Origin of the sequence: Cognatundibacterium luofuense (genome assembly GCF_018139685.1) — a bacterium.
Classification (GTDB): domain Bacteria; phylum Pseudomonadota; class Gammaproteobacteria; order Burkholderiales; family Burkholderiaceae_D; genus Undibacterium; species Undibacterium luofuense.
This window is the reverse complement of sequence record NZ_JAGSPN010000005.1, coordinates 57,672-173,014: the sequence shown is the minus strand read 5'-3', so window position 1 is coordinate 173,014 and position 115,343 is coordinate 57,672. Positions and strand designations below refer to the sequence as shown.

Annotated in this window: 110 protein-coding genes (2 of these 110 cut by a window edge); 47 read left to right on the top strand and 63 right to left on the bottom strand. The window is 53.7% G+C overall.

Translation table 11 applies throughout. The features are described from left to right. Window positions 1-1,460, top strand: partial view of a TonB-dependent receptor gene (locus KDM89_RS08935; protein WP_212687597.1) — the 3' portion only. It extends 913 nt beyond the left edge of the window; 1,460 of the gene's 2,373 nt are visible here — the last part of the coding sequence; its start codon lies off the left edge, out of view; its stop codon occupies window positions 1,458-1,460. A 90-nt stretch (window positions 1,461-1,550) separates the two neighbouring features. After that, window positions 1,551-3,230 (top strand): bifunctional metallophosphatase/5'-nucleotidase, encoded by a 1,680-nt coding sequence (locus KDM89_RS08930; RefSeq protein ID WP_212687596.1) that lies wholly within the window; start codon window positions 1,551-1,553, stop codon window positions 3,228-3,230. 201 nt (window positions 3,231-3,431) lie between these two features. Here the strand turns inward: KDM89_RS08930 and KDM89_RS08925 are convergent, their stop codons facing one another. The 6 genes from KDM89_RS08925 to gatC all read right to left on the bottom strand — a co-directional run bounded on the left by KDM89_RS08925 (window position 3,432) and on the right by gatC (window position 9,546). Further along, on the bottom strand, window positions 3,432-4,388 hold the full coding sequence (locus KDM89_RS08925) for a hypothetical protein (protein ID WP_212687595.1): 957 nt from the start codon (window positions 4,386-4,388) through the stop codon (window positions 3,432-3,434). 311 nt (window positions 4,389-4,699) lie between these two features. Further along, window positions 4,700-5,476: an exodeoxyribonuclease III gene (locus KDM89_RS08920; RefSeq protein WP_212687594.1), complete on the bottom strand. Its 777-nt coding sequence runs from the start codon at window positions 5,474-5,476 to the stop codon at window positions 4,700-4,702. An 89-nt stretch (window positions 5,477-5,565) separates the two neighbouring features. Then, complete coding sequence (gene pyrE / locus KDM89_RS08915; RefSeq protein ID WP_189356494.1) at window positions 5,566-6,231, bottom strand: orotate phosphoribosyltransferase; 666 nt, start codon at window positions 6,229-6,231, stop codon at window positions 5,566-5,568. Window positions 6,232-6,243: 12 nt separating this feature from the next. Further along, on the bottom strand, window positions 6,244-7,704 hold the full coding sequence (gene gatB, locus KDM89_RS08910) for an Asp-tRNA(Asn)/Glu-tRNA(Gln) amidotransferase subunit GatB (RefSeq protein ID WP_212687593.1): 1,461 nt from the start codon (window positions 7,702-7,704) through the stop codon (window positions 6,244-6,246). A 67-nt stretch (window positions 7,705-7,771) separates the two neighbouring features. Beyond that, a complete protein-coding gene (gatA, locus tag KDM89_RS08905; RefSeq protein ID WP_212687592.1) occupies window positions 7,772-9,226 on the bottom strand; it encodes an Asp-tRNA(Asn)/Glu-tRNA(Gln) amidotransferase subunit GatA in 1,455 nt (484 codons plus the stop codon). 17 nt (window positions 9,227-9,243) lie between these two features. Beyond that, window positions 9,244-9,546, bottom strand: a complete 303-nt coding sequence (gatC, locus tag KDM89_RS08900) for an Asp-tRNA(Asn)/Glu-tRNA(Gln) amidotransferase subunit GatC (protein WP_212687591.1) — start codon at window positions 9,544-9,546, stop codon at window positions 9,244-9,246. Between the two features lie 403 nt (window positions 9,547-9,949). On the opposite strand from gatC, the gene KDM89_RS08895 reads away from it, so the two are divergent. The 6 genes from KDM89_RS08895 (at window position 9,950) to KDM89_RS08870 (ending at window position 16,986) form a co-directional block, all read left to right on the top strand. Further along, on the top strand, window positions 9,950-10,993 hold the full coding sequence (locus KDM89_RS08895) for a rod shape-determining protein (RefSeq protein ID WP_189356490.1): 1,044 nt from the start codon (window positions 9,950-9,952) through the stop codon (window positions 10,991-10,993). Window positions 10,994-11,167: 174 nt separating this feature from the next. Continuing rightward, window positions 11,168-12,283 (top strand): rod shape-determining protein MreC, encoded by a 1,116-nt coding sequence (mreC, locus tag KDM89_RS08890; RefSeq protein ID WP_212687590.1) that lies wholly within the window; start codon window positions 11,168-11,170, stop codon window positions 12,281-12,283. Continuing rightward, on the top strand, window positions 12,280-12,798 hold the full coding sequence (gene mreD, locus KDM89_RS08885; protein ID WP_212687589.1) for a rod shape-determining protein MreD: 519 nt from the start codon (window positions 12,280-12,282) through the stop codon (window positions 12,796-12,798). The genes mreC and mreD overlap by 4 nt, the downstream gene beginning before the upstream one ends. A gap of 18 nt (window positions 12,799-12,816) precedes the next feature. Beyond that, window positions 12,817-14,805, top strand: a complete 1,989-nt coding sequence (gene mrdA, locus KDM89_RS08880) for a penicillin-binding protein 2 (protein ID WP_212687588.1) — start codon at window positions 12,817-12,819, stop codon at window positions 14,803-14,805. A 1-nt stretch (window position 14,806) separates the two neighbouring features. Then, window positions 14,807-15,919 carry a rod shape-determining protein RodA gene (gene rodA, locus KDM89_RS08875; protein ID WP_212687587.1) on the top strand — a complete coding sequence of 371 codons (1,113 nt, stop codon included), beginning with the start codon at window positions 14,807-14,809 and terminating at the stop codon, window positions 15,917-15,919. Next, window positions 15,916-16,986: a septal ring lytic transglycosylase RlpA family protein gene (locus KDM89_RS08870; protein WP_212687586.1), complete on the top strand. Its 1,071-nt coding sequence runs from the start codon at window positions 15,916-15,918 to the stop codon at window positions 16,984-16,986. Before rodA ends, KDM89_RS08870 begins: the two co-directional genes overlap by 4 nt. Window positions 16,987-17,012: 26 nt before the next feature. Here the strand turns inward: KDM89_RS08870 and rsmI are convergent, their stop codons facing one another. After that, complete coding sequence (gene rsmI, locus KDM89_RS08865; RefSeq protein WP_212687585.1) at window positions 17,013-17,936, bottom strand: 16S rRNA (cytidine(1402)-2'-O)-methyltransferase; 924 nt, start codon at window positions 17,934-17,936, stop codon at window positions 17,013-17,015. Between the two features lie 4 nt (window positions 17,937-17,940). On the opposite strand from rsmI, the gene KDM89_RS08860 reads away from it, so the two are divergent. From KDM89_RS08860 to KDM89_RS08830, 7 genes are all read left to right on the top strand, one after another. Next, window positions 17,941-18,363 carry a YraN family protein gene (locus KDM89_RS08860; RefSeq protein WP_212687687.1) on the top strand — a complete coding sequence of 141 codons (423 nt, stop codon included), beginning with the start codon at window positions 17,941-17,943 and terminating at the stop codon, window positions 18,361-18,363. Window positions 18,364-18,385: 22 nt separating this feature from the next. Beyond that, the gene (locus KDM89_RS08855; RefSeq protein WP_212687584.1) at window positions 18,386-18,979 is read left to right on the top strand and encodes a phosphoheptose isomerase; all 594 of its coding nucleotides are present in this window, start codon (window positions 18,386-18,388) and stop codon (window positions 18,977-18,979) included. Further along, a complete protein-coding gene (locus KDM89_RS08850; RefSeq protein ID WP_212687583.1) occupies window positions 18,972-19,628 on the top strand; it encodes a BON domain-containing protein in 657 nt (218 codons plus the stop codon). The genes KDM89_RS08855 and KDM89_RS08850 overlap by 8 nt, the downstream gene beginning before the upstream one ends. A gap of 168 nt (window positions 19,629-19,796) precedes the next feature. Next, window positions 19,797-20,387 (top strand): LemA family protein, encoded by a 591-nt coding sequence (locus KDM89_RS08845; protein WP_212687582.1) that lies wholly within the window; start codon window positions 19,797-19,799, stop codon window positions 20,385-20,387. A gap of 17 nt (window positions 20,388-20,404) precedes the next feature. Next, entirely contained in the window at window positions 20,405-22,390 is a 1,986-nt protein-coding gene (locus KDM89_RS08840) for a M48 family metallopeptidase (protein ID WP_212687581.1), read from the top strand. A gap of 297 nt (window positions 22,391-22,687) precedes the next feature. Beyond that, on the top strand, window positions 22,688-24,970 hold the full coding sequence (locus KDM89_RS08835) for a TonB-dependent receptor plug domain-containing protein (RefSeq protein ID WP_212687580.1): 2,283 nt from the start codon (window positions 22,688-22,690) through the stop codon (window positions 24,968-24,970). Between the two features lie 169 nt (window positions 24,971-25,139). Further along, window positions 25,140-25,457 (top strand): hypothetical protein, encoded by a 318-nt coding sequence (locus KDM89_RS08830; RefSeq protein WP_212687579.1) that lies wholly within the window; start codon window positions 25,140-25,142, stop codon window positions 25,455-25,457. Window positions 25,458-25,533: 76 nt separating this feature from the next. Here the strand turns inward: KDM89_RS08830 and KDM89_RS08825 are convergent, their stop codons facing one another. The 5 genes from KDM89_RS08825 to KDM89_RS08805 are packed head-to-tail and all read right to left on the bottom strand — an operon-like array spanning window position 25,534 to window position 27,722. Continuing rightward, on the bottom strand, window positions 25,534-25,959 hold the full coding sequence (locus tag KDM89_RS08825) for a BLUF domain-containing protein (RefSeq protein ID WP_189356477.1): 426 nt from the start codon (window positions 25,957-25,959) through the stop codon (window positions 25,534-25,536). A gap of 17 nt (window positions 25,960-25,976) precedes the next feature. Then, window positions 25,977-26,684, bottom strand: a complete 708-nt coding sequence (gene folE, locus KDM89_RS08820; protein WP_212687578.1) for a GTP cyclohydrolase I — start codon at window positions 26,682-26,684, stop codon at window positions 25,977-25,979. Window positions 26,685-26,743: 59 nt separating this feature from the next. After that, the gene (locus KDM89_RS22970; protein ID WP_212687577.1) at window positions 26,744-26,953 is read right to left on the bottom strand and encodes a cysteine-rich CWC family protein; all 210 of its coding nucleotides are present in this window, start codon (window positions 26,951-26,953) and stop codon (window positions 26,744-26,746) included. Then, complete coding sequence (locus tag KDM89_RS08810; RefSeq protein WP_212687576.1) at window positions 26,950-27,162, bottom strand: zf-HC2 domain-containing protein; 213 nt, start codon at window positions 27,160-27,162, stop codon at window positions 26,950-26,952. Before KDM89_RS08810 ends, KDM89_RS22970 begins: the two co-directional genes overlap by 4 nt. A 2-nt stretch (window positions 27,163-27,164) precedes the next feature. After that, window positions 27,165-27,722 (bottom strand): sigma-70 family RNA polymerase sigma factor, encoded by a 558-nt coding sequence (locus KDM89_RS08805; RefSeq protein ID WP_212687575.1) that lies wholly within the window; start codon window positions 27,720-27,722, stop codon window positions 27,165-27,167. Between the two features lie 130 nt (window positions 27,723-27,852). Between KDM89_RS08805 and argB the strand changes: the two genes are divergently transcribed. The 5 genes from argB (at window position 27,853) to KDM89_RS08780 (ending at window position 32,615) form a co-directional block, all read left to right on the top strand. Continuing rightward, window positions 27,853-28,743 (top strand): acetylglutamate kinase, encoded by an 891-nt coding sequence (gene argB / locus KDM89_RS08800; protein WP_212687686.1) that lies wholly within the window; start codon window positions 27,853-27,855, stop codon window positions 28,741-28,743. A 42-nt stretch (window positions 28,744-28,785) separates the two neighbouring features. Next, window positions 28,786-29,505 carry a pyrimidine 5'-nucleotidase gene (locus KDM89_RS08795; RefSeq protein WP_212687574.1) on the top strand — a complete coding sequence of 240 codons (720 nt, stop codon included), beginning with the start codon at window positions 28,786-28,788 and terminating at the stop codon, window positions 29,503-29,505. A 233-nt stretch (window positions 29,506-29,738) separates the two neighbouring features. After that, window positions 29,739-30,578 carry a PhnD/SsuA/transferrin family substrate-binding protein gene (locus tag KDM89_RS08790; RefSeq protein ID WP_212687573.1) on the top strand — a complete coding sequence of 280 codons (840 nt, stop codon included), beginning with the start codon at window positions 29,739-29,741 and terminating at the stop codon, window positions 30,576-30,578. A 204-nt stretch (window positions 30,579-30,782) separates the two neighbouring features. Then, the gene (slmA, locus tag KDM89_RS08785; protein ID WP_212687572.1) at window positions 30,783-31,358 is read left to right on the top strand and encodes a nucleoid occlusion factor SlmA; all 576 of its coding nucleotides are present in this window, start codon (window positions 30,783-30,785) and stop codon (window positions 31,356-31,358) included. Between the two features lie 801 nt (window positions 31,359-32,159). After that, window positions 32,160-32,615 carry an Mpo1 family 2-hydroxy fatty acid dioxygenase gene (locus KDM89_RS08780; protein ID WP_212687571.1) on the top strand — a complete coding sequence of 152 codons (456 nt, stop codon included), beginning with the start codon at window positions 32,160-32,162 and terminating at the stop codon, window positions 32,613-32,615. Here KDM89_RS08780 and KDM89_RS08775 read toward each other — a convergent pair. After that, window positions 32,612-33,922 carry a sensor domain-containing diguanylate cyclase gene (locus KDM89_RS08775; RefSeq protein WP_212687570.1) on the bottom strand — a complete coding sequence of 437 codons (1,311 nt, stop codon included), beginning with the start codon at window positions 33,920-33,922 and terminating at the stop codon, window positions 32,612-32,614. The genes KDM89_RS08780 and KDM89_RS08775 overlap by 4 nt on opposite strands. 284 nt (window positions 33,923-34,206) lie before the next feature. Between KDM89_RS08775 and pabB the strand changes: the two genes are divergently transcribed. After that, entirely contained in the window at window positions 34,207-36,066 is a 1,860-nt protein-coding gene (gene pabB, locus KDM89_RS08770; protein ID WP_212687569.1) for an aminodeoxychorismate synthase component I, read from the top strand. 29 nt (window positions 36,067-36,095) lie between these two features. Here pabB and KDM89_RS08765 read toward each other — a convergent pair whose 3' ends face one another. The 6 genes from KDM89_RS08765 to gpmA all read right to left on the bottom strand — a co-directional run bounded on the left by KDM89_RS08765 (window position 36,096) and on the right by gpmA (window position 42,285). Further along, the gene (locus tag KDM89_RS08765; protein WP_212687568.1) at window positions 36,096-36,887 is read right to left on the bottom strand and encodes a spermine/spermidine synthase domain-containing protein; all 792 of its coding nucleotides are present in this window, start codon (window positions 36,885-36,887) and stop codon (window positions 36,096-36,098) included. Beyond that, entirely contained in the window at window positions 36,884-37,555 is a 672-nt protein-coding gene (locus tag KDM89_RS08760; protein WP_212687567.1) for a glutathione S-transferase family protein, read from the bottom strand. The genes KDM89_RS08765 and KDM89_RS08760 overlap by 4 nt, the downstream gene beginning before the upstream one ends. A gap of 271 nt (window positions 37,556-37,826) precedes the next feature. Further along, window positions 37,827-38,579 carry a HesA/MoeB/ThiF family protein gene (locus KDM89_RS08755; RefSeq protein WP_212687566.1) on the bottom strand — a complete coding sequence of 251 codons (753 nt, stop codon included), beginning with the start codon at window positions 38,577-38,579 and terminating at the stop codon, window positions 37,827-37,829. 65 nt (window positions 38,580-38,644) lie between these two features. After that, the gene (locus KDM89_RS08750) at window positions 38,645-40,150 is read right to left on the bottom strand and encodes a S41 family peptidase (protein ID WP_212687565.1); all 1,506 of its coding nucleotides are present in this window, start codon (window positions 40,148-40,150) and stop codon (window positions 38,645-38,647) included. A gap of 14 nt (window positions 40,151-40,164) precedes the next feature. After that, window positions 40,165-41,511, bottom strand: coding sequence for a murein hydrolase activator EnvC family protein (locus tag KDM89_RS08745; RefSeq protein WP_212687564.1), 1,347 nt, complete (start codon window positions 41,509-41,511; stop codon window positions 40,165-40,167). A 27-nt stretch (window positions 41,512-41,538) separates the two neighbouring features. Continuing rightward, the gene (gene gpmA, locus KDM89_RS08740) at window positions 41,539-42,285 is read right to left on the bottom strand and encodes a 2,3-diphosphoglycerate-dependent phosphoglycerate mutase (RefSeq protein ID WP_189356462.1); all 747 of its coding nucleotides are present in this window, start codon (window positions 42,283-42,285) and stop codon (window positions 41,539-41,541) included. A gap of 177 nt (window positions 42,286-42,462) precedes the next feature. On the opposite strand from gpmA, the gene KDM89_RS08735 reads away from it, so the two are divergent. From KDM89_RS08735 to KDM89_RS08715, 5 genes are all read left to right on the top strand, one after another. Next, window positions 42,463-42,870: a rhodanese-like domain-containing protein gene (locus KDM89_RS08735; protein ID WP_212687563.1), complete on the top strand. Its 408-nt coding sequence runs from the start codon at window positions 42,463-42,465 to the stop codon at window positions 42,868-42,870. Between the two features lie 32 nt (window positions 42,871-42,902). Beyond that, entirely contained in the window at window positions 42,903-43,166 is a 264-nt protein-coding gene (gene grxC / locus KDM89_RS08730; RefSeq protein ID WP_230427770.1) for a glutaredoxin 3, read from the top strand. Window positions 43,167-43,354: 188 nt separating this feature from the next. Further along, the gene (gene secB / locus KDM89_RS08725; RefSeq protein ID WP_212687561.1) at window positions 43,355-43,828 is read left to right on the top strand and encodes a protein-export chaperone SecB; all 474 of its coding nucleotides are present in this window, start codon (window positions 43,355-43,357) and stop codon (window positions 43,826-43,828) included. 34 nt (window positions 43,829-43,862) lie between these two features. After that, entirely contained in the window at window positions 43,863-44,309 is a 447-nt protein-coding gene (locus KDM89_RS08720) for an SH3 domain-containing protein (protein ID WP_212687560.1), read from the top strand. A gap of 150 nt (window positions 44,310-44,459) precedes the next feature. Continuing rightward, window positions 44,460-45,464: an NAD(P)H-dependent glycerol-3-phosphate dehydrogenase gene (locus KDM89_RS08715; protein ID WP_212687559.1), complete on the top strand. Its 1,005-nt coding sequence runs from the start codon at window positions 44,460-44,462 to the stop codon at window positions 45,462-45,464. A gap of 10 nt (window positions 45,465-45,474) precedes the next feature. Here KDM89_RS08715 and KDM89_RS22720 read toward each other — a convergent pair whose 3' ends face one another. The 10 genes from KDM89_RS22720 to KDM89_RS08670 all read right to left on the bottom strand — a co-directional run bounded on the left by KDM89_RS22720 (window position 45,475) and on the right by KDM89_RS08670 (window position 55,322). Next, window positions 45,475-45,603, bottom strand: a complete 129-nt coding sequence (locus tag KDM89_RS22720; protein ID WP_268977856.1) for a hypothetical protein — start codon at window positions 45,601-45,603, stop codon at window positions 45,475-45,477. 211 nt (window positions 45,604-45,814) lie between these two features. Then, window positions 45,815-46,339, bottom strand: coding sequence for a GAF domain-containing protein (locus KDM89_RS08710; protein WP_212687558.1), 525 nt, complete (start codon window positions 46,337-46,339; stop codon window positions 45,815-45,817). Window positions 46,340-46,717: 378 nt separating this feature from the next. Further along, window positions 46,718-48,052, bottom strand: coding sequence for an ATP-dependent protease ATPase subunit HslU (gene hslU, locus KDM89_RS08705; protein ID WP_212687557.1), 1,335 nt, complete (start codon window positions 48,050-48,052; stop codon window positions 46,718-46,720). Window positions 48,053-48,091: 39 nt separating this feature from the next. After that, on the bottom strand, window positions 48,092-48,628 hold the full coding sequence (gene hslV / locus KDM89_RS08700) for an ATP-dependent protease subunit HslV (RefSeq protein ID WP_212687556.1): 537 nt from the start codon (window positions 48,626-48,628) through the stop codon (window positions 48,092-48,094). A 121-nt stretch (window positions 48,629-48,749) separates the two neighbouring features. Next, window positions 48,750-50,207 carry an STAS domain-containing protein gene (locus KDM89_RS22855; RefSeq protein ID WP_212687555.1) on the bottom strand — a complete coding sequence of 486 codons (1,458 nt, stop codon included), beginning with the start codon at window positions 50,205-50,207 and terminating at the stop codon, window positions 48,750-48,752. 272 nt (window positions 50,208-50,479) lie between these two features. Then, entirely contained in the window at window positions 50,480-52,480 is a 2,001-nt protein-coding gene (locus KDM89_RS08690; RefSeq protein ID WP_212687554.1) for a TonB-dependent receptor, read from the bottom strand. Window positions 52,481-52,565: 85 nt separating this feature from the next. Beyond that, the gene (locus tag KDM89_RS08685; protein WP_212687553.1) at window positions 52,566-52,952 is read right to left on the bottom strand and encodes a hypothetical protein; all 387 of its coding nucleotides are present in this window, start codon (window positions 52,950-52,952) and stop codon (window positions 52,566-52,568) included. A gap of 165 nt (window positions 52,953-53,117) precedes the next feature. Further along, on the bottom strand, window positions 53,118-53,522 hold the full coding sequence (dksA, locus tag KDM89_RS08680; RefSeq protein ID WP_189356815.1) for an RNA polymerase-binding protein DksA: 405 nt from the start codon (window positions 53,520-53,522) through the stop codon (window positions 53,118-53,120). Window positions 53,523-53,718: 196 nt separating this feature from the next. Then, complete coding sequence (locus KDM89_RS08675) at window positions 53,719-54,810, bottom strand: CobW family GTP-binding protein (RefSeq protein ID WP_212687552.1); 1,092 nt, start codon at window positions 54,808-54,810, stop codon at window positions 53,719-53,721. Between the two features lie 23 nt (window positions 54,811-54,833). Next, window positions 54,834-55,322, bottom strand: a complete 489-nt coding sequence (locus KDM89_RS08670; protein WP_212687551.1) for a Fur family transcriptional regulator — start codon at window positions 55,320-55,322, stop codon at window positions 54,834-54,836. A 257-nt stretch (window positions 55,323-55,579) separates the two neighbouring features. Between KDM89_RS08670 and KDM89_RS08665 the strand changes: the two genes are divergently transcribed. Next, window positions 55,580-57,562: a PhoX family protein gene (locus KDM89_RS08665; protein WP_212687550.1), complete on the top strand. Its 1,983-nt coding sequence runs from the start codon at window positions 55,580-55,582 to the stop codon at window positions 57,560-57,562. A gap of 262 nt (window positions 57,563-57,824) precedes the next feature. Then, on the top strand, window positions 57,825-59,303 hold the full coding sequence (locus KDM89_RS08660) for a S41 family peptidase (RefSeq protein ID WP_212687549.1): 1,479 nt from the start codon (window positions 57,825-57,827) through the stop codon (window positions 59,301-59,303). 146 nt (window positions 59,304-59,449) lie between these two features. Here the strand turns inward: KDM89_RS08660 and KDM89_RS08655 are convergent, their stop codons facing one another. The 4 genes from KDM89_RS08655 to dapF form a co-directional block, all read right to left on the bottom strand. Beyond that, complete coding sequence (locus KDM89_RS08655) at window positions 59,450-59,719, bottom strand: TfoX/Sxy family DNA transformation protein (RefSeq protein WP_212687548.1); 270 nt, start codon at window positions 59,717-59,719, stop codon at window positions 59,450-59,452. Between the two features lie 233 nt (window positions 59,720-59,952). Next, window positions 59,953-60,864, bottom strand: a complete 912-nt coding sequence (xerC, locus tag KDM89_RS08650) for a tyrosine recombinase XerC (RefSeq protein ID WP_212687685.1) — start codon at window positions 60,862-60,864, stop codon at window positions 59,953-59,955. Between the two features lie 17 nt (window positions 60,865-60,881). Beyond that, window positions 60,882-61,553 (bottom strand): DUF484 family protein, encoded by a 672-nt coding sequence (locus tag KDM89_RS08645; RefSeq protein ID WP_423839248.1) that lies wholly within the window; start codon window positions 61,551-61,553, stop codon window positions 60,882-60,884. A gap of 35 nt (window positions 61,554-61,588) precedes the next feature. After that, window positions 61,589-62,440 carry a diaminopimelate epimerase gene (gene dapF / locus KDM89_RS08640; RefSeq protein WP_212687684.1) on the bottom strand — a complete coding sequence of 284 codons (852 nt, stop codon included), beginning with the start codon at window positions 62,438-62,440 and terminating at the stop codon, window positions 61,589-61,591. Window positions 62,441-62,713: 273 nt separating this feature from the next. On the opposite strand from dapF, the gene KDM89_RS08635 reads away from it, so the two are divergent. The 3 genes from KDM89_RS08635 (at window position 62,714) to KDM89_RS08625 (ending at window position 64,584) form a co-directional block, all read left to right on the top strand. Then, window positions 62,714-63,163: an outer membrane beta-barrel protein gene (locus KDM89_RS08635; protein WP_212687546.1), complete on the top strand. Its 450-nt coding sequence runs from the start codon at window positions 62,714-62,716 to the stop codon at window positions 63,161-63,163. Window positions 63,164-63,379: 216 nt separating this feature from the next. Then, on the top strand, window positions 63,380-63,859 hold the full coding sequence (locus tag KDM89_RS08630; RefSeq protein ID WP_212687545.1) for a porin family protein: 480 nt from the start codon (window positions 63,380-63,382) through the stop codon (window positions 63,857-63,859). A gap of 239 nt (window positions 63,860-64,098) precedes the next feature. Beyond that, complete coding sequence (locus KDM89_RS08625; RefSeq protein ID WP_212687544.1) at window positions 64,099-64,584, top strand: porin family protein; 486 nt, start codon at window positions 64,099-64,101, stop codon at window positions 64,582-64,584. Between the two features lie 102 nt (window positions 64,585-64,686). Here the strand turns inward: KDM89_RS08625 and KDM89_RS08620 are convergent, their stop codons facing one another. Next, the gene (locus tag KDM89_RS08620; RefSeq protein WP_212687543.1) at window positions 64,687-67,005 is read right to left on the bottom strand and encodes a methyl-accepting chemotaxis protein; all 2,319 of its coding nucleotides are present in this window, start codon (window positions 67,003-67,005) and stop codon (window positions 64,687-64,689) included. A gap of 305 nt (window positions 67,006-67,310) precedes the next feature. On the opposite strand from KDM89_RS08620, the gene KDM89_RS08615 reads away from it, so the two are divergent. From KDM89_RS08615 to KDM89_RS08605, 3 genes are all read left to right on the top strand, one after another. Beyond that, window positions 67,311-70,892 carry an indolepyruvate ferredoxin oxidoreductase family protein gene (locus tag KDM89_RS08615; RefSeq protein ID WP_212687542.1) on the top strand — a complete coding sequence of 1,194 codons (3,582 nt, stop codon included), beginning with the start codon at window positions 67,311-67,313 and terminating at the stop codon, window positions 70,890-70,892. Window positions 70,893-71,141: 249 nt separating this feature from the next. Further along, the gene (locus KDM89_RS08610; protein ID WP_212687541.1) at window positions 71,142-72,617 is read left to right on the top strand and encodes a peptide MFS transporter; all 1,476 of its coding nucleotides are present in this window, start codon (window positions 71,142-71,144) and stop codon (window positions 72,615-72,617) included. 75 nt (window positions 72,618-72,692) lie between these two features. Further along, window positions 72,693-73,082: a DUF423 domain-containing protein gene (locus tag KDM89_RS08605; RefSeq protein ID WP_230427757.1), complete on the top strand. Its 390-nt coding sequence runs from the start codon at window positions 72,693-72,695 to the stop codon at window positions 73,080-73,082. Between the two features lie 3 nt (window positions 73,083-73,085). On the opposite strand, the gene KDM89_RS08600 is transcribed toward KDM89_RS08605, so the two are convergent. Further along, entirely contained in the window at window positions 73,086-73,697 is a 612-nt protein-coding gene (locus KDM89_RS08600) for a glutathione S-transferase family protein (protein WP_212687540.1), read from the bottom strand. A gap of 187 nt (window positions 73,698-73,884) precedes the next feature. Here KDM89_RS08600 and KDM89_RS08595 point away from each other — a divergent pair, with 187 nt between their 5' ends. Further along, window positions 73,885-75,180, top strand: a complete 1,296-nt coding sequence (locus tag KDM89_RS08595; RefSeq protein ID WP_212687539.1) for an acetyl-CoA hydrolase/transferase family protein — start codon at window positions 73,885-73,887, stop codon at window positions 75,178-75,180. A 45-nt stretch (window positions 75,181-75,225) separates the two neighbouring features. Then, window positions 75,226-75,456 carry a hypothetical protein gene (locus KDM89_RS08590; protein ID WP_212687538.1) on the top strand — a complete coding sequence of 77 codons (231 nt, stop codon included), beginning with the start codon at window positions 75,226-75,228 and terminating at the stop codon, window positions 75,454-75,456. A gap of 22 nt (window positions 75,457-75,478) precedes the next feature. On the opposite strand, the gene KDM89_RS08585 is transcribed toward KDM89_RS08590, so the two are convergent. After that, window positions 75,479-76,021 carry a hypothetical protein gene (locus KDM89_RS08585; RefSeq protein WP_212687537.1) on the bottom strand — a complete coding sequence of 181 codons (543 nt, stop codon included), beginning with the start codon at window positions 76,019-76,021 and terminating at the stop codon, window positions 75,479-75,481. A 237-nt stretch (window positions 76,022-76,258) separates the two neighbouring features. Here KDM89_RS08585 and KDM89_RS08580 point away from each other — a divergent pair, with 237 nt between their 5' ends. Genes KDM89_RS08580 through KDM89_RS08570 form a run of 3 tightly spaced genes read left to right on the top strand, consistent with a single transcriptional unit; the run spans window position 76,259 to window position 79,171 of the window. Continuing rightward, window positions 76,259-77,206 carry an alpha/beta fold hydrolase gene (locus tag KDM89_RS08580; RefSeq protein WP_230427756.1) on the top strand — a complete coding sequence of 316 codons (948 nt, stop codon included), beginning with the start codon at window positions 76,259-76,261 and terminating at the stop codon, window positions 77,204-77,206. A 25-nt stretch (window positions 77,207-77,231) separates the two neighbouring features. Beyond that, window positions 77,232-78,620 carry a CoA transferase gene (locus KDM89_RS08575; RefSeq protein WP_212687536.1) on the top strand — a complete coding sequence of 463 codons (1,389 nt, stop codon included), beginning with the start codon at window positions 77,232-77,234 and terminating at the stop codon, window positions 78,618-78,620. Between the two features lie 59 nt (window positions 78,621-78,679). Continuing rightward, window positions 78,680-79,171: a hypothetical protein gene (locus KDM89_RS08570; RefSeq protein WP_230427755.1), complete on the top strand. Its 492-nt coding sequence runs from the start codon at window positions 78,680-78,682 to the stop codon at window positions 79,169-79,171. Between the two features lie 39 nt (window positions 79,172-79,210). On the opposite strand, the gene KDM89_RS08565 is transcribed toward KDM89_RS08570, so the two are convergent. The 4 genes from KDM89_RS08565 to KDM89_RS08550 all read right to left on the bottom strand — a co-directional run bounded on the left by KDM89_RS08565 (window position 79,211) and on the right by KDM89_RS08550 (window position 82,346). Beyond that, window positions 79,211-79,765, bottom strand: coding sequence for a DUF2726 domain-containing protein (locus tag KDM89_RS08565; RefSeq protein WP_212687534.1), 555 nt, complete (start codon window positions 79,763-79,765; stop codon window positions 79,211-79,213). Window positions 79,766-79,983: 218 nt separating this feature from the next. Next, complete coding sequence (locus KDM89_RS08560; protein WP_212687533.1) at window positions 79,984-80,718, bottom strand: alpha/beta fold hydrolase; 735 nt, start codon at window positions 80,716-80,718, stop codon at window positions 79,984-79,986. Window positions 80,719-80,771: 53 nt separating this feature from the next. Continuing rightward, on the bottom strand, window positions 80,772-81,455 hold the full coding sequence (locus KDM89_RS08555; RefSeq protein WP_212687532.1) for a DUF1045 domain-containing protein: 684 nt from the start codon (window positions 81,453-81,455) through the stop codon (window positions 80,772-80,774). A 9-nt stretch (window positions 81,456-81,464) separates the two neighbouring features. Further along, window positions 81,465-82,346 (bottom strand): amino acid ABC transporter substrate-binding protein, encoded by an 882-nt coding sequence (locus KDM89_RS08550; protein WP_212687531.1) that lies wholly within the window; start codon window positions 82,344-82,346, stop codon window positions 81,465-81,467. 382 nt (window positions 82,347-82,728) lie between these two features. On the opposite strand from KDM89_RS08550, the gene KDM89_RS08545 reads away from it, so the two are divergent. Both KDM89_RS08545 and KDM89_RS08540 read left to right on the top strand, forming a co-directional pair. Further along, entirely contained in the window at window positions 82,729-83,880 is a 1,152-nt protein-coding gene (locus KDM89_RS08545) for an alpha-D-ribose 1-methylphosphonate 5-triphosphate diphosphatase (RefSeq protein ID WP_212687530.1), read from the top strand. A gap of 352 nt (window positions 83,881-84,232) precedes the next feature. Then, window positions 84,233-85,489 (top strand): ABC transporter substrate-binding protein, encoded by a 1,257-nt coding sequence (locus tag KDM89_RS08540; RefSeq protein WP_212687529.1) that lies wholly within the window; start codon window positions 84,233-84,235, stop codon window positions 85,487-85,489. A gap of 62 nt (window positions 85,490-85,551) precedes the next feature. Here the strand turns inward: KDM89_RS08540 and KDM89_RS08535 are convergent, their stop codons facing one another. From KDM89_RS08535 to queC, 3 genes are read right to left on the bottom strand one after another with little or no spacing between them, the layout of a single operon-like run. After that, complete coding sequence (locus KDM89_RS08535; protein WP_212687528.1) at window positions 85,552-86,985, bottom strand: bifunctional serine/threonine-protein kinase/universal stress protein; 1,434 nt, start codon at window positions 86,983-86,985, stop codon at window positions 85,552-85,554. A 1-nt stretch (window position 86,986) separates the two neighbouring features. Next, window positions 86,987-87,730: a metallophosphoesterase family protein gene (locus KDM89_RS08530; RefSeq protein WP_212687527.1), complete on the bottom strand. Its 744-nt coding sequence runs from the start codon at window positions 87,728-87,730 to the stop codon at window positions 86,987-86,989. A 58-nt stretch (window positions 87,731-87,788) separates the two neighbouring features. After that, window positions 87,789-88,505 carry a 7-cyano-7-deazaguanine synthase QueC gene (gene queC, locus KDM89_RS08525; RefSeq protein ID WP_212687526.1) on the bottom strand — a complete coding sequence of 239 codons (717 nt, stop codon included), beginning with the start codon at window positions 88,503-88,505 and terminating at the stop codon, window positions 87,789-87,791. Window positions 88,506-88,601: 96 nt separating this feature from the next. On the opposite strand from queC, the gene KDM89_RS08520 reads away from it, so the two are divergent. Beyond that, complete coding sequence (locus tag KDM89_RS08520) at window positions 88,602-89,912, top strand: lipopolysaccharide biosynthesis protein (protein ID WP_212687525.1); 1,311 nt, start codon at window positions 88,602-88,604, stop codon at window positions 89,910-89,912. Here the strand turns inward: KDM89_RS08520 and KDM89_RS08515 are convergent. From KDM89_RS08515 to KDM89_RS22850, 9 genes are all read right to left on the bottom strand, one after another. After that, complete coding sequence (locus tag KDM89_RS08515) at window positions 89,860-91,629, bottom strand: serine aminopeptidase domain-containing protein (protein ID WP_230427767.1); 1,770 nt, start codon at window positions 91,627-91,629, stop codon at window positions 89,860-89,862. The two genes, KDM89_RS08520 and KDM89_RS08515, sit on opposite strands and share 53 nt — an antisense overlap. 5 nt (window positions 91,630-91,634) lie before the next feature. Continuing rightward, window positions 91,635-94,139 carry a glycosyl hydrolase 2 galactose-binding domain-containing protein gene (locus KDM89_RS08510; RefSeq protein ID WP_212687523.1) on the bottom strand — a complete coding sequence of 835 codons (2,505 nt, stop codon included), beginning with the start codon at window positions 94,137-94,139 and terminating at the stop codon, window positions 91,635-91,637. Between the two features lie 2 nt (window positions 94,140-94,141). Continuing rightward, the gene (locus KDM89_RS08505) at window positions 94,142-95,140 is read right to left on the bottom strand and encodes a DUF1839 family protein (protein WP_212687522.1); all 999 of its coding nucleotides are present in this window, start codon (window positions 95,138-95,140) and stop codon (window positions 94,142-94,144) included. Further along, on the bottom strand, window positions 95,137-96,048 hold the full coding sequence (locus KDM89_RS08500; protein ID WP_189356417.1) for an amino acid--[acyl-carrier-protein] ligase: 912 nt from the start codon (window positions 96,046-96,048) through the stop codon (window positions 95,137-95,139). Before KDM89_RS08500 ends, KDM89_RS08505 begins: the two co-directional genes overlap by 4 nt. A 15-nt stretch (window positions 96,049-96,063) precedes the next feature. Then, window positions 96,064-97,230: an acyl-CoA dehydrogenase family protein gene (locus KDM89_RS08495; protein WP_212687521.1), complete on the bottom strand. Its 1,167-nt coding sequence runs from the start codon at window positions 97,228-97,230 to the stop codon at window positions 96,064-96,066. Between the two features lies 1 nt (window position 97,231). Then, complete coding sequence (locus KDM89_RS08490) at window positions 97,232-97,471, bottom strand: acyl carrier protein (RefSeq protein ID WP_189356415.1); 240 nt, start codon at window positions 97,469-97,471, stop codon at window positions 97,232-97,234. Window positions 97,472-97,510: 39 nt separating this feature from the next. Next, window positions 97,511-97,957: a holo-ACP synthase gene (locus KDM89_RS08485; RefSeq protein ID WP_212687520.1), complete on the bottom strand. Its 447-nt coding sequence runs from the start codon at window positions 97,955-97,957 to the stop codon at window positions 97,511-97,513. 191 nt (window positions 97,958-98,148) lie between these two features. Further along, window positions 98,149-98,892 (bottom strand): DUF3108 domain-containing protein, encoded by a 744-nt coding sequence (locus KDM89_RS08480; protein WP_212687519.1) that lies wholly within the window; start codon window positions 98,890-98,892, stop codon window positions 98,149-98,151. Next, window positions 98,892-100,061 carry a DUF3108 domain-containing protein gene (locus tag KDM89_RS22850; protein ID WP_212687518.1) on the bottom strand — a complete coding sequence of 390 codons (1,170 nt, stop codon included), beginning with the start codon at window positions 100,059-100,061 and terminating at the stop codon, window positions 98,892-98,894. Before KDM89_RS22850 ends, KDM89_RS08480 begins: the two co-directional genes overlap by 1 nt. Window positions 100,062-100,268: 207 nt before the next feature. Between KDM89_RS22850 and KDM89_RS08470 the strand changes: the two genes are divergently transcribed. Further along, complete coding sequence (locus KDM89_RS08470; protein WP_212687517.1) at window positions 100,269-101,141, top strand: PhaM family polyhydroxyalkanoate granule multifunctional regulatory protein; 873 nt, start codon at window positions 100,269-100,271, stop codon at window positions 101,139-101,141. Between the two features lie 265 nt (window positions 101,142-101,406). Here KDM89_RS08470 and KDM89_RS08465 read toward each other — a convergent pair whose 3' ends face one another. Together KDM89_RS08465 and KDM89_RS08460 are read right to left on the bottom strand one after the other, a co-directional pair. Beyond that, window positions 101,407-102,351, bottom strand: a complete 945-nt coding sequence (locus KDM89_RS08465) for a hypothetical protein (RefSeq protein WP_212687516.1) — start codon at window positions 102,349-102,351, stop codon at window positions 101,407-101,409. 158 nt (window positions 102,352-102,509) lie between these two features. After that, window positions 102,510-103,043, bottom strand: a complete 534-nt coding sequence (locus KDM89_RS08460; RefSeq protein ID WP_212687515.1) for a PadR family transcriptional regulator — start codon at window positions 103,041-103,043, stop codon at window positions 102,510-102,512. Between the two features lie 138 nt (window positions 103,044-103,181). Between KDM89_RS08460 and KDM89_RS08455 the strand changes: the two genes are divergently transcribed. Further along, a complete protein-coding gene (locus KDM89_RS08455; RefSeq protein WP_212687514.1) occupies window positions 103,182-105,197 on the top strand; it encodes an NADPH-dependent 2,4-dienoyl-CoA reductase in 2,016 nt (671 codons plus the stop codon). Window positions 105,198-105,314: 117 nt separating this feature from the next. On the opposite strand, the gene KDM89_RS08450 is transcribed toward KDM89_RS08455, so the two are convergent. Beyond that, window positions 105,315-105,755, bottom strand: a complete 441-nt coding sequence (locus tag KDM89_RS08450) for a DUF4755 domain-containing protein (protein WP_212687513.1) — start codon at window positions 105,753-105,755, stop codon at window positions 105,315-105,317. Window positions 105,756-106,423: 668 nt separating this feature from the next. On the opposite strand from KDM89_RS08450, the gene KDM89_RS08445 reads away from it, so the two are divergent. Further along, on the top strand, window positions 106,424-106,954 hold the full coding sequence (locus tag KDM89_RS08445) for a hypothetical protein (protein WP_212687512.1): 531 nt from the start codon (window positions 106,424-106,426) through the stop codon (window positions 106,952-106,954). A gap of 68 nt (window positions 106,955-107,022) precedes the next feature. Here KDM89_RS08445 and KDM89_RS08440 read toward each other — a convergent pair whose 3' ends face one another. Beyond that, window positions 107,023-108,303, bottom strand: a complete 1,281-nt coding sequence (locus KDM89_RS08440) for an MFS transporter (RefSeq protein ID WP_212687511.1) — start codon at window positions 108,301-108,303, stop codon at window positions 107,023-107,025. 399 nt (window positions 108,304-108,702) lie between these two features. On the opposite strand from KDM89_RS08440, the gene KDM89_RS08435 reads away from it, so the two are divergent. Next, window positions 108,703-109,125: a hypothetical protein gene (locus tag KDM89_RS08435; protein WP_212687510.1), complete on the top strand. Its 423-nt coding sequence runs from the start codon at window positions 108,703-108,705 to the stop codon at window positions 109,123-109,125. A gap of 275 nt (window positions 109,126-109,400) precedes the next feature. On the opposite strand, the gene KDM89_RS08430 is transcribed toward KDM89_RS08435, so the two are convergent. The 7 genes from KDM89_RS08430 to KDM89_RS08400 are packed head-to-tail and all read right to left on the bottom strand — an operon-like array spanning window position 109,401 to window position 115,073. Further along, window positions 109,401-109,859, bottom strand: a complete 459-nt coding sequence (locus KDM89_RS08430; protein WP_212687509.1) for a nuclear transport factor 2 family protein — start codon at window positions 109,857-109,859, stop codon at window positions 109,401-109,403. Beyond that, window positions 109,856-110,623: an SDR family NAD(P)-dependent oxidoreductase gene (locus tag KDM89_RS08425; protein WP_212687508.1), complete on the bottom strand. Its 768-nt coding sequence runs from the start codon at window positions 110,621-110,623 to the stop codon at window positions 109,856-109,858. The genes KDM89_RS08430 and KDM89_RS08425 overlap by 4 nt, the downstream gene beginning before the upstream one ends. A 3-nt stretch (window positions 110,624-110,626) precedes the next feature. Continuing rightward, complete coding sequence (locus KDM89_RS08420) at window positions 110,627-111,196, bottom strand: DUF3833 domain-containing protein (protein WP_212687507.1); 570 nt, start codon at window positions 111,194-111,196, stop codon at window positions 110,627-110,629. A 10-nt stretch (window positions 111,197-111,206) separates the two neighbouring features. Further along, entirely contained in the window at window positions 111,207-111,758 is a 552-nt protein-coding gene (locus tag KDM89_RS08415) for a chalcone isomerase family protein (protein ID WP_212687506.1), read from the bottom strand. After that, a complete protein-coding gene (locus KDM89_RS08410) occupies window positions 111,755-112,999 on the bottom strand; it encodes an SAM-dependent methyltransferase (RefSeq protein ID WP_212687505.1) in 1,245 nt (414 codons plus the stop codon). Before KDM89_RS08410 ends, KDM89_RS08415 begins: the two co-directional genes overlap by 4 nt. Next, window positions 112,996-113,772 (bottom strand): DUF1365 domain-containing protein, encoded by a 777-nt coding sequence (locus KDM89_RS08405; RefSeq protein WP_212687504.1) that lies wholly within the window; start codon window positions 113,770-113,772, stop codon window positions 112,996-112,998. Before KDM89_RS08405 ends, KDM89_RS08410 begins: the two co-directional genes overlap by 4 nt. An 8-nt stretch (window positions 113,773-113,780) precedes the next feature. Beyond that, complete coding sequence (locus KDM89_RS08400; protein WP_212687503.1) at window positions 113,781-115,073, bottom strand: NAD(P)/FAD-dependent oxidoreductase; 1,293 nt, start codon at window positions 115,071-115,073, stop codon at window positions 113,781-113,783. A 152-nt stretch (window positions 115,074-115,225) separates the two neighbouring features. Here KDM89_RS08400 and KDM89_RS08395 point away from each other — a divergent pair, with 152 nt between their 5' ends. Beyond that, on the top strand, window positions 115,226-115,343 hold the 5' end (the start) of the coding sequence (locus tag KDM89_RS08395; protein ID WP_212687502.1) for a TetR/AcrR family transcriptional regulator. 518 nt of this gene lie beyond the right edge of the window; the window shows 118 of its 636 coding nt (coding positions 1-118); it begins with the start codon at window positions 115,226-115,228; the stop codon falls past the right edge of the window.

Genomic DNA, 115,343 nt, shown 5'->3' with positions numbered 1-115,343 from the left:
CTGACTCCTTCTACAAACTGACACAAAATCCGTTTGAGAACGTGATTGCATCCACCATCATCAAAGCACGCTTTGGTGACAGCACCGATCTGAAAGTTGTTCCTTACTACTGGTATGGCTACGGTAACGGTGGCGTTCAGCAAAAACTGGTTTCTGAAGGTGCATTCCTGAACACAGCAACCGGTAAAAACACTGCCGGCGTGGATCTGAACGGTGACGGCGATACACTGGACAAAGTGATTGTTGCGAATGCAAGCGTCACACGTACAAACCGTCCTGGTGTAACAGCATCCCTGACACATCAGTTCGATAACCATCAGGTTCTGGTTGGTTTCTGGTACGAACGTGCAACCCACGAACAATTTGGTCCTATGGTCTCCGTTGATGCGAACGGCGAACCAAACGACATCTGGTTGAAAGCGGGCCGTATTCTGCGCCCTGATGGCACACCATACCAATCCCGTGACTGGAAAACCATTTCCACAGGCTACCAAGTGTTTGCACAAGACACCATCAGCCTGATGAATGACAAACTGTCGCTGAACTTTGGTGTACGTGCGCCGACGATGAAACGTGACTTCACCAACTTCGCAAACGAAGGCGGTACTGTTTCGTACAACATCAGCAAAAAGTACTCTGAAATCCTGCCACAACTGGGTGCGCGTTATCAGATCGATAACAACAACCAGGTATTCGCAAGTCTGGCGAAAAACATGAAGGCACCACCTAACTTCATCTACGCAACAACAGGTAACGTTGTGTTGGTGAACGGTGTGGCAACAATGCCAGTTGATGTTAAAGCAGAAACTTCTTACAACCTGGACATTGGTTACCGTCATCAGAGCGATCTGATCACAGGTCAGTTCACTGTGTATGCAGTAGACTTCCGTAACCGTCAGGCAACTGCATACGATCCGATTTCCAACACCAGCAGCCTGACCAGCGTTGGTAAAGTAAAAACCAACGGTTTTGAAATCGAACTGGGTAACACACCAGTCAACGGCTGGTCTTTCTACAGCTCTGTTGGTTACGCGAAGAGTGAAATTCAGGAAGATCTGCCAGTCAGCAAAACAGCTTCCTTGCCAACTGCTGGCAAAGAAATGACGCTGACACCGAAGTACAAAGCAGGTCTGAGCGCACAGTACGAAACCGGCGCATGGTATACCCGTGTTAAAGTCAAATACACAGGCAAACAATGGGCAACCATGACCAATGATGAACTGGTTCCGGCCTACACTCTGGTTGGTCTGGATGCAGGTTATCAGTTCCCTAACACTGGTTTCCTGAAAAAACCAACACTGCGTATGAGTATCAGCAATCTGACAGACCGTCAGTACCGCAATCCGTCCAGCTTCAACGTGACGAATGCATTGGCTTATCCAGGCGCAGGCGCGAAGAACGTGTTCTACTATCTGGGCGCACCACGCTTTGCATCCGTGACTTTCTCTGCTGATTTCTGATCAGTGTGAATATCACGTAAGTCAGTTGTACCTTATAAAGGTCTGCGATCCTCACCGGGTCGCAGGCCTTTTGTCTTTCAGGAAAACCGTATGAAACTTCGTCCTTTATTTCTGAGCCCGCTGCTGGCCGCTGCGCTGCAAATGGGCGTGACTGCCAGTGCGCTGGCTGAAACCTTACGCACCGTCACCATTTTCAGTATCAATGATTTTCACGGCAATCTGCAGGCCAGTCAGCCTGTGCCTTATCAGTTCCCGCGTGTGCAGGATGGTAAAACCGTCAACGGCGCTGCCGGTGGTTATGCCTATCTGGTGACCAAACTGAAAGAACGCCGCGCTGCCGTGGGTGACAGCATACTGGTCGGTGCCGGTGATTTAATGGGTGCATCGCCGATGGGTTCTGCATTGCTGAAGGACGAACCGGTGGTGGAAGCACTGAACCGGATACAACTGAACATTACCGCCGTCGGTAATCATGAATTTGATAACGGTACCGCTGACCTGATGCGCCGTATTCAGGGAACCTGCCCGGAAGCCGGTTGCGCATTTCAGGGATTCAAAGGTGCCAGCTACGCCTATCTGGGCGCAAATGTGATCGACAAATCGACCGGCAAACCGTGGCTGACACCGTATGTGGTGCGTCAGGTCGGTGATCTGAAAATCGGCTTTATCGGCGCAGTCACCTCGGACGTACCGAATCTGGTGGCAGGTGATGCCGTCAAAGCGCTGCGTTTTGATGATGAAGCCGAAACAATTAACCGCTATGTGCCGGAACTGAAAGCACAGGGAGTGGATGCGATTGTGGTGCTGATCCACGAAGGTGCGATGTTTAAAGGCCCGGAAAGCGATCCGACCTATCGCTGTGAAGGTTTGCAAGGCCCGATTATCAATATCGCCAATAAGATTGATCCGGCCGTCAGCCTGATTGTCTCCGGTCACTCACATCAGGGTTACACCTGCAAAATTGCAGACAAACTGGTGGTGCAGGGCCGCAGCTACGGCGCCTATCTGACCGAATCCACGCTGACGATTGATAAAGACAGCGGCAAAGTCATCAAAGCCGATGCGGTCAATCATCTGATCGATCAGCAAAACATCACACCGGATGCCGGGGCGCAAACACTGGTCGCAGAAGTGGCGCGTCTGACCGGCGACATGCGTTCCCGTCCCGTGATCAAACTCAGTAAACCCTTACTGCGCTTCAGTGAAGGCGATGCGTTTGACAGCACGCTCGGCAATCTGATTGCGGATTCCCAACTGCATTTTGCCGAACACATGGCCGATGCCGACATCGCATTCATGAATTCCGGCGGCATCCGCAATGACTTACCATCCGGCGCGCAGGGCAGCGATATTCAGGTGACCTTCGGTGATCTGTATGCAGTTCAGCCTTTCGGCAATGGTCTGGTGCGACTGAAAATGACTGGTCAGCAAATTCTGGATGTGTTGCAACAGCAATGGAAAAACCGTCCTGCCGGTGAAGTCAAAAAACTGTTTGTGTCGCAAGGCTTCAGCTACGTCTGGCAACGTAATCCGGCGGCCGGGCCGACACTGCGCGATGTGCAGCTGAACGGTAAAGCACTGGACCCTGAGCATACTTACACCGTGATCGTGAACAGCTTCCTTGCTGAAGGCGGTGATGGATTCACCGTATTCAAAAAAGCCGGTGACCGCGCCTTGCTGGGCCGTGATCTGGATGCGATGGAAAGCTATATCCGCGAACACAGCAAACAGATCGACAGCATCGCGACGGACCGCGTCCGCTATCAGTAAGCTGTCATTCGTCTTCTGAGATCGGAAAGCCTGTGCGCAGGCTGACGACGTAGTTCAGATGCCCGGAGAAATCCGGGCGTTTTTGTTTGTCCGGCACCACTCATTGTGCAGCTATCCGCATCCTTGATTTACGGACAGCCAGACTTTCTGCCGACGACCGCCGGATCGCTGTGCTGAAGTCCGCAAAATGGCGAATTTCAGTTACTTTGCTTTTTCCAGTTTTGAGTCGTTATTCGTCGGCCTGGAATTCAATTCACTCGACGGCAAAGGGTTTTTTTGATCCGTTATCTGTTTTCGTATAAGGGTGGAAATTCCTGTCGCATCAGCCTGACTCGTCGCTTTGGCGGCGGCTTCCAGGCCGGAAATAATGTTACACGCTGCATGGTAGTTCAATGCATCTGCGATAGCCGCGTTGACGGTATAGTCCAGCAATGACCTGCTTTGATAGCCAGATATTTGCGACAGGATACCTTCGCGCTGTTTGGAGATGCCACTGGAAATAACGGTGATAGTCAGATTATTGAAATAGGCTTCATTGTATGAATTCAGTATTCCCGTAGAAATGGTGCTGCCGGCAGCCAGAGTTTTTGCAGTGAGTGCATGAGGAACGACGGCTGCAGCGCCGGAAAACAGGGTTGCCAATCCTGTCCATCCCATCTGAGTTTGTGATTTGGAGGAGACTAACATCCTGAGATATGCACCGCATCGTTGGTTCGAAGCGTTGATGAGTCTTTCCTGTAGTTCGTTACGACGGTAACGATATAAATCATTTTTGAGTGTCTCAGCAGTCAGATCTTTTATTTGCGCTTGCTGGAGGTTGTACTCTGTCAGCAGACTATCCAGCTGAATTTCTTCAAACCCCTCAACGGAGACAGCATTGCCCGTTGTAGTTCTGGCTTGCATGATTGAACCGGCACCACTGAGTAAGTTGTCGTCATCGGGCATAGTTACTTTTCTGACCGAGGCACAGCCGCTCATGAGCAGTGCGGCTATTAAACTAATATAGCTGGCTAAAGAACACTTCATCGTAGGCTCCCCCGCAAGAATGACAAACAGAAGTTTTTTCAGCATAGATGCAAAGTATGCAAATGTGAAAAACGGATAGCAATAAAGTACAAAATGTCGCTTTTTTACGAAATAAAAAAGCAATGTAGCCATTGATCAATGATGGGGGCGGTCTGGCGAATATTTATCGAAGTTCGCTTCGGTTTACTCTTCGCTTGTGCAGCTATCCGCATCCGCGATTTACGGACAGCCAGACTTTCTGCCGACGACCGCCGGATCGCTGTGCTGAAGTCCGCAAAATGGGTGGTTTCGGGTGTTTTCCGGCCTTCGCAGGGCAAGTCTGAGCCTGAGCATGCAAGGGCTGGCTGAAAAGCAAAAGGCAGCAGGGGATGCCTGCTGCCTTTTGATGGCTTTTACGCCGCTGGAAGCACCGCAAACGCGGCGATTCTGGTGGCTGGGCCGGATTACGGCTGGTACTGAATAATCAGTGGCGAGTGGTCAGAGAAGCGTTCTTCTTTGTAGATGCTGGCCGCTTGCACCGTGGCGCCGATGCCCGGTGTAGCGACCTGATAATCGATACGCCACCCGACATTGTTGGCCCAGGCCTGACCACGGTTGCTCCACCAGGTATAGCATTCGGAGGTGGTGTCCGGATACAGGCGGCGGTAGGCATCGACCCAGCCCAGTTCGTCAAATACGCGTGTCATCCATGCGCGTTCTTCCGGCAGGAAACCGGAATTTTTCTGATTACTTTTCCAGTTTTTCAGATCGGCTTCTTTGTGCGCGATATTCCAGTCACCGCAAATCACCACTTCGCGGCCTTCCGCTTTCAGTGCGGCCAGATGCGGCAAAAACACATCCATGAAACGGAATTTGGCTTCCTGACGTTCCGGCGATGAAGAGCCGGACGGGCAGTACACCGAAATCACGGTCAGATTGCCAAAGTCGCAGCGCACATAACGGCCTTCGGCATCAAACTCGGGGCTGCCGAAACCGATCTGCACCGCATCCGGTTTTTGTTTGCTGTAGACGCCGGTGCCGGAATAGCCTTTTTTCTCCGCATAGTGAAACGCACCGTGGTAACCCTCGGGCTGCAGAAATTCCGGACTCATATCGGCTTCCTGCGCTTTCAGTTCCTGTACGCAGATGAAGTCAGCACCGGTGGATTGCATCCACGGAAAAAAACCTTTTTTAGCGGCAGAACGGATACCGTTCAGATTAGCGGAAATGATGATGGTCATGGGAATCCGGGAAGAAAACAGCGGAACCGTGTTTCCGGTTCCGCAGACAAATCAGCCGCCCTGCGGCGGCTGAGTGCATGAGGCAAGGTTCAGACTGCGCCGTATTTCTGGCGGTAAGCTGCCACCGCATCTTTATGTTGTGCCAGTTCTGCGCCACCGTTACCGGCGTTCAGGTACTCGAACAAGTCATTCAGATTGGCGATAGACACCACCGGCATCTGATAGGTATTGCTGACTTCCTGCACGGCAGAATGTGCGGACAGCGCATCATCTTTGCCTGAGCGTTCCATGCGGTCGAGTGCGATCAGCACGGCTGCCGGTGTGGCACCTGCAGCGCGGATCATATCGACCGATTCACGTACCGAAGTACCGGCAGAAATCACGTCATCAATAATCACAACGCGGCCTTCCAGCTTCGCGCCGACGATGGTGCCGCCTTCGCCGTGGTCTTTGGCTTCTTTGCGGTTGTATGCAAACGGTACGTTACGGCCGCGTGCCGCCAGTGCCACTGCGGTTGCGCTTGCCAGCGTGATGCCTTTGTAGGCCGGGCCGAACAGCATATCGAATTCCACGCCGGAAGCGATCAGGGTGTCAGCGTAAAACGCTGCCAGACGGCCCAGATTCGCGCCATCGTTGAACAGACCGGCGTTAAAGAAATACGGCGACAGACGGCCGGCTTTGGTCACAAATTCACCAAAGCGCAGAACACCGGCTTCCACCGAAAACTGAATAAATTCCTGACGTAAATTGCTCATAGAGACTCCTGATTAACCTGCGAGTTTTTTGCGCAGTAATTCATTCACCAGTGCCGGTGCCGCTTTACCTTTGGTGGCTTTCATTGCCTGACCGACCAGCGAGTTGAAGGCTTTTTCTTTACCGGAACGGAATTCATCCACGGATTGCTGGTTCGCTGCCATCACTTCATCAATGATCGCTTCCAGCGCGCCGGTATCGGTAATTTGCTTCAGGCCTTTGGATTCAATCACTTTGTCAGCCAGCGTTACGTCATCAGACGGTGCTTCCCACATCGCCGCAAATACTTCTTTCGCGATCTTGTTGGAAATCGTGCCATCGGTGATACGTTGCAGCAGCAATGCCAGCTGTGCGGCAGAGACCGGAATCGCGCTGATATCGGTACCTTCGCGGTTCAGTGTCGATGCCACGTCGCCCATCATGAAGTTCGCAGCCGGTTTAGCTTGCGCAGCACCTGCAGCCTGTACCACGGCTTCAAAGTAAGTCGCCATACCTTTGGATTGCGTCAGCACGGTTGCATCGTATTCCGGCAAGCCGAGTTGTTCGACAAAACGCGCACGCATTGCAGCTGGCAGTTCCGGCATGGTCTGACGGACTTTTTCAATCCAGTCGCTACCGATGCGCAGCGGCGGCAGATCCGGGTCAGGGAAGTAGCGGTAATCCTGCGAATCTTCTTTGCTGCGCATCGAGCGCGTGACTTTTTTGTCTGGATCGTACAGACGGGTTTCCTGTACCACAGTGCCGCCGTCTTCGATCAGTTCAATCTGACGACGCACTTCGTAGTTGATCGCTTCTTCAAGGAAACGGAAGGAGTTCAGGTTTTTGATTTCGGCACGGGTGCCGAATTCTTTCTGACCAACCGGACGCACGGACACGTTGGCGTCGCAGCGGAAGGAGCCTTCCTGCATATTGCCATCGCAGATATCCAGCCAGACCACCAGCGCATGCAGCGCTTTGGCGTAGGAAACCGCTTCAGCCGCGCTGCGCATCACCGGTTCGGTCACGATTTCCAGCAGCGGCGTACCGGCGCGATTCAGATCGATACCGGACATGCCCTGATAATCTTCATGCAGCGATTTACCGGCATCTTCTTCCAGATGTGCGCGGGTCAGCTGAATCTGACGGACTTCCGGTTTGCCGTCTTTTTCCACGATACAGGACACATAACCGCCCTGTACTACAGGAATTTCAAACTGGCTGATCTGATAGCCTTTCGGCAGATCCGGATAAAAATAGTTTTTACGCGCAAACACCGATTCCGGTGCGATATGCGCGCCAACGGCCAGACCGAACTGAATCGCTTTTTCGACTGCGCCTTTATTCATCACCGGCAATACGCCCGGCAATGCCAGATCCACTGGGCTGGCTTGTGTATTCGGTTCTGCACCGAAAGCAGTGGAAGAACCACTGAAAATTTTAGAACGGGTTTTGAGCTGTACGTGGGTCTCAAAACCGATAACGACTTCCCATTGCATAAGCTATCCTTGTTTCAGTGAGGGCGGGGCAGATTCACCCGCCGGGCCCGCCGCAGCGGGACACAGATTATTCCGGGCTGCGCAGATGCCAGTCAGTGACCTGCTGGTACTGATGCGCAATATTCAGCAGACGGGCTTCTTCAAAGTAATTGCCGATCAGTTGCAGACCCACAGGGCGGCGACTGTTTTTCTCACCCTGACCAAAGCCGCACGGTACCGACATGCCCGGCAAACCGGCCAGACTGGTGGACAGCGTGAAGATATCGGCCAGATAGTTAGCGACCGGATCATCCGATTTCGCACCCAGATCCCATGCCACGCTTGGTGCTACCGGGCCCATGATCACATCGCACTGCGTGAATGCAGCAGCGAAATCCTGTGCAATCAGACGGCGGATTTTCTGAGCCTGCAGGTAGTAAGCATCGTAATAACCGTGCGACAGTACATACGCGCCGGTCATGATGCGGCGCTTCACTTCATCGCCGAAACCTTCGGTGCGGCTCGCGGTGTACATATCGTTCAGATCGGTGTATTCCGCTGCACGGTGACCATAACGCACGCCGTCAAAACGGCTTAAGTTGGACGATGCTTCGGCCGGTGCAATCACGTAATACACAGGGATGGACAATTCGGTTTTCGGCAGGGAAATTTCCACGATGCTGGCGCCGAGTTTTTTGTATTCTTCCAGCGCGGCGTGAATAGCCTGTTTCACATCATCCGCCAGACCTTCGCCGAAGAACTCTTTCGGTACACCGATACGCAAGCCTTGCAGCGACTGGTTCAGCAGACGGTTGAAATCTTCCGGTTTGCGTTCCAGCGACGTGGAATCTTTTTCGTCGAAGCCAACCATTGCATTCAGCAACAGGCCGCAGTCTTCCGCAGTCTGTGCCATCGGGCCGCCCTGATCCAGCGACGATGCAAACGCGATCATGCCGTAACGGGACACGCTGCCGTAAGTCGGTTTAATACCGGTAATACCGCAGAATGCAGCTGGCTGGCGAATAGAACCGCCGGTATCAGTGCCGGTAGCAGCCGGTGTCAGGCGCGCAGCCACAGCGGCCGCAGAACCACCGGAAGAACCACCCGGTACTGCGCTCAGATCCCACGGGTTTTTGACCGCACCGAAGTAAGAGTTTTCATTGGCAGAACCCATTGCGAATTCGTCGCAGTTCAGCTTGCCCAGCGTCACCATACCGGCAGCGGCCAGTTTTTCCACAACAGTTGCGTCAAACGGGCTGGTGTAATTGCCGAGCATGCGCGAACCGGCTGTGGAACGCAGGCCACGGGTCACGAAAATGTCTTTGTGAGCGATAGGCACACCGGTCAGCACACCGGCATTACCGGCAGCCAGACGCGCATCGGCAGCAGCAGCCTGTGCCAGTGTCAGTTCAGGATCAACATGCAGAAACGCATTCAGATTGCTGGCGCTGATGCGGTCTAAGTACAGGCGCGCCAGTTCAGTGGCGGAAACTTGTTTGCTCTGCAGTAAGGCAGATAACTGCGCTAAGGTTTTTTGATGCATACGGTTCTCCATCCGGCTTATTCGATGACTTTCGGGACCAGATACAGGCCATCCTGCGTGGCAGGCGCGCATTGCTGGTAATCATCACGGCGATTGGTTTCAGTGACTTCATCTTCACGCAGACGCAGCGCCAGTTCCGGCAGCAGGGCGGCAATCGGGTGGCTTAGCGGTGCAACGCCGGTGGTATCAATCGCATTCAGTTGTTCTGCCAGCGCAAAAATACCATTCAGTTTGTCGAGGGTGGAGGCCGCCTCGCTGTCGGAAACTTTCAGCTTTGCCAGCTTGGCAATGCGGTTCACATCATTCAGTGTCAGAGACATATCAGTAGCGTGTAAACACGTTCAGGTTTATCAAGAAAAAGGAAGAGGACACCGCAGAATCAGGTCAGTCTGACAGACCCGATGACCGTCTGTCGGGGGCTCGCGCTGCAAGCCCGGGCAGTACCGTAAAAAAGAACGGCACAGACAGCATTTTTCGGTACAGGTGTCCGGTAAAATCAACAGGATTATAAGGTAGAATGACAGGTTAATGCCCTAAATAGCGCGCTAATTCCTGTCAGTTCAAGCATAAAGACAGTGTCAGCGCAGCACGGATAAAACAGGGCTCATTTCAGCAGTGCTTTGTCAGTCACACAGGACTGCTGAAATGGGCTCAGGGCGACCGAATTTTCCGGCGAAGCAGTCTGGTGCTGCTGTCAGCCATAACGTTTTCACAGGACTCTACATGTTTGGTTCTTTACGCAGTTATTTTTCGAACGATCTCGCAATTGACCTTGGTACCGCGAACACCCTGATTTACGCCCGCAGCCAGGGCATCGTACTGGACGAGCCTTCTGTTGTGGCAATTCGTCAGGAAGGTGGCCCGAACGGCAAAAAAACGATACAGGCCGTTGGTAAAGAAGCAAAACAAATGCTGGGTAAAGTACCCGGTAACATCGAAGCTATTCGTCCTATGAAAGACGGCGTGATTGCTGACTTCACTGTCACTGAGCAAATGCTCAAGCAATTCATCCGCATGGTACACGACACCAAATTCTTCAAACCTTCCCCGCGTATCATCATTTGCGTTCCTTGCGGTTCTACGCAGGTTGAGCGTCGTGCGATCCGTGAATCCGCACTCGGTGCAGGTGCTTCTCAGGTTTACCTGATCGAAGAGCCGATGGCAGCAGCAATCGGTGCCGGTTTGCCGGTATCGGAAGCGACCGGTTCCATGGTGGTGGACATCGGTGGCGGTACCACCGAAGTCGGCATCATTTCTCTGGGCGGTATGGTGTACAAGGGTTCTGTGCGTGTTGGCGGTGACAAATTTGATGAAGCCATTGTCAATTACATCCGTCGTAACTACGGCATGCTGATCGGTGAACAGACTGCGGAAGCGATCAAAAAAGCGATCGGTTCTGCGTTCCCGGGTTCCGAAGTGAAAGAAATGGAAGTCAAGGGCCGTAACCTGTCAGAAGGTATTCCGCGTTCATTCACGATTTCCAGCAATGAAATTCTGGAAGCGCTGACAGATCCGCTGAATAACATCGTGTCGGCAGTCAAAAATGCGCTGGAACAAACACCGCCTGAACTGGGTGCGGATATTGCAGAAAAAGGCATGATGCTGACCGGTGGCGGCGCATTGCTGCGCGATCTGGACCGTCTGCTGATGGAAGAAACCGGTTTGCCGGTGATCGTTGCAGAAGATCCGCTGACCTGCGTGGTGCGTGGTTCCGGTATGGCACTGGAGCGCATGGATAAACTCGGCTCCATCTTCTCTTACGAATAACAGCGGGTGACCGGGCTGATGCTGCATCTGCGGCAGTCAGCCTCCCGTGTCCTGTAGCCGGTATGTCCGGCGGCGGGCGAAGCCGGCAGTATTGCGTCGGCTTTTTGTTTTTTTAACCGCTCACTGTCTTTACCGGACAGTTTCAGCTGAACTGGCATTGTTGATGGATTTCGTATGAATTACAGTCCGCCGCCACTATTTAAACAGGGTGCTTCCGCGCGGGCGAAAGCACTCTTTTTTACAATCTTTGCCATCTGTTTGCTGGTAGTGGATTCCCGTTTGCAATCGCTGTCGCTGTTACGCCAGATTATCGGTACGGTACTGTATCCGGTGCAAATGGTCGCCAGTGTTCCGTCCCAGGCTGCGCGCGATATCTCGGTGTATTTCAATGGGATCAGCGAATTGCAGACAGAAAACACCCGGCTGAAACAGCAACGTACACGCCATGCCGATTTGCTGCAGCAAGGTGGGCAGTTGCAGTCTGAAAATGCGCATTTACGGAAACTGCTGGATGCGCGCGAGCGTATGCCTGCCAAATCCGTTATGGCTGAAATTATTTACGATGCCCGTGATCCTTCCACGCGTAAGCTGGTGGTGGACCGTGGGTTGAAAGATGGCGTAGAGCAGGGTCAGCCGGTGATTGATGACCTCGGTGTGGTGGGACAAGTCACGCGGGTTTTCCCGATGACATCGGAAGTCACCTTGCTGACCGACAAAACGCAGGCAATTCCGGTACAGATACTGCGTAACGGTTTGCGCAGCGTTGCTTACGGTCGCGGACAATCGCCTTATCTGGATATGAAAGTCACTTCCAATGCCGATGTGCAAAAAGGCGATGTGCTGGTGACTTCGGGTCTGGATGGTATCTATCCGCCGGGTCTGGCAGTAGCCAAAGTGGAAGTCGTCGAAAATAAAGGCACCAGCACGTTTGAAAACATCGTCTGTATGCCGGTTGCCGGTGTCGAAAAAAACCGTCAGTTACTGATACTGCAGGTATCCACCCGCGATTTGCCGAAACCGGACAGTGAAGAAGTCCGCGCCAAAAAAGAAAAAATTAACCGCCGCGTAACACGTGACAACGGACCGGTCAGTGATCTGCGTTTGCCATCCGAGCAAAGCAATGCTGCGCCCGGATCAGCGACACAGGTAACAGCACCGTCAGCATTACATGCAGCAGTGCCTGCATCCCGTGATCAGGCAGCGAAACCCGTACCCGCCCCGGCACCCGCTGTGCGGCCTGCCGCGCAGCCAGTCATCAAACCGGCGTCCCAGCCTCAGGAGGCGCAATGACACAGCCGAACTACATTCTGCTGCCGGTAAACCCGGTATTTATCACCTTCAGTTTTGTGGTGGCGTTTTTGCTGAACTTTCTGCCCTGGGGCGGTCTGCTCGGTGTGCCGGATTTTGTGGCGCTGGTGCTGGTGTTCTGGAGTATTCACCAGCCGCGTAAAGTCGGTATCGGACTCGCATTCACGATGGGGCTGATCATGGATGTGCATGATTCGGTGTATCTGGGTGAAAACGCACTGGCATTTACCGTACTGTCGTATTTCGCGATTACGATACACCGCCGCGTTTTGTGGTTCACGCCTTTTGCGCAGTCACTGCACGTATTACCGCTGTTTATTCTGGCGCAGGCACTGCAAGTGATTGTAAGGCTCATCGTTGCGCCGGATGCGCATTTCCCCGGCTGGCTGGTGTTCAGTCAGAGTCTGGTAACAACGATTCTGTGGCCGCTGGCTACGCTGATTTTGCTCGCTCCGCAAAAGCGGGCGGTGGACAAAGATCACACCCGCCCGATCTGACCCTGCAGCCACTGTCTTATGAATGAGTTTAAAAATACTGAGCGTGAAATTTACCTGTTCCGCGTGCGGCTGGTAGTCATCGCTTTGTTTGTACTGATATGTTTTTCACTGCTGGTAGCCCGTTTTGTCTGGTTGCAGGTGATTCGTCATGACGAATATGTTGCGGCAGCGGATGAAAACCGCATCGATATCGTACCGATTGTGCCTAACCGCGGCCTGATTATGGATCGCAATGGCGTGGTACTGGCACAGAATTATTCTGCCTACACGCTGGAAATCACGCCGTCTAAAATCAAGCAGGATATGGATTTGCTGATTGATGATCTGGCTGATCTGGTTGATATTCAGCCTAAGCACCGTAAGCGTTTCCGTAAGCTGCTGGAGGAATCCAAAAGTTTTGAGAGTATTCCTATCCGTACCCGCTTAACTGATGATGAAGTAGCACGCTTTATTGCACAGCGTTTCCGTTTTCCCGGTGTTGATATTCAGGCGCGTTTATTCCGTCATTATCCGCAAGGCGAATCTGCATCGCACGTGATTGGTTATATCGGTCGTATCAGTCAGAAAGATGCGGAAGCTCTGGAAGAGTCTGAAGACGGTGCTAATTACAACGGTACGGATTACATCGGTAAAGAGGGATTGGAAAAAAGTTATGAAGCCATGCTGCATGGCCGAACTGGCTTTGAGCAGGTCGAGGTATCCGCTGGTGGTCGTGCTGTGCGCACTTTATCCCGTACGCCACCGGTTTCCGGAAAAAATCTGATTCTGTCGGTGGATATCGAACTGCAGAAAATTGTGGAAGAAGCGTTTGGTGACCGTCGTGGTGCGCTGGTGGCGATTGAACCAAAAACAGGTGATGTGCTGGCCTTTGTTTCCAAACCAACCTACGATCCGAATCTGTTTGTCGAAGGTATTGATCAGCAGAGCTGGAATGAATTAAACACTTCAGAAGACCGCCCTTTGCTGAACCGTCCGCTGACTGGTGCCTATCCGCCAGGATCGACCTATAAACCATTTATGGGGCTGGCAGCGCTGGAGTTGGGTAAACGTACGCCGCACCAGATTTACGCAGATCCGGGTTACTTCACGTTCGGTAACCATACGTTTAAAGACGATAAACCGGGTGGTCATGGCGGCGTGGATTTATACCGTTCGATTGCGCAATCTTGTGATACCTATTACTACGCACTGGCGAATGATATGGGCGTGGACATGATCCACGACTTTATGAAGCCTTTCGGTTTTGGTCAGAAAACCGGTATTGATCTTGAGCATGAACGTACCGGGATTCTGCCATCGACCGAATGGAAGCGCCGCGCTTTCAAAAAACCGCAGCAGCAACGCTGGATTCCGGGTGACACGATTTCACTGGGAATTGGTCAGGGGCAAAATACGTTCACGCCATTGCAAATGGCACATGCGATGGCAACGCTGGCAAATAATGGCGTTGTGATGAAGCCGCATCTGGTGAAAATGACGGAAGATCCGGTATCGCATCAGCGTGAACTGACTGTACCGAAGGAAAGTTACCGTATTCCGCTGAAGCAGGAAAATATCGACATTATCAAGAATGCGATGGTCGGAGTTGTACGCGAAGGGACATCGGCGCGCGTCTTTGCCGGTGCAGAATATGTGTCCGGCGGTAAAACCGGTACTGCGCAGGTCATCAGTATCAAAAAAGGTGAAAAGTACGACGCGAAACGGATGGCAGCCCGTCATCTGGATCACTCGCTGTATATTGCATTTGCACCGGTTGATCAGCCAAAGATTGCAGTTGCCATCATTGTGGAAAACGGTGGTTTCGGTGCGGAAGCTGCTGCACCGATTGTGCGTAAGGCACTTGATTATTACCTGCTTGGCAAACGTCCGGTGAAAGAAAACCGCGAACCGCAGCCGAAAGTACAAAGTGATCCTGCCTTGTTCCGTTCTGATCAGGAACTGAAAAATCCGGCAGAGCCACCACCTTCGCCTAAGCCCGGCGAAGAGACCACGGGGAATAAGGATTGATATGAGCCAATTTCACATGAACTGGCGCGCCATACGCCGCTATTTCGCCGTGTTTGACGGCCCGCTGGCGATGCTGATTTTTCTGATTATGTCCTGCGGTATCGTAACGCTGTATTCAGCTGGCTACGATTTTCCGGGCCGTGTGGAAGATCAGCTGCGTAATATCGTGGTGTCATTTTTTGTAATGTGGATCGCGGCCAGTGTGCCACCCCAAACGCTGATGCGCTTTGCCATTCCTATTTATACGCTGGGGGTGACTTTGCTGATTGCTGTTGCGCTGTTCGGGATGGTGAAAAAAGGATCGCGCCGCTGGCTGAATATCGGCATGGTGATTCAGCCTTCAGAAATGCTGAAAATCGCAACCCCCTTAATGCTGGCCTGGTATTTCCAGAAGCGTGAAGGTGCGTTAAGGGTACAGGATTTTATTATTGCGACCATCATACTGGCGATTCCGTTTGCGCTGATCGGGAAGCAGCCGGATCTGGGCACGGCGATGCTGGTTGGTATGGCCGGATTTGCGGTTATTTTTCTGGCGGGTTTATCCTGGAAAGTGATTCTGGGTATTCTGGGTTTTGCCGCCGCAGTAATACCCACAATAGTGTGGCCTTATATGCTGCATGATTATCAGCGTGACCGGGTGCTGACATTGCTGGACCCCAGCCGCGACCCGCTGGGTAAAGGTTTTCATATTATTCAGTCGACGATTGCAGTCGGTTCCGGTGGCGTAACCGGTAAAGGCTGGCTGAAAGGAACGCAGGCACATCTGGAATTTATTCCTGAACGTACTACCGATTTTATTTTTGCCGTGTTTTCAGAGGAATTCGGGCTGGTTGGCAATCTGGTGTTGCTGCTGCTGTATTTGCTGCTGATCGCCCGTTGCCTGATGATTGCTGCGAATGCGCCGACGCTGTTTACGCGCTTGCTGGCGGGTTCGATGACAGCAATCTTTTTCACCTATGCATTTGTTAACATGGGCATGGTCAGTGGTATTCTGCCTGTGGTGGGTGTACCGCTGCCGTTTATGAGTTACGGCGGTACTGCGCTGGTGACGCTGGGTATGGCCGCCGGTATCCTGATGAGTGTGCAACGACATCGTAAGCTGATACAGACATGAAAAAACTGCCTGCAAAGAAGCTCCTGCCTTTTGTTTCTGTCACCACGCTGGCTGCATTACTTGCAGCTTGCGGGACTACGCCGAAAGCACCCGTCAGTGAAGCGCCGCGTGCAACGAATCAGCCACCGGTAACGGTTCCGGTATTGCCGAAAGCCAATTCCGGTAAAGGTGGTTATTACAAAGATGATGGTCCGGGCGATAATCCGCCACCGGGGCTGGAATTCACTGTTGATCCAATTCCGAAAATTGAGCCTTATGCCCGTGGCGCAAGCAAGCCTTATGTCGTGCTCGGAAAAACATTTACACCGATTACGGACGATACGACACCGTTTATTCAGCGTGGTCTGGCCAGCTGGTATGGCAAAAAATTTCACGGACAGCGTACATCATCGGGCGAACCTTACGATATGTACAAAATTACGGCAGCCCATCCGACACTACCGATTCCTTCGTATGCGCGTGTGACAAACCTGAGTAACGGACGTCAGATTATTGTGCGCGTGAATGATCGTGGCCCGTTTCAGGGTAACCGGATTATCGATTTATCGTACACAGCAGCGCTGAAACTGGAAGTGCTTGGTAAAGGCAGTACGCAAATTGAGGTCGAACGTTTGTTACCCGCTGATATTGAACGTATGGCTGAAAACCGTAAAAATCAGCCGCCACAGGCAGTTCGCAGTGCATCCGCAGATCCGGTCGTGAATACGCCGGTGGCAATGACTTCACCGATTCCGCAGCAAGCAATGCCCGTGGCTTCGGCACTCGAGGATGCAGGTGTTACGCAGAATCCGCGTCCAGTAGAAAAGCTCAGCACGCCGCCATCCGTACCTGCAGGAAGTGGGTTTTATCTGCAGTTTGGCGCATTTGCGATACGGTCGAATGCAGAAAATGTGATGTCGCAACTGAAAGGGAAAGCGGAGTCACGCTTACCGGCGTTTGAAATTGTGCAGCAGGGCAGTTTATACCGTCTGGTCAGTGGCCCGTTCACCAGTCGCGCCGAAGCACAGCAGGCGCTGGCAATGGCGGGTGATCTGGGAACCGGAAAACCGGTGGTGGTACAGCGCTGAATATTCAGCGCTGTTTTCATGGTGTTTTAACCGGCTGCTTCGTCGTCTTCTGACTGCAGACTGAGCGCGAGCTGATACAAATTATTTTTCTTCTGACCGGTAATCGCTGCCGCCAGACTGGCTGCCTGACTGACAGAGCAGGATTCCAGCAGGATACCCAGAATGCGTTGCGCTTCCTGCATACCGCTGTCCTGTTGTGCCGGCAAGCCTTCGATCAGCAAAACATATTCGCCTTTTTCTCGGTGCTTATCCGCTTTCAGCCACGCACCGGCTTCCGCCAGCGTACAACGCTGACTTTCTTCAAACAGTTTGGTCAGTTCACGCGCCAGCACGATACGGCGTTGCGGGCCGAATACTTCCAGCATGGCCGCGATGGTGTCGTGGATGCGATGCGGCGCTTCGTAGAAAATCTGGGTCGCGCTGGTGTTCACACAGCCTTGCAGCACTTCTTTGCGCTGACCGGCTTTGCTCGGTAAAAAACCCACGAACTGAAACTGGTCATCGGTAAAACCGCTGGCAGATAAGGCGGTAATCGCTGCCGATGCACCCGGCAATGCGATTACTGGTAAGCCCTGATTGCGTAATTCATCCACAATCCTTGCGCCGGGATCTGACACGCCCGGCGTACCGGCATCCGACACCAGCGCTATACGTTCACCGGCTTGCAGACGTTCCGCAATTTTTTGCGCAATCTCGCGCTCATTATGCTGGTGCGCTGCGATCAGCGGCTTCTGCAAGCCGTACAGATTCAGTAGCTGCGCAGTATTGCGCGTATCTTCACAAGCGATGGCATCCGCCAGATTCAGCAGATACAAGGCGCGCAGGGAAATATCACCAGTGTTTCCAATCGGTGTGGCAACTACATATAATGTGCCGGCCGGATATTGCTGTCTTGTTATGGTTTCCGGTAACGACGGGGAAATCCACGAAAATTGTTCGCTGAGGCTCATGCAAATGCCGTTCTGGAAGAAAAAAACAGATTGTACGCCAGCTGAGACTGGCGGGGCGTATTCCGCAGCAGCGCCGGACCGCCGTACGCGCAAACAGCAAACCGGCGATGCAGGAGAGGATGCGGCGCTGGCCTATCTGCAGGCGCATGGCATGGTACTGGTTGAACGTAACTTCCGCTGCCCCGGCGGCGAGATTGATCTGATCCTGCGTGACCGCGATACGCTGGTGTTTGTCGAAGTACGCAGTCGCGCTTCAGCCCGCTTCGGCGGTGCATTAGCCAGCATCACGCCTGCCAAACAAAGGAAACTCTGGCACGCTGCGCAGGTCTATCTGGTGCAGTTTTCTGCGCCTCCGGCCTGCCGGTTTGATGTGATTGCGATAGAAGCGGGTACAATCCACTGGTTACCCGATGCAATGATGGCCTGAGGGCCGGAAAGATAGTTTTTAGATGAGCACCCAACGAATTCTGACGCACTTCCGCGAAAGTGCTGAACTGAAGATCAAAGCAGCCGAAATACTGGCAGCCCCGATCACGGAAGCGGTGGAACTGATGTTCCTGGCGCTGTCCAACGGCAATAAGATTCTGGCCTGCGGCAACGGCGGTTCAGCGGCAGATTGCCAGCACTTCGCAGCAGAGCTGATCGGCCGTTTTGAACGTGAGCGTTTGCCACTGCCGGCAATTGCACTGACGACCGATACATCGATTATGACTGCGATTGCCAACGATTATCAGTTCAACGACGTTTATGCTAAACAGGTGCAGGCGCTCGGTCAGTCCGGCGACATTCTGCTGGCAATTTCCACTTCGGGAAATTCCGCGAATGTGATCAATGCGATTGAGGCCGCACTGGAACGTGATATGCGCGTGATTGCGCTGACCGGTAAAACCGGCGGCAAGATCGGCGAACTACTGACGGAATCAGATGTCCATATCTGTGTGCCGCATGACAGAACAGCAAGGATTCAGGAAGTTCACTTGCTGACGATTCATTGTTTATGTGACGGTATTGATACCGCACTGTTCGGAGGTGAGGATGAATAAAGCAGTTACCCGTCGTTTGGCCCGACCTTTGCTGGCGGTTTCTTTATGCTGCGCAGCGGCTGTCAGTTTGCAGGGCTGTGTGGAACTGGTGGTCGGCAGTGCCGTGATGGGCACGCTGGCAGCCACGGACCGTCGTACCTTCGGTGCGCAAACTGAAGATAAATCGATTGAAGTCAAAGGCGAAGTGCGTCTGTCCAAAGCACTTGGCGATGGCGCACACGTCAATGTGAATTCGTTTAACCGCCATGTATTGCTGACCGGTGAAGTATGGAATGAAAACATGCGTCAGCAGGCGGAGCAGGAATTGCGTGCAATCGACGGTGTGGTGACGGTTTCCAATGAAATTCAGGTGGCAGGAACATCCAGCCTGTCGTCCCGCTCTAACGATGCGCTGATTACCGGTAAGGTAAAAGCCACCTTCGTCGACGCAAAAGGCATTTATGCCGGTGCGTTTAAAGTGGTGACCGAAGCCGGTGTGGTGTTCCTGATGGGACGTGTCACCCAGCGTGAAGGTGATCAGGCAGCGCAGCTGGCTGCAGGTGTTGGCGGTGTGCGAAAAGTGGTGAAGGTGCTCGAATACATCAGTGAAGATGAGTTGCGCAGACTGGTCGCAACGCCGGAATCGCAGAAGCAGCCGGCGAATCCTTAAATCTCCTGAAACCGCATCCATTGTGATGCGGTTTTTTCTTTCAGTGTTTGTCTTCTGGCGTAGACAAAAGGTAAAAGTTTCTAATTAATACCGTTTTTTTGCCTTTGTAATTGTATAAAATTGCAATTGCTTTGCCGGTAGCTTGCCGGCTTTTTTTACGGAGATGTGATGATTACGATGCTCGTTATTCTGGCCCTGCTGGCTGTTGTCGTGTTCTGGGCGATTGGTGTGTACAACGGACTGGTTGCGCAGCGTAACCGTTATAAAAACTCGTTTGCACAGATTGATGTTCAGCTGAAACGCCGTTACGACCTGATTCCGAATCTGGTCGAAATCGCCAAAGGTTATATGAAACATGAGCGCGAAACACTGGAAGCGGTGATCGCAGCGCGTAACTCGGCATTCAATGCCAGTGCCAAAGCCAGCACCGATCCAAGTGATGCAGCTGCTGTGCAACAACTGTCGCAAGCAGAAGGCACGCTGAATGCATCTCTGGGTCGTTTGTTTGCTTTGTCTGAAGCCTATCCTGATCTGAAGGCGAATCAGAATATGCTGCAACTGACAGAAGAACTGACCAGCACAGAAAACAAAATCTCGTTTGCGCGTCAGGCTTATAACGATACGGTGATGCAGTACAACACTGCGGCCGAACAATTTCCGGGCTCTGTGATTGCCGGTATGTTCGGCTTCCGTCAGGCAGAACAATTGCAAGTGATTGAAGCGCCGCAGGAACGTCAGGCTGTCAAAGTATCGTTCTGATTCCGGTCTGATTTGCCATGAACAATTTTTTTGAGCAGCAGGATCACGCGCGCCGCGAAAGCCGCAAATTGCTGATGCTGTTTGCACTGGCGGTGACCGCTATTGTGGTGGTGGTCAACGTCACGCTGGCAGTAGCGTGGCAATACGCGATGCGCGGGCACGGGCCGGTGCGCTATCCGCAGGGCTTTTTTATTGCGATCACGATAGGTGTGCTGTTGTTCATCGGACTCGGGACGCTGTATCAGATCTTTCAGTTGCGTGACGGTGGTGATGCAGTCGCTGAAATGGCCGGTGGCCGTCTGGTACCGCCGGATTCCACGGATCTGCATGAACGTCGCTTGCTGAACGTGGTGGAAGAAATGGCGCTGGCATCCGGCATCGCCTGTCCGAATGTGTACATTCTGGATGAAGAAGACGGTATCAATGCGTTTGCTGCCGGTTTTCAGCAGAATCAGGCAGTGGTCGCGGTAACACGCGGTACGCTGGAACGCCTGAACCGCGATGAACTGCAGGGCGTGGTCGGTCATGAATTCAGCCATATCCTGAACGGCGATATGCGGATGAACATCCAGCTCATCGGTGTCTTATTTGGTATTCAGATGCTGGCGCTGTTCGGACGCGAATTGTTTGAATGGGGTGCGCGCATTGGCGGCGGCTCACGCAGCAAGGATGATAAGGGGCCGTCAATCGGGCTGATTATGCTGGTGGTCGGGATTGTGCTGTTTGTGGTTGGTTACGTCGGTATTTTTTTCGGACGACTGATTCAGTCGGCAATTTCACGTCAGCGTGAATTTCTGGCCGATGCGAGCGCAGTCCAGTTCACCCGTAATCCGCAGGGCATCGGTGGTGCTTTACAAAAAATCGGTGGCCTCAGTGTGGAAACCGGTTGTGGTTCTGCGATACAAAGCAGTAAAGCCGAGCAGTTATCGCATATGTTTCTGGGCGCGGCACGGCCATCGTTTTTATCCGGCATGTTTGCCACCCATCCGCCGCTGGAAGAGCGGCTGCGTCGTGTCTACGGCAAAGATGTGCAGTTTGTGCAGGCGGATGTACTGGATGATGACGAGTTCGGGAATGAGGGCAGCAGCCAGTCATCACTGAGCAGTCAGTTCAGCAGTTTCAGTGGTGGTTCTGCTTCTCAGCAAGCGTTCACCGCAGTGCAGAGTGGCTTGCATGGCGATGAAGGTTTTGGTCATCATGCAGGTCATCCGGCGCAGGCTGCTGATAACAGTCAATTGCTGAAATCTGGTCTGGCAATGCCGGATGATGCGCGGGCGCTGGCACGGGAACCGCAGTCTGCTGCCTTGCTGGTGTGTGCGATGGTATGTGATCAGTCGCAGGCCGCACAGGCGCAGCAACAGCAGCAACAGATTCTGCGTGCAGGTCTGGCGGATGCTACGGCGCTGCAGGCTGCTTTACGCGCTGCAGCAGGTATCAGTGCCGGGCAGCGTCTGCCTTTGCTGGATCTGGCGATGCCCGCGCTGAAACGCTTGCCGGAAAATACCCGCCAGCAATTGCTGAGCGTGGTGGCTGCGCTGATACAAGCCGATGGCCGCGTCAGTGAGACTGAGTTTGTGCTGCAGGCGATTCTGGAACAAAGGCTGAATCCGCAGGCTGCCCGTGCTGTGAAAGTGCGTTACGCTGATCTGGTTCCTTTGCGCAAAGAGGTCGCGCTGGTGTTATCGCTGGTGCCGCAAGGCGATGCAGCGACCCGTCAGCAAATGTTTATGCAGGGCGCGGCTTCACTGCGTAATCTGCAATTACAGGCGACAGACTGGATCAATCCCGACCAGCTCGATTATCAGGCGGTACGCGCTGCGCTGGCGCAGCTGAATCAGCTGGCACCATTGGCAAAACCGATGCTGATACGCGGTATGCTGCAAATGGCGCAGGCTCAGAACAGTCTGTCATCAGCACGTACACATGAATTGCTGCGCAGTGTGTGCGCCGCGATTGATATGCCGGTACCGGATTTACCAGCAATGCTGCAAGACATGTCTTAAGAAAATTCTTTACAATTTTATCTGTAATTCTGCACGCCATATCGCCATTCAGCGGTGATATGGCGTTTCTTTTTTTCTCCGTCATTTCTTCACAAAGCCGTTCCGGCGCATCGTCTGCTACGTATAGTATTGTGCTTTTATCTTTTAAAAAGATATAGATCAATGCATAAAAGTCACGTATGCTGCTTTTTCTTTGCGGCAAGTAATGATTTTTATATCAGCGCATTCCTGAATGCACTGATATGCCAGCAGTCTGAATATTTTTTATTGGCAATCGAACTGATCCGGAGTGGAAGCGTGGCAGTGAAAACAATGCAGTGGGCGCTGGCAGGTCTGGCGCTGAGTGGCGGCGCCTGGGCGCAAACAAATACAGCCTTACCGGCAGATACTGTAGCTGAAAAAAATACAGTGCCTGCCGTGATCAAAACCGGCACAGCAAGCAATGCCAATGCGGAACAGCCAGCCAAAACCGGTCAGCCAGCAGCGCAAAAAGTAACGGTCAGTGGTGCAGCGGAAGATGCAGCGCGTGATTTTGCGGCAGCAAAAGTGATTATCGGTCGTGCCCAGATTCGCGACAGTGGCTTACAGAATGTGAATGAATTACTGAAGCGTGAGCCAGCCATCACGGTCGGCAAAGACGGCAGGCCGGGTTTGCTCGGTTTGCCCGGTTATACCCAGATTCTGATTGATGGTTTGCCACCGGCCGGACGGGATATCAACAATATTGATCTGAGCGAAGTAGAGCGGATTGAAATCATCAAATCCTCCACCGCAGAAACCGGGCCCTTCAGTATTGCCGGTACCATCAATGTGGTGTTGCGCAAGCATATGCGCCAGCAAAGGCAAACGGTGTCAGCGCAAACGGGTCTGAACGGCAGCTCAGCGGAACTTAGTGGTGCATGGAATCTGAGTCAGTCCGATCCTGAAAGTCCGTTCAGTACCAATTTGCATTTGTCTTCCAGTCAGAGAGATAAACGCAGCAATTCCGCCGAGCAGCAAACCCTGAATGCGGGTGGTCTGGTGCTGCCGCAGTATCAGGCACAGCGCTACCGCTGGGAGCGTTATCAGACTGTCGCGATGGCGTTTGAACTGGTGCGCAGACTGGAGCACGGCAGTCTCAGTCTGAAGCCGGGTGCAGGCGGGTTGCAGAATCAGACGGAAACTCAGGCAAGCCGTCAGTGGCAGAGCGGCGGCAGTTTGCTGACACAAAGTCGTTCCCGCTGGCAGATGTCCAGCATACAGCTGCCGCTGAACTGGCAATATGAAGATGAGGACTGGGGCGAAAGTGAGCTGAATCTGCGCAGATCGCTGATGCGGAGCAGCGATAATTCTCAGCGCAATGACATCAGTGCCGGTACCTCAGGCAATGCCATTTCAGGCTTACGTGAAGACAGCTCCGAAGTGCTCAGCAACAGCTGGCTGATCGCATTCACGCAACGTAAAACCTTCAGCGGCGGGCACCGGGTTCGTGCCGGACTGCAGTTGGAACAAGATTTTAAGACACCTGAAAAATCATATCGTTATAACGGTCTGGCTGACAGCAGTCTGGCGGCACTGGGAACGCAGTATTCGCAATGGGAACAAAAGCGCCGCGTGTTTATTCAGGATGACTGGCGGGCGGATCCTTTGCTGGCAGTGAATGCCGGTGTATCGGTGGCGGAGCAGCGCAGCGAAGGGCAGGAAGTATCGGGCAATACCAGTGTCAGTTTCCGCGTGGTGTCGCCATCGCTGCACATCGCAAAAAAGCTGGCCGGCAATCCTAAACAACAGTTCCGTTTGTCGCTGGCACGCAGTTTTAAAGAAGTGGAGACCGACACCCTGCTGATGCACCCCTCGGTAAATTCACTGGCACCGTGTGTGCCCGGCGCAGGTTGCGGCGCCAACACGATAGATACGCCGGACAGCACCGGCAACCCGAATCTGCGTCCGGAAAAAGCACTGGCGCTGAACCTCAGTTACGAACATCCGCTGCAGGGTGACAGCAAACTGACGCTGGAAGCCTACACGCGCCAGATTCAGGGGAAGACCGGCACGGAGTTGGTGCAAATGCCGGTGGCATGGGCAACGGTGCCGCGCTGGGTGCAGCGTCCGGCCAATCTGGGCGATGCGGATGTGACCGGCGTGAATCTGGAATGGCGACTGAGTGCGAAAGACTGGCTGCAGGATGCACCGAAGCTGGATGTGCGCGGCAGTGCAGGCTGGGCCAGATCTGAACTGAAAGACTGGCCGGGGCCGGATAACCGTGTTGATGGCAGTCTGCCGTGGCGCGCTAAACTCGGTATGACCTATCAACTTGCCGCGGCACCGGTGAAACTGGATATGAATGCCAGCTGGCAGCCGGGCGACTGGCTGCGCAATAACCTGAACCGCCGTACCTACAGCTCGCATCAGACCACGCTGGATGCCAGCGCTGCATGGACGCTCAATCCGCGCGCTAAGCTGGTGCTGAACATGAGCGGTCTGCTGCGTCAGGACAGCAACCGTATCAGCCGCTATGAAACCAGCGCCGGTACGCTCGATACCCGTACCGTCACGGACGGGAATATGCGGATCAGTCTGCGCGGCGAGTTCAGTTTGTAATTTGTCGCAGAGGCTATGCAGAAGTCCGCATTCGCCGGAAAAAGCACCTGCCCGGAGCGCCAGTGTTTCTGCCGACGTCCGGGATTTTGCTGGTTTTTTTTGTGCTGAACACCGCATTTAAGGCATTTTTTGGGCTAAACAACTTTCAGAGAGAAAACAGGAGATATCCATGGCACTACCCGCAGTTTTGAAAACTTTACTGGGCGTTGTTGTGATCAGTGTTTCGGTTTCTGCTGCCGGACAAATCGATCTGGGTTCCCGTAAGTTACGTCCTCGTTCTGAATGTGAGGAAAAGTTTCAGGCATTCGGAATTGAAGAGTATTCAAAAAAATCTGCCTTGCTAAAGCAATTGAAATCTGAGATTGCCAGCGAAAAAGATGAAGAAAAACTCAGGGTGTTAAAAGAAAAAGAACAGAAAGAAATCGCACGTATCCGGCAAAAAGTGAAGGATGATGCGATCGAAGTTTGTTCCGAAAATCCGGAATAATCGCAGTGATTAATCAACTGGTTAAAACAAAAGGCTGCCCGCAGGCAGCCTTTTGACAATTCAGTGCTGGCAGAACTCAGATGCGGCCGACAATCGATGCGGTAGCCATCAGCTCATCCAGCAGTGCCATCAGCATTTTGCCGGACATGGTATGCGGGTCCAGCACCGGCAGCGGGGAATAGCGCAGCAGGATGGATGGATTCACGCGACTCATATTCACTTGCCCCATGGTCCAGCCCGCATAACGGCGTTCCTGAATTTCTTCGTAATCGAGCAGCACCACATCTTTGTGACGCGGATCGCGCAGGATATGTCCGTACAGTGCATTCACCGCTTCGCGGCCGCCTTCCAGCACCTGAATAAAGACTTGCTCGGTGTGGCACAGCACGCCGGTAATACCGTTTTGCGGATTGTGCGCATGCGATTGCTGCAGAATGGATTGCACGACGTCACACACATTTTGTTCAGCCGGGCGGCTGGCGTACAGCAGGCGGACTAACATGATGCTCTCCTGTCGTATTAACGTTTAATCAGAGATAAAAATTCGCGGCGCAGATTCGGGTCTTTCAGGAAAGAGCCGTGCATCACGCTGTTAATCATTTTGGACTCGCTGTCTTTCACGCCGCGCCAGTGCATACAGAAGTGGTCGGCTTCCATCACAACGGCCAGACCATCCGGTTGCATTTTTGCCTGCAGCGCATCGGCCAGTTGCACCACCGCTTCTTCCTGAATCTGCGGACGGCTCATGATCCAGTCGGCAATACGCGCATACTTGGACAAGCCGATCAGATTCGAATGCTCGTTCGGCATCACGCCGATCCAGACTTTACCGATGATAGGGCACAGATGGTGTGAACAGGCGCTGCGCACGGTGATCGGGCCGATAATCATCAGCTCGTTCAGATGCGAGGCATTCGGAAACTCAGTCACCGAGGGCATGCTGACATAGCGGCCACGGAACACTTCATTGATGAACATTTTCGCGACACGGCGCGCGGTATCCTGAGTGTTGTGATCGCTGTCGGTATCAATCACCAGACTTTGCAGCACTTCCTGCATTTTGGCAGCGACTTCGGCTTGCAGCTCAGGAAGTTCGCCGTCTTCAATAAACGCCGCAATATTGTCATTTGCATGGAAACGCGTATTGCTGGCGACGATGCGTTCGCGGATACGTTGCGACACCGGAATGTTAACCGCTTTGTAAGCGGTGGAAGTCTCGTTGGACATACAGAGTTCCTGACAAAATAGTAGCGGATTGAGCAGAGCGCGTATGGTAACTGAAATCCTTATTGTCTGTTGTCAGCTGCCGCTTTTTGCTGCTGTACCGTGGCCATTGTTCTGGCACAGTCATGCAGGCAGGCGGGACTAAGGCAAGCGGCATTGCCTTCCGGTAAAAATTCAGGCGCAATCACGGGCACTGCGCTGCACCAGCAAGGCTGGTTCACCTCATTGATGCCGCAGGTAAATACGCTGTCGCAAACGCGACAGCGGTTCAAGGCTGATCCTGACGTTGTCCGGATTGCAGGTGATCCGGCAATTGTTGCAGCGTATCGCGCAGCATGTGCATTTGTTGTTCAAAGCGGCTGCAGGCATCGCACATGGCCAGATGTAGACGCACTTGCGAGCGTTCGCCCAGCGACAACTGGCGATCCATACCTTCCGACACCAGCTGATGGGTTTCGCGGCATTTCAGTAGTAATCCCATGCTTAACTCCTGTTCCCGAACCAGTGTAAATCCAGACATTCACGCAGGCGCAGCCTTGCCCGGTACAGCAGCACCCACAGATTAGACGAACTCAGGCCCAGATCCTGACAGATTTCTTCACTGCTGATATCCAGCCATTCGCGCATCAGAAAAACACGCGCGGTTTTTTCCGGCAATTTTTCCAGACACATTTCCATGATGCGGAAAAAGTCCTGTTGTTCCAGTTCGGTATCCGGCGTTCGCCAGGCATTCGGCATTTGTACGGTGTGGCCGTTTTGCAGAAACAGGCTGTCGATCACATCGGCTTCATGCTCGTCATCCAGCGGTGTCAGCGGCTGTTCGCGCTGCAGGCTGCGTAAGTGGTCGATGACTTTGAATTTCAGGATGCCGGTGACATAGGTGCGCAGGCTGGAATTGCCCTGAAACGCATCCGGTTTTTCCAGTACTGCCAGCAAGGTTTCCTGTACTGCATCTTCGGCGGCGCTTTGCTGGCGCAATTGCAAAAAGGCAAAACGCAGCAGGGCGGGGCGCAGGTTTTCCAGTTCAGCAAAAAGATTCATGCGGACAGGCTTTCTTCAAGACGGGAAATCGTAAAGTTTCGGGGTAAAATCCGGCACAACACACATTTTTCCTTCTTTTTGATTACAGGAAGCCCTCATTATGAGCGAAAAACAAGCGCACGCGACAGAGATGGACAATCTGGACGGCGTCGAGCCATTTATCAAAGCGGAAATTCTGGCGCAGGCGCTGCCATACATCCGTAAGTTCCACGGCAAAACCATTGTCGTGAAATACGGTGGTAATGCGATGACGGAAGAGCGTCTGAAACACGGCTTCGCACGCGATGTGATTCTGCTCAAACTGGTCGGTATGAACCCGGTCGTTGTGCACGGCGGCGGTCCGCAAATCGACAATGCGCTCAAAAAAATGGGCAAACAGGGCAATTTCATTCAGGGTATGCGTATTACCGACGAAGAAACCATGGAAGTGGTGGAATGGGTACTCGGTGGTGAAGTGCAGCAGGATATCGTGATGCTGATTAACCACTACGGTGGTCAGGCAGTGGGTCTGACCGGTAAAGACGGTGGCCTGATCCGCGCCCGCAAAATGCTGATGCCGGACCGCGAAAACCCGGGTCAGATGCTGGATATCGGTTACGTCGGTGAAATCGAAGCGATTAATCCGGCTGTTGTAAAAGCGCTGCAGGACGATGCTTTCATCCCGATTATTTCGCCTATCGGCTTCGGTGAAGATGGTCAGGCTTACAACATTAACGCCGATCTGGTGGCCGGTAAGATTGCGGAAATCCTGAAAGCGGAAAAGCTGATCATGATGACCAATATTCCTGGCGTACTCGATAAACAAGGCAATCTGGTCACCGATCTGACTGCGCGTGAAATCGATGAAATGTTCGCGGACGGTACTATTTCCGGCGGTATGCTGCCGAAAATTTCTTCCGCACTGGATGCGGCGAAATCCGGCGTGAACACCGTGCATATTATCGATGGCCGTATCGAGCACTCGCTGTTGCTGGAAGTGCTGACCGAGCAAGCTTTCGGTACGATGATCCGCAGTCACTGATCTGTACTGCATGGCAGATCACCACCACGGGAGTGCTGTCTGATGGCAGCTTCCCGCTCCCGCCGCGTCTGGCTGTTCGATCTGGATAACACGCTGCACCATGCGTCGCATGCGATTTTTCCGGAAATTAACCGTCTGATGAATGCCTACATCGCCCGTGTACTGGGCGATGATCACGGTCCGGCCGATGCCGAGACCGTGAACCGTGTGCGGCTGGAATACTATCTGAAGTACGGCGTGACCATGCTGGGCATGGTGCGCCATCACGGCGTGGATGCAGAGCATTTTTTACAGGCTGCACATGATATCGACGGCCTGACGTCCATGATTCGTGCCGAGCGCGGCCTGCGCCGCCGTTTGCGCCAGTTGCCCGGCAAAAAAATCTTACTGACCAATGCACCGGCCGGTTACGCCGGCAAAATTCTGCGCCATTTGCGCCTGCATACGCATTTCGATGCGCATGTGCCGGTGGAGCAGATGCGGGTGCATCGCCAGTTGCAACCCAAACCCTCTGTGCGCTTCCTGCGCCATTTCCTTGCCCGTCAGCGCTTGCGCGCCAGCGATTGTGTGCTGGTGGAAGACAGCGTCGATAATCTGCGCGCCGCCCGCAAACTGGGTATCCGCACGGTATTGCTGCGCCATTACATTCCCGCCAGCGGGCGCAAGCCGGATGGTCGCGTGCGTTCCGCCGCCTGCGTGGATGTGGCGGTGCACGATATCAGACGGCTAAGTAATTACAGAAAAATCATTGGTAATTTGTAAAAGTCAAGCTTTTTAACGAATTATTTCGATTTTAGTTTGCATAAAAACGACAATTTGCGTAGAATTCCGCCTGATTCATTTCCTTATGGAAATAGCTTCTGAAAACCGAGTGGTTTGACGGCATGTTCCCTCGCCACCGGCTGTCCTGATCCAGCAGATCCCAGAGGATCGCCTCCCGCCCGTCCTGATGACCGGGCTGACCGTTTTTACAATTCAATCTGATTCTGAGACCTATGATGAAATTACGTCTGTTGCTTTCGTGTTGCCTGTTACTTGCCGCTGCTTTATTTTCTTCCACCGCCGCCGCTGCGCCTGCGCTGCGTCTGATCGTGCAGGAAGGGACTTCCAGTAGTGGTGAAGCTGACTACAGCACCAAGAAATACCAGTCGCTGGCAAACCAGCTGAGCGCATATCTGAAACGTGATGTGCAGGTGGTTGGCTTGTCGCCGCTGCGCCAGTTCGATCCTGAGCCTATGCGTCAGGGCGATATTTTTCTGGTACGTCCGAACTCTGTCGCCGGTATGGCAATTCAGAGCCTGGGCTTCGTGCCGGTCGTCGGTCTGGAATCCGGTACCAAAACACAGGTACTGATGATGGGTAGTGCTAATCTGAAGCGTGCACTGAAATCGCCGGAAGAACTGAAAAAACTGCGTTTTGCGATGCCGCCGGCAGACAGCGAAACAGCGCATGATGCGATGCGCATGCTGGAGCAAATGGGTGTGCGTCCTGACCAGATGACGGTTTACAACGTGAAACTGCAAGCCACGATTCCATTCGCACTGGAAAACAAACTGGCGGACGTTGGTGTGGTGAAATCGGATGCGACAGTCACCCCGAAAATGGGTACTGCCGGTTACATCGTGCTGGCTGAAAGTGAAAAGAAAGCACCGTGGGTCGTACTGGCCAGCAAAAAAGTGCCGGACGAAGTGCGTGATCAGTTGCGTGTTGCCATGCAGGCCATGATGAACAACCCGGAACAGAAATCCACACTGCAATCGCTGCGTATTCAGAGCGTACAGGATGTGAATGCGCAAATGTATCTGGATGCTTATAAGCGCTATCTCGGTAAATAATCCGCACCGGTATGAATAGAGACAGACCCGGGCCTGCGCTGGCAGTCCCGGGTCTGTTTTTGTGTTTCTCTCCACAAATCCTTGCAGATTGCTTCACAGGAATGGCGGGTTTCACATAGAATCACACCCCGCAGCGCTGGTTTCCGGCGCAGGAAAGCCGGCGGCCTTCCTCTTTTTCTGTATCACCTCTTACGAAGCAAAAACATGGCGAGTACCAAACCCGGCGAGCGTAAACTGCAGATTCTGCAAACGCTTGCAGCAATGCTGGAAAATCCTAAAGGCGAGAAGATCACCACCGCTGCCTTAGCGGCCCGTGTTGATGTCTCTGAAGCCGCCTTATACCGCCATTTCGCGAGCAAGGCCCAGATGTTTGAAGGCCTGATTGAATTTATCGAATCGACCGTGTTCGGGCTGATCAACCAGATTACTGAGCAGCAGGAAAACGGCGTGATGCAGGCACAGGCGATTGCCGCCATGTTGCTGAATTTCGCCGACAAAAACCGTGGCATGACCCGCGTGCTGACCGGCGATGTGCTGGTGAATGAAGATGAGCGTCTGCAAGCCAGAATGAATCAGTTCGCCGAACGCATAGAAATGGCATTCCGTCAGGCGCTGCGCATTGCCGCATCGCAGGGACAATTGCCGGAAAAAGAAGTGTCTGCCCGTTCTTCCGCACTGTGTAATCTGGTGCTGGGCCGCTGGCTGCGTTTCGCCAAAACCGGCTTCCAGTATCCTGTGGCAGAAGACGCGGCACTGCAGATCGCCTTACTGCTGCACTGATTCTGATCACTGAGCCGGAAGCGGTTGCACGCTGACTGCGTTTCAGACGACCTCCGCTCATTCAAAAAAGCACCGACACTGAAATCCAGTTGCGGTGCTTTTTTATTGCAGAGACCGGACCGTACCTGGCTGCGTCGCTGCCGCACTGTGTGGCGGACAGCCCTGAAGTCGCTGAAGCCACCGGAAAATGCCCGAAAATGCCTCAAATGCGGTGTTCAGCACAGCGATCCGGCGGTCGTCGGCAGAAAGTCCGGGCCTCCCAAAATGTCAGATGACGATATTTGCACAATGCTGACTGGTTTTACCGGGTTTGTGCAGATGAAAGAGCGCGGGATGGTACGCGCTCACGGCAGTGGTATGGCGCTGTCCGGTCATGCTGTAACCGCCCGCTTTTCCGTCGCTGACAAGCATGCAACAAAGCAGTTCTCAGACGATGGCTTTCCGCAGTATGATGTCCCGCTGTGCTGATTCCTTCAGCACACATCACTCTAGAACTCATTTCATAAATAGCCACGAGTGCGAACGCGAGGTGCCGGGAGGCAGTGCGCGGCGCCGTTGCGCAGCACAGGCTGGTGCCTGTGCGAGCGACGCAACAAAGCAATGCGCCCGGCACCTCCGTTCCCGGAGGGTTTGCCTCATAGCGCACGCTGGACAGCGTTGGACGCGTTGTGAATAGCACCGCTATTCACTGCCTTGTCCGCCTTGCCAGCCCGCGCTATGAGACAAACGCATCTCGCGGATATTTATGAAATGAGTTCTAGCTATCAGACCTCCTCAGGAGGCAATTGCGGAGACATCACCATGAACAATACGCAGAGTCCGGCGCGACGCCGGCCTGTTGACAGTTTGCTTTGGCGCTACACGGAAAGCCACCGGCATCCGGTCAATGAACTGATTCATTGTATTTGTGTACCAGCCATCGTGTTTACCCTGCTCGGCATGATCTGGTCGCTGCATCCGCTGGCCGCTTACGCCGTGGTACTGACGGCGCTGATTTACTATTTCTTTTTATCGTCGCGGCTGGCGCTGGGCATGTTGCTGATGGCAGCCTGTTTTCTGAGCGTGCTTGGTGCTTTACCGGTGGCACTGATTCGTCCGGTCTGTGCCGTGCTGTTCGTGCTGGCATGGATAGGTCAGTTTGTCGGGCACCATATCGAAGGCAAAAAGCCGTCTTTTTTTGAAGACCTGCGCTTCTTGCTGATTGGCCCGCTGTTTGTGCTGGGCGTGCTGTACCGCCGCCTGCGGATTCCGTATTAAGGTGTTGCAGACGGCGCTGTACCGGCCGGAGCGTGCAGATTCGGGTCGAACAGACTCCAGTGATTGCGTCCCGCCGCTTTGGCTGATTGCAGTGCCAGATCGGCATTGCGTAAGAACAGGCGCTGTTCCATGGCGTGTAAAGGGCAGCAGGCAATGCCGATGCTGCCGGTTACCATCAGCGAGCGTCCCTGCAGAATCAGGGGTTTGCGAATTGCCAGCAGCAAGCGCTCTGCCAGCTGACGCACCGTATCTAAATCCTGAATATTCGGCAGAATCGCCGCAAATTCATCCGCACTGACGCGGCACAGCGTATCGGTATTGCGCAATACTTCACGCAAGCGCTCTGCAATCGCACGCAAAACCAGATCGCCGGTTTCAAATCCGTGTTCATCGGTAATCTGGCGGAACTGATCGAGATCGATAAACATCAGCGCCAGTGTTTCGCCGGTATCAATCGCTTCTTCCACACTGTTGGTAATCAGTTTATGGAAGTAATGGCGGTTCGGCAGTTTGGTCAGGCTGTCGTGATTTTCCAGAATGGCCAGCCGGTTTTCTTCTGCACGCTGTTCACGCAGGGCGCTGTGGGTATCGGTTTCCCAGCTTTCCATGCGAGCCAGCATCAGGTTCAGACTGGTTTGCAGCGCACCGAACAGGCGCTCGCGGTCCGGTGTGACACGCAGGCTGTAATTCGACAGGCTGTTGACTTGCTCCAGCGTGCTGACCACATCATCCAGCGGTTGCAGCAGCTTCAGTTGCTGCGCCACCATCCAGCGCACCAGCAGCCAGCCGAGCAGCGCGGCAAACGGTAATCCGGCCAGAAACAGAATGCCGCCAAACTGCCAGACCGGCAGCATGCTGACTTCCACCCGTAACTGACCGCGCAGACCACCGGAATCGGTAATCGGCGTTTGCAACACTTGTACGCTGAAAGTCTGGCGCAGGCGCAAACCGGTCATCACCGATGTCAGGCGTACGGATTCCGGCGCAATCAGATTGCCGTTAGCCCACGCCACCACGGTTTTTCCTTCGCGTCCTACGACGGTCACGGATTCCCAGTGTGAGTAGTTACTCGCGTTTAAAGCCTGATTTTGTATAGCGCGTAAATCGCCGGTGATTAAATGGTCGCCCAGATTGCTGGCCAGAATCTGCACTTCCTGCCGTAATGCGGCGGAGCGCTGTTGCCAGAACAGCAGGGTGCTGATCAGCGTCAGTGCACACAAAACACTGAGGCAAAAGATGGCCGCCAGCCGGAACTGCTGGTGATACAAACGGGCGCCGATCGGCAAACTGAAAGAAGGAGTCTTCATGGAAGCAAACTTAAAAAACAGACTGCCGCTGTGAAGCGTCAGCTGTACCGGCTTTTTTGTCGGCGGTAACCGGGATACTGAGCACATGTCGCCGGTGTCATACCGTGTTCCGCAACAGGCCGGTTTTGCGGAAGTGGTGACACAATTTCCGCTATTTTGCAGGAAAGCGATGGCGATCTGTACATATTTCTTTGGCTGTTGTGTGTATGCACTGCACAGGCGCTTGTGCAAACCGGCAGCGGAGCAGGTAAACTGCCGGTCTTCCCTGGCTGTTTTCTGGTGTTATGTCTGATCTTCCTTCCGCAACGGTACTGACCGGCGAAACCTGTTTTGCTTTACTTGATGACGCACGCTCAGACGGTCAGGCTTCGCGCCTGTTTCTGGGACATGCAGGTACGGTGCTGTGCGCGCATCCTACGCAGTGGCAGGAATGCTGGCAGCAAGTGCAGCAGGCGCTGCAGCGCGGTTTGTATGCCGTCAGTGTTTTATCGTACGAAACCGGTGCGATGCTGCAGGGTGTCAGCCCGCGTGCAGATCAGCAGGCATCGCAGATCTTACTGTTTTCCGAATGCCACCATCTGAACCGTGAACAGGTTGAAGCCTGGCTGAGCCAGCGTGAACCGGCCTTATCCGGCATTGCTGAAATTCAGCCAAGTGTGCAGCGCGAAGCATTTTGCGAAGCGATTCAGCGGATACGGGATTACATCCGTGCCGGTGATACCTATCAGGTCAATTACACCTACCGCCTGCATTTCGATGCTTACGGTGAGCCGGTCGATTTATACCGCCGTTTGCGTGAACGTCAGCCGGTACCTTACGGCGCGCTTATCCGCTTGCCGGATCAGCAAACCATCTTATCGTTTTCGCCGGAATTATTTGTGCAGCATCAGCAGGGCATATTACGCGCACGTCCGATGAAGGGAACGGCTGCTGCCAGCGGGGATGCAGCGGAAGATCAGGCAAGAGCACAGGCTTTGTCGCAGGACATCAAAAACTGCGCTGAAAATCTGATGATTGTCGATTTGCTGCGCAACGATCTGGGGCGTGTCGCAGAAACTGGTAGTGTGCAGGTACCGCGTCTGTTTGAAGTCACCCGTTTTTCCAGCGTACTGCAAATGACTTCCACCATCGAAGCACATTGCCGTCAGGGACTGACGCTGGGCGCGCTGATGGATGCGCTGTATCCGTGCGGCTCGATTACCGGTGCGCCGAAGCGTCGCACCATGGAAATTATCCGCGAACTGGAAACCGAAGCGCGTCACGTCTACACAGGTGCGATTGGCTGGTTTGATCCGGTCAGCGCGGAAGGTGATCTGCCGGATTTTTGTCTCGCGGTGCCGATCCGCACGCTGCAATTACAGCCGGCTATTCAGGATGCGAAAGGCCGTTACCGCCGTGGCGTACTGGGCGTTGGCGCAGGGATAGTGTACGACAGCGACCCGCAACTCGAATTTGAAGAGTGTCAGTTAAAAGCCCGTTTCCTGACCGGCTTGCTGCCGCAGGTGGGGCTGATTGAAACCATGATGGCGGACGGTGGCGAAATCCGGCATACGGAATTGCACTGGCAAAGGCTGCGTACCTCCGCCGCTGTGCTGGGGATTCCGCTCGCGGATCAGCAGCTTGCCGCATTGCGTGAACAGACTGAAAACATGGTGAAGATGGCTGGTTCGCAAGCACAGCGGGTACGCATACAGTTGCAGCCGGATGGTCAGAGCATTGCGCAGACTTTTCCGCTGGCGCCGCTGAGTACGCCGGAAAACGTTCTGCCGCGCTTTATTCTCGCTGATCAGATACTGAACAGCGGTGACTATCTGTTGCGCCATAAAACCACGTTCCGGGCCGTGTATGACGATGCCTGGCGTGCAGCCGAACAGCAGGGCGCATTCGATGCCGTGTTTCAGAATGAACATGGACATCTGACGGAAGGCGGACGCAGCACGCTGCTGGTGAAACTGCAGGGACAATGGTTCACGCCACCGCTCAGTGATGGTGTGTTAGCCGGTACCATGCGCCGTTATGCGATGGAAAATGCACCGTGGCAAGCGCAGGAGCGCAGCCTGACGGTGCATGATCTGGAAGCTGCGGAAGCCATTTGTCTGTGCAATGCACTGCGCGGCATTTTTGCGGTGCAGTGGCAGCGCTGAGCTTTGCCGTGCAGTATCAGACAGTCAGCTTAAGCGATTTCCTGCATCCAGCGCTGTAAGCCTTTGACCCATTTTGCCGCTGGCAATTTGTAGCGTGTGCGGATCTCTGCGGCACGTTCGTATAAAGCATCAAAATCAATTACCGGTGCCGAACGGAATGCCAGCACAACCGTGTTGGCATCATGGACCAGCGGTAACCAGCACACCGCATCAAAAGATTCAGACAGCATGGCAATGTGATCATCGCAATTGCGGCGGAAATTTTCCGGTGTGCCGAAAATATTCACGGTCAGTATGCCTTGCTCATTCAGCAGTTGCGCACACGACTGATAAAACGGAATACTGCCCAGCGCGGGGGCTTCCGCCGCCGCATCATATAAATCAATTTGCAGAATATCGACGCTGCCTGCGCGGCGCGGGTCCGCTGCAAAGTCCAGCGCATTCAATTCCAGCACCTGCAATCTCGCATCATCTTCCGGCAGGAAAAAATGCGTGCGGCAAGCCTGAATCACCGCCGGATTCAGTTCCACAGCCGTCACCCGCGTATCCGGAAAACGGTGATAACAAAACTTCGTCAGCGCCGCCGCGCCCAGACCAAACTGCACAATGTGCTGCGGCTGATCCTGAAACAGCAGCCACAGCATCATTTGCTGTACGTATTCCAGTTCAATCTGATCCGGCACCGCAAGACGCATTGCACCCTGAATCGCGTCAGAGCCCAGATGCAGCGTGCGCACGCCGTGTTTATCGACGACGTTGACGGAGGGCAGCGTAATGCTGGCGGACTGATCGCGGTAAGCCTGTGTTGCCTTTGACTTCATGCAGGCGCTCCGGGATGCCAGGGTTCCGGCGATTCGCGCTCACACATCAGTTGCCAGCTGGGGCGTTGTGCCACCCGCGCTGCCAGTTGCTGCAAAGCCGGCCAGCCGGTAGCAGGACGCGGCATGTGACGCGACCAGCGCATCAGTACGGTCAGATAAAAATCGGCAAGCGATAACTGATCGCCGCACAGATACGGGCCATTTTTCTGCAAATGGGCTTCCAGAAAATCCCAGAAACCCGCCATGCGTGTCTGCAAATCTTCTTTCAGGCCGCTCGGATAATCGCTGAAACCCAGCGTTTCCGGATAAAACCATAAGCGGTAGGTCGCATGCAAATTGTGGCTCAGATAAAACAGCCATTCACGGCAGCGTGCATGAGCCACGCTGCCGGCTGCCGGCATCAGACCTGCATCAGGAAAATGTTCTGCCAGCAGCATCAGTATTGCTGGTGTTTCCTGATAAGCGACGCCTTCATGCACCAGCGTCGGCACAACGCCTTGCGGATTCAGCGCAAGGTAGGCTGGATCTTTTTGTGCGCGGATACTGAAATCCACCTTTTCCAGCTGATAAGCAGCCTGCGCCTCCAGCAGCGCCAGATGTACAACCATGCTGGCAGTATTCGGCGCGTAATACAGTGTGTACATAGATTCTTTCTGTATAGAACTCATTTCATCAATAGCCACGAGTGCGAACGCGAGGTGCCGGGAGGCAGTGCGCGGCGCCGTTGCTTGCACAGGCTGGTGCCTGTGCAAGCAACGCAACAAAGCGATGCGCCCGGCACCTCCGTTCCCGGAGGGTTTGTATCATAGCGCACGCTGGGCAGCGTTGGACGCGTTGTGAATAGCACCGCTATTCACTGCCTTGTCCGCCTTGCCAGCCCGCGCTTTGAGACAAACGCATCTCGCGGATATTGATGAAATGAGTTCTGGTATTTGCCGTTCAGTGCTGTTGTCCGCACACCAGACACGCTGGGTTACGTTTCGTGTTGATGCGCGTCCATTCCATACTGATGCTGTCCAGCATCAGCAAACGTCCGGCCAGACTTTTACCTAATCCCATCATCAGCTTCAGTGCTTCCGCTGCCTGCATCGTACCGATCATACCAACCAGTGGTGCGAACACGCCCATACGTGAGCACAGCACTTCTTCAAACTCAGCATCGGGCGGAAAAACACAAGCGTAGCAGGGCGCATCTTCACGCCGCGCATCATAGACGCTGATTTGTCCATCAAAACCAATGGCAGCACCGGAAACCAGCGGCACCTTATGCGCGACACAGGCACGATTAACGGCATGACGGGTGGCAAAGTTATCGCTGCAATCCAGCACGACAGTTGCACCCGAAATCAGTTGATACAAGCGTTCCTGATCCGCTTTTTCCTGAATCGTATGAATCTGAATATCCGGATTAATACGCTGCAGTGTTTGTTTGCCGGACAGAACTTTTGCTTTTCCGACGCTTTCGCTGCTATGCATAATCTGACGTTGCAGATTGGTCAGATCCACATGGTCATGATCTACCAGTGTGATGGTGCCTGTGCCTGCGCTGGCCAGATACATTGCTGCCGGTGAGCCCAGTCCGCCTGCACCGATAATCACGGCATGCGCATCATGAATTGACTGCTGGCCTTCAATGCCGATGGCTTCCAGCAAAATATGCCGGGAGTAACGAAGTAATTGCTGATCATCCATATGCTGTTGCTGTTTACCGCTGCGGAGTATGATGAAAAAGGGCCGCTGTTGCGGCCCTGTGATGTTTATTTTTTCTTAGGTTCGGAGTGATTGCCGTGAGATTTATCCGATTTATCGGTTTTTTCAGATTTCTCTGATTTCTCGGATTTGGCGTCAGTATCTTTCTCTTTGCGTTCTGCCAGTTTCACCGGCAAACCTTTCAGATGATTCAGCGCCTGTGTCAGCTGGAAGTCTTCCTTGCTGCCGTATTCCAGCGGTTTTACTTTTTTCGCCAGTTCCAGCAGTTTTTTCTCTTCTTCCTGCTCATCCACTTTCGGACGGGAAATTTCCTTGTCTTTATCGTTGCTCAGATGCTTTTGCAAATCTGCTTCGCGTGAACGGAAAGTGTTCAGACCATCGCCTTCTGCTGTTTCTTCGACCAGCAAATCCGGCTCAATACCACGTGCCTGAATCGAACGGTCTTTCGGTGTGTAGTAACGCGCTGTCGTCAGTTTGACTGCAAAATCCGGCTCTTTCGCATTGACAGGGAAGCGGATGATGGACTGAACCGAGCCTTTACCGAAACTCTGCGTACCCATGATCGTGGCGCGTTTGTAATCCTGCAGCGCACCTGCCACGATTTCGGATGCCGATGCAGAGCCGGTGTTGATCAGCACCACCATTGGCACGTTTTTCACGGCTTCCGGCAATTTGGACAAAGGATCGCTGAGTGTGCGGCCGCTGTAGTATTCGCGGCGCGCATAGTAAGTCACGTTCTGGTCATCCATCTGACCTTTGGTCGATACCACGGCCACATCTTTTGGCAGGAATGCAGCAGATACACCGATTGCACCCGGCAACACGCCGCCCGGATCATTGCGCAGATCCAGCACCAGACCTTTGATGTTCGGGTCTTGCGCATACAGTCCCTGCAGTTTTTTGACCATATCGTCGACGGTCGGCTCCTGGAACTGCGACACACGCAGCCATGCATAGCCCGGCTCAACGATCTTTGCTTTCACGCTTTGCTGTTTAATGATTTCGCGTGTGATGGTGACAACGATAGGCTTGTCTTCAGTCTTACGGGCAATCGTCAGTGTGATTTTAGTATTCGGTTCGCCGCGCATTTTTTTGACGGCTTCATCCAGCGTCAGACCTTTGACCGGCTGAGAGTCGAGGCGAGTAATCAGATCACCCGGCTTCAGACCTGCACGGTAAGCCGGAGAATCTTCAATCGGCGAAACGACTTTCACATAGCCGTCTTCCATACCGACTTCAATACCCAGACCAACGAAACGGCCCTGTGTACTTTCATTCAGATCTTTAAACGATTTTTTGTCGAGATATGCCGAGTGCGGATCCAGCGAAGTCACCATGCCGGAAATCGCGTCGGAAATCAGTTTGGAATCTTCCACCGGTTCGACGTACGACGATTTAATCAGTCCGAACACATTGGACAGGCTTTGCAATTCCTTTAACGGAATAGGTTGCGTGGCTTCTTTCTGAGCCAGCGCGGAAAACTGCATGGAGACAGCAACACCGGCCACCATGCCGAGTCCGATCAAGCCTAAGTTTTTAAATTTACTGCCCATGTTTCACCTGATTCTTATTTAACAGAGATCCAGTTTAAAGGATCGAATGCCCGTCCTTCACGACGGATCTCAAAGTATAAACCTGATTCTTCGTTTGCGCCGCTGCTGCCGGCGCTGGCGATGACATCACCTGCTTTAACGGTATCGCCGACATGTTTGAGTACAGACTGATTATTGCCGTAGATACTCATGTACTTATCGCCGTGTCCGACAATGACCATATTGCCATAACCTTTGTACCAGTCAGCAAAAATGACTTTACCCGGTGCAACGGCGCGTACTTCGCTACCTTCGGGCGCCTTAATGAACAAACCTTTCCAGGTCGGGCCATCACCGCGCCGGCTGCCGAACTTCGCCAGAATGTCGCCGCGTACCGGTAAACGCATCTGGCCTTTGAGCTTATCGAACTCGCCTGCCGCCGGAATGCTGCTGCGTACTTCGCGTACCGGCTCTTCAGGTTCTGCCGGTTTAATCGGTTTAGACGGTGCCGGTTTATTGCCTTCAGACGGACGAGTTGCATTTTTCCTGCGTTCCAGTTCCGCCAGCCGCTCTTTTTCTTTCTGTGCTGCCAGTCTTTCCTGACGCAATTTCTCTTCCCGCTCGGCACGGGCTTTTTCTGCTTTGATCTGCTCTTCGATCAACTGGTTCAGTTTTCCGACCAGTTGTGTCAGCCTTTGTTCATCTTTTTGCAGATTATCGGCCTGACGGCGCTGTGTATATAATTTATCGGATAACTGGGTCACCAGCGTTGCATGCTTTTTCTTTTCACGTTCCAGCGCGGCTTTGTGTTCTTTTTCTTCTTCGGTAATTTCATCCAGCTCGGTTTTAACCTGCTGAGTTTCCAGCGTATTCTGTTCTACCGCTTTGAGGCTGCTGCGCAGACCGTCAATCATTTTTGCCTGAGTTTGTGACACGTAACCCATGTACTGCAAATCACGGTTAATCCGGTTCGGATTATCACCGGACAGCAACAGCTTCATTCGATCGCTGTCGCCATGCATGTACTGACGTTTCAGGAAACCGGATAAACGTTGCTTTTGCTTTTCAACTTCTGCTTCCAGCGCAGCGCGCTTAGCGTACAGTTGCTGCAGACGTGTTTCGGTATCTGCCTGTTCGCTTTGCAGATCACGCAGAGAGCGGTTGGCTTCCGATACGGCTCGCTCTGATTCCGCCAGCGCATCGGCAGCGTGATCTTTTGCGTTTTCGGTTTTGCTGATATCGGCTTTCAGCGCTTTCAACTGCTGTTGCAGTTCAGCGCGATCGGCTTCTGCACGGGCTTTTTGCTGTGTGCGGCTCGGGCTGGCTGCCAGCGCAGCCGATACTGCGCCTGCCAGAGACAGGCACAGTATCAGTGAACGCATTGTGGAATTGCGATCCGGCATCCGGGTTTACTTCGCTTTACCCTGACTTGCCACAGCTGCCAGCGCAGCCTGAATCGCGGACTGGTCGCCCAGATAGTAATGACGGATCGGTTTCAGATCAGCATCCAGTTCATACACCAGCGGCTGGCCGTTAGGGATGTTCAGATTCACGATATCGTCGTCGCTGATGTTATCCAGCATTTTAATCAGGGCGCGCAGGCTGTTGCCGTGGGCGCTGATCAGTACGCGCTGGCCGGAACGGATGGCCGGTGCAATGCTGTCTTCCCAGGCAGGCATGACGCGCGCAACGGTATCTTTCAGGCATTCTGTCAGCGGGATCTGTGCACGGTCCAGACCGGCGTAACGCGGGTCGTTGAAGGAAGTGCGGTCATCATCTTCTGCCAGCGGATTTGGTGGTGTGTCATAGCTGCGACGCCATACCAGTACTTGTTCGTCACCGTATTTGGCAGCGGTTTCCGCTTTGTTCAGGCCTTGCAGTGCACCGTAATGACGTTCGTTCAGACGCCAGTCGTGTTTGACCGGCAGCCACATCATATCCATCGCATCCAGCGTGCCCCACAGCGTGCGGATCGCGCGTTTCAGTACGGAGGTGTAAGCCACGTCAAAGCTGTAGCCGGATTCCTTCAGCAGTTTGCCGGCAGCAGCAGCTTCCGCCACACCTTTTTCAGTCAGGTCAACATCGGTCCAGCCAGTGAAGCGGTTTTCCAGGTTCCAGGTGGATTCGCCGTGGCGCATCAATACGAGTTTGTACATAGTAAAAGTCAGGTTTGTTGTTAATAGGTTCAGGAAAATCAGCTGCTACCGGTTTGCAGACGCTAAAAAATGACTGAACAGCAAACTTTCCTGAACCTGTTGCGCAAGTTCTGTGCGGCAGCGGCATCTATTTTATAATGACAGGCTTCCGATAACCATTTTTACGACGGGAAAGCTGTGAAATTCATTTTAGACTGGAATAATCTGATCCTGATCGCGATGGCCGTAGTTTCCGGTATCGCATTGTTGTTGCCTGTGCTGCAACGTCGCGGGGCACGTGTGTCCCAGATTCAGGCAACCCAAATGATGAATCAGGGCAAGACACTGGTGCTGGATGTCCGCAGCGCAGAAGAGTTTGCAACCGGTCATCTGCCAAAAGCGAAAAATATTCCATTACCGGAACTGGCGCAGCGCATCGCCGAACTGGAAAAATCCCGCAATAACGTTGTGATCACCGTATGCAAATCCGGTGTCCGCTCTGCCAGTGCTGCTTCTGTGCTGACCAAAGCCGGTTTTGCACAGGTGTTCAGTCTGGAAGGTGGTACGGATTCCTGGCGTGAGCAGGGTCTGCCGATCATCAAATAATCAGGAGTAGTGACGTGAAACCTCAAGTTGTGATGTACAGCACGGCAGTGTGCCCGTATTGCGTGATGGCAGAGCGCCTGCTGAAATTCAAAGGCGTGGAAGAAATTGAAAAAATCCGTGTGGATCTTGATCCTGCCGTGCGTGAAGCCATGATGCAGAAAACCGGTCGCCGTACCGTACCGCAGATTTACATCGGCGATACCCATGTCGGAGGCTTTGATGATTTGTCGGCACTGGACCGCGCCGGCAAACTGGATGCCTTGCTGAACCCTGACTTGACGAATAACAACGAATAACGGGCCTGTGTCGCCGCAAATTGCTGTTTTTGTCATCTCCTTGCTAAAATGCCTGCGCGAAATCTTGAAAAGGGCGGTTTTGTCCTCATCTGGGTTTTGTTATGCCGGCAAGGAGACCGCACAGGCATAGCCGACCTGAGTCGTCCAGCTGTTCATTGTTAATCTTTTAGAAATATAGAAAGTCTCACATGTCTGACGAAAATCTGCAGCCCGTATTCCAAATTCAACGCGTATATCTGAAAGATCTGTCGCTTGAACAGCCAAATTCCCCAGCTATTTTCCTGGAACAGCAAGCACCTGCTATCGAAGTTTCTCTGGACGTTGGTCAGGAAAAACTGGCAGACGGTATCTATGAATCCACAGTAACCGTGACTGTTACTGCAAAAATCGGCGAAAAAGTGGCTTTCCTGGTTGAAGGCAAACAAGCCGGTATTTTCGAAGCACGTAATATCCCTGACGATCAGATCGATCCGCTGCTGGGTATCGGTTGCCCGAACATCATTTACCCTTACCTGCGTTCTAACATCGCTGATGCGATCACACGCGCTGGCTTCCCGCCTATCCATCTGTCCGAAATCAATTTCGAGGCATTCTACGTTCAGCGTCAGCAAGTTGCGACTGAACAACAGGCAAATACAGAAGCACCGGCAACTGTACAGTAATCCTGAAAGGGCCCTGCGGGGCCCTTATGATTTTATGCGCACTCTGATTATTTCTGCTTTTTCTTTCCTGACGCTGGCCGGCTCTTTGTCTGCCCAGGCGCTGGAATACCGTTCGGTAGGTCCGAATCCGGTCATTATGTACGATGCGCCTTCATTGAAAGGTGCCAAATTATATGTCGCGCCGCGTGGCATGCCGGTGGAAGTGGTGTTTACATCCGGTGCATGGAGCAAGGTGCGTGATGTCAGTGGTGAACTGAGCTGGGTCGAAACCAAGGATCTGATCACCCGCCGCAATCTGATTGTGAAAGCTGCCAGCGCAAAAATCCGTGCTTCGGCCGACGAGGCTGCGCCGCTGGTGTTCAGTGCGGACAAGCATGTATTGCTGGAAATGGCGGAACCGGCTTCCGCAGGCTGGGTCAAGGTCAAACATAAAGACGGCCAGATCGGTTACGTCAGAATCAGCGAAGTCTGGGGTTTGTAAGCACTTCGCTGCAAAAAAATATCTCAAAGGACAGTGCGCTGTCCTTTTTCTTTCTTTCCTTATCATTGCCGAAAATCTGCAAATCTCTGCGAAATCTGCGGTATATTCCCGCCTGATGCGGAGCTTTGCCGCGACAACAGCAGGAGACGTATGAATATCAGTGTGTTAGGTGCAGGTGCCTGGGGTACCGCTGTCGCGATTGCGCTGGCAGCGAAAAATCAGGTGGTGATGTGGGGGCGTAATCCCCGTGCCATGCAGGAAATGGAAGCAGCACGTGAAAACATCCATTATCTGGCCGGTTATCCCTTACCTGAATCAATGCAACTGACCGCCGATTTTGATGCCGCGATTGCGCATGCCAGCGGGGCTGACGATATTCTGATTATTGCGACATCGGTATCTGGTTTGCGTCCTACGCTGGAAGACTGTGCTTTGCACCGCCCGCGCCGTATTGTCTGGCTGTGCAAAGGTCTGGAAGAGCAGAGTTGCCTGCTGCCGCATCAGGTGGCTGCTGAAGTGCTGGGCGACAGCTGTGAGCTCGGCGTCCTGTCCGGCCCTTCGTTCGCACAGGAAGTGGCGCAGGGTTTGCCTTGCGCACTGACGATTGCATCGGCTTCTGCTGCTCTGTGCCGTGATGTGGTGACAGCGCTGCATGGCAACGCGATCCGCGTGTATTCCAGCGATGATGTGGCAGGTGTGGAAATCGGCGGCGCCGTCAAAAATATCATGGCGATCGCCACCGGCGTCGCTGATGGTCTCGGTCTCGGGCTGAATGCCCGTGCCGCGCTGATGACGCGTGGCCTGGCAGAAATCAGCCGTCTGGGCGTGGCGATGGGTGGCAAAGCGGAAACGCTGATGGGGCTGACCGGTGTCGGTGATCTGATACTGACCTGTACCGGTGATTTATCGCGTAACCGTCGTGTTGGTCTGGCGCTGGCGCAGGGGAAATCGCTGGAACAAATCGTCAGTGAACTCGGTCATGTGGCGGAAGGCGTGCGCTGTGCCCGTGCTGTGCGCGAAATGGCGGTGCGCCTCGGTGTGGATATGCCGATCACCAATGCGGTGGCAGCGGTGCTGTTTGATCAGATGAGTGCGCAGGACATGATACAGCGCCTGATGGCGCGTGATGCGAAGCAGGAGTTGCAGGCACGCTGAACGTCGCGGCTCAGCGCAGGCTGTTTTGCGGGAATAAACGCTGAATCACCGGTGCCGGCACCGCCTGCCCCTGTAAAAAATCACGGGCAAATGCCTGACCCATCAGTTCAGCGTACTGAATACCCAGTTCCACCACCATACGTGTACACAGATCACGCCGTCGTAATGAGTGGCGTAACTTGCGGCAGCGTTTTCGGTTCCGGCATCCGGGCATGATGAAGGTGATGCAGAGCTTCAGAGAAGTCTGCAGTCTATGCGAGACGCTGCGAAATTGCCAGTACTGCTACAGAAGAATCACGGCCGCTTTTGCGGCCGTTTTGTTTGATAAGGTGCAGGAAAAGCGTACAGGCTTATGCGCCGCTGATCTGACTGAAATCTGTTGCTTGCATAAACGCTGCCACCATGGCTTCCAGACCCTGCTGATCTTCTGCCGTGAAGCGGTTCAGTTTCGGGCTGTCGATATCAAATACGCCGTACAGTTTGCCGTCTTTGATCAGCGGAATCACGATTTCAGAATTCGATGCAGAATCGCAGGCGATATGGCCCGGGAAGGCGTGCACATCCGGTACCAGAATGGTACTGCGCTGCGCTGCTGTGGTGCCGCACACGCCGCGACCGAAAGGAATACGCACGCAGGCAACCTTGCCCTGAAACGGGCCGAGCAGCAAATCATGACTGAATTCGCCACCGGCTTTGGCAGCTGGCGTACACAGGTAAAAACCGGCCCAGTTCAGATCGCTGAGACTGTGATACACCAGTGCTGAAAATTGCGCGGCATTGGTCATCAGCGCGGTTTCGCCGGTCAGAATGCTGGAAACTTGCTGAGTGAGCAGGGAATAATCAGGGCGGTCTGTGGCCGCAGCGGTTTCAAACATGCGATATCTTTCAAATCTAAAGTGAATGGCCGTGCCATGAACACCGGCTCTGCGCCGGAAAACGCGCGCTTATGATACCGGAAACTGAGAACACAGGTCGGTGCAGGCGTCATCGGCTCTCGTTGTATCAGGCTGTCTGTGCTGCGGAACACGTTCTGCATACTGTGACTGTGCAAGTATCGTCATTTGACATTTCCGGAGGCCCGGACTTTCTGCCGACGACCGCCGGATCGCTGTGCTGAACACCGCATTTGAGGCATTTGTGATGCTCTGGCGGCTTGCTGTAGCGGCTGTAAACAAAAAGCACCGGATTCCGGCGGGCGGAAGAGGTGCTTTCTTGATTGTCAGCCAGCGTTGACCGGCTGAACAAGCGGGTGTTTACAGCACGTAGCGCGACAAATCTTCATCCACCGACAAAGCGCCGAGGCGGGATTCCACATAGGCTGCATCGATGCTGAAGGTCTGGCCACTGAATTGCTGGGCTTCGAATGACAAATCTTCCAGCAGTTTTTCCATTACGGTGTACAGACGACGCGCACCGATGTTTTCAGTGGTTTCATTGACTGAGTACGCAATGCTGGCGATTTTCTCGATGCCATCCGGTGTGAACGCGACTTTTACGTCTTCGGTTTCCAGCAAAGCCTGATACTGACGGGTCAGGCAGGCATCGGTGCTGGTCAGAATACGTTCAAAGTCAGCCACCGACAGCGATTCCAGTTCCACGCGAATCGGGAAGCGGCCTTGCAGTTCCGGAATCAGATCCGATGGTTTGGCCAGATGGAAAGCGCCGGACGCGATGAACAGAATATGATCGGTTTTGATCATGCCGTACTTGGTGTTGACGGTGGTACCTTCCACCAGTGGCAGCAGATCACGTTGTACACCGGCGCGTGACACTTCGGCGCCACCGGCTTCCGAGCGCGATGCAATCTTATCGATCTCATCAAGGAACACGATACCGTTTTGCTCGACGTTGCGGATCGCTTCCTGTTTCAGATCTTCTTCATTGACCATTTTGGCGGCTTCTTCATCCACCAGCAGACGGAAAGCTTCTTTGATTTTCAGCTTACGCGCTTTCTTTTTGCCATTGCCCATGCCGGAAAACATGGTTTTGATCTGCTCGGTCATTTCTTCCATGCCCGGTGGTGCCATGATTTCCATGTGCGCAACCGGTTCCGCGACTTCGATTTCGATTTCTTTATCGTCCAGCGCACCTTCACGCAGGCGTTTGCGGAAAGTCTGGCGGGTGCCGGTATCGGCGGCATTTTGTTCGCCTTCCGGATGAATGCCGAAATCACGTGCCGGTGGCAGCAGAATGTCGAGGATACGGTCTTCGGCGGCATCTTCGGCACGCATACGCACTTTGCGCATCGCACTTTCACGGGTTTGTTTGATGCCGATATCGACCAGATCGCGGATGATGGTATCCACGTCGCGACCGACGTAACCGACTTCCGTGAACTTGGTGGCTTCGATTTTGATAAAAGGCGCATCCGCCAGTTTGGCCAGACGGCGCGCAATTTCGGTTTTGCCGACGCCGGTAGGGCCTATCATCAGAATATTTTTTGGCGTGATTTCGTGGCGCAGCGGTTCCTGTACCTGCTGACGACGCCAGCGGTTACGCAGCGCAATCGCGACTGCTTTTTTCGCTTTGGCCTGGCCAACCACGTGTTTATCGAGTTCGGAGACAATCTCCTGCGGAGTCATATTCATAGTCTTATCCTGTCGTGAGAACAGCGCGCGCTGCGCAGCTTATTCCAGTGTTTCGATGGTGTGCGAGAGATTGGTGTAGATACACATTTCACCGGCAATCGTCAGCGATTTTTTGACGATATCCACCGGCGACAATTCGGTATTTTCAAACAGGGCGATGGCAGCAGCCTGCGCGTAATTGCCGCCGGAACCAATCGCACCAATACCCTGATTCGGCTCCAGCACATCCCCGTTACCGGTAATGACCAGTGTCGTGTCTTTATCGGCGACCAGCAGCATGGCTTCCAGACGGCGCAGCATGCGGTCGGTACGCCAGTCTTTTGCCAGTTCTACCGAAGCGCGCATCAGGTGGCCCTGATGTTTTTCCAGCTTGGCTTCAAAACGCTCGATCAGGGTGAATGCGTCGGCGGTGCCACCGGCAAAACCGGCCAGCACTTTGTTGTGATACAGCTTACGGACTTTGCGGGCTGTTCCCTTCATGACGATATTGCCCAGTGTGACCTGACCATCGCCACCCAGTGCCACCTGATTACCGCGGCGAACGGTCAGGATGGTTGTGCCGTGAAATTGTTCCATGAGATACCTCTGAGTAAAAAAGCAGACATCCACAACCGGTGGCTGTGTTGTCCGGGCTTGTGTGCAAGCCTGAATGTCGTCTCAGATGGGGGGTGTTCGCCGGATTACAAGCGCCGACAACTCAGTGCTTGCGCAGGGTGATCGTCGCGATGTTTTTGAGTCCCATCGCGTTAAACAGCATCATGACCAGATAATTGACTTCGGTGAACTGAATAACAGCACCCGGCTGACCGGAAATCGGCGCAAGTCCGTTCAGCAATTCGGCAGTGGCAGAGAACTCAACGCGTTCCAGATCAGTGCAGTCCAGAATCAGCGGATTATGTTTTTCAGAGAATTCTGTAATCCGTTTCAGCAGTGTATCCAGCTTGCCATGCACGAGACGCGGCATGCGGAAATTGCTGCCTTCCTGCTGCTCATCATTGGCGGCTTCGTCATCTTCACGCAGGGTGATTTCAGGGAAAGCACTGCTGATATTCTGACGCGGTGCTTCAAACGAAGGCGGAGACACTTCGAAAGTCACACAGTAATCCATGCTGACTTCTTCGAATGCGCGTTCCAGATGCAAAAATTGCAGCAATTCCAGCAACAACAGCCACGGCGCTTCAGTTTCATCGCGTCGGCCAACCTGCAGAATCGAGCGGATGCGATCCGTCAGATCCTGAGCGCCGACTAACATCAGTGAAATACCGGAACGTTTTAATTGTTTCAGGCTGCGCAGCAATAAACCGCAGCCAACCGGATCCACCTCGCGGATGCGGGAAAAGTCCAGACGCAGGCTTTCAGAGCGGGAAGCGAAGTTCTGTACTTTCTCAATGGTCTTGACGACGCCGATATCCAGCTTGGAAGGAAACAAAACAGAAGGGCCGGAGCCGGAAACCACTTCCGGTTCAGGCTCCGCCGCTTTGGCGTCCGCCGGCCACAGTGGCGGCGAGGTTTCAAATTTGCTGGCGTAATCGAGCGACAGGCTTTCAAACTGTTCCTGATTATGTGTCAGGCGATACAGGTCAAACAGCATTTGCCATGCCACTTCGGTGGCGCTGCCCAGATTCTGATGGCGGATCGCGCTTTGCAGCATTTGTTCTGCTGCATCGTTCTGTCCATTGGAATAAAGGATCGCTGCTTCTTCGAGAATCGGTACGGATTCGCTGTAAGCGAGAATATTGCCGTGAATTTCTGTGTTTTGCCCCATCAGATAATCAGACGGCATCATCATCGGCAGCGTAGTTTCAAAATCGACAGCGCTGGACGGGCGGGCAATCGGCTCGGTATGTGCAATCAGATTACCAACCGTATCACCATCATTGCTGCCCTGATTTTTTGCATCACTGCGTGTTAACACGGGCGGGCGGGTTTTGACGATGTCGCGCGACATTTCAAATTCGATCGCATCAATCTTGCGTTCGGTGGCGCGGGCGATATGGCGTTGCGCGATGATGGAATTGGAGAAAATTTCGCTGTCAGGAAAGCTGGTAATGACGGTGTTGCCAGACGACGTACGTGTCTTTTTGGACGGACTTTTCTCAGAAGAGCGTCCGTCTTTCTTGCCACCTTTTTTACCAAACAGTGAAAAAATCCCCACGTTGTTCCTAAAAGAGTTGAAACAAAACCGCTGTAACATCAGCTGCCTGCTGAAAGTATATGCCTAATCAAAGGGCAATGGTGCAGCAGCCACCTTGCAGGGAACTGATTTTAACCAAAATTCAAGAATTATCTTTTACTGTTTGTAAGGGGATTACGCTTTTTTCGGTGATTTTACATGCAAAAAAGGCGGAATTCTCCGCCTTTCCGAGGGCGTCAGTAGTGAGCTGCCCTTATTTCCTTATTACAATTCGTAACACGGAAGCTGCCGCATCAGAAGCTGACGCGCACGCCGGCTGCCAGATGGCGACCTTGTTGAGGCACTGTTTCACGCAGAATTGATGTCGATAAACGAATATCCTGATTCAGGATATTTTTAGCGGTCAGGAACCAGGTCAGCTGCGCTGCCGGTAAGGATTGTGTCCATGTGATATCCAGATCCATTTTGGTATACGACGGGGTCACAAAGTTCTCAAAGCTGGCCAGTCTGTCCTGCTTCATTGCATGCAGCGTACGCAGTGTCGTGCGCCATACACCCTGACGGTAGCCGATATCAAAGCCGGTGCGGACGGCAGGTTGCAGTGGCAGATTGCCGGCATTATCCAGATAGCCGCGTGACAGGTCGCCGAACACACGACCGGACCAGCCTTCGCCGCTGTGGTTGTATATCCATTCACCTTCAACGCCGTACAGATGTGCTTTGGCCTGTTTCCAGTGACGCATCAGAAATTCACCGTCTGCGGCGGCATTGCCTTCTTCATCGACGCGGCTGCCGTCAGTTTGTCCGTAAACATAATTATTGACTGCGTTATAAAACGCATTAATTTTCCAGCGATGCAAACCGGTATTTTTCTGCAGACTCAGTTCCAGATTGCGTGATTCTTCTTTTTTCAGACCGTTATCACCGATATCAAATGTCGCGGTTGATTCATGTGGCCCCTGTGAATACAGCTCTTCGGTTGCCGGTGCACGTTGTGCCAGCGAGAAACTGACACCCGCTGCATAGCCCGGTGTGAATTGCCACAACGACCCTGCAGAAGCTGACCACAGACGGAAACTGCGCGCAGGCAGCGCGGATTGTTGTTCAGGATTGCGGCTGACGTTTTCAATACGGGCACCGACGCTGTGTAGCCAGTCGCCCATTTGTTTTTCTTCCACTGCGAACAAAGCGTAAGCATCGGAACTGGTCGCCGGAATCGTGTCCGAGCGCCCGGTCGCGACCGCCAGTGCAGAGAAATTTTCGCGCTGCGCTTGCAGACCGATACTGCCCTGCCAGCCTGCAATCGCCAGATGTTTCATGCTCAGACGTGCTTCTGTCGTTTTATTTTTGAAGCGGGTATCCGGCGTACCATCCTGCTGGTTTTCCGTATGCTGATAATCGGTGTGGCTGAGTTTCAGACTCAGGTCTTCAAAGCCGCTGAAAGGCTTTTTAATCAGGCTGTCGAAATCGGTGCGGTTCTGACGTAAGTCGATGAAAGAACGTTCATCGGTCGGAATGCCGTAAGTCTGCTGCAGATTTTCAAACGACATACCGGCATAACCCCAGTTGCCAATGTAGGATGCACCGGCACTCAGATTTTGGGCGCGGGTAAAACTGGACGCCAGCCGGCCATTCTGCGAACCGGCATCGTTCTGACGTGCAAAACCCGGAATGGCATAATCACCGGTGCGGCGTTTATTGCCTTCCAGATGCCATGCCCATTGTTGCGCCGATCCGTCCAGCGAAAAACTGCCACTTTTCTCATCGTTACCGCTACCGGCACGCAATTCCGCCTCGCCGCTGGTTTTACCGGTGACTTCGGTTGGAATCCGTTTATCCACGACATTGACTAAACCGCCAATCGCGCCGCTGCCGTACAGCAGGGAAGCCGGGCCGCGCAGCACTTCAATTTGTTGTGCGGTTGCACTTTCAGTGGCTACCGCATGATCGTTAGACAGACTGGATACATCCGCAACGCCCATGCCGTTCTGCAGAATTTTGATACGCGGACCTTCGAGGCCGCGAATGACCGGGCGCGATGCCGCCGCACCGAAACCGGATGCGGAAACGCCCAGTTCGCCGCTCAGTGTATCGCCGAGGGAAGTACTGAGTTTATTCCGTAATTCATTGCCGGTCAGGATTTTGGCCGGTGTCAGCACCTGCATTTCTTCGGATTTACCGAGCGGGTTGGCACTGATGATGACAGAGGAAGCTTCTTCGGCGAAGACAGGTGAGCAGGTAAAAGCAGACAAAACGGCAGCCGCAGCTGCTGTCAGAGATAAAGACAGACGCATATTCAATCCTGAAACAAGAAATCAGAGAAAAACGGAAACAGCCTGCATCGCCGGCGGCGTGTGCAGGACAACATTCATCAGAGATTCAGATTGCAGGCGGGGCGCGTGAAGAGAAGGCCAGTCTCAGACTGGCGAGCCAGATGATCTGGGGAGGAAAGGCTTGCATCACTGCACCGACGGTGAGCATCGCTGCCACAGGCGGCGTGAAATGCAGATAGTCCGCAGCAAAACTGGCATCGGTCAGTGCGCACGAGTGCAGCAGAGAATCTTCCGCTGACTGTGGCATCAGATCGCGCAGCAGGCCGGATTGCGGCATCAGGGTTTGCACCTTACCGTTTTGCCAGCCTGCATGCACCAGCTTGTGCGTGAAGCCCGTCCATTGCCCCAGCAGCAGCGCAGGCAGCAACAGCCACATCAGCCAGTGACGGCTGCGGCGGTGCAGGCGGCGCAGTACAGGAAACAGGTTTGGCATACGCAATTCAGCAGGATGTCAGAGTGAATACCGGATTGTGACCGGAAAAATCAGCGGGAGTTCCGCTTGCTGGCGAGTTTATCGCAACTCTGTTGCAAATAAAAATAAAAAAAGCGTGCAGAAACCTGCACGCCTTTTGACGTGATGTCAGTCAGGAAACAAAAATCAGTCGCCGTACAGCTTCTGTTTCATTTCACGGCGCTGCTGTGCCTCCAGCGACAGGGTTGCTGTCGGACGGGCAAGCAGGCGAGGAATACCGATGGGTTCACCGGTTTCTTCACACCAGCCGTAGTCTCCTTCGTCAATGCTCACGATGGCTTGCTGCACTTTTTTCAGCAGTTTGCGTTCGCGGTCACGGGTGCGCAATTCCAGCGCATGCTCTTCTTCGATGGTGGCGCGGTCAGCCGGATCAGGTACCAGAACGGTTTCGCGAAGATGTTCAGTCGTTTCGTCGGCGTTCTTGAGCAGGTCCTTTTCCAGTTGCTGCAGGCGAGCTTTAAAAAAAGCAAGCTGTGCGGCATTCATGTAATCCTTTTCGCCCATGGCGAGGATTTCCGCTTCGGTAAGCAGAGCTTGAGGTGCGCTGACAGTTGCAGTCGATTTAGATGATTTAGTTGCCACTTCGCAGACTTTCGATACAACGGGTTAATACATAGGATGCGTGGAAACAGGCATCGCGATTCCGGACTATCCTCCCCAGACTGTGCAGGAATCTGCCGGGGTTTGTTGCCCAAACAGAAATGGTCCGGCACAGCAGCCCGTTAGTTTATACCAAACATTGCTCTAATCCTTCAATTAATGCTTCTTTTGGTAAATTTTTGCCAATAAAGACCATTTTGCTTTGTTTTGTTTCGCCATCTTCCCACTTCATTCCGAGATCTGTCCCCATAATCTGGTGAACTCCCTGGAAAATCACCTTACGCTCAGCGTTTTCCATATACAACACTCCTTTGTAGCGCAGCATGCGCGGGCCGAATACCTGCACCATGCCGCCCAGAAACTCATCCAGCTTCGCGGTATTGAACGGACGTTCGCTGCGGAAAACAAAGGCTGCGATGTCGTCGCTGTGGTGGCTGTCGTGATGATTGTGCTGATGTTTGTGATCATGGCCGTCATGGTGGTCGTGATCATGGCTGCAGTGTTCATCACAGTCGTGGCCTTCGTGATCGTGATGATGGTGATCATGTTCATCGTGGCCGCTGGCTTTCAGGAAATCCGGGTCCAGTTCCAGTTTCGCATTCAGGTGGAAACCTTTCAGATCAAATACTTCGCGGATATCTACTTTGCCGAAATGTACTTCGCCAATCGTGGCGCGCGGATTCATATGAATCAGGCGGGAGCGCAGTGCCTGCACCGAAGCCGGATCGGATAAATCGGTTTTGGAGAGCAGAATTTTGTCAGCAAAACCGACCTGACGCTGGGCTTCTTCATGTTCATCGAGTTGTTGCATTGCATGACGTGCATCGACCAGCGTGACGACGGCATCCAGCATATAGTGCATGCCGATTTCTTCATCCATGAAAAAAGTCTGTGCAACCGGGCCGGGATTGGCCAGACCGGTGGTTTCAATCACGACCCGTTCAAAGTCGATTTCACCGGCATTGCGGCGAGCGATCAGATTGCCCAGTGCCACGATCAGGTCACCGCGTACGGTGCAGCAAATGCAGCCGTTGCTCATTTCCACGATTTGCTCACGCGTGTCCTGCACCAGAATTTCATGGTCGATATTTTCCTGACCGAATTCATTTTCAATCACGGCGATTTTCATGCCGTGCTGTTCCTGCAGGATGCGGTTCAGCAGCGTGGTTTTACCGGCACCCAGAAAGCCGGTCAGGATGGTGGTGGGAATCAAAGCCATACAAGCTCCTCGTCAGTATGCGTTTATTCAGACAGGCTGGCGCAGTGTTTGCACCAGCCTTTAATGGTCAGTTCGAGTTCGTGGCAAACATAGCCTGCGCCCATAATGGCTTGCAGGCTGGTGTTCAGCGTTTCCGGCAATTGTGTTGCGGATAAGGATTCATCCAGACAAAAAATCTGTGCGCAGCGTGTGCACTTGAAATGGCTGTGCTGATGATTGCTGACAGCCTGCAGCGTATGCTGCTGGCTGGCATAGCGGAACACGCGGTCATCGCCGGAAATTTTGTGAGCGATGCCGTGTTCAGTCAGGCAATCCAGCGTGCGGTACAGCGTTACGCGATCCAGATCCGGTATGTCGTCATGGATTTCCTGATGGGTCAGCGCGCGCCTTGCACGCAGCAGCACACACAGCACATCAAGTCGCGATGCGGTAACTCTTACGCTAAAGGCGCGCAACTGGCGGTCTGCTTCTTTCAGCAGAGCTTTAGAGGGAATACTCAGGTCAGGTGCCATAATCCGGAGCGGTAAAACGCGAAAGGAGTCGCATTATGCCTGAACTTGCAACTCAGTTGCAAAAATATTGCGCCGGTTTTGAAGCTTGCAAACCAGAAAATTACCGCATGCTGGAAAATAATTCATCTGACCGGTATGCCTATTTCATTTTGCTGTCATAAAGGAAAAATACACTTCGTTCCCGCGTCCTTTCCGGATGACAACGAATTCTTTTAACCCGCCGGCCAGCTGCGCCGGCAGAATCAGCGGAACGAAAAATGACTCAAGCAATGCAACCAGGCCGCCGCAAGGCCCTGAAATTTCTGGCAGGTGCACCATTACTTCCACTCGGTGCAGCATCCACAGCAGGCTTACTGAGCGCCTGTGGCGGTTCTTCCTCTTCTGCGCCAGTAGTCGCACCGGCCGCCAGCTTTGTTTCTGCGGCTTTCGCAGCAATGGCAGCACCGGATCTGACTGTGCCGGCAAAAATGGCGGCGACAACGGTTGCCTCTGCGCTGAATGTCACGCTCAGCGACAATTCCACCGTATCGTATAAACTGGCATACCAGTCATTCTTTACTACCGGTGATCTGGTAGATGATGGTAAAGGCGGCAAAATTCTGGCCGGTGGTTATTTTGATATCAACAATAAGCCGATTATGGATAAATCGGTGGCCGGTAAAGAGCGCCAGTTCTTCTCTGACAGCCCGGACGGTACCAGCCTGATTACCGTTGCCAATGCAAACGTTGCCGGTGTTAAAGGCAAACCGGTATTTGCGGTGGTGCAGTTTGAATACACGACCCGTAACCAGGCAGAAGCAGGCGTTGACGGTGGTTCCACTTACGGCACACTGCCATCCCCGATCGCTGTACTGACGCTGGATCAGGATCAGTCCACCGGTAAGCTGAGTCTGGTGAAATACCACAATGTCGATACTTCTTCGGTCAAAGGTCTGTGGATTACCTGCGGTGCCAGCCTGTCGCCATGGGGTACGCATTTGTCCAGTGAAGAATACGAACCGGATGCATTCACTATCGCCAGTAACACCATGTTTGCCGCTTACAGTACCAATCTGTATGGCGATGCAAGCAAGGCGAATCCATACCACTACGGCCATCTGCCGGAAGTGACAGTCAATCCGGACGGTACCGGCAGCATCAAAAAACATTACTGCATGGGCCGTATTTCGCACGAACTGATTCAGGTCATGCCGGACAACCGCACTGCGCTGATGGGCGATGATGCAACCAACGGTGGTTTGTTTGCTTTCGTAGCAGATAAAGAAAAAGATTTGTCTTCCGGTACGTTGTATGTGGCGAAATTTGATGCCGGTCTGTCGACTGATCCTGCAGCCGCAGGCGCGAAGATCAACTGGATCAAACTCGGTTCCGCAACCAGCGCAGAAATCGAAAATCTCGCGAATACGCTGAAGCCAGCCGACATCATGACTGTGTCGACGACAGATCCGAAAGATACCAGCTTCACCAAGATTTATTTCAATGGTGGTGTGCAATGGATCAAGCTGAAACCGGGTATGGAAAAAGCTGCTGCCTTCCTCGAAACGCATCGTTACGCAGCACTGGCAGGCGGTTCGATGGCCTTCACCAAGATGGAAGGTACGACTGTCAATATTAAAGATAAGATTGCTTACTCTGCACTGCAAAACGTACAGAATTCCATGGTGACCAATGACAAGGCATGGGATCCGAATGCGAATATCAATATTCCGGTACGTCTGAAAGCCGGTATGGTGCTGGCACACACACTGACCGGTGGTCTGAAAGACACAGCAGGTGGTGCAATCAACAGCGAATGGATGCCAGCTTCCAGCAAAACACTGCTGGCCGGTGAAGATATTGCTGCGGATGCGCTGGGTAACCTCGGTAATCCTGACAAAATCGCCAATCCGGACAACCTGAAATTCTCGGAAAAACTGCGCACTCTGTTTATCGGTGAAGACAGCGGTCAGCACGTGAACAATTTCGTCTGGGCATACAACGTAGATACGAAAACGCTGTCGCGTCTGGTATCGATGCCAGCCGGTGCGGAAGCAACCGGTTTGTCCGTGGCGGATGATATTAACGGCTGGACTTACATCACCAGCAACTTCCAGCATCCTGGTGACTGGGATTCCACATTGCATGCGAAAGTCAAAGCGACACTGGACCCGCTGGTCCGCGCCAACTACAAAGACCGCTTTGCTGCCGCTGTCGGTTATCTGACCGCAGACGCGACCAGCGTTAAGCTCGGTAAGGTCTGAAACTGAAGTAACACCAGGAACAGCAGGAACAGCAGGAACAGCAGCCATCATGGCTGCTGACAACTCTCCGGTATCCTTGGAGGCGATCGCTGATCGCCTCTTTTTTTTGCCTCCTGTTTTCGCTGTTGTCTTTGGTCTGACTTCGCACCGTAAAAACGACGCACTGATCTGATTTTCTTGACATCCTGTTTATGAAAATTGCATTCTCTGGCATCCGGTGTCGCAGCTTTTGTAAATAAGAAATCAGAAGGGGGAGCACTTCATGACAGCAAAGCAGTGGGCAGCAGCATTAATGGTGGTGAGCGGATTAAGCGGGACGGCGCAGGCTGGCTGGTGGCCGGGTGGTGAGCGCGACTGGAAGCAGCAACTGCGCGGCGACGGTAAAGAGTTATACGATGCGATTACCCGTGTGCATCCCGGCATTTATGATGAACGCAATCCGGAATTTGTGAGCCGCATGGATGCCGCGCTGGCGGTACTGAATCAGCGCAGTGACAGTGCAACCGATTTCTGGGCGTATTACTGGGCGATGAGTGAGTTTGTCGCGTCATTCAATGATGGCCATTTATCGTATTCTTACGACGACAAACTGCCTGCCATTAAGCAGCGTTTCTGGCCGGGTTTTCTGACCGCAGAACGTCTGGGCAAACAGGTGGTGCTGTCGCGTGCGGATGATGCGACGCTGCCCGCCACCGGCGATGTTCTCGTTTCCTGCGATGGCACCGATGCCGCTGCTTTGCTCAGTGACAGAGTCGGGCGCTTTTACGGCCGCTGGAGTCTGCAGTCACAACGATTCCGCCAGAGTTACCGCTTATTCCTGAAAACCACAAACCCTTACATCAGCGACCTGAAGACCTGCGTGTTTGAAGGCAGTGGCGGACAAAAAACCGTCACGCTGAACTGGCGCGAAATCAGTGAAGCCGACGCGCAGCAACGGATACAAGCGCTGACCAGTCCGTTCCGTGGAAAATTTGAGTACAACTACAGCGACAATCTGCTCAGGATTGCATTGCGTGATTTTGATCCGACGCCGGGCAAAGAAACTGCAAAAACCATTGATCAGTATGTGGAAAAACTCGCCGCAGATCAGGCACGTCTTCAGACTACCGATGCCATCGTGCTGGATCTGCGCGGCAATGGCGGCGGTTCTTCGCATTACAGCCGTTTGCTGGCACGCGCAATCTGGGGTGAAAAGGCGGTGGCATATCAGCCTTCCGTGAAAGCCTATGTGGAGTGGCGTCCGTCCGAAGAGAAAATCAAAATCATGGATAAATACATGATGTTTGCCGGACTGATGGGCTATGACAAAGAAACCGTCACCTACTGGAAATCGGTATTACAGGGTCTGAAGGATGCCAGAGCGCAGGGGCTGAAGCTGTGGCGTGAACCGGCGATTTTGCGCGGTGAAGACGGGGCACCTTCGTCGTATGTCGTGCCGGTTCCGTACAAAGGCAAAGTGTATGTGCTGACGGATTTCACCTGTGCATCCGCATGTCTGGACGCGGTGGATTTGTGGAAAAATCTCGGCGCGATTCACGTAGGGCGTGAGACGTCCGGCGACACGGTGTACATGGATATCAGCGAAATCAGTATGTCATCGTATCCGGCCAAGGCGTATCTGCCGACCAAAGTGTACCGTGATCGTCCGCGTGGCAATAATGAACCGCATACACCGTCAACAGTGTTTGAGGGCGATATCAGCGATACCGCCGCGGTCATGGCGTGGATACGCGGGCTGTAATTGACCAGTTGCAAAACAACGATGCCGGCCAGTGCGCCGGCATTTTTTTATCCCTGTTTGTGCAGAACTCCGCATCCGGTCATTCCGGAGAGCCGGACTTTCTGCCGACGACCGCCGGATCGCTGTGCTGAACACCGCATTTCGCCTTATTTCCGGGGTGCGAGGCCCATCTGATCCAGCTTCAGCAAAATCTCGGTACGTCTTTCCTGTTTCACCGTGATCCAGTGCCGGTTTTCCTGCGCACCGATCATCGCGTACAGCATGTTCAGACTGGTGGCCGGGAAGCGTGCTTTCAGCTGCGCATACAACACATACACATCCGCTGCCAGAAATGCGGAGGTACTGGTTATGCCGATGGCTGCCAGCATTTGCAGCGATTTCGGGCCGAGTCCGGACAGTTTTTCAGGGTGGGTCATGGCGGTTGCAGTGGCGGTATGGCGCTGCGAGGGCAGCAGGATGAAACATGTTCCGCTCCGGTGCATGGTGCGTCAAGCCGTGCAGGGCTGTAAAAAGCCGGTAGCAGACCGGAAACGGACAGAAAATGGCCAATTTGCGGAGTTCAGCACAGCGATCCGGCTGTCGTCGGCAGAAACTGCGGGCCTACGTGAAGCGCAAATGCGGAGTTCTGCATAATCAGACGCTGTGACGCTTACTTTTTCGCGCGCGGATGGGCTTTATCGTAGACCGCTGCCAGATGCTGAAAATCGAGTGCGGTGTAGACCTGAGTCGATGCCAGCGAGCTGTGTCCCAGCATTTCCTGCACGGCACGCAAATCACCGGAGGATTGCAGCATGTGCGAGGCAAACGAGTGGCGCATCATATGCGGATGCACATCGGCCGGAATCCCCAGCATTTGCGCATGTTGTTTGATGCGTTGCTGCACCATGCGCGGTGTGATGCGTTTGCCGCGCTGGCTTAAAAACAGCGGATAAGGATCATCACTGAGGCGTTCGCCACGCGCATCCAGCCACAGCTTCAGCGCCTGCAGTGCTGCTTTGCCGACCGGCACCATGCGTTGCTTATTGCCTTTACCTGTGACCAGCACCATGCCTTCGCTGAAATCAATCCAGCCCGCCGACTGATAATCGCCGTCGCGTACCCCAGTCACATCCAGCGAACACAGTTCCGATACGCGCAAACCGCTGGAATACAGCAGTTCAAACATCGCTTTATTTGCCAGATCATCCGGTGTTTCATCCGATCCGCTGGCGACCAGCCGCACCGCGTCATCGACGGAAAGTGCTTCCGGTAAAGGCTTACGGATTTTGGGCGGACGTACACCGAGCAGCGGATTGGCCGCCAGTTTGTCCTGTTCACATAACCACTGATAAAAGCCGCGCCAGCCGGACAGAATACGTGCAATGCTGCGCGGATTCAGCGCACGCTGATGCAGACGTGCCACCAGGCGGCGCGCCTGCGCAGTTTGCAATTGCAGATAAGGCTGGCCTTCGAGCAGGGTTTCCAGCAAGGCCAGATCGCGGGTGTACGCATCGACGGTACGCTCAGACAGCTTACGCTCAAAGCGTAACTGACTGAGATAGCTTTGAAAATCAGCGCTCAGTCCCACGGAATCTCAGATCAGTGTTGCGTCAGGAAATGCAGTGCGGCTGCCGCAGTATCGGCAATCTGCACCAGAAAATCGGTTGCCATGTCTTTGGTATAGCGTGATGCATCGTCAGAGCCGAGCACCAGCAAACCAAATACCGGCGCACCGGCGGCGCTGCGCAGCGGCAGCATGGCTACCGAGGCAACCGGTGTGTCGCCTTCCAGCCAGCGCGCTGCTTCAAAATCCTGATTCGGACCACAGAACGGCGCGTTGAGACCTTTGGCAAACAAGCGCGCATCATCGCTGACTGCTTCAGCAAACCAGCCGTGCGCAAATTCCGGCGTCACATTCCAGACGCGCAGCGTGGCATGCGGCAGACCGAAAATATCTTTCATACTTTGAGTCAGCACATGCGGCAAATCGATATCGTTGCGGGTTTGCAGCAGTTCGCGGGTCCAGCGCTGGAATTTCTGGCTGATATCCAGATTGCTTTCTGCGTTGCGCATCAGATCCGATAGTTTTAATTCCAGCGTGCGGTATTTGTCACGCACCACTTCCATCTGGCGCTCCTGCAGGGAAATCGCTTTTCCCATGACCGGACTGGTCAGGCGCACGGTGCTCAGTAATTCAGCGTGTTCTTCAAAAAACTGCGGATTGTCCAGCAGGTAGGTAACAATTTCAGAGGAATTCATTGCGTTGATTATCAGAAGAATCAGCCCGCCGCAGCGGGCACAAGAGATCAGAGCGTGATTTCGCCTTCAAACACGGTGACAGCCGGACCGCTCAGAAACACAGAGTGACCTTCACCGGCCCAGGCGATCTGCAATTCGCCGCCATGAGTGGTGACACGTACCGGACTGTCCAGCAAACCACGGCGGATACCGGCCACTACCGCGGCACAGGCACCTGTACCGCAAGCCAGCGTTTCACCGGCACCGCGTTCATACACGCGCAAACGGATATGGTGACGATCCTTCACCTGCATAAAGCCGGCATTCACACGGCGCGGGAAGCGTTCGTGGTGTTCAATCAGCGGGCCGTCGGCAGCGACCGGAAAGGCTTCACTGTCATCCACCACCTGCACTGCATGCGGGTTGCCCATCGACACCACCGACACCAGCACTTGCTTACCATTGATTTGCAAAGGCCACAGCGGATCACGTCCCTGTAACTGGGCATCCAGACCAGTGCTGTTGAACGGCACCTTTTCCGGCGTCAGTTCCGGCGCACCCATATCCACCGTGATGCTGCCGTCGGCTTCCAGTCGCGGCTCAATCACACCGGACATGGTTTCGACACGGATTGCGGATTTGCTGGTCAGACCTTTTTCGGTCACGAAACGCACAAACGCACGCGAACCGTTGCCGCATTGTTCGACTTCGCTGCCGTCGGCATTGAAAATCCGGTAGCGGAAATCCACATCCGGCGAGGATGCGCTCTCCACAATCAGAATCTGATCCGCGCCGACACCGAAGCGACGGTCCGCCAGACGCTGCCACTGGGCTGAACTCAGCGTCAGGGGCGCGCGGGTAGCGTCGATGACGATGAAGTCATTGCCGGCGCCATGCATTTTGGTGAATTTGATGTTCATATTCAGATTATAGCCCGACAACATGCGGGAATTCTGCGCAAAACCATGGAATTCAATCCGAATTTTCGTGGCTATACTGGCCATACGGTGCATTGAGCTTGCGGATGCGCAGCGTCGGCTGAACCTGCTTCAGCATGCTGCATTGAATTGGCAGATGCTACAGCCCGCTGTCTGCGTAAGCACAGAAGATGCCGATATATTGTGCAGTTTTCATGGCTAATAACGTCTTTATCGTTATAATCGCGCCTCTTTTTTAGTTTTGGAATCACTCAGATGTTGAAAAAAGCAGCAATCGCGATCGCTCTGATCGCAGCAGCAAGTGCAGCACAGGCACAATCCGTTTCCTCTTTCTACGCTGGTGCCGATGTCGGTACTTCCCGTCTGTTCGGTACAGACGGCGTACGTAAAACCAGCAAAGGCGTTTTCGCCGGCTACCAGTTCAATGACTTCGTTGGCGCAGAAATCGGTTACACCCGTTACGCAAGCGACTTCAGCCACACCACCGTTTCCGCACTGTTCTCCGTACCGGTAGACCAGTTCCGTCCTTACATCCGTCTGGGCCAGTCTTATCAGAAACTGAAAGGCGTATCCGGTGAAGATGGCCGTATGGGCGCAGTTGGCGTGAACTATCAGTACAACAAACAAGTTGGCGTACGCTTCGAAATCGCACGCCCGCAATCTGAATTCCAGAACGTGAACGCAGCAGTGCATTACTCGTTCTGATTGCTGTTTCAGCGTTTGGAATAAAAAAGAGCGGCGATGCCGCTCTTTTTTATTAATCAGAAAAATCTGTATCTGGCGTTATTTGCAACGCTTACTTGACCAGAAAACATATCTTAAGCATATAAAATTGCATAATTGAAAATATTTTCTTGAAGTCAAAACTTAGCGCTCAATACAATCGGTTTCCTGGATAATGTAACCATTAGGAAACAAATTATGTTGAAACAATCCCTCGCAGTGCTGGCGCTGCTAACAGCTTTCGCATCTGCACATGCACAAACTCAGCCAGCCACGCCATTCTATGTTGGTGTGGATCTTGGTAAGTCCCGTATTGACGACGACCACAGTTCCAATAAAACCAGCTATGGCATGTTTGGCGGTTACAAATTCAATGATCATTTTGCGGCTGAACTGAGTCTGCGCCATCTTGCGAAAGACGGTGACGCTAAACTGACGCAGGCAGGCTTAACTGTTGTTGCAACAGCACCTCTGACAAATGATTTCTCTTTACTGGCTCGTCTTGGCTATAACCGTTTGCGCGTTTCTTCTGATCAAGGCAGCGATGGAGAATCCGCTGCCATGTTCGGTCTTGGTACATCGTATCAAATCAATAAGCAAATGAGCCTGCGCGCAGAATTCCAGCGTTATCGCAGCAACATCACCAGTGTCAACGCCGGTGTTCAGTACTCATTCTGAAAATACAGATCGCAGTTGAGTTGTTTATAAGAGAGCGGCGATGCCGCTCTTTTTATTTGCCTGATGCGATTAGCATAATTTCTATTTGCTCGGTGAACTTGCGCAAAATTTCTACCGTTTGGCGGAAAGTGTGTTGTTAAATTGCAAAAAATGATAATAAGTGCAATTAAAAACTTGATTAACATGTAAGAGCATCTTTAGAATCGCGCCCCTGATTAATGTTTTTCTAAGGAATGATCATGTTGAAAAAAGTTGCTGTCGCACTGACACTGGTTGCCGCATTCGCTTCCGCACAAGCCCAATCCAATAACGCTTTCTACGCTGGTGCTGATATCGGTAACACTAAAGTGGACGGTCTGGACAGTGCAGACAAGCTGAGCTACGGTATTTTCGGTGGTTACAAATTCAATGACAACGTTGCAGCAGAACTGAACGTACGTCACCTGGCAAAATGGAATAGCGTGAATGTTTCTCAAACTGGCCTGTCTGTTTTGGGTATCGTGCCAGTCAGTAAAGAGTTTTCCGTATATGGCCGTCTGGGTTACAACAACCTGAGCGCAAGCGCATCTTCCGGTAACACAACAGTTACTGCATCCACTTCCGGCGCACTGTACGGTGTTGGCGTTAACTTCCAGGTAAACAAAGAAGTTGGTATCCGTGCTGAATACCAGCGTCCTGCAAGCGACACTAAAAACTTCAGCGTTGGCGTACATTACTCCTTCTGAGTCTGATACCGGCGATGCCGGTTTCTGAAGTTTTGTCCAAAAAAAGAGCGGCTCAGCCGCTCTTTTTTTGTGTATACGAAAAGCGTGTGCGAAAAAGGCGTGTCAGGTTAATTTATATACGCCGCAACCGAGTACCACATCATCTGTGATGGCTTCGATATACGAAGTTTTCCAATCGACTTTTCCGTTGGCAGGATTGGTAATCTGGTAATCCACCCATCCGCCACTGGCTGGTAATGCAAATGCGTCGTGTACCAGTTTCTTACCGTTCAGTCCCGGTAAACTCATCAGGCTGACCCGTAATTTCGACGGATTGCCGCCGAACGCCAGATATTGCCCTTGCCGGTTAAATGCGAATACGTACATATCCCTGTCTGCAAATGCCTGCTGATGATTCGATGTAATGAGACTCAGCGCCTGAGACGGATTTTGCCGGTACAGTGCAACCGCTTTTTTCACCATGGCCAGCGCTTCATCTGCTGTACCCTGACGTAAGCGGAAGCCAGATACCGAGCTTGTCAGTTGTTGTGAGCGTTCCTCCATCTGACCCGCCACTTGTTTGGCGCGCTCTGAGAGCGCAGCATTGCGCTGTGTAATTTCATCCAGATGATGAAGCGCCTCATTAATCTGTTGCAGGCTGTCACTTTGGCTGATGGAAGCGGTAGAAATGGCATTGATATTAGATGCCAGTTCGCGGATTCCTTTAACAATGTCTTCCAGTGTCTGATTCACGTGGTGAATTTCCTGCACACCCTGATCTACTTGTTCAACTGAAGTATCAATCAGTTGACGGATTTCGCGTGATGACTGCGCGCTGCGTTGCGCCAGACTGCGCACTTCAGACGCAACCACAGCGAAGCCGCGTCCCTGTTCACCTGCGCGCGCTGCCTCTACTGCAGCATTCAGCGCCAGAATATTTGTCTGGAAGGCGATACCGTCAATAATGCCGATAATGTCGCGTACCTTGCCAGCACTGGTTTGAATTCCCTGCATAGATTGCACCGCGCTGACCATCGTGCTGCTGCCTGATTCAGCAATTTGCCTTACCTGTGTTGCCAGTTGGTCGACTGCTGTGGCGCTGCGGGCATTATTTTTAACCGTATCTGCCAGATCCTGAATGCTGGCAGAGGTTTGTTCCAGACTTGAAGCTTGTTGTTCTGTACGTTCTGATAAATCCTGAATTCCACCGGATAAATCGTTTCCTAGCTGGTGTACAACATTTGCATTCGTACGGACATTCGCCACCAGTGCGGAAAGGCTGAGGGTCATTTTTTCAAATTCCTGAGCAGTCGTTGCAACCTCGTCCACACCACGAATTTCAACCAGGCGCGTCAGATCACCGGTTGCCGCACTGGCGACGGATCTTTGTAAAACCCGTGTTGTTCGCAATATATTCAGATACACGGCGACGATCAGGTAACCTGCAATAACGAGGCTGAAAATAATGATCAGCATCACCCAGTTACGTTCGGTGCGTTGCTCACTTACTCTTTTTTCAAGGATTTCTTCCAGCTTAGCCTGATAAGACAATTGCAACTGACGAACTGCAGCAATGGCTTTGGTTCCGGCATCAAAAAAACTTGTTGCATCACCAGTTGGCTGCTCTGATGTGAAGGCAGTACGCGCCATGCTCAGAAATTGTGCAGTTTCGCTACGCGCTGCTTTTTGTTCATCGGGTAGTGTTTCTCCTGCCCGTTGCAGCGAATCTTCGGTTAATGTTACCTGAGTCAGTAGCTTATCAATCGATTGTACCTGCGCCAGAACACCAGCCTTTTCCATCAGGCTGGCCTGGCCGCTGCGAATCAGACCAGCACCTTTGCCACGAATCAGCGCAGCTTCTTCTATCCATAATGGCAGCTTTAGAATTGACAAATCCATCAGAAAATAACTGTTTGCTGTAGGGTCCAGCAGCAATCCGCTGGATTCTGCAATTCTGTAATTTAAACCAAGTAAGCGTGTAATCAGTGCGGTGTGTTGTGCAAGGCTGGTGGCAGCGTTATCTGCCGTTTTTCCATCGGCCAGCGCATTGACTTCATTACGCAGCTCAGACCACTGGCTCAGAAGTTTCCATTCTTTAAACGACGCTTCGTGCTCATCAAGTTTTGCATTGTCGTCTTTTAATTGCTGGCGCAGTTTGTTCAGTTTGTCTGTGACAGATTCACCGGCATAAGACAGATTCATTTGCCCCCGGTGTTGTTGTACGGTCACAATCAGATTCATTAAACGATGGTTCAGTACGGATCCTTGCGCCTCAGAAATAGAAGTGTTCAGTTCATTCTGATCTTTTTCGAACAGCGTAATGGTCAGTATGATCAGAGGAACCAGCAGGATGAAAAAAATACCCAGCAGCTTACTGCGCAGCGACAGCTTTTCCAGCAGGTGGTTAGTCGGTTGCACAAGGATTTTCAGGACAGCAGACATCAGTTCCTCCGGGGACGGGTGGGAAATCAGACGGGCAGATAACCATTTCAGCACACAGGTAATAAAAGAACAAATAAAAAAATTCAAATCCGTGATACAGGGCAACACTGGCGATACACCAGTACAGTTTGGGTAACTGTCAGTCGTACTGTACCGGTCAGATTTTCGGAACCTGTACATGGGGCAGACCAGTACTGCGTGATACTGTGCGATCCAAAATAAACGCTATGATTCACTCATAAGGTGATTCAGTGTGATCCCGCCGGACCGGCGTGATCTTCAGAGATAAAAAACACGGAGACCCCATGAACGCACCTCTCAGTAACGGGCAGCAGGCGGCTATTGATACGTCTGTCACACTCGACGATAAATACACACTAAAAAGCGGTCATGCTTTCATGACCGGCACGCAGGCCCTGATCAGGCTGATGATGCTGCAGCGTCAGGCCGATGAAAAGCGTGGCTTAAATACCGGTGGTTTTATCAGTGGTTACCGCGGCTCGCCGCTGGGTAATGTCGATCTGACCGCAGCCAAAGCCAAAAAACATCTGGATCAGTACCACGTCAAATTCCATCCCGGCGTGAACGAAGATCTGGCGGCAACCTCGGTCTGGGGTACGCAACAGGTCAATATGTTCCCGGGCGCAAAATATGATGGTGTATTTGCGATGTGGTACGGCAAAGGCCCGGGTGTGGACCGTTGCGGTGACGTGTTCAAACATGCGAATCTGGCAGGTACATCCAAACATGGTGGCGTGCTGGTGATTGCCGGTGATGACCATGCGGCAAAATCCTCCACAGCAGCGCACCAGTCCGAACATATCCTGAAAGCCTGCGGCATTCCGGTACTGTATCCATCCACGGTTCAGGAGTACCTGGATTACGGTCTGCACGGCATTGCGCTGTCACGCTACACCGGCTTATGGGTGTCGATGAAATGCGTGACTGATGTGGTGGAATCCGGCGCGGTGGTTGAAATTAATCCTGACCGCGTACAGCCTGTCATTCCGGAAGACTTCGTGTTACCGGCTGACGGCGTGAATATCCGTACACCGGATCCTGTGCTGGCGCAGGAAGTCCGTATGAACAATTACAAATGGTATGCAGCGCTGGCCTACGCCCGCGCCAATAAACTGAATCAGATTATCTGGGACAGTCCGCATGCCAAGATTGGTATTATTACTGCCGGTAAATCCTATCTGGACACGCGTGAAGCGCTGGCAGATTTGGGGATTGATGAGCAGGTTGCTAAAGATATCGGTATCCGCCTGTACAAAATCGGTATGACCTGGCCGCTGGAATCGGAAGGCGTGCGCGAATTTGCGCAAGGTCTGGAAGAAATTCTGGTCGTCGAAGAAAAACGTCAGATTCTTGAATACGCGCTGAAAGAAGAGTTATACAACTGGGCTGACGAAATTCGTCCGCGCGTGGTTGGTAAGTTTGACGATTCCGGCGAATGGAGCAACTTACACGGTTCCGGTCACGGTGAATGGTTGCTGCCTGCAACGTATGAACTGAGCCCGGCACAAATTGCCCGTGCGATTGCATCCCGTATTACCCGCTATTTTGCTGGTCATCCGGTTGAGCAAAGCGTGAAAAAGCGCGTGGAGTTTCTGGAAGCAAAAGAGAAGGCACTGGCGAATGTCGGCAAGCCGGATCCGAATAAAGACCGCGTACCGCATTTCTGTTCGGGCTGTCCGCACAATACGTCCACCAAAGTACCGGAAGGCAGCCGTGCGCTGGCTGGTATCGGTTGTCACTATATGGTGACATGGATGGACCGTGAAACGTCTACCTTTACTCATATGGGCGGTGAAGGTGTGACCTGGGTTGGCGCTGCGCCATTCACCAATGAAAAACACGTTTTCTGTAATCTGGGCGACGGTACGTATTACCACTCCGGTCTGCTGGCAATCCGTGCAGCGATTTCCGGTGGTGTGAATATTACTTATAAAATTCTGTTCAATGACGCGGTCGCGATGACCGGTGGACAAGAGTTTGACGGGCCGCTCGATCCGGGCATGATTTCGCGTCAGATTGCGGCAGAAGGTGTGAATCCGATTATCGTGGTGACGGATGAACCGGAAAAATACGGTCCGTCGTATCCGTGGGCTGCCGGCGTGACAGTACGTCACCGTTCTGAACTGGATGCGGTGCAGCGTGAGCTGCGTGAATGTCCCGGTGTTTCTGCGATGATTTACGATCAGACCTGTGCATCGGAAAAACGCCGCCGCCGCAAAAAAATCGGTAAAGACGGCAAGCCGGCTTATCCAGATCCGGCAAAACGCGCAGTGATTAATGAGGCGGTGTGTGAAGGTTGCGGCGATTGCTCGGTACAGTCGAACTGTCTGTCGGTTGAGCCGCTGGAAACGGATTTCGGACGTAAGCGTCAGATCAATCAGTCTTCCTGTAATAAAGATTTTTCCTGCGTCAATGGATTCTGCCCGAGCTTTGTGACGGTGGAAGGCGGCAAACTGAAAAAACCTGCTAAAACCAAACTGGAACCGGGTTCCGCGCTGGATGTGAATGCATTGCCGAAACCTGCACTGCCATCCACGAGCAATCCTTACGGCGTACTGGTGACCGGTGTTGGCGGTACCGGTGTGATTACCATCGGTCAGATTATGGCGATGGCTGCCCACTTGCAGGGTAAAGCCTGCTCCGTGCTGGACATGACCGGTCTGGCACAAAAAGGCGGCGCGGTAATGTCGCACGTGCGTCTGGCAGACCGCGCAGAACAACTGTATTCCACCCGTGTGGGTACCGGTATGGCGGATCTGGTCATCGGTTGCGATCTGATCGTGACGGCAGGCAAAGATTGCTTATCCCGTATGGGTGAAGGCCGCACGTATGCTGCGATCAATGCCAACGGTTCACCGACTTCCACCTTCATCCGCAATCCGGACTGGCAATTCCCCGGTGACTCTGCACAGGCAGATATTCTGCGTGCCTGCGGTGAAGGCCGCGTTGATCTGGTGGATGCAGGTGCAATTGCGACAGCGCTGATGGGTGACAATATTGCGACCAATATGTTCATCCTCGGTTACAGCTGGCAAAAAGGCTGGGTGCCGCTGGAAGAAGCTGCACTGATGCGCGCGATTGAACTGAATGGTGTATCGATTGATTTCAATAAGCAGGCATTTAACTGGGGCCGTCTGGCAGCGCATGATCTGGCTGCAGTAAAACGTCTGGCAACTCCGGCACAAGTGGTAGAAATCAAGCGTCAGCCGAATCTGAATGAAGTTATTGAGAAGCGTATTGCTTTCCTGACGGATTATCAGAATGCTGACTACGCAATGTCCTACAAAGCGTTTGTTGATCAGGTCAAAGCAGCAGAAGAAAAAGTCGTTGCAGGTGCGCCTTTACGTCTGACCGAAGCTGTGGCGAAGTATCTGTTCAAACTGATGGCGTACAAAGACGAATATGAAGTCGCACGTCTGTACACCGATGGTCGCTTCCGGAAGAAAATTGCTGATATGTTTGAAGGTGACTATCAGGTACATTTCCATCTGGCGCCACCGATGTTTGCGAAGAAAGATGCCAAAGGCCATCTGGTGAAAGAGCACTATGGTCCGTGGATGATGAAAGCTTTCGGTTTGCTCGCAAAAATGAAATTCCTGCGCGGTACAGCGATTGATCCTTTCGGTCGTACAGAAGAGCGTCGTACCGAACGTCGCTTGCCGGTGGAATATCGTGAAACGATCAGTCGCCTGCTGTCTTCGCTGAATGCGGATAATCTGGCTAAAGCGGTGGCCATTGCAAGCATTCCGGAAGACATCCGTGGTTACGGTCATGTAAAGGAACGCTACCTCGCTTCTGCAAAGCAAAAAGAAGCGGCTTTGCTGGCAGAGTTTCAGACCCGTGAAGTCAAGCGCAGCGCGGCCTGATGCAAATAAAAAGCGCAGATAGCGGTATAAAGTAACTGTTATTTGCGTCGCAATATAAAGAAGCTGACCGGGTTGAACCGAACCCGGTCAGCTTTTTTTATGCCTGTATCACCGTTGTTTTGCCATAAATGCGCTTAGGGTTCGCCGCAGTGCTGCTTTACAATGCTGCCACCCTATAACAATTCAACGGTATGGCTGATTTTTCCGGGTGGAAATTTCAGACTGCACCGGTACTTACCGGAGGTGACTTTGTCTTCACTGCAACACAAACTCAGGAATATTCCTGAAGGATCGGCGGCGCTGTTTTTTATTCAGATTTTCGCCACACTGGGCTTCGCGGTACTGTATTCCACGCTGGTACTGTATGCGACCAAAAAACTGGGTTTCACCAATAAAGATGCCACCGCCATCATGGGCGTGTTCGGTGCATTCAATTACGGCCTGCATTTATTCGGTGGTTATCTGGGTGGACGTTTTATCAGTAACCGCAATCTGTTCGTCGGTGGCATGGTATTGCAGGTACTCGGCTGCGCAGCGATTTCTGTAGGCTCGCATACCGGTTTGTACTGGGGACTGGCTTTATTCCTGACTGGCAGCGGTTTGAATGTGACTTGCCTGAACATGATGCTGACGCAGCGCTTTAAGCCGGAAGATGACCGCCGCGAGAGTGCATTCCTGTGGAATTACGCCGGTATGAATCTCGGTTTTTTCATTGGTTTCCTGGCTGCCGGTGAATATCAGCTGCGCGAAGATTACAGCGGCCTGTTCATTTTTGCGACCATCGGTAACTTCCTCGCCATCGTGCTGGCGCTGTTTAACTGGAAACGTATTGCAGATATCAGTACTCCGCTGATGGAAGTGACGCAGACGCAATTCCGTAGTCGTCTGGCGGTCGGGCTTGCAGTGCTGGTTGGTTTGGTTCCGGTGATTTATGTCATGCTGCATCATGCGGAACTGACTGGTCATCTGGTACTGGTCGTCAGCGTGCTGATAGGTATCATTATCGCCTTCCTGACGCTGCGTCATGAAGATAAGCGTGAGCAGAAAAATATGATGGCCTATTTGCTGCTGACAATGGGGTCGCTGGTGTTCTGGACTTTGTACCAGATGGCACCAATGGGTTTGCAGATTTTTGCCGTGAATAATGTCGACCGTATCGTACACGGTTACGAAATCGCGCCGCAGTGGATACAAAACATCAACAGCTTTGTGATCATGATTGGTGGCCCGATGATGGCAGCAGTGTTTAACAGCCTGCGTCAGCGCGGTATTGATGTGAATATCCCCACACAGTTTTCAGTTGCCTTGTTGCTCATCGGTGCCGGTTTTCTGGTGTTGCCACTCGGGATTCATCTGGCACCGGCGACAGGTATGGTCGCGTTTGAATGGATCTTTATCAGCTACCTGCTGCAAAGTGTTGGCGAATTGTTTATCTCGCCGGTGGGTTACGCGATGATCGGCAAACTGGCACCAGCCCGTTACCAGGGCGTGATGATGGGTACATGGATGCTGACCACAGGCACTGCGTCGATTCTGGCCAGCTATTTCTCGGGTATGATTCCCGAAGCGAAAGAAGGTGAAGCAGCGCTGACTAATCCTGTGTACGATATGATTTTCTCCCGCCTCGGCTGGGGTGCTGTAGCAGTCGGTGTACTGATGATTGTGATGATTCCCTTCCTGCGTAAACTGATCAGTTCAGGGTTGGAAAATAAAGCGGCACACTGATTACGTATAATTTGGCCGAATGCAGTAATAACGCTGGCTCTGGACGGAGGCAGCGTTTTTTTTACGGATACTACAATGAAATTTTCTGCTGGAAATATGCTGATCGCCGGTGCGCTGGCCATGCTGATTGCTGTGGCGACCGGCGCCTTCGGTGCGCATGCACTGAAAAAAATGCTCGATGCTGAGATGCTCGCTATCTGGCAAACCGCAGTCCATTATCAGATGGTGCACGCGCTTGGCTTAATGGGGATCGGCATCCTGCAGATACAGAAACCGGACTGGCATCTGGCAATGCCGGCATTGCTGATGCTGACCGGCATCCTGATCTTCAGCGGCAGCCTTTATTTACTGGCACTCAGTGGTGTACGCTGGCTGGGTGCGGTCACGCCATTTGGTGGCGTCGCTTTTCTGCTGGCCTGGGGCTGGCTGGCGCAACTTGTATGGCGCCAGCGCAACGCAGTCTGAGGTTTACTCACCGTAGCGCGCAACAGCGCGCTGATATGCCGGGCGCGCTTCCAGTGCCGCAACAAAACGCGCCAGATTCGGATACATGTCTTTACCACCGGTGCGCACGGCAATTTGTGCGACGAACGATAACTGAATATCTGCGCCGGTGATCTCGTCACCGCAGAACCAGTTTTTTCCTTCCAGCGATTGCTCCATATAACCGAGATGATTCGCCAGTTCCGAGTGTATGCGCGGATGCAGTGGCGCACCGGCTTCACCGAGTTTGCCGACATACAAGCGCAACAGGATAGGCAGCATCGCAGAACCTTCCGCATAGTGCATCCATTGCAGGTACTGGTAATAAGCCGTTGTCCCGGCAGCAGGCACCAGTGCACCGTTACCGTAACGCTGAATCAGATATTCGATAATCGCACCGGATTCGATCAGAACCAGTTCGCCATCCTTCAGTACCGGTGCTTTGCCAAGCGGATGAATCGCTTTCAGCTCCGGTGGTGCAAAACGTGTTTTCGGGTCACGTTCATAAATGATGACCTGATAATCCAGTCCCAGTTCTTCCAGCAGCCAGCTGATGCGGCGCGAACGGGATTCTTTCAGATGATGTAGCTCCAGCATGTCGTCCCTTTCCTGTGAATATGCCTGATTGATGTAAATCAACAGGGTAACATGCATAAGCAATTGTTTCAGGCGGGCCTTGTCATGTTGATGTAAGCAAACAGGAAGAGACTGGTATTACACCATTATTGTCCACAGCACCGGCAACAGGTTGCAGGACATCCCACCTTGGAGACAGGAGCACATCATGCAGGTTCAGGAGTTTTATCGTCAGAAATCTTGTTCAGCCAGTGACGCCATCGCCCACGTACGTGACGGCGATACGATTATTGTGCCGACTGGTGTCGGTGAACCACCGGCATTGCTGACTGCTTTATCTGAACAGCGCCGCCAGTTCCGTGATGTCAAAGTGGCGCAGATTCTGGCAGTAAAAAAGTACGGCTATTTCGATCCTGAAACGACCGCGCATGTGCGTCATCTGGCTTTATTTTTCGGCGCGGCATCACGTGCCGGTGGTCAGGCCGGACAAATTGATTTTCTGCCAGCCTATTTCTCTGAATTGCCAGCCCTGATTTCGCGTGGCTGGATGGCATCTGATGTCGTATTTGCGATGGCTTCACCCATGGATGAGCATGGCTATTTTTCGCTGAGCCTGGCAGCCGATTACACGATGGCGGCGATTGCCAAAGCCCGTGCCGTGATTCTGGAAGTGAATCCGCATGTGCCATTTGCCTATGGTGCCTGCCACGTCCACATTTCACAGGTGACGGCGCTGACCGAAAGCAGTGATGCGGTGGCGGAAGTCGGTTTACCGAAAATCGGCCCGGTTCAGCAAGCGATCGGTAAGTATGTAGCGGATATGATTGAAGACGGCTCTACGCTGCAAATCGGCTACGGTGGTATTCCGGATGCGGTGGTCATGCAGCTGACGGACAAAAAAGATCTCGGTATTCATACAGAAATGATCGGTGACGGCATTCTGTCGCTGATTGAACAGGGAGTGGTGACGAATCGCCGTAAGAATTTCATGCCGGGCAAAATGGTCGCCACCTTTGCACTGGGTTCACGCAAGTTGTATCAGTTCCTGCACCGCAATCCGGCGATCGAAATGCATCCGGTCGATTTCACCAATGACCCGTACATCGCTGCGCAAAATGACAATCTGGTCGCGATTAATGCCACCTTGCAAATTGATTTGCTCGGACAGTGCGGCTCGGAAAGTCTGGCGCATCTGCCGTACTCCGGCACCGGCGGACAGGTCGATTTTGTACGTGCTGCTAACCGTTCTAAAAATGGCAAAGCGATTATCGTCCTGCCTTCCACGGCTAAAGAAGACAGTATCAGTCGCGTGGTGCCGGTACTCAGTCCCGGTACGCATGTAACGACCAGTAAAAACGATATCAATTACGTCGTCACAGAATACGGTGTTGCACAACTGCGTGGTAAGTCGGCGCGTCAGCGCGCGGAAGCGATGATTGCGATTGCGCATCCGGATTTCCGCGCTGCATTGCGCGAACAGGCAAGACAGTTACAACTTTTGTGATGCGCTTGCAGTATCCTGTCGTCAGGTAACGACATCAGGAACAATATGAAACTCATCGCTGCAGCCGGTGTTGCACTGGCAGGATTACTCTGGATCGCGGACACGGCACAGGCAGAAGTGCCGGTGTTCCGCTGCGAAGTGGATGGCCGTCAGGTCTGGTCTGACAAACCCTGCAAGGGCAAAGGCAAGGTTGTGAATGTGCGGCCGAATGGTCAGGACAGAAAGAAAAAACCGAATTACGGCGCAGCGCCATCTTCAGAGCCGGTACGGAAATAAAGCGGTGCGCCGCTGAGTTTGCTTACTCCGGTGAGTAAGCAGAAGTTCCAAGCATGACGCCCAGAATCAGTGGTCTGACCAGCGCTTCCGGTGCCAGACCCGGATCAATATCCAGCAATTGTGCCCTCGGCTGATATGCCGACAAACTGGCGGCACTCTGCTGACCATTATTCAGGTAGTGCCAGCCTTTTTCTCCGCGCACCAGCATTCCCAGGCAGCGGTCATGTGCATCGGTGACAGTGATCTGCGAGTCAGATGCATGGCGTGACCAGACGGCTTTCCCCAGCACACAGCCATAAGCATTCTCAAACGACAGGCAGTGCGACATCAGCGAAAAATGCTTGCGGATTTTCAACACCACTTTCCCTTCCGGAGTGCTGCATTCCACCGGCCCTGGCATACCTGCAGACCAGTCCAGCCATTGCGCTATCCGGCGCAGCCAACTGCTGCGCTGCTCCCGGCATTCCATCACCGGTTGCGTGGTCTCGGGATCAAGCACGTCGAAGTGCTGGCCGGCCCATGGCAGGCTGACCTGACGGCGGATCAGGAAACGGTTTTTTCGCAAGACGGCATCCATACAAAAGCGGGTAACAGAAAACCGCACACAATAATCAGCTGCACGGCAGCGGGCAATCAGAAAAATGTAAGCGTTCGTTTCGGATGTTGCGAAGCACTGTGCCTGTTCCTGATACATACTTTCCTGCGGGAAATGTTTGCCACTGTTGTTTGTGGCGCGGGCGTGGGACAATAGCTGTTTTGACTGTTCGTCGATTGCAGCACAGGCTGTAATCAGTAAGGTGTTATGCGTGAACGTTCCAGAATTGTGATGTGGAGTTTGCTGGCGCTGGTGGTGCTGGCCATAACGGTGGTGGTGGCCATGAACTGGGCACCGGATCAGCCGGTACAAAAGTTACAGGATCGCTGGGCGACCGCGCCGTCGCGCTTTGTCAGCGTGAACGGAATGCAGGTTCATGTGCGTGATGAAGGCTGGGCGCAGGATCCTGTGCCGGTGCTGCTGATACACGGCACCTCATCCAGTCTGCACACCTGGGAGCGCTGGGCGAAAGATCTGAAAGCAGATCACCGCGTCATCAGCTTTGACTTGCCCGGCTTCGGGCTGACCGGACCTGCGCCGGATAATGATTACAGCATTGCGGCCTATCTGCGCTTTGTACAAAACCTGATGGATACGCTCGGCGTCAAAAAAGCCATCATCGCCGGTAATTCTCTGGGTGGTGAGATCGCATGGCGCTTTGCTGCTGAAATGCCTTTGCGGGTTGAAAAACTGATTTTGCTGGATGCATCCGGTTACGATTTCAAACCGCAGTCAGTACCGGTCGGATTTCAGATTGCGCGGATTCCTATTCTTGCCTGGCCTATGGATTTTTTACTGCCGAAAAGCACGATGGAAGACAGCGTGCGTGATGTCTACGGCAATCCTGACAAGGTGACGCCGGAACTGATAGAACGCTATACCGCGATGACGGTGCGCGCCGGTAACCGCGCCGCGCTGCGTAAGCGTCTGCGTCAGTTACAAGCGGGCGAACAAGCCGCGCTGATCAAAGACGTGCGGGTCCCGACGCTGATTTTATGGGGCGGTAAAGACAAGCTGATTCCGCCTGAATACGCGGAACGTTTTCATCAGGATATTGCCGGTTCTAAACTGATTATGTTTGATGAGCTGGGACACGTACCACAGGAAGAAAATCCGGTTGTGACACTGGCAGCTGTAAAGATATTTATTCAGTAAACCTGCTTTTTGCGGAGAGTTGACCATGACACTGACAGCGTATCAAATCGTACAGGACTGGTGGCAACTCAGTGGTGCAGAAGCAGCCAGTTTGCCGGCTTTTCATTTGACCGGTGATGCAGAGCAACTGCCGTCGCGTTATCAGGTGGGTGCGCTGGCTTCTGCCAGCATTGCAGCGCAGGCGCTGGCAGCACAACAGATTTTTGCAGCACGCGGCGGAGCTCAGCAAACCGTGTCAGTGAATCAGCGCCATGCACTGGCGGTGTTTCGCAGTGAACGTTATCTGCGCCTGAACGGTGGCATGCCACCGGAACCCTGGAGTCCGGTATCCGGCTACTATCAGGCAGCAGATCAGCGCTGGCTGCAACTGCATACTAATTTTCCTCATCATTTAAAGGGCGTACTGCAGTATCTGGGCTGCGCAGACAGCCGCGATGCGGTCGCTGCCGCGATCCGTGAACATACCGCATCTGATCTGACCGAAGCCTTATCTGAACGCGGTTTATGCGCATCGCTGATCCGTACACCTGCTGAATGGCAATCGCATCCGCAGGCAGCGGCGATTGCAGCCCAGCCTTTATTTCATATGCAGCGCAGCGGTGATGCGCCACCACGTCCGTGGACAGCTGCTGCACGGCCTTTGCAGGGCGTGCGCGTGCTGGATTTGTCGCGGGTGATTGCTGCACCGGTAGCGGCGCGTACACTGGCACAGCACGGAGCCGATGTACTGGCAGTCGGTGCCGCACATTTGCCGAATATTCCGGCGCTGGTGATGGATACTGGTCGCGGTAAACGCAATACACAGCTGGATTTACGTGATGCTGCGCAACTGGCGCAATTCCATCACTTACTCTCACAGGCGGATGTGCTGATACAAGCGTATCGCCCCGGTGCGCTGGCGGCGTTTGGCTTATCGGAACAAGTGCTGGCAGAGCGTTATCCGGGCTTGATTCAGTTAAGCCTGAGTGCCTACGGACAACAAGGCCCGTGGGCAACACGGCGTGGTTACGACAGTCTGGTGCAGTCGGCAACCGGCATTGCCTGCACCGAAGGCAGTGGCGATCCTTTGCAAATGCCGGGCAAACTGCCTTGTCAGGCGCTCGATCATGCAACTGGTTATCTGGCGGCGTTTGCCGTCATGCGTGCGCTGCAGCGCCGTGCGGAAGAGGGCGGCAACTGGCAGATACAGGTATCGCTGGCACAAACCGGCGCTTATCTGACGCGGCTTGGCGTTTCTGCGCATATTACCGGTCATGAACTGAGCGAAGCGGAAAGCGCGGGCTGGCTGCAGCAAGAGGATTCCGGCTTCGGTCAGCTGACGACGCTGCGTCCCGCAGAATCCATGCCGGCTTGTCCGCCGCACACAGACTTGCCTGCGATGCCTGCCGGCAGCCATCCGCCGGTCTGGTGGTGAGACTGCAGTTTTGCGCTGTCCTTTATGATCGCAGAGATATACCGATGGGGGAGATTGTGATGAAAATGCAGAGAAACATCATCATTGCCGCACTGAGTCTGGCAGGTTTGCTGAGCCAGAGTGCGCTGGCCGATAAACCGGAATGGGCCGGTAAACATGGCCGTGGCAAAGGCGAGCAGACGCAGCAGCAGGATGCAGGGCGGCAGAATTACCGTGGCGGCGACGCGCAACTGAATATCAGCCTGAGCTTCAGCAGCCACGACCGTCAGATTCTCAGCGATTACTATCAGTCGCAGCAACGTGCCGGTCATTGTCCGCCGGGGCTTGCGAAAAAGAATGCCCAGTGTATGCCGCCGGGACAGCTGAAAAAATGGCAGCGCGGTCAGGCGCTGCCGGGCGATCTGCGTTACAGCGAATTACCACCGGATATTTATCGACGTCTGGCGCCGCTGCCGGCCGGGCATCGCTATGTCACGATTGCCGGTGATGTACTGATCATCGCGACCGCTACCCGCATGGTGATTGATGCGGTCGAGGGTTTACTGCGCTGAGGCTGGTTTTTCCGGCCTTACTGCGACATGGCCAGGCGCTTACTGCGCCTTTGCCACCATATCTTCAAATTCCTGATCCAGCACATGCGGGTCAGCGGGGCGGGACAATACCGGCTCGCTGAACGCAGCCCGTATCGCCAGTTCATCCGGCATCAGGCGGGTATGCCAGCGGATTAAACGCAGCTCTGCATCACGGCAGACGCGGGTAATGCGCTCATTCACTGCCTGATGCACCAGACCCTGCTGACTGTCTTCATCCAGCTCAACGGCAGCGACCACCGAAAAGTCTTTACGGCAGATCAGAAAATCCAGTTGCAGTTCGCGGATGCGCGGCTGCCATTCAAAAAAGCTGTGTCCTTTGCTGACACCCATGACGCGGGTCAGCGGTACTTGCGCGAGGATGATGTATTCGGGCAGCGCCATGCTCAGGCGGTGATACAGCACCTGTTCCGCAGCATTCAGCGGATGGCGTGCATAAAACGGCCACGGGCCTTGTGGTTCCTGCGCCGATTTAGCAGCAGGGCGGACACTGAACAGACGATGGGCAAACCAGATCAGAAAAATGATGGTCAGAACAAAAGCAAGGTAGCGCATGGTGTTTGCTCCGGAAAAATATAAAAAATGCAACACGCATAATATTGAACTATTGATAACTACAATTCAATATCAAAGTGTCTACATTTCGTAAATTTTTTACAACATTGCTGATATCGGCTGTTTTTTGGAAAAACAGGGGGGTATAGGCGAAAATCGCCTTGTTGTCGGCATGAAATAAGGGGCTTTTAAAATACCCCCGGGGGTATTCTGAGTGCTTAAAACTTGCCTGCAGGCAGTGTTGTCAGGTGGTATTGCAGCAAACGGATGACATGTTCCGGTTGCTCGAAGACGGACATATGGCCGCAATCCGAGAGCATGTCCAGCGTGCTGCCACGGGCAGCGGCAGCCATGCGTTCGGCTTCCTGCATCGTGCGCATCTGATCATCAGCACTGGCAATGATGTGCACCGGACACTGCAGCGCCGCCAGTTCGGCATGACCATCAGCCCGCACTATCGCCATTTGCTGACGGAAAGTAGCGATACCGAGATCGACCGACATCGCCAGCATGCAATCAATCCAGCGCGGTTCGGGTCGCTGCGGATGCAGTGCGCGCAGCAGGGCGGTGCGGGTCTGGCCGCGATACGGATACACTTCCAGCGCTTTCAGTTGTTGCTGTGCGCGGGCGACTTCTTCACCGGTAGTGGCACGCGCCGAGGAGTTCAGTAAAAACAGCCGCTGCACTTTATGCGGCCAGCGCGCTGCCAGATGACGCGCTACATAGCCGCCCAGCGAAAAACCAATCACCACCGCGTTATCCGGTATTTGTTCAGCCACAGCAGCGGCGCAGGCTTCGATACTGTCATGCTGATGCGCGGGCATGCAATGCACACGCCCCATGCTTTGCAATGCAGGCAGCGCGCATTGCCACAGGCGTTGATCACACATGAAACCGGGGATCAGGACCAGATCAGGCTGGTCAGCAGAAGAGGCAGGCAGGACAGACATCATGCAGGTTCAGCAAAAGGAAACAGGCTGGCATTGTCGCACAGCCTGCGACGGGTTCAGCCACCGAAACGGAAATGACGGTGCAGCATGAAATCAGCGCCCGGTTCGGCTTCGGTGAACAGCGCGATACTGCGTATCACCAGCGGTTCGCTGATCGCAAAGAAGCGCTGCGCCGCTGCGACGATGGCATCGGCAGAATCGGTATTGTGCAGACTGTCGCTGAGCGTCATATGAAACTGATACTCTTCTTCGGTGTACGGATAACCCCAGTGCGATAACAATCGCAACTGGCGCGCACTGAGTTGCTGGCGCTGGCGGCGTGCCAGCTCGTCCAGTGTCAGCGGTGCGCGCAAATGATCGAATTCACGCACGCAATCCATCGCCAGCCGGTTGATTTCATCCTGCGGTTCGCCCGGCAGTATCGCGAGAAACTGACGCAGCAGACTGACGCGCGGTGACGGCAGGGTGACCGCTGCGCGCTGCGCGGTGAACTGCTGCAACAGGTTTTCCAGCGTGCTCAGGCTGTGCCCTTCAGCCAGCCGGAACGGTGCTTTCAGCGTTGCATGAAAACCGTAACGGCGGGCATCGCGGGTTAAGGTGTGCAGGACGCGCGGATGCACATCCGGCAAACGTACCTGCGGCAGTTCTGTCGTCGTCAGCGGGTCACGCCCCAGCCAGCGGCAACCGGCATCCCACCACAGACTGTGTGGCTCCGGCGCAAAATACAGGGCGTAACGCATGCTCAAGAATTAATCTCCTAACTGGTCGCTGGGGAAACGCAGCGAATCACGCAGCAAAAAGCTCATCGGCATTTTCAGATTCGCATTTTTCGGCGGGATCGGTTTCATAAACCAGCGGTCATAAATTTTATAAATGTCGCCGTCGTGCACCAGCTTCAGCATTTCTGCATCGACGATTTTTTTGAACGCAGGGTCACCTTTGCGGAACATGATGGAATACGGTTCCACCGATAAAGGTTCGCCGATGATCTGGAAATCCGCCGGATTTTTGCTTTCCGCTTTCAGGCTGTACAGCAGCACATCATCCATCGGAAACACATCGGCTTTTTTCTCTTCCACCATGCGGAAAGATTCCTGATCGCTGGCGCTTTCTGTCAGTTTCATGCGCAGCGCGCTGATATCGTTTTTCGAATTCAGCAATTGCACAGTAGTCGTGCCGCGTGTGGTGACCACAGTTTTTTCACGCATTTGTCCCCAGCTGCGGATGCCGCTGTCGGTACGCACCAGCGCTTTCACGGATGAGAAGAAATGCGGAATCGTGAAACCGTATTTCTGGCGACGCTCTGCATTGTTGGTCGTGCTGCCGCATTCCAGATCGATTTTGTTTTCCACCAGCGCACTGAAACGTGTCACGGAATCAATCGGCACATACTGAATTTTCATGCCCGGCAGTTTCAGCTCTTTGCGGATACCGTCTGCAATGCGCTGGCATAACTCCACCGCGTAACCACTGGCTTGTTTGTTCGCATCGGTGAAGGCAAACGGCGGCGTTTCGCGCACACCGATCTGCAAGGTTTCGGTGCGGCGGATTTTTGCCAGCGTGTCTTCCGCGGCTGCATGTCCGCAAGCCAGCAGGCCAATTACTGTGAGGGCACTCGTCAGATGTTTCATGGGTCAGTGGTCCGTATCAAATGGTAAGCAGGGTGATTTGATGATGCAGTTTTCTTCAGACCCGGGCAAGGCATTACCGCAGCCAGCCCTGATATCGCAGCAAACATGGCCGGAATGTTGCATCCGTGTCCGTGTCTTTATGCGAATATCATTTAATGTAACAAGCCTGAGGGAGAAGATTGCATCGAAAAATCAGGTTTCAGTCAGAAAAAATTTTGTGCTTGCTCTATGCAAACCGGAGGGTGATCTCCTAGAATACATTTTTGCCAATTATTAAAATGTTACAATTTGTTCGTATTGTGCCTTTTTCCCGATTGCGGATGCTGTGTTGCCGCAAATCATGATAAGGTTGTGAATCACCGGAAATGTCTGGATTGTTGCTGTGAAGAATTTATCTGCTCCTGTTTTTATTCGTAATGCCAGACTGGTTCTGCATAACCAGGTTCTCAGCGGTTCACTCAGCACCAGCCACGGCCGCATCAGCAGCGTGGATACCGGCAACAGCGGAACCACGGGCGAAGACTGGGAAGGCGACTATCTGATCCCCGGTCTGGTCGAAATCCATACTGACAATCTGGAAAAACACCTGATGCCGCGCCCCAAGGTCAACTGGCCTGTGCTGCCCGCCATCATCGCCCATGACGCGCAAGTGATTGCCGCCGGTATCACCACCGTGCTCGACGCCTTAGCAGTTGGCGACATCGATCCCGATAGTCTGCGCAACCAGTCGCTGCAACCCTGTGCGCAGGGGCTGGCCAGCGCTGCTGCCGCCGGTTTGCTGCGCGCCGAACACTTACTGCATTTACGCCTCGAACTTGCTGAGCCTGACCTGCCCGGCTTACTCGCACCATTTATGCTGGATGAACGGCTGGCGCTGGTGTCGCTGATGGACCACACACCGGGTCAGCGTCAGTGGAGCGATCTCGGTCATTACCGTACCTATGTCACCGGCAAGCGTGGCTGGAGCCACGAAAAAGTCGATCAGATGCTGGCAGTGCTGGCGGAACGGCAGCAGCGTCATGTGGCGGAAAACCGTCGTCTGGTGGTCGCCATGTGTGGCCGCAGCGGCCGCAATCTGCCGCTGGCCAGCCATGACGACACCACGCCGGAGCATGTGCTGGAAGGCGTGGCGGACGGCGTTTGTATCAGTGAATTTCCAACCACGCTGGCTGCTGCCCGTGCCGCCCGTGAACACGGACTGGCAGTGGTTATGGGCGCGCCGAACTGTGTGCGCGGCGGTTCGCATTCCGGCAATGTGTCGGCGGCAGAACTGGCGCGCGAAGGTTTGCTGGATATGTTCTCATCCGACTACGTGCCATCCAGTCTGCTGCAGGCGGCATTCATGCTGCAACAGTACGGTTATTCGCTGCCGGAAGCGATTGCCACCGTCAGTGCAACACCGGCAGCCGCGATTGCACTCGACGACCGCGGGCAAATCGCTACTGGCCTGCGTGCCGACTTCCTGCGCGTGCGGGTGCACGACGGGATTCCGGTGGTACTCGGTGTCTGGAAAAGCGGTCAGCGCGTGTACTGATTCTCGGTTTCTGTTGCCTCAGATAAAGGCTGCCATCGGGCAGCCTTTTGTTTTACTGCCGGTAAAAGTCGCTGGAAAGAGCCTGCCAGCCGCAAAAATGCCTGAAATGCGGTGTTGAGCACAGCGATCCGGCGGTTGTCGGCAGAAAGTCCGGGCCTCCACAAATCGTCAATGACGATAGCTGCACAATTCAGGCTGCTTGTATCCGCTCCAGACTGCAGCAGCCTCACCGGAGCCGGCTGTCCTGCATGCTGCCGGCGTCAAAGTTTGCGGCATCACAATCCCTGTTATGACCTGATCCCGCATCGCATGGTAATCTTGCATTGTTTTGCTGTCACTTTGCCCTCATTCCATGAACATCCGACCGCTTCGTTCCCGACGTCAGTTGCTGACGGTGCTGCCTTGTGTGCTGGCCGCAATGACCCTGAGTCCGCTTGCTGCAGCGCAGGAAGGCAAGGTGCGCATTGGCCTGATTGCATCGCTGAGCGGCAGACCGGATACCGCCACCGGTGAAAGCATACGCGGCGCGGCGCGCACCTTCGTGCTGGAGATCAACCGTCAGGGCGGCTTTCTCGGTCGTCAGGTAGAGCTGGTGGAAAAAGATGATCAGTCAAATGCCGGACAAACCTCGGTACTGACCCGTGAACTGATCGAAAAAGACAAAGTCGTTGCCGTGCTTGGTTTATCCGATACAGCCAGTGCGATGCAGGCTGCGCCGGTATGTCAGGAAGCGCGCGTCCCTTTGTTGTTGACCGCCGCCAGTGGCAATGTGCTGCTGCAATCGTGGATGCCGCCAGCCATGCCGGACAGTTTTATTTTCCGTGTCGCACCCGGCGACAGTGTGCAGCAGGAAGCCTTGCTGCATGACATTCTGGATAAACGCAAAATCAGCACGATTGCTCTGTTGCATGACCAGAGCCCGGAAGGACTCGCAGGCAAAGAAAGTCTGCTGACGGAAATGACGCGGCGCCATGTGCAGCCTGCGGTTACGGTGTCACTGGGGCAGGGGCCGCACGATGGTTCTGCGCTGCTGCGCCAGATTCACGCCGCCGGTGCCCGTATGGTGCTGGTGTATGGCAAACCGGCAACTGCTGCACTGGTGGCAGATCAGTTGCAGCGCAGCCGCTTTGTGTTGCCGATGGCAGGCAGCGCAGCGCTGGCATCGCGCAGTTTTACCGGTATTGCGCGTGACAGTGCGGAAGGTGTGCGGATGCCGCTCAGTTATCTGGAACACGATTCCGCGCGCAGCAAACAATTCACACAGGCATATCAGCAAAGTAACGGCGGCCGTTCGGTTCCGGCGGCGGCAGTCGCCGCACAAACCTATGATGCATTGCAGATACTGCGCGCAGCAGTGCAGCAGGCGCAGTCCACCGAGCCGGATAAAATCCGTGATGCGCTGGAAGACTTGCAGGGCGAAGTACAGGGCACGCTGATCAGCCGGTATCTGAAACCGTTTTCGCGTTTTGAACACGATGCCTTATCGGCAGATATGCTGGTCGTCGCAGAATTCTGGCGCGGGCAGGTGCGTTTTGTTTACCGCGAAGATGCTGCCGCCGCGGTGGAATTTCGCCCGCGTAAAATTCGCGCTGAAGGTAACGCGAAATAAAATATCAATAAATGCATTAATATCGTGGCGTATTCTTTTTCTTCGCCGATGCAGTTACCGCATCAGGCTTTCTGATCCGGTGTTTTCACAACCGTGACAGTACAGTTAGCTTCCGCCACCACTTGCGCGGACACACTGCCCAGATAACGGCGAATGGCAGAACTGCCGCGTGAACCGATAATGATGTGATCGACTTCATTCGCTTGCGCGTAATCGATGATCGCTCCCGCCGTATCCGGTGCTTCCAGCACGTGATACGTGATTTTTCCGGCACTCAGTTGCAGTGGCCGCGCCCAGTGTTTCAGTTCCACCAGTTGTTTGACGTGGATGTTTTCCCCTTGCTGTATCAGGCTTTCATCCATGCCGATGCGGCTGGTTTTGCGCACGGTGATACAAGCCAGCCGCGCACCGGGTTCGGTTTGCAGCATACGGCGGGTGACGGAACGCAGACTTTCTGCCAGTGCTTCAGTACCGTGGGTTAAATCCAGCGCCACCACAATCATCGGCGATTTGGCTAACTGTTCTGAAATACTGTGACCCAGCACCGGTTCTTTACCAGCTGCCTTCAGCCGCCGTTTCATTACCGATAACAAGCCATCCTGCGATTGCTTTTCTGCCCGTTCCGTCAGCGGAATCTGATCCGGGTTTTGCAGTAAAAATCCCAGTTGTGCCGCGGTATCAAAGCGGTCTGACGGTTGTACTTCCAGACAGCGCAAAACGATTTCCTGAAACCACGGCGGTAAATCCGGCCGGTGTGAGCGCGGCGGGATGGGATCACGGTATAAACGTTTTTTCAGACCGGAGACTGAGGTCGGATGTCCGAACGGACGCTCGCCGGTGGCAAGGTGATACATCAGCACGCCCAGCGCAAACAAGTCACTGCGCGGTTCATTGCGCACGCCCAGCACTTGTTCCGGCGAAATATACGGGCCGGTTCCCATCGGCAGGCGGAATTCTTCATCCAGCAAATCGGGCAGCTTATCGTGTCGCGAGAGACCGAAATCGATCAGTACTGCAAGCTGGTCGCGGAACATAATATTGCTGGGTTTGATATCCAGATGAATCACATGCTGGCGGTGTAAATCGTGCAGTGCATACGCAACCTGAATACCGGCCTGTACCACTTCTTCCAGCGGCAGCGGCGAGCGGTCGAAGCGGGCGCGTAAAGATTCACCGGCAATCTGTTCCATCACGATATACGGTTGCGCATCGAAGTCGCCGGAACCGAAATAGCGCGGCACATGCGGACCTTTCAGTTTCGGCATGATCATCTGTTCGACTTCAAATGCCACGATCGCGGTCGGATCATCGGTGGAAAACAGCAACGGGACTTTCATGATCAGCGGCGGCACACCGTTTTCCATGCCGGGTTTACCAGCATGCCGGTTGCGCAGATCGGTGACACGCCACAGTGCAGCCATGCCACCGGTATGCAATTTTTCTTCCAGACGGTAACCGTCGAATTCCATACCGGGTTGCAGGCTCGGTGCGCGCATACTATTCCCCTGTCAGTAGTCGTTTTGCCAGTGATGCGGGTAAGCCGGCGGCAGTAATTTTGCCGGCGGCAGTTTCATAGTCGTAGGGTACGCGGTAAAACGTTAGTTCTTGTGTATCTGTATCAAAGGTGGCGTAACAAGCGGCAGGATTGCCGTCGCGCGGTTGTCCGGCAGAACCCGGAATCACCAGCCAGCGGCGCTGCTTACTCAGCGGTATGGAGTGTTCGGGCGCTGGCAGAAATTCACCGGTTTTGCCGGTCATGGTCATGTGGTACAGCGTCGGAATATGCACGTGGCCACAGACGGTAATCTGCGCTTTGCAGGCATGCATACTGCGCATGGCTTCCATCACGCCGTCGATGTATTCCCATTTTTCCGGCGCCCAGGCGTTGGCATGCACCAGCAGCAAATCATCTTTTTCGATGCGGTAAGGCAGATTGCGTAAAAACGACAGTTGTTCTGCATTCAGTTGTGAACGGGTCCATTCCACCGCTTGCCGTGCAGCCGGATGCATAGAGGAGGTATCGCTCTGAAACAATGCTGCATCGTGATTGCCCTGTAATACCCAGGCACCGCGTGCAGCATGTTCCATGACCAGACTGGTCACTGCAGCCGGATCTGCACCGTAGCCAACCAGATCACCGAGAAACGCAAACTGACTGACGCGGCGTTCGGCAGCATGTGCCAGACAAGCCTGTAAGGCTTCCAGATTGGCGTGCAGATCAGTGATCAGGGCAATAAGCATGGCGGATTCCGTTCACAAAAACATGCTGTCAGCATAAATCGGAAAGCTAACGTCAGACTTACACGCGGTCACGATATTGCAGATAGCCACGGGCGCGCAGTTCACAGGCCGGACAAGTGCCGCAGCCATGACCCCAGTCATGCAGTGCGCCTCGCTCACCCAGATAGCAGGTGTGCGTATCCTGACGAATCAGATCCACCAGCGCTGCGCCGCCCAGTTGTTCTGCCAGTTCCCAGGTCTGGGATTTATCGATCCACATCAGCGGCGTTTCCAGCTTCATGCGGGTTGCCATACCCAGATTCAGTGCAACCTGCAGCGCTTTCATGGTGTCATCGCGGCAATCCGGATAGCCGGAAAAATCGGTTTCGCACATACCGCCGACCAGCACATTCAGACCACGGCGCACCGCCAGAGTGGCAGCGACCATCATGAACATCAGATTACGGCCCGGCACGAAGGTATTCGGCAAACCATTAGCCTGCATTTCGATCGCGATATCCTCGGTCATCGCGGTGTGCGATAACTGCGAAATCAGCGACAGGTCTATCATGTGATCCTCACCGAGGCGCGCGGCCCATTCCGGCGAGAATGTACGCATTTTTTCCAGTAAAGCAGGGCGGACAGTTAGCTCAATCGCATGTCTTTGTCCATAATCGAAACCAATTGTTTCAACGCGTGCATAACGTGACAATGCCCAGGCAAGGCACGTAGTAGAATCCTGACCACCACTGAATAAGACCAGTGCTGTATCGTTGTTGTTGCTTAGTATTTTCATAAAAGTGTAATTTATTCAATCTTTGTTCCGGCCAGACATACAGGATGTACGGCGCAGTGCCCGCCAGCGGGCATAGAACGATGTTAACGCAAGCGCATGACTTTTCATAAAAAATTTCTTTCTGCCTCGGTATTATCGGTCATTGATCAGGGCATGCTCAGTGCACTGAATTTTCTGATCGGTGCGGTACTGATCCGCCTTGCTACCAAGGAAGAGTATGGCTTGTACGGACAATTGTATTCCGGTGGCTTGCTGGCCGGTCTGATTGTCGATTCCTGGATTGCCGGACCACTGACCACCGTTGCCAGCGCAGTGCATGTCAGCACACGCAAAAACCTGTTACGTCGTTACTGGGCCAAGCAGATTTTCTGGACAGTGCTGATGGGGCTGACGGCATTTCTGATTGTCGAATTTGTACCGGCAGCCACTCATCACGCTGATAAAGCCTTGCTGCTCGGTGCTGCATTCGGCGCGTATGTCATCGGTAACGGTTTGCGCGAATACGGACGTACAGTCGGCTTCATTATGTCTGACATCCGCAGCGTACTGCGTCAGGATATTGTGTACGTGGTGGCAGTGCTGGGCGGACTGGCATGGCTGTATCAGACCGGTGATATGGCGGTGGCGCCGATTATGTTCATGCTGGCCGGATGCTCTGCATTATGTGCGCTGTTCGGAAGACAGCGTCTGATACAACTGACCGGTGGTGATACTGCGATCAGCGACGAAGACCGCGTTATTCTGCAAAACCATCAGACTGAAATTCAGGGGCATGGCCGCTGGGCTGTGGCCGGTGTGATTGTCGGATGGTTATCGAATTACAGCTATATTTATTTATCCGGTATCTGGCTCGGGCTCAGCGCGATTGCAGATCTGAATGCGGCGCGTTTGCTGTTAATGCCGATTCCGCTGGCAGTCGCGGCATGGGTGCGTGTGGCAAGGCCTGAAGCAGCACGCCTGATGGCTGCGCATGACTGGAAGGGTTTGCGGAAACTGACATGGTTTTCACTGGCCGGTATTGAAGCCGTGGTGCTGATGTATGTCGGTTTTATGCTGCTGACGCTGCCGTGGCTGGAACGCAATGTAATCGGTAATAAATACGACGGACTGGACCCGCTGATCATGTTGTGGGGTGCGTACTTCGCAGTGAATTCGGCGCGTACCATTGGTACTTCGTGGCTGATGAGCGGCGGTGAATTCCGTTCGATGTTTTTCCTCGGTACGGTGACTTTGCTGCTGGTGATCGGTATCACCACCGCAACGCTGCCGTATCTGGCAGCGGCGGGAGCGATTGTGGCGCTGATTGCAGTGGAGATTTTCGAGACTGTGGTGGTCTGGCGCTATATCCTGCCGACTATGCAGCGGAATCGCCAAAACGCTGCTGCAGTTGTTTCGTCAGATAGCTGATCACTTTTTGCTGGGCATGCAGCGGCGTGAACGTATGATCGGCGCCGCGCAGTATCCACAAATCAAAGCGGTTGCTGCGCCTTAACAGCGCAGCATGCCGCCCGAATTTTTCTGTCATCAGATCCACGCTGGCGTCGCCCGCATCCATCACCATCAGCACATGTCTGCCCTGCGCACAAAATGCGCGCAGATGGCGGGCTTCCGGGCTCAGTAAAAACGAAATCGGCAACCAGTTTTCAGTCAGCTTGTGTGCAATCGCCGCCAGCCGTTTCAGGATGCGAGCGGTCAGCTTGGAAAAGATCAGCCCGAAACGGATATCGCCGCTGAATAAGCGTTTCCATGTGGCCGGATCTCGCAATGCTTTGACGTAAAAACTGGACGATTTGATCGACGTCTGGCGTCGCTGTTCTATGGTTTCTTCCGGATTCCAGGCATACACCAGCTGATTCATCAGCATCAGACCGCAAATGCGCTTGTCGGCCAGACTGGTGCTGTATGCGAAGTAAGCGCCGGAACACAAACCACCGAGCACAAATTCCTGATAACCCTGCTGCTCCAGAAAATCCATTGCCGCGCGGATATCGGCGACGCCATCGGCAGCATGCACATCGTTATGATTGCCTGCTGCAGTGGCGTGGCTGTAACCGATGCCGGATTTATCAAAGCGCAGCACGGTGAAGCCTTGCTGTATCAGCGTCCGCGCCAGCTTCACATACAGGCGATGATTACCGGTGCGGTGATTCGCACCGATATTGCACAGAATCACCGCAGGTTTTTGCGTATTCGGTTGCTGCGGCAGACTCAGCACACCTTCCATGCCATCGAAATGCACGATCTGTTCACGGATGGTCATGGCGTCCTGCAGCCATTGTGCTTCGGATGCGCTTGAAGGCAGCTTAGGTGCAGCAATCGCTGCATGCGTTTCAGGAAACAAGCCGCTCAGCCAGTCCGTGCAATGCTGCCACATTGCATGCGGTACCACGCTGCTGTGTGCGTCCACCTGCATCATGGCCTGATAGCCGGGCAGCGCAGAAAAGAAGACAGCATCATGTTGTTGCTGCCATTGTGCTGCCAGTGCGGCTTCCTGCCCTTCAATATCATCGCGGCTCAGCAGTAATACCGGACAAGCCGGTACAGCCATTTTCTTCAGATCCAGCGCAGCCATTGCGCTGCGGGTTTCTGCCGGAAAAACATAGCCGGTCAGTTCTTCATCGCTGAGGGTTTCCAGCACTTCGGGCGGAAGCCCCATATTGCGCAATACCTGCAATTCACGGGCATAGGCACGGCCACTGATCACAGGCGCGCACAGCAATAGGGCATCAGCGCGGCAGGCATCGCTGACACTCGCAGCCAGCAAAGCACCGAAGCGCAAACCGGCCAGACACAAATGCTGTACCTGCGCCTGTTCGCGCAGCCAGCCAGCAGCGGTGCGGATATTGTCCTGCCACGCAGCAATCTGTGCGGTGCTGATATCAGCGGCATCGCCGGTATGCTGGTAATCAAAACTCAGTACATCAAAACCGGCAGCCGATAAGCGCGCCGCCAGCATGCGCAGCGACAGATAACTGACCATATATTCATGGCCGAACGGTGCGCACAGCACCACACCGCAGCGGCGGCTGAGTTTGCTGTTGTGTTGTGCAGGATGATAATGCGCGAGCATCGGCGCGGCGCTGTCGCCCAGCCAGAACGCCTGCGCAGCAGGAGGATGAAACATGGTAGTCACGATACAGCGGCCTCCGCAGGGAAGGCCAGTTTCAGCGCGCCGTTCAGATTCAGCGCACTCAGTTGTAAGCGGGTGTTCGCAGCAACGCCGGACAATTGCAGCGTATGCGGCACGCCCGGATATAAATGGAAATAATTGTCACTGCACTGCCCGTCGTTTGCCTGCAAATGCACAGCCTGCAGGAAGCGGTCGCTGCACAAACGAATCTGTACCTGCTGCGCATCCTGATCAACAACTTGCAGTGCTACGCTGGCGTGCGATTCTGCCGGTAATACATGACCGGCGGGAAATGCAAATCCAGCGGCGGCAGGAGCAGAGTCTTCTTCTGCCTGCCAGTGCAGCGCAGCCACCTGATGGCTGACCGGCCCGAAGCGGTAGGCATAAGCGGTATCCATGAAGTAAGGCAGCAAAGCATCTGCCCGTTGCTGCCACTGGCTGTGCGGTGCCAGTTCCAGCGGCAGGCTGACTTCCGCCGTAGTGCTGGATGGTAAGCGCAGCAAACGCAGCGTCAGCGTGCCGCGCATGGTCTGCGCACTGTCATTCACGACATGGCAGGCCAGACCGTTTAAGCCTTCATCGGTCAGGAAAGCCGCTTGTGTTGCCATGCTGCGCTTCAGATAGTAGTAAGCTGCTTTCGGTTGCCCGTGTGCATCGACCACGCCCCAGCCTGCGCCTTCGCGCAAATCTTTCCAGAACCAGATTAAAGCGCCGTGACAGCCAGAACCGGCACGGCGCCAGGTTTGCAGAGTTTGCTCCATTAACTGACCGGTCACGCGGCGCGTCAGCGCCAGATAACGTTCACGGTCGGCATATCGCAGACGCATTGCATCGGTCTGATAGATTTGCGTCAGATAATGATCGCGCACATCTTCAAAATCCCATGCCGTGCCGTGATCGCGCGGCACGCCCTGTTTCCAGGAAGGATGCGCGCCGGGGCTGTCACCGTTGCCGTGCATACGATCAAGCAGACTGTCTTCCGGCATATTCGCAAAGCCCAGACATTCCGATGTGAAACGCACACCGGATAAACGCGCATCATCCGGTGTGCGCAAGTAGGCGCCGACGCCAAAGTAATGCGCGATACCGGCATCGACCTGAAACGGCATCACGCCGCCGCTGGGGCTGGACGGGATATACAGCAGATCCGGCCGCCATTGCTGGCACAGCGCCGGTAAGGATTCGGCAAAGAAAGGATTACGCCAGTTCTCTGCGGGCTGACCAAGCATCGCCGCCTGTTGTTCAACTTCGCTGTTGCCGCAAATCACGGCAAGACAGACCGCCGACTGCGTGTGCTGTAAGAAGTTGCTGGCCTCAGCAGTGATCAGATCCGCAAACGCGGCATCACCCACCGGATAATCCATATTCGCGAACATCATGTCCTGCCATACCATGATGCCCATCTCATTACACAATTGATAAAACATATCCTGCTCAAACTGCATCGTACCCGGCAGGCGCAGCATATTCATGCCGGCATCACGTGCCAGTTCCAAATGCTGGCGCAGCACATCCGGTTCTGCATATAAGCGCGTGACGTCCGCCGGAGTCCAGCAGGCACCACGGCAGAATACCGCGACGTCGTTCACATACACGGTGTAGCCGCCATCCTGCTGATCCGCATGCAGGCTGCGGAAACCGGTTTCACCGAGCGGTAGCATCAGATGCTGGTTTTCACCTTCGAGTTCCAGCAGGCAGGTGTACAGATGCGGTGTACCGTGCGTATGCGGCCACCAGCGCTGCGGTTCGGGGAAAAATAATTCGCCCTGCAATTCGCTGCGCTGCGCATCCTGCGGCAGAATGCTGAGTTCTGCGCTGTGCGGGCCGACGTGCAGCAAGGCACGTTTCAGTTTTTGGGTTTGCTGAATGTGCGCATGAAAGCGGACATAGCCATCATTGCCATGCAGTTCCGGTTGCAAACGGTGCTGGCTGATGCGCCAGGTCTGACGTCGTTCAAACCAGACCGGACGATACGGCCCGACCGGTGCGCCGGCCGGTGACCAGCCAGGCATACGACCGAGCAGGCTGGTGCGCAACCAGCGCAATTGCTGTTGTTCGACCAGACGGGTTTTCCAGCGCGGACGCGGACGGCGTTGCGCCAGCAAGCTGTTCAGCGCCGGAAAATACAGGGTCAGCGTACCGCTGCGCTGTGCGCCGAACACGCTGTCCGGCAGGCTGCAGCGCATGAACATCGTATCCGATTGCCCGATCTGTACATCGTTCCAGAAAATCTGTGCCGGTCCGGCCAGACCATCAAAATGCAGGAAGGCCAGATCCTCCGGCAGCGTCAGCGTGGTCTGAAACCACACATCATGCTGATCCAGCGGTTCCGGTAAAGCCTGATTCGCAGCGCGGTATACCGAGGCGGCAGTGCAGGGTGGCTGCGCAGTCAGCGCAGCCTGCCAGTTCAGTGCGGAAGGGGCTGAAAACTGCCCGGATGCGGTGATCTGCATAGCCCACTGGCTGTCCACGGCAGAAACGCTGGGGGAGAGAAAAGCCTGCATGATTATTTCTGCACAGTAGCGGCATCCAGCTCCGCTTCCAGCGCTGCCATACCGTGGCTGTAATGGGTGCTCAGTTCGTCCACCAGGCTTGCCAGATCGACGACGCGCGGACTCATCACGGCACGCGCTGTTTTCATCAGCAGGGTTTTGGCGGTGGCAGAAATGGCGGCGAATGACGCTGCAGCTTCAGAAAAATCGCCCTGTTGCTGCGCCGTCAGCCAGCGCAGCATTTCGCCGCCCAGCGAAAATCCGGCACCGAGCTGGCGCAGATTGGCGAACGCATACGCATGATAAGCGCCCATGCCTTCCTGTTTTAAACGATCCACTTCCTGCAAAAATACCGGCGCAAACGCCTGTACCGGATTTTGCTCAGGGCGGCGTGCCACATGCTTGCGCAGCAGCGTTAATGCACGTGCCGCCAGTTCGGTTTCCGGCAAGATCTGTTTGCGGTCGGTGCGTACAAATTCAGCGAACAGCGGCATGAAAGCCGGATCATGCGGTTTGCCGACGCGGAAAGTTTCCACGAAATCTTCACCCTGCAGCACGTGATAACTGCTGTTGTGGAAGTAACCGAGCTTTTGCGCTGCGACGTCGATTTCCTGAATCGCAATCGTGGTTTTCACATGATTGGTGCGGTAATCAGTACCGGCGGTATCCGGCAGCCAGAACGCATCGCTTTCGGTCAGCACCAGACGGCCGCGCTCCAGTTGTGTCAGCGCGTTTGGCAGCAAGCCGCGCCAGACATTCAGTTCCTGTACGTCGATACCGTACAGGGTGAATAAATCTTCATGTGGCGGCTTGTAAAACGTCCACTGGTCGCCGTCAAAATCATTGGCGAACACCATGGATAAACAGGCCAGCGGATTCAGTCCGAGGCTGTGCAGTAACTCTACCCAGACATCGATATAGCAATTGGTTTCCGCCCATTCGCAGTCGGGCGCATGCAGCGCATGCGCCTGATAGCCGTTTTCCAGTGCGGGACGAAAGGCGGCGACGCTCATAAGCCCAGTTGCTCCCGTACGCTGGCTGGCCAGTCTGCCAGTTGCATACCGTGGGTGCGGAACAGTGCCATCACGATGCGTTCCAGACCAAAGCCGAGGCAGGCTGTGTGCGCGGTGTCGCCGTTGGGATTCTGAATTTCAAACAGTTTGCCGAAGTGATCCTGGTGGTAATTGAAGGAACAGACCGCAGTCGGTTTTTCCTGCCAGATCACCGGCACCACGATTTCAAATTTCAGTTGCTGTTCGCGCTGATTTGCTGCCAGCATGCGGCCGCCGCGACCGAAGAAAGGATCGGACGCGACTTCGGCGCGCGCAGGCAGACCGAGCGAGGTCAGAATTTCCAGACCACGCTGCAACCACAGGTCGCGCCATGCCACCACGACATCCGGCGTGCCGACACGCACGAATTCACGCACGCGGAAAGATTGCATACGGGTTGGTTCCGGCGATGGTTCGTGACGGAATACCCAGTTCTGCATATCCACCAGACGACCGCCTTCCGGCAGCGTGCCGGTAAAGCTCGGATACACCGGATAGCAGGCAGCCGGTGTCAGGCAAACCGCTGTCATGGTTTGCAGATGAGTCCACGGACGGCCTTCATGCACATTCTCAGACAATTCTTTGTGTTGCGCATCATTGCCGGTAAAGCTGAAAATCGTACCGGCCAGTTGCGGGAAAGAATCCAGATATTCACTGCGTTCCAGTACTTTGCGATCGAGGCAAGGCGGAAACGACATCCGTGTTGCCAGATCCGGCGCAGCGACGCGCGACACATAATCATCAAACTGGCGCAGCACTTGTTCAAACACCGGACCGCGTCCGAAAATGCCCTGTACACCGACAGGAATAATGTGACCGGCAGCTACCAGATCATCGTGCAAGCCTTCAGGCGTAAAATCAGCAGACATTGTTTGTTCTCCTTATCAGTCGTCTTTGAGTACCAGCAGCAGATTGGCATTGGTTGCCAGAATGCGGTCATTGCCCACCATCAGCATCGCGGACAAACTGTCGCGTACATGGCGGTTCATGCTGAACGGTGTACCGTTTTTATAGGCCACAATGCCGCAGATCGACAGGGCTTTCTGCACGATGCGCGGTAATTCTTCAGTCGCATCGATTTTCAGATTATTCATCCGCACCGAGTACCCTATCGACGACAGCGGGCCGGTCGCCGCATCTTCACGGGCTGACAAGACTTCATATTCATGCAGACAGGCTTCCACCGCGCTGCGCAAGCCCTGCAGCATGCTGACCAGTTCCGCCAGACGGGTAGCGGTCGGCGGTACGGTGCCCGGTTTGCTGCGTGCCTGTTTGCGTACAAAAGCGCGTGCTTTGTTCACCGCTGCCGATGCGCAACCGCTCCAGCAACCGCCCCACAGTAAATGCGAGACCGGAACAACGGTACGTGCCGACATATCACCGAACGGCACTTTCATGATTTGCGCTGCATCGCCGCTGGCAGTGACCAGGAATGGCGGACTGCAGGTGCCGCGCATTCCCATGGTGTCCCAGTTACCTTTTTGTTCCAGCGTGAAATCACCTTTGCGCAACAACACTAGCACCTGATCGCTCGGGCCTGCCTCTGCATTGCGGCGTGCAGTCAGCAGTAAATCATCGGCTTGTGCGCCGTACGAAATGGTGGTCGCATCTTTGACTACGTGATAACGCTGGCCATCGCTTTCCACTGCACACTGACTGCGGCGCATTTCACCGCCCACATTCACTTCAGAAGTGACCGAGGCAATCAGATACTGATGCTGCACCAGATCGCGCAGATATTGGCTGAACCATGCATCGTCCGGCGCGTGATCGACAATCGTAATCACCTGAATCTGGTGCATCGCGAAAATCATTGCCGTCGATGCGCAGGCGCGCGCCAGCGTATCGCACATCACCACCAGCTCGCGCAGGCTGACGCCGGCACCACCCAGTGATTGCGGCACGTAGGCGCTCATAAGTCCGGCTTGTTTCAGGGCAGCGATGGCTTCGTGCGGGAAGCGTGCTTCGCGGTCCACCGCATCGGCATGCACAGCCGCGACATCATTCGCAATCTGTTTTACCTGTTCCGTCAGTGTGAGGGCGGCGCACATATCAGCCTTTCAGTTCTTCAATCGCTGCGTTAATCGCGCTGATGCTTTCAAACACACTGCGTTTCAGCATGCGGTCAGGAAATTCCAGATCAAATGCATCTTCCAGTGCCAGCATCACATTCACGCTGGCATGCGATGTCATACCGGCTTCGTACAAATCTGCGTCATCAGACAGTGTGGCAACATCCACGGTGAATTTGCCGTGGTCTTTCAGAATCTGACGGATCGTATCTTTGCTCATCGTATTTCCCCTTATGAAAAATAATTGTTATCTGTTTTTTTAAGAATATCCGGAAGTGCTGGCAACCGCGATCGCATAATCCTGATCGTGGCTGAGACTCACGGCGATATGGTAAATCCCTTGCCTTGCGGCAATGTGACGTATTTCCTGATGCAAACGAATGAATGGCGCACGTCCTTGCGGACGCACCACTTCCACCTGCTTCCACGGTAACGCGGTATCAGCATCCGGATTCAGTAATTTGAAGCAGGCTTCTTTCGCGGCGAAACGTGCGGCCAGACTGGCAGCAAAGCCGCAGCTGCCGGGGCGTGCATCCTGAATTTCGGCGGGCGTGAAGATTTTGTGCAGATAGCGGTCACCGAATTGCTGTAACGATGCAGTGACAGCTGGAATAAATGCCAGATCGCAGCAGACCGAAGGGCGGGCGGCAAAGCGCCGGCGCTGACGGATGCGGAATGCAGAAAATGGCGCTGGCGTAGGCATCATTCGCAGTGGGCAGGAAATTGTAACTAAACGTAATAACCCAATAGGATAGACGAACTGTCTGACATCAGCGTGAAAAAATGCAAACTTTTAACGAAAAAAAACGGTTTCATTTCCACGTGGAAATAAAACCGTCCTGATTGCATCCGGAAACATGTTGCAATCCGGAAATTTTATAAAAGCTTTCCTGAAAATTAAGAATTTGCTCCTGTCTTTTTCAGGCTTTCTAAAGTCTGATCGACGAAGTCACCGTCCGCGTCGCTGAAGCGCAAACGCACCGGATACCAGTCCAGACCGGGCGCCAGCCAGATATCCAGTTGCTGATCTTTCGAATCTGCCGGTGGAGCTTTGCTTAAATGCAGACAGGCTTGCGGCCCCATCGCGGTTTGCAGGGTTTCATTGCCGACCACGCGGAAAGTCCACGGATCGGCATCGCGGCGTCCGGCGACGAATAATTTCCATTCCTGTCCGGTAACCGCTTTATCCGGTGTCGCGCGGATCAGCGCAATCACTTGCCACACCGCGCTGCTGCGATCCTGCTCGCCGCCTTTCAGCGTATAGGTTTGCTCAGACGCAGAAAATCTCAGCGTTTTTTTTGCGCGGTCAAATGTGGTGATGGTTTCCGGTTTATTGAAACGCTTTTCATTAAACTGCTCCGGTGCCAGACCGAAACTGTCAATGCTGCCACGGCTGCCGGTATCGAGAATTTTGCCGACCAGCATTGCGCGGGTTTCGCTGTGGACGCTGTATTTTTTTTCGTCCGCCTGCCATTGCACGGTGGCATTGCCACTGACCGGAATGCCGCTTTGCTTGGCCTTAATCGTGTAACGCAATTCTGCTGACGGTGCCAGCGAAAATGCTGCCGGTTCCGCCGCGCGGGCTGCAGCGCTGCCCAGCAACATCAGACTCAGCAAACTGCGTATCAATATTTTATTCATTAATGTGGGCTCCATTCCGTACTGCGCAGGGTTTGTGTGGTGACTGCGCCATTGCTTTCTGTATTGCGTATCTGCACCGGCAGCCAGTGCAGTTCCGGTGCCAGCCAGATATCCAGCGCCGAATTGTATTTGCCCGCCAGCGGCGGTCTGCGTAAATGCCAGCAGCGATAATTGCCTGCGCTGGTTTTCAGCGTGGTTTCTTCCACCACTTCAAATTCAAAATCCATTGCATCGCGGTCTTCCGCAACCTGAATGCGGAAACGGCGACCGGCCTGAAACCAGCCCGGATCGGCTTTGCCCAGCGCTGCCAGTTGCAATAGTACGCTGGCGCGGTCTTGTGCGCCGGATTGCAGTGCAAGTGTTTTATTCGAAGACGAAAAGGTCACCGTTGCGCCACTACGGTCAAAATGCGTCGCGGTTTCACTGCGTCCGCGCCGTTTTTCACTGAGGATGCGCGGCTGCAGCGCTGCCTGCGTGATTTGTCCTTCGCTGACCGACTGATACAGCGTGACCGAAGTCAGCAGCAAATCCAGTCCGGCATTCAGTTCCAGCCGGTAATGCTGGCTGTCATGCTGCCAGCGCACTTCACCGACACCGTACATGGGATTTTGTCCCGGCGTTTCGCGCACGATACGCATTTGCATCGTCACCGATGGCGGCGCAATGATCTGCGTTGTCGTCAGGCGCGGCGCATCGTCAGCAGCACTGACACCTTGTGCCTCGCCGGAATTGGCGCTGCCAGTGCCAGAACTACCGGAACTACCGGCGCGGTTGCCATCGCCGTCAGTATGCGCTGCGGTGGCAACCGCAGACAGCGCAGGAATCAACTGGCTGGCGGCCAGCGGTAACGCGGGTGCTGCAGCGATCTCCGCATCGGCGATGACGGCTTGAGCCGGAGCGCGGATCGCAGCGCGGCGTGCTGAACCGGTGGAAGCATTGGATTTCGCAGCCAACGTGGCTTTGTTTGCAGCCGGAGCAGGTGCTTCTGCAGCGGGCGCAACTGCGGCCGGAACTTCGGTCAGACTGATTTGCAGGGCCGCTGGCGCGTCGGGCTGCTGTGCTAACCATGCACCGTTCAGCGCAGCCAGCAGCAAGCCGTGCAGCACCGCTGCCAGCGTCAGATAGGGCAGTAATTGCCGTATAACAGAAGGGCCGGAAGTTGGTTTCACCTGAGTGTTCAGTTCAGTCAGAAAGCAGGATGACATGCGGGGCGCTACGCAAACTGTTGTACAAATTGCGTGTCGCATTAGTGTAACGCAGGCTTTGCTGTATGCGCTTGATTGACGCATTAGTATCACTGATGCAAGATATGGCAGCGCATGCCTGGCATGCCTTCTTACATTTTCCACCAACCGCAGTTCACACGGGAGTTGACGATGAATCATCCTTTTTCCGGCAGCGATGGCGCTTCCGGTATGTCTGATCCCCTAGGCTGGGTCAAACGCCTCTGGGGCAGTATGCAGGTTCCCGGCATGGTCACGCCGCCGATGTCGCTGGATGAACTGGATCAGAAAATTCAGGATTTAAAAACCGTGGAATCGTGGCTGAATGTGAACATGAGTATGTTACGCGGCACGATACAAACGCTGGAAGTGCAGCGTGCCACGCTGTCTGCGCTGCAATCGCTGCGCGAAAATTTCATGCAGCAGGCGCAGAATGTGCAGGAAACAGCTGCAGCCGCTGCCGCCAGTGCGGCCAGTGCCAGCCGCAGCGGCTGGCCTATGCCACCGGCTGCCGATAATCCGGCCAGTGCAGGCGCGCAGACTGAAGAAGCACCGGCAGAGAGTGCAGCAGCGCAAGATCATGCCGCTGCGGCAGAAGCAACTGAACCTGCCGCAGATACTGCGCAGGCCGCCGGACAAAATGCATTCACCTCACCATCGGCATGGTGGAATTTATTGCAGGATCAGTTCCGGCACGCGGTCAGTCAGGTAACGGCGCAGGAAAAAGCCAGTGCGGCAGCGCAGGCAGCAGAAGCTGCGGCGGAACCAGCGGCGGAATCGCCTGCAAAAAAACCGTCAAAACCCACTGTAAAAAAAGCAGCAGCCAAATCCGCTGCGGGCAGCACTGCTGCCGTCAAAAAAACGCGCAGCAGCACAGCCAAACCTGCGGCTGCAAAAACGGTGAAGGCTACAAAAGCCAGCACGCCGCGCAGCAAGCCTGCCAGCGCAGTTTCAGGCGTTGCAAGCACCCGTGCTCCTGCTCCCGCAACACCGCGACGCAAAACCAGCGTGAAGAAAGCCGGCTGACATTTCCGCTTCGCTGACGGTTTGTATCAGGGTTCCGCCAAGCACGCCGCATCTTCCGTGAAGGAGGATGCGGCGTGTGGCTTTTCAGATCCTTGTCAGTGTTTTTGGCCTGATTTGCGGACTTCTGCATAGCGATCCGGCGGTCGTCGGCAGAAAGTCCGGCTCTCCGGAAATCACAAATGACGATGTCTGCACAACGCCCTGACCGTGCAGACAAAAAAACAGCCCGCGCAAAGGCGGGCTGAGGCGGGGCCTGATCGGCAGATTACTGAATCGCTTTGGCTTTTGCTGCAGCGATGGTGCTGTCGTTCCAGTTGAAAGTCTGGGTTTCGCCTGTTTTCTGGCAGATCAGATTGATCGCATTACCGGAACGGAATGTGACGCTGATCGTGCCGCAACTGCCGGTGCCGCCCTGCGCAATGCTGTACTGACCACCGGTAGGATTATTGGTAATGCCTTTGGTGGAGCTGGTATCTGCAGGAATCACCATATTTTCTACGGTGCTGGTCACTACATTGCTGTTGCCGGTATTGCGTTTGTAGGTGTACGCGAAGCTCATGTTCAGCGCACTGCCAGCGAAATTGCTGGTGGTGTTCTGATTGGTTTTGGTCAGCGATGTCGTGGTGTTGCTGATGTTGTATGTATTACTGGCGCTCAGCGGGAAAGCGGCGCTGAGGCTGCTGACTTTGACGGAATCCGTCAGCTGATCCACCGAAGCAACACTGCCTGCCATCGCCAGATTATTGATACTGAACACCAGACTGCCATTGCCGGTATCGTAGACACTGAGTGCAGCATTGCTGTTGATTGCCAGCGTGTTATTCGGATTGGTCGTTACCGCCACAGTACCGGAAAAACTGTTATCCGCAGGGAAGGTCAGTGTGCATTTATTGACTGTCAGATTGCCGCCGCTCAGCGCAGCCGTGCCGCCTTTCGGGCAATTCACGCTGCCCTGCACATTTGCTGCCATATACAGGTAGTAATGGGCGTTCATCATCAGCTGCGTCGCGATCCAGCTTTCAGCAAACACATTCACGGCTTCCTGCATGCTGGCAGTCAGCGTCGCCGCGCCACCGCCGGATCCGGAGCCACTGCCGGAACCGCTGCCCGAAGAACCGCTACTGCTATTGTTGCCGGAATCGCTGCCACCGCCACCGCAGGCGCTCAGTACTGCTGCTGTCATTGCCAGCATTACCCAGGTCTTTTTCATCGCTGATCCTTTTCAGAAAAGGCATCGCCGTTCAGCGATACCGTAGGTTGAATTGATAGCGTGGATTGTCTGAGTCTTATGACAATGACTCTATGGAACAGATGTTCTATGGAACATGGATATGAAATGCGGTAGTGCGGATTTTCGGTAGCGCCGCGTCAGTCCTGCGCAGACTGTAATTCGGCAATCGCTTCGCGGGTCCAGCTGATGCGGCCTTCTTCGTATGCGATACCGGCTTTCAGAATCAGATACTGCAGCCGCGCTTCCTTGCTCAGCGTGCCCTGAAAATCGCGCTGCTCAATGGCGCGGTACACCGCCAGCTGCTCTTCATGCAAAGCCAGACGGCGCTGCAATTCTTCCGGCATGCCAGTCTCACCGGTCACTGCGCTGGCGCGCAGGCGCACCATCAGGCCATCGCGCAGATGCAAGGGTTCGCTCGGTGTATGCAGCCACGCCAGCAAGGCCGCACGACCGGCATCCAGCACTGCAAATTCTTTTTTACCGGCGCGTCCACCAGCCACTTCCACCGAACTGACCCAGCCGGCTTCTTCCATTTTCGCCAGTTCGCGGTAAATCTGCTGATGGGTGGCATGCCAGAAAAAGCCGATTGATTTATCGAAACGGCGCGCCAGTTCATAGCCGGAACAAGGCTTTTCTAGCAGGGAAGTCAGCAGGGCGTGGGGCAGGGACATAGAAACATTCATCGAAACCGGAAAGCAGTTCTAGAATACCCGCACTACCCCCGCTGTGGCAATTTAATATGCAACTTGTTGCATATATGAAGGGCTTTGGCTATGCTGCGCTGAAATCATCTGATAAAGGAAAGAATCATGGCATTTTATCCACATCTGACCCAGCCGCTGGATCTGGGTTTCACTACCCTGAAAAACCGTCTGCTGATGGGCTCGATGCACGTCGGGCTGGAAGAAGTGGATAACGGTTTCGAGCGCATGGCCGCGTTTTACGCAGAACGCGCACGCGGCGGCGTGGCACTGATGGTGACCGGCGGTATTGCGCCGAACGAACGCGGTCGTCCTATGCACGGCGGCGCGATGCTGACCACCGAAGCCGAAGCTGTGCATCACAAAATCGTCACCGATGCAGTACACGCTGCCGGTGGCAAAATCGCGATGCAGATTCTGCACTTTGGCCGTTATTCGTATCAGCCGAATCTGGTGGCACCGAGCGCAATCAAAGCGCCGATCAACCCGTTCAAACCGCATGCACTGACTACCGAAGAAGTCGAACAAACCATTGCAGACTTCGTGCGCTGCGCGACACTGGCGAAACAAGCCGGATACGACGGCGTCGAAATCATGGGTTCCGAAGGTTACCTGATCAATGAATTCATCGCGGCGCGCACCAATCAGCGCGAAGATGAATGGGGCGGCAGCTATGAAAACCGTATCCGCTTCCCGCTGGAAATCGTGCGCCGTACCCGCGAAGCGGTCGGCAAAGAATTCATCATTATTTATCGCCTGTCGATGCTGGATCTGGTCGAAGGCGGCTCCACCCGTGATGAAGTAATTCAGTTAGCCAAAGCCGTAGAACAAGCCGGAGCAACGCTGCTGAATACCGGCATCGGCTGGCATGAAGCGCGTATCCCGACCATCGCCACCAAAGTACCGCGTGCCGCATTTGCATGGGTCACGCAGGGCGTGCGTGAGCATGTATCGATTCCGGTGATCGCGACCAACCGTATCAACACGCCGGAAGTGGCGGAAGACTTGCTGGCCAAAGGCGCGTGCGACATGGTGTCGATGGCACGTCCGCTGCTGGCCGATCCGCAATTCATGCTGAAAGCAGAACAAGGCCGCGCTGATGAAATCAATACCTGTATCGGCTGTAATCAGGCTTGTCTGGACCACACTTTTGGCGGCAAGCTGACTTCCTGTCTGGTCAATCCGCGTGCCTGCCACGAAACTGAAATCAGCGATCAGCCGGTCAGCTCCCCGAAAAAAATCGCCGTGGTTGGCGCAGGTCCTGCCGGTCTGGCATTCGCTACCACCGCAGCACGTCGCGGCCATCAGGTCACGCTGTTCGATGCTGCCTCTGAAACCGGTGGCCAGTTCAATGTTGCAAAACAAGTGCCGGGCAAAGAAGAGTTTTACGAAACCATCCGCTATTTCAATAAACAAATTCAGTTAACCGGCGTGAAGCTGGAACTGGGTAGAAAAGTCAGCGCAGAAGATCTGCAAGAGTTTGATGAAGTGGCACTGGCAACCGGCATCACGCCACGCCTGCCGGAAATCGAAGGCATACAGCACGCCAAAGTGCTCGGCTATCTGGATGTGCTGCGCGATAAAAAGCCAGTCGGCAAATCCGTTGCGATTATCGGTGCCGGTGGCATCGGCTTCGACACCGCAGAATACCTGTGCCACAGCGGCACGTCCGCCAGCCTTGATCCGGTCAAATTCTTTGCGGAATGGGGCGTGGATACCGAATACCGCCACGCAGGCGGCCTGCGCGAAGCAGAAATCGAAGCACCGGCACGTCAGGTATTTTTGCTGCAGCGTAAAACGTCTAAAGTGGGTGACGGCCTCGGCAAAACTACAGGCTGGATACACCGCACCGGCCTCAAAAACCGTGGCGTACACATGATCGCCGGTGTCACTTACCGCCGTATCGACGACGCTGGCCTGCACATCACCGTTGATGGTCAGGAACAAGTGCTGCCTGTCGATAACGTGATCATCTGCGCCGGACAGGAACCGAACCGCGCCCTGCAGCAAGGTTTGCTGGACGCCGGTAAAACCGTTCACCTGATCGGCGGCGCCGACGTTGCCGCTGAACTGGATGCAAAACGCGCCATCAATCAGGGTGTACGTCTGGCGGCAGTGATCTGAGCGACGCAAAGCACGGACTGAAGCCTCACAAACAAAACGCCCCGGTATGCTGATACATACCGGGGCGTTTAGTTACCGCGCTTCGAATAAAACCCGATTCGCAAAGTATTTTCTTCGTTACTGATCACTCACTTCCTGACGCAGTATTTCCATCCAGCGTGCTAACTCTTTTTCCGAATAAATCTTGATATGCCATTTTGGCTGATCCACATCTTTCACCATAATAAAAAGCCCGGTTTCTGCTTTTGATCTCGCGTTCTGAGCCAGTTGCTGCGCTGTGCCCGCCAGACCAGTGCCACCAGCATAAGTAACCGGTGTGAAGTTGGTGGAAAATTCTCTGATATCGTCAGCAGTATAGGATTTACTGACGCCGTTCTCACTCAGCACAATACTGCCGTCTGCGCGAATCGCGATCCCGCTGTTATTTTGATAGACCGAGTATTTCGCAGTGCCGACAAGCTCATTAAAGCTTTTTTCATCGTTTTTACTGGCTTTTTTCTTTTTGAAGAATTTCAGATAAACAAAAACACCTACCGCGATAACAAATATAAGTTCCATTTTTTCCCCCGGAAAAACAGTCAGACTTCATGAATGCCAGCAAAGAAGCGGATTCTGCGCACAGCAAAGCGAAACAGCATATAAGCTTGTTGAGCAGACGGCAATCAGGATGGTGTTGAAACTCGCCGAATTTTTTATTAAATCGCCAGTTTTGCGTGAAATTGCAGCCTTTCTGCGACTCAGGACTCAGTTCATCAGTGGCGCGAGTAGCAGCGAGCGAACGATGGACTCGGGATGGCATGTGCGGGGTTTGTTGTCAGGTGATGAAACGGAATAGTCTCCGTGCTGATTTTCTTCGCTTACAGTGTGCAAATATCGTCATTCCCCTTTCCGCTAAGCCCGGACTTTCTGCCGACGACCGCCTGGTAGCTGTGCAGAAATCCGCATTTGAGCCGTTTTTCGGGGCTTTCAGGCAGGTTCGGGCACCCACGGACATTCCGCAGACAGGTTGCTTGTGAAGAAAGGGGAAAATTCAGGCTGAAGTTCAATGAACATGACAGAGATGCATTTACCTGTGCTGCCTCAGAAAACGATATCTTTCGCATGTCTGGATTTTTCTGGCTCGCAGAAGAGCAGGTTGATTCAGGGCGACGTTGGTTGTAACTGTAGTCCTATGATCGTATTCCAAAAATCAAAAATTGTTTATTTTGTAAAAAATAAACATTAAAATGCAATTTTTATATTTTTCTGTCCGTGCCACTTTTTACGAAACGAAAAAATCTTTTATGAGACTTTATATTCTTTTGTTGGTCGTACTGATCGCAGCCTGCAGTAAGACTGAACGCAAATATGAAATCATTATTACAAGCGAAGATCAAAGTCCGCCTGATTCCCGCATTGAAAAATTTCATGATTACCTGAGCCGGAATCGTTGTAATGAGCTGTATCCGGCGAACGATAAGAAACCGGATAATCAGGAAGCGAAGCCGATAATAATTGACATTTGTGAGTTCACCAGTAGTAAGCTCGGCCCGGTCATTGCGACAAAAGAGATCGGAACAAAGACGAAAATTAGCCGTGAAGGCACATTTCATACACTGCGATATGAAACATCCTTCCGCTCAGGTAAGGGTACAGAAAGCTTCACATTTCAGAAGAAGGATAATCAGGAGGAACTGGTTGCATATCAACTTGAATCAAAAGAACTCAATATCAGCTACAGTTCTTCATCTGCATTGACTAAAAAGTCAGATTCATAAGAGCTTGCCTAACGGCTGGCATCATCACCGGAACCGCGAAACAGCGTCGCGTTCCGGCACAGAAAAGATCAGCGGGACTGGCGGCGTTGTTGCCACAGCAGGGTGAAGCCGATCAGCACGCCGAGGATGCTGAGGCTGCAGACGTAGTAGGCGGGGGCGAGGCGTTCGGTTTTCAGCCACAGCGATACCATCAGCGGCGTCAGGCCGCCGAAGATCGCATAAGCTACGTTATACGAGAACGACAGGCCAGTGAAGCGCACCACAGCCGGAAACGCATTCACCATCACATACGGCACAGCACCGACGATGCCGACCGCCAGACCAGCCAGCGCATAGTTCAGATACAGCGTGGAAGGATCGGCCAGCACGCCGTTGTAGAAGTGCCAGACCACGCCACCGAGCAGGCTGCTGCCCGCGATGAAGGTCCAGCCTGCGCCGAGGCTGTCGATAATGCGGCCTGCCAGTATGCAACCGATAGTCAGTGCAATTGTCGCAATCGAATTCGCTTTCAGCGTGACAGCCGCAGCCAGTCCCAGTTGCTTTTGCAGATAGGCAGGTGTCATCAGAATCACCACCACAATCGCGGCGGATAACAACCATGTCAGCGCCATCGACATCAGCACGGCAGACTTGTGTTCGCGCAGCACTTTTTTCAGCGGCAGTTCGGCAGCCAGATGCTTGCGCTCCTGCATTTCCTGAAACACCGGCGTTTCATGCAGCCAGCGGCGCAGATACATCGCCACAAAACCGAAAATACCGCCGGTGATAAACGGAATCCGCCACGCCCACGCGCGGATTTCTTCCGCGCTGAAGCTGGTATTGATCGCCGTCGCCATCAGCGAACCGAGCAGAATACCGGCAGTCAGGCCGGAGGTTAAGGTGCCGCAGGCAAAGCCGGTGCGCTGCGCCGGTACGTGTTCCGACACAAACACCCATGCACCCGGCACTTCGCCGCCAATCGCCGCGCCCTGCAAAATGCGCAGGGCCAGCAAGGCCACCGGCGCCGCAATGCCCAGCGTGGCGTAGGTCGGCAACAAGCCCATCGCCAGCGTCGGCAGCGCCATCAGAATAATGCTGAGCGTGAACATGCGTTTGCGACCGAGCAGATCACCAAAGTGCGCCATGATGATGCCACCGAGCGGACGCGCCAGATAACCGGCCGCAAAAATGCCGAAGGTCTGCACCTGCTTTAACCAGTCCGGCATGTCCGGCGGAAAAAACAGTTCACCGATGACCACGGTGAAAAATACAAAAATAATGAAATCGTAAAATTCCAGCGCCCCGCCTAATGCGGCCAGCGCCAGTGTTTTGAAATCCTGCCGGTTCAGCGGCCGGTTACTCACTGCCATTGCTAGTCTCCTGGTTGATCCGCGCCTTGTCGTCAGACGCATACGGACAGCATAAAGGCAGATTTGGTGAAATGGCAATTGCGGCAAGCCACAAAATGCGTGGAGAGGGGGATTTTTGGCTGGATTTGTAGGGGGGATCAGTTATGTCCGGTACGGACGATACGAAAAGCTTGGGAATTCGTCACAACCGTTCTCGCAATAGGAAAAGACCAGCTCTAAGTTTCGATGTAGCGCTGTAAGCGAGGTTAAAATCGTGATCTGACACTGATCACAGTTTCGCTCACACCATACGTCGGGATCAGGGAACTTATCAAGGATGTCAAAGACGGTTGCCTTAAATGTTTCAGCGCTCGGCCGGGGATAGTCGCATTGGCGGTCGAGTATAACATTGGATATAAATTGATGAATGAAGACTTTAAAGCGGTTTCATCGCTACTTGCTAACTTGCAAGGGGAAAAATTTGATAATGAATTTGAGTTTTTAATTAAGATAATTAAAAAAGGAACCCTGGATGATGAACCAGATTTGCTTATGTCTGTATTGGCTGAGCTGGCCGATCATCAATGGAATACGTACGAGCTTTTGCCTAATGCAATAAGAACGGATCTTGGTGAGTCAATTATAAAAGTATGGAATAGAAATTCTTTGGATTCGACGGAGAAGTTGGTGGGTATTGTCGCTAAATTGGGATTGGGCAAGGCGTTGTCATATTTGACTTTGGCGGCCAAGGAAATATCTAATTCGGATGTTAGGCAAGAAATTGCGTCTGCGGTCATCGAGTTTTCTGAAAGTGTCGACGATCCATATTCCGGATTGAAATAGTTAAAGCAAATACTGCTGAGATCGTTGGACCTTACTCATTATTGACTGTCAAGCCGGGGGTAAGTCCCAAAATCCATAAATAAAAAACAATATAATTTATAGAAAACTACGTTGCCTCACACTATGTGCACACAAATATTTCTTGTCTGGTTTTTTTAATTTCGCTTTACCAAGATCGCCTTGCTGACACTGAAGGCATAACATTTGAACTTTCCTTTTTATTGAAATGGATATGCTGAAATAACTTTACTCCTACAGAGCTTCGGACGTTGCCGTTACTGATTCGCCGTGCGGCGCAGCCAGCGCATCAGGTGGCGCAGGACGGGGAGTTTTTCGTAGAGTTCTTCGGCGGCGTCCCAGTAATCGCGGTGCATGCTGACTTTGCCGTCGCTGTCGAAACGGAAATGGGTGACGCCGCGTACGCATTGTTCTTCATTGCTGAAGCGGCGGAAGCGGAAGATGAATTCCCAGCACAGAAAGGCCTGATCGCCTTGCAATACGGTATTGGTGACGATAAAGCGTGGCGCTTCGACTTGCACAAACATGTGTGCAAAGATTTTTTTAACCGCTTCCACGCCGCGCACTTCATTGAACGGGTCTTTGAAGTAGGCGTCGGCGCTGTATATGTCCGGAATACGCTGCACGCTGTCGGGGCTGATGGTTTCAAAGAATTGCACCAGTTGTTGCAGACTGTGCTGACAGCTTTGTTCCGTTGCGTGCGCGTTGTTATTCATAGTCCGGTGAATTTGTGGATCAGATAAAAGTAGCCGCGATACGGTAACAGGCGCGCAAAACGCAGCCAGTTGGTAAAGCGGCGCGGAAAGTGAATATGAAATTCACCGTTCATGATGCCACGAATCAGGGCGGTGGCGGCTTGCGGTGGTGTCATTAAGGCAGGCATCGTGAATTTATTTACCGATGTCATCGGTGTATCCACAAAGCCGGGATTAATCATATACACCGCAACGCCTTTTGCATGTAAATCAAAATATAAAGATTCACACAGGTTGATCAGTGCCGCTTTGCTCGGGCCGTAAGCCAGTGCATCCGGCAAACCGGATAAACCGGCGACCGAACCCACCACACCAATGCCACCGGATTGCTGTTTCAGAAAAACCGGCAGAACATTGTCCAGTACCTGATACACGCCTTTCAGGTTCACATCGATGGTTTGCTGCGCTGCCTGCAGATCAAAAGTTTCGGCGCGCATAGGGTGATAAGTGCCGGACACAATCAGCACCAGATCATAGCCGCCCCATTGCGCCAGTAGTTCTGCATTCGCTTGTTGCAGGGTGGCGTTGTCGGTGATGTCTGCTTCCAGTACCAGCGCATCATGGCAGCTGGCGGCCACCTGCTCCAGCAGTGTTTTACGGCGTGCGGATAAAGCCAGCTTCGCGCCTTGCGCGCTCAGTTGTTTGGCGGTTTCCGCGCCAATGCCGCTGGAGGCACCGATGATCCAGACACGTTTACCGCGCCAGTCAGTCACTGGGGTGTTCATGATTTATCCCTGACGTTTGCGGAACGATAAAGTGACGGTGCCGAGCTGGACGCCGAACTTGCTCATCACAGCGCGGTTCAGCATCACTTGCTGATCCATCAGCACCATCACATCATCCATATTCACATTGATGATGCGTCCATCCACCGGCAAGGCCAGTACATAGCGCAGATGCAGCGTGTTACCGGCTACTTCACCCTGCGCTTCGCCGACTACATCTGCAGCGGTGCCTGTCAGTTTGCCATCGCCGGTTTTTTTCAGGGTCCAGATACGGGTTTGCTTGGTGCCGTCGCTGTACGTGAAATACTCATTCAGCGTGCCGGTATCGCCATTCCACTGGCAATCCATTTCTACGGTAAAGCGTTTGACGATGTCGCCGGAGCGATCCTGAAACATGCCCCAGGCATCCAGCTTGCCGTTGAAATAGTTTTCCACCTGTAATACCGGGCGTTCATTGTTGTAGCGGGAAATATCCATGGTGCTGGCACAAGAAGAGAGCAGGGCTGCTGTCAGCAGGCCGGTGAAAGTACGCACAGCAATGCTGCGCAAACGCGGTACAGAGCGAAACATCATGATCTCCTGATCAGCGTGGTTTGCCGGTCAGCTGCGCGCGCAGTGCCGGTACAGAGCTACGGTTATCCAGCCAGATGCCGAAGAACAGACGTGCAAATTCCGGATCGCGGATTTCACCGAGTGGCTGATCGTTCAGAAAAAAACGTGCGCCTTCACCCGGTAAATGCACACCGGTAATGCGGGTATTTTCTTCAACATCGGGAAACATGGCCTGCATTTGCTGCAGCCAGCGTTGCTGCTGTTCCGGCTTCAGTTTTTCCAGTTTTTGCATTTCTTCGATACTGACTTCGGCGATTTTTTTGCCGGACAAATGCCGCGCGTAACGCAGTTCCAGCGCGAAACGCTGAGTCAGTCCCTGCCATTCCTGCGTAGTGCTCCACAGCGTCGCATCAAAAATCTTTAAACCAAACCAGCGGTGCGTACCCTGACCAAGCAAAAACGGCTGGCGCAATTCGGTGTTGACTGCCGCCGGTGCCGGTGGTTGCGCCGCCAGCGCAGCATGCAGCGGCGACAGCGCTACACAGGCAGCAATCGCAAACTGGCAGAACAGAGCGGGTTTCATGGTTTTCTCAGTGTGAACTGGGCAACGCTGATGTTGCCGGAACGGAAGCCCGCTTCGCAGTACACCAGATAAAATTCCCAGGTGCGGATGAAGGCATCATCAAAACCCTGCGCGCGCACCTGCGGCAATTGCTGCAGGAATTGCTGACGCCACAAATGCAGGGTTGTTGCATAGTCCTGACCAAAGCTGAAGGTATTGCAGACTTCCAGTCCGTGCTGTTGTGCCATCGCGTGAAAGCGTTCTATCGATGGCAGCATGCCGCCCGGGAAAATGTATTGCTGAATAAAGTCGGTGCCGCTGCGGTAACGTTCGAACAGGCGTTCATCAATTACGATGCTTTGAATGCAGGCACGTGCGCCGGATTTCAGATTGCGTTTCAGGCAGGCGAAATAATCATTCCAGTATTCTTCGCCCACCGCTTCAAACATTTCTATCGATGCGATGCCATCGTAAGCACCGGCGGTATCGCGGTAATCCTGCAAACGTAAATCTGCCTGCGCGCCGAGTCCGGCTTGTGCCAGACGTTTGCGCGCATAGGCCAGTTGTTCTGTCGAGAGTGTCAAACCGGTGACCTGTGCGCCGCCTTCGCGCGCTGCCAGTTCTGCAAAACCGCCCCAGCCACAGCCGATTTCCAGTACGCTGGCTCCGGCAGGTAATTGCAGTTCCTGCAGAATGCGGCGGTATTTTCTGTCTTGTGCCGTCGTCAGATCTTCTTCGGCAGCTGGATCAAAAATCGCGCTCGAATACGTCATCGATGTATCCAGCCACAGGCGGTAAAACGCATTGCCGATATCGTAATGCGCATGAATATTTTTGCGGCTGCCACTACGCGAATTACGGTTCAGCAGGTGGCGTATGCGATACAGCAAACTGCCCCACCAGCTGCCGTAAATCACTTGTTCCAGTGCTTCACGGTTGCGTGTCACCAGTTCCAGCAGGCTGACCGGATTCGGGCTGTGCCAGTGTCCGGCGATGTAACTTTCGGCGAAGCCGATATCGCCTGAACGCAGAACGGAACGGATCACTGACCAGTCACGCAAATGCAGTACGGCGTGCAGACCTTGCTCCGTCAGTTGTCCGAAAGTGGCGCTCTGACCATCTGGGAAATGCAGCGTCAGACAGCCTTCGTGCAAACGCGCCAGATGCTTGAGAACGGTAGCAACACCGGTCGGAAAAGCGCGGGTATCGAGACTGGACAGGCTGTCATCGTTAGATGGCATCGTTGGTGACAAAGTGTTCATCGGCTGACCTCTTGAGACGGCGGAAGGGGTTTAGTGAAGAAAGGAACGCGCTTAATCCATAAACGCAAAGCTTGCCAGTGGATACGCCAGACGACGGCCAGCGTCATCAGCGGATAGCGCGCGAAAACCTGCAGAATGCGGCGGTCGCTCATCGCATGTTCTTGTCCGGAAACGCTGGTGGTAATGAGCGGACCGGCAACATCATCGTATTCAATCCGCGCTGCAACCCGTGCATCCTGTTCGCGGCGGATAAAACGGAAGCGGTACTGGCCGGTGGTTTCACAAAACGGCGAGACATGGAAAATTTTGCGTGCCTGCAATTGCACGCCATTGCCCAGTGGCTGCTCATCTGCCAGCAGATAAATGTGTTTTTCGCCGAAGGTGTTATTCACTTCGCAGATCACTGCGCGCAGCGCACCGTCGGCACGGTGACAAAACCAGAATGAAACCGGATTAAACACATAACCAAGCACACGCGGAAAGCATTGCAGCGTGATTTCGCCGTCGGCATCGTGAATTCCGTTGGCATGCAGAATCTGATCTGCCCATGCGCTGAGACGGCCTTTACCATCCGCATGGTCTTTCATGTGAAATGCCAGCAAATTAAAACGGTTCACGGAAAACCAGCGGAAGCGGCTTTGCGGTTGTTGCTCCAGTGCTCTGAGCTGCAGACGCAAAAAGAACACGCCGTAACGGAATGCATTCACCGCCGGACGCAAACGCTTATGCATGACGGTGCCGGTACAAATCTGAACAGGAAACGCAGATTCCATGATTATCCTTATGCAGCGTCTGCCCAGCTTTGCTCTGCCAGCATTTGCTGCAAAATGCCCTGCGCCACTTTTAAACCAGATTTCAGGCCATCTTCATGGAAGCCGTAGCCAGTCCATGCACCGGCGAACCACAGGCGGCGCTGACCCTGAATACGGTTCAGTTGCTGCTGTGCTGCAACTGCTGCCTGGTCAAATACAGGATGGGCGTAATCGTAGCTGGCAATGATTTTATCTTTGGCGATTTCCGAGACCGGATTCAGCGTCACAATCACCGGCGTGCTGCATGGTAAAGGCTGCAGCTGGTTCAGCAGATAATGCACGCAGACACGTGGTTCGGCACCGCCTTCACTCTGATAATTCCATGCCGACCATGCTTTCTGACGGGCTGGCAGTACCGAGGCGTCGGTATGCAATACCGCCACATTCGGCTGATAACGGACGGCACTCAGAATCGCAGATTCTTCTGTGGTTGCACCTTCCAGCAAACGCAGTGTCTGGTCGCTATGGCAGGCAAATACGACCTGATCAAACACTTCACTGCCTGCATCAGTCTGCACTTCCGGCAGACCACCGGCGCCGATACGCACCGCGCGTACCGGTGTGTTTAGGCAGGTTTGCGGAATCGCCTGCAGAATTTTTTCCACATACTGACGCGCACCGCCGCGCACCGTGCGCCATTGCGGACGATCCGTGATTTGCAGCAGGCCGTGGTTATGGCAGAAGGTGGCAAACGAAGCAACCGGAAATGCCATCATGGTTTCAGTCGGACATGACCAGATGCAGGCTGCCATCGGCAGCAGATACCACTGACGGAATTCATGGCTGTAATCGAAGCGGTCCAGAAACTGACCCAGCGGCATTTGCCAGTCTTCCAGATTCTGACTTTTCGCCAGATCCGTGGTTTGTTTGTTGAAGCGCAGAATATCGCGCAGCATGCGCCAGAAACCGGGGCGCAGCAGATTGCTGCGCTGGGCAAACACGGTATCCAGATTGGTGCCCGACCATTCAAGTGCTTTGCCGTCCGGGCCGGGCATGCTGACCGAAAACGACATGTCGGTATTTACCGTGTCGATTTGCAAATCCTGAAACAGGCGCACCAGATTCGGGTAGGTATGGTGATTGAACACCAGAAACCCCGTGTCCACGCCGAAGCGGTGACCATCGACATCGACATCAACGGTATGGGTATGCCCGCCGAAATAGTCATTGGCTTCAAACAGGCAGACATCCTGTTTGCTTTTTGCCAGCTGGTAGGCGGCGGAGAGTCCGGCGATGCCGGAACCGATTACAGCGATTCTCATGGCGTTTTCCTGTGGGGTTCAGTGTTCAGATCACGGCGCAAGCTTTTTCTGGAAAAACCGGCGATCTGGGATAAAATATGACTGTTGATTCAAAATGTGACTCATCAGTCACAAAATATACTACAAAGTTTTTATTTGTGCTGGAAAAAATTGTGAAGATACGGATTCCCTTTAAAAAACAACAATTTGATGCGCGCGAAGAAGCGATCATCGATGCCGTTAACCGTCTTTTGTCAGAAAAAGGTTACGACCTGATGACGATGGATGATG

Coding starts and splice junctions, on each gene's coding strand:
- KDM89_RS08930 (WP_212687596.1), top strand. CDS start 1,551: ATGAAACTTCGTCCTTTATTTCTGAGCCCGCTGCTGGCCGCTGCGCTG.
- KDM89_RS08925 (WP_212687595.1), bottom strand. CDS start 4,388: ATGGCTACATTGCTTTTTTATTTCGTAAAAAAGCGACATTTTGTACTT.
- KDM89_RS08920 (WP_212687594.1), bottom strand. CDS start 5,476: ATGACCATCATCATTTCCGCTAATCTGAACGGTATCCGTTCTGCCGCT.
- pyrE (WP_189356494.1), bottom strand. CDS start 6,231: ATGAGCAATTTACGTCAGGAATTTATTCAGTTTTCGGTGGAAGCCGGT.
- gatB (WP_212687593.1), bottom strand. CDS start 7,704: ATGCAATGGGAAGTCGTTATCGGTTTTGAGACCCACGTACAGCTCAAA.
- gatA (WP_212687592.1), bottom strand. CDS start 9,226: ATGCATCAAAAAACCTTAGCGCAGTTATCTGCCTTACTGCAGAGCAAA.
- gatC (WP_212687591.1), bottom strand. CDS start 9,546: ATGTCTCTGACACTGAATGATGTGAACCGCATTGCCAAGCTGGCAAAG.
- KDM89_RS08895 (WP_189356490.1), top strand. CDS start 9,950: ATGTTTGGTTCTTTACGCAGTTATTTTTCGAACGATCTCGCAATTGAC.
- mreC (WP_212687590.1), top strand. CDS start 11,168: ATGAATTACAGTCCGCCGCCACTATTTAAACAGGGTGCTTCCGCGCGG.
- mreD (WP_212687589.1), top strand. CDS start 12,280: ATGACACAGCCGAACTACATTCTGCTGCCGGTAAACCCGGTATTTATC.
- mrdA (WP_212687588.1), top strand. CDS start 12,817: ATGAATGAGTTTAAAAATACTGAGCGTGAAATTTACCTGTTCCGCGTG.
- rodA (WP_212687587.1), top strand. CDS start 14,807: ATGAGCCAATTTCACATGAACTGGCGCGCCATACGCCGCTATTTCGCC.
- KDM89_RS08870 (WP_212687586.1), top strand. CDS start 15,916: ATGAAAAAACTGCCTGCAAAGAAGCTCCTGCCTTTTGTTTCTGTCACC.
- rsmI (WP_212687585.1), bottom strand. CDS start 17,936: ATGAGCCTCAGCGAACAATTTTCGTGGATTTCCCCGTCGTTACCGGAA.
- KDM89_RS08860 (WP_212687687.1), top strand. CDS start 17,941: ATGCCGTTCTGGAAGAAAAAAACAGATTGTACGCCAGCTGAGACTGGC.
- KDM89_RS08855 (WP_212687584.1), top strand. CDS start 18,386: ATGAGCACCCAACGAATTCTGACGCACTTCCGCGAAAGTGCTGAACTG.
- KDM89_RS08850 (WP_212687583.1), top strand. CDS start 18,972: ATGAATAAAGCAGTTACCCGTCGTTTGGCCCGACCTTTGCTGGCGGTT.
- KDM89_RS08845 (WP_212687582.1), top strand. CDS start 19,797: ATGATTACGATGCTCGTTATTCTGGCCCTGCTGGCTGTTGTCGTGTTC.
- KDM89_RS08840 (WP_212687581.1), top strand. CDS start 20,405: ATGAACAATTTTTTTGAGCAGCAGGATCACGCGCGCCGCGAAAGCCGC.
- KDM89_RS08830 (WP_212687579.1), top strand. CDS start 25,140: ATGGCACTACCCGCAGTTTTGAAAACTTTACTGGGCGTTGTTGTGATC.
- KDM89_RS08825 (WP_189356477.1), bottom strand. CDS start 25,959: ATGTTAGTCCGCCTGCTGTACGCCAGCCGCCCGGCTGAACAAAATGTG.
- folE (WP_212687578.1), bottom strand. CDS start 26,684: ATGTCCAACGAGACTTCCACCGCTTACAAAGCGGTTAACATTCCGGTG.
- KDM89_RS08810 (WP_212687576.1), bottom strand. CDS start 27,162: ATGGGATTACTACTGAAATGCCGCGAAACCCATCAGCTGGTGTCGGAA.
- KDM89_RS08805 (WP_212687575.1), bottom strand. CDS start 27,722: ATGAATCTTTTTGCTGAACTGGAAAACCTGCGCCCCGCCCTGCTGCGT.
- argB (WP_212687686.1), top strand. CDS start 27,853: ATGGACAATCTGGACGGCGTCGAGCCATTTATCAAAGCGGAAATTCTG.
- KDM89_RS08795 (WP_212687574.1), top strand. CDS start 28,786: ATGGCAGCTTCCCGCTCCCGCCGCGTCTGGCTGTTCGATCTGGATAAC.
- KDM89_RS08790 (WP_212687573.1), top strand. CDS start 29,739: ATGATGAAATTACGTCTGTTGCTTTCGTGTTGCCTGTTACTTGCCGCT.
- slmA (WP_212687572.1), top strand. CDS start 30,783: ATGGCGAGTACCAAACCCGGCGAGCGTAAACTGCAGATTCTGCAAACG.
- KDM89_RS08780 (WP_212687571.1), top strand. CDS start 32,160: ATGAACAATACGCAGAGTCCGGCGCGACGCCGGCCTGTTGACAGTTTG.
- KDM89_RS08775 (WP_212687570.1), bottom strand. CDS start 33,922: ATGAAGACTCCTTCTTTCAGTTTGCCGATCGGCGCCCGTTTGTATCAC.
- pabB (WP_212687569.1), top strand. CDS start 34,207: ATGTCTGATCTTCCTTCCGCAACGGTACTGACCGGCGAAACCTGTTTT.
- KDM89_RS08765 (WP_212687568.1), bottom strand. CDS start 36,887: ATGAAGTCAAAGGCAACACAGGCTTACCGCGATCAGTCCGCCAGCATT.
- KDM89_RS08760 (WP_212687567.1), bottom strand. CDS start 37,555: ATGAGTTCTATACAGAAAGAATCTATGTACACACTGTATTACGCGCCG.
- KDM89_RS08755 (WP_212687566.1), bottom strand. CDS start 38,579: ATGGATGATCAGCAATTACTTCGTTACTCCCGGCATATTTTGCTGGAA.
- KDM89_RS08750 (WP_212687565.1), bottom strand. CDS start 40,150: ATGGGCAGTAAATTTAAAAACTTAGGCTTGATCGGACTCGGCATGGTG.
- KDM89_RS08745 (WP_212687564.1), bottom strand. CDS start 41,511: ATGCGTTCACTGATACTGTGCCTGTCTCTGGCAGGCGCAGTATCGGCT.
- gpmA (WP_189356462.1), bottom strand. CDS start 42,285: ATGTACAAACTCGTATTGATGCGCCACGGCGAATCCACCTGGAACCTG.
- grxC (WP_230427770.1), top strand. CDS start 42,903: ATGTACAGCACGGCAGTGTGCCCGTATTGCGTGATGGCAGAGCGCCTG.
- secB (WP_212687561.1), top strand. CDS start 43,355: ATGTCTGACGAAAATCTGCAGCCCGTATTCCAAATTCAACGCGTATAT.
- KDM89_RS08720 (WP_212687560.1), top strand. CDS start 43,863: ATGCGCACTCTGATTATTTCTGCTTTTTCTTTCCTGACGCTGGCCGGC.
- KDM89_RS08715 (WP_212687559.1), top strand. CDS start 44,460: ATGAATATCAGTGTGTTAGGTGCAGGTGCCTGGGGTACCGCTGTCGCG.
- KDM89_RS22720 (WP_268977856.1), bottom strand. CDS start 45,603: ATGGTGGTGGAACTGGGTATTCAGTACGCTGAACTGATGGGTCAGGCA.
- KDM89_RS08710 (WP_212687558.1), bottom strand. CDS start 46,339: ATGTTTGAAACCGCTGCGGCCACAGACCGCCCTGATTATTCCCTGCTC.
- hslU (WP_212687557.1), bottom strand. CDS start 48,052: ATGAATATGACTCCGCAGGAGATTGTCTCCGAACTCGATAAACACGTG.
- hslV (WP_212687556.1), bottom strand. CDS start 48,628: ATGGAACAATTTCACGGCACAACCATCCTGACCGTTCGCCGCGGTAAT.
- KDM89_RS08690 (WP_212687554.1), bottom strand. CDS start 52,480: ATGCGTCTGTCTTTATCTCTGACAGCAGCTGCGGCTGCCGTTTTGTCT.
- KDM89_RS08685 (WP_212687553.1), bottom strand. CDS start 52,952: ATGCCAAACCTGTTTCCTGTACTGCGCCGCCTGCACCGCCGCAGCCGT.
- KDM89_RS08675 (WP_212687552.1), bottom strand. CDS start 54,810: ATGGCTTTGATTCCCACCACCATCCTGACCGGCTTTCTGGGTGCCGGT.
- KDM89_RS08670 (WP_212687551.1), bottom strand. CDS start 55,322: ATGGCACCTGACCTGAGTATTCCCTCTAAAGCTCTGCTGAAAGAAGCA.
- KDM89_RS08665 (WP_212687550.1), top strand. CDS start 55,580: ATGACTCAAGCAATGCAACCAGGCCGCCGCAAGGCCCTGAAATTTCTG.
- KDM89_RS08660 (WP_212687549.1), top strand. CDS start 57,825: ATGACAGCAAAGCAGTGGGCAGCAGCATTAATGGTGGTGAGCGGATTA.
- KDM89_RS08655 (WP_212687548.1), bottom strand. CDS start 59,719: ATGACCCACCCTGAAAAACTGTCCGGACTCGGCCCGAAATCGCTGCAA.
- dapF (WP_212687684.1), bottom strand. CDS start 62,440: ATGAACATCAAATTCACCAAAATGCATGGCGCCGGCAATGACTTCATC.
- KDM89_RS08635 (WP_212687546.1), top strand. CDS start 62,714: ATGTTGAAAAAAGCAGCAATCGCGATCGCTCTGATCGCAGCAGCAAGT.
- KDM89_RS08630 (WP_212687545.1), top strand. CDS start 63,380: ATGTTGAAACAATCCCTCGCAGTGCTGGCGCTGCTAACAGCTTTCGCA.
- KDM89_RS08625 (WP_212687544.1), top strand. CDS start 64,099: ATGTTGAAAAAAGTTGCTGTCGCACTGACACTGGTTGCCGCATTCGCT.
- KDM89_RS08620 (WP_212687543.1), bottom strand. CDS start 67,005: ATGTCTGCTGTCCTGAAAATCCTTGTGCAACCGACTAACCACCTGCTG.
- KDM89_RS08615 (WP_212687542.1), top strand. CDS start 67,311: ATGAACGCACCTCTCAGTAACGGGCAGCAGGCGGCTATTGATACGTCT.
- KDM89_RS08605 (WP_230427757.1), top strand. CDS start 72,693: ATGAAATTTTCTGCTGGAAATATGCTGATCGCCGGTGCGCTGGCCATG.
- KDM89_RS08600 (WP_212687540.1), bottom strand. CDS start 73,697: ATGCTGGAGCTACATCATCTGAAAGAATCCCGTTCGCGCCGCATCAGC.
- KDM89_RS08595 (WP_212687539.1), top strand. CDS start 73,885: ATGCAGGTTCAGGAGTTTTATCGTCAGAAATCTTGTTCAGCCAGTGAC.
- KDM89_RS08590 (WP_212687538.1), top strand. CDS start 75,226: ATGAAACTCATCGCTGCAGCCGGTGTTGCACTGGCAGGATTACTCTGG.
- KDM89_RS08580 (WP_230427756.1), top strand. CDS start 76,259: ATGCGTGAACGTTCCAGAATTGTGATGTGGAGTTTGCTGGCGCTGGTG.
- KDM89_RS08575 (WP_212687536.1), top strand. CDS start 77,232: ATGACACTGACAGCGTATCAAATCGTACAGGACTGGTGGCAACTCAGT.
- KDM89_RS08570 (WP_230427755.1), top strand. CDS start 78,680: ATGAAAATGCAGAGAAACATCATCATTGCCGCACTGAGTCTGGCAGGT.
- KDM89_RS08565 (WP_212687534.1), bottom strand. CDS start 79,765: ATGCGCTACCTTGCTTTTGTTCTGACCATCATTTTTCTGATCTGGTTT.
- KDM89_RS08560 (WP_212687533.1), bottom strand. CDS start 80,718: ATGATGTCTGTCCTGCCTGCCTCTTCTGCTGACCAGCCTGATCTGGTC.
- KDM89_RS08555 (WP_212687532.1), bottom strand. CDS start 81,455: ATGCGTTACGCCCTGTATTTTGCGCCGGAGCCACACAGTCTGTGGTGG.
- KDM89_RS08550 (WP_212687531.1), bottom strand. CDS start 82,346: ATGAAACATCTGACGAGTGCCCTCACAGTAATTGGCCTGCTGGCTTGC.
- KDM89_RS08540 (WP_212687529.1), top strand. CDS start 84,233: ATGAACATCCGACCGCTTCGTTCCCGACGTCAGTTGCTGACGGTGCTG.
- KDM89_RS08535 (WP_212687528.1), bottom strand. CDS start 86,985: ATGCGCGCACCGAGCCTGCAACCCGGTATGGAATTCGACGGTTACCGT.
- KDM89_RS08530 (WP_212687527.1), bottom strand. CDS start 87,730: ATGCTTATTGCCCTGATCACTGATCTGCACGCCAATCTGGAAGCCTTA.
- queC (WP_212687526.1), bottom strand. CDS start 88,505: ATGAAAATACTAAGCAACAACAACGATACAGCACTGGTCTTATTCAGT.
- KDM89_RS08520 (WP_212687525.1), top strand. CDS start 88,602: ATGACTTTTCATAAAAAATTTCTTTCTGCCTCGGTATTATCGGTCATT.
- KDM89_RS08515 (WP_230427767.1), bottom strand. CDS start 91,629: ATGTTTCATCCTCCTGCTGCGCAGGCGTTCTGGCTGGGCGACAGCGCC.
- KDM89_RS08510 (WP_212687523.1), bottom strand. CDS start 94,139: ATGCAGGCTTTTCTCTCCCCCAGCGTTTCTGCCGTGGACAGCCAGTGG.
- KDM89_RS08505 (WP_212687522.1), bottom strand. CDS start 95,140: ATGAGCGTCGCCGCCTTTCGTCCCGCACTGGAAAACGGCTATCAGGCG.
- KDM89_RS08500 (WP_189356417.1), bottom strand. CDS start 96,048: ATGTCTGCTGATTTTACGCCTGAAGGCTTGCACGATGATCTGGTAGCT.
- KDM89_RS08495 (WP_212687521.1), bottom strand. CDS start 97,230: ATGTGCGCCGCCCTCACACTGACGGAACAGGTAAAACAGATTGCGAAT.
- KDM89_RS08490 (WP_189356415.1), bottom strand. CDS start 97,471: ATGAGCAAAGATACGATCCGTCAGATTCTGAAAGACCACGGCAAATTC.
- KDM89_RS08485 (WP_212687520.1), bottom strand. CDS start 97,957: ATGATGCCTACGCCAGCGCCATTTTCTGCATTCCGCATCCGTCAGCGC.
- KDM89_RS08480 (WP_212687519.1), bottom strand. CDS start 98,892: ATGAATAAAATATTGATACGCAGTTTGCTGAGTCTGATGTTGCTGGGC.
- KDM89_RS08470 (WP_212687517.1), top strand. CDS start 100,269: ATGAATCATCCTTTTTCCGGCAGCGATGGCGCTTCCGGTATGTCTGAT.
- KDM89_RS08465 (WP_212687516.1), bottom strand. CDS start 102,351: ATGAAAAAGACCTGGGTAATGCTGGCAATGACAGCAGCAGTACTGAGC.
- KDM89_RS08460 (WP_212687515.1), bottom strand. CDS start 103,043: ATGTCCCTGCCCCACGCCCTGCTGACTTCCCTGCTAGAAAAGCCTTGT.
- KDM89_RS08455 (WP_212687514.1), top strand. CDS start 103,182: ATGGCATTTTATCCACATCTGACCCAGCCGCTGGATCTGGGTTTCACT.
- KDM89_RS08450 (WP_212687513.1), bottom strand. CDS start 105,755: ATGGAACTTATATTTGTTATCGCGGTAGGTGTTTTTGTTTATCTGAAA.
- KDM89_RS08445 (WP_212687512.1), top strand. CDS start 106,424: ATGCAATTTTTATATTTTTCTGTCCGTGCCACTTTTTACGAAACGAAA.
- KDM89_RS08440 (WP_212687511.1), bottom strand. CDS start 108,303: ATGGCAGTGAGTAACCGGCCGCTGAACCGGCAGGATTTCAAAACACTG.
- KDM89_RS08430 (WP_212687509.1), bottom strand. CDS start 109,859: ATGAATAACAACGCGCACGCAACGGAACAAAGCTGTCAGCACAGTCTG.
- KDM89_RS08425 (WP_212687508.1), bottom strand. CDS start 110,623: ATGAACACCCCAGTGACTGACTGGCGCGGTAAACGTGTCTGGATCATC.
- KDM89_RS08420 (WP_212687507.1), bottom strand. CDS start 111,196: ATGATGTTTCGCTCTGTACCGCGTTTGCGCAGCATTGCTGTGCGTACT.
- KDM89_RS08415 (WP_212687506.1), bottom strand. CDS start 111,758: ATGAAACCCGCTCTGTTCTGCCAGTTTGCGATTGCTGCCTGTGTAGCG.
- KDM89_RS08410 (WP_212687505.1), bottom strand. CDS start 112,999: ATGAACACTTTGTCACCAACGATGCCATCTAACGATGACAGCCTGTCC.
- KDM89_RS08405 (WP_212687504.1), bottom strand. CDS start 113,772: ATGGAATCTGCGTTTCCTGTTCAGATTTGTACCGGCACCGTCATGCAT.
- KDM89_RS08400 (WP_212687503.1), bottom strand. CDS start 115,073: ATGAGAATCGCTGTAATCGGTTCCGGCATCGCCGGACTCTCCGCCGCC.